This window comes from Prevotella amnii CRIS 21A-A (assembly GCF_000177355.1).
GTDB lineage: Bacteria > Bacteroidota > Bacteroidia > Bacteroidales > Bacteroidaceae > Prevotella > Prevotella amnii.
Genome location: NZ_ADFQ01000016.1, coordinates 1 through 115,343 on the forward strand (window position 1 = coordinate 1; position 115,343 = coordinate 115,343).

Consider the following 115,343-nt stretch of genomic DNA (forward strand, 5'->3'; position numbering starts at 1 on the left):
AAACTAAACATCTACGCATTTTTTTTATTTCAAATTATGCTTTTAAAGCTCTCATTGCGTTTATAACAGCTAATATCATCACGCCAACATCTGCAAATATCGCTAAACCCATTGATGCTAACCCAATAGTAGCAAGTATAAGCACAGCTATTTTTATTCCAATAGCAAAGATCACATTCTCTTTAGCTATATTAATGGTACGACGTGATAGCTTAATAGCTGTAGCTATCTTAGCAGGATTATCGTCCATTAATACCACATCGGCTGCTTCTATAGCAGCATCACTACCTAATCCGCCCATAGCTATCCCTACATCAGCACACGATAATACAGGTGCATCATTAATACCATCACCTACAAAAGCTATGGTCTTATCTTTTGGTTTAATACTTATAATATTCTCAAAATAGCTCACCTTATCGCTTGGTAATAATTCTGCATGATAGCTATCAATGCCAGTTTGTTGTGCTACTTGTGCTGCAACACTTTCTTTATCACCTGTTAACATAACCGTCTTGGCTATTCCTAAATGTTTTAATTCTGCAATAGAAGAAGCACTTTCGCTCTTTATTTTATCAGCTATTACTATATGTCCTGCATATAAGCCTTCAATAGCTATATGGATAATAGTACCTGTATTATGGGTGGAACAGTAATTACATATAGGAATGTTTACACCTAAATGTTGCATCATACGCCTATTCCCTACGCTCACTTGCTTACCGTTTATGGTAGCAGTAATACCTTTTCCAGCTAATTCGTGCACATTCTCTACACTGCATCCATCTGCCTCTTTAGCATAAGCTTCTCGCAATGCAAGAGCTATAGGGTGACTTGAATAACGCTCAACATGAGCTGCTAAATGTAATAACTCTTGCTCATTTATTTGGTTTGGGTGAATGGCTGTAACCTCAAAAGTACCATGAGTAAGGGTTCCTGTCTTATCAAAAACCATAGTGTGGAGCTTGGAAAGCGCATCCATATAATTGCCTCCTTTTATCAATATGCCTTTATGTGAAGCTCCTCCTATACCCGCAAAGAATGTTAAAGGAACAGATATTACTAAAGCACAAGGACAACTTACTACTAAAAAGGTTAATGCACGATGTAACCAAACAGAAAAATCTGCACTATAAGAAGCTGAGAAAAAAGGTGGTATAAATGCTAAAACAAGGGCTAATATTACAACTATAGGGGTATAAACATGAGCAAAACGACGTATAAACGATTCGCTCTTAGACTTGTTCTCATTAGCATTTTCTACTAAAGAAAGAATCTTACTTGCTGTAGATTCGCTAAAAATCTTAGACACCTTCACTCTTAACACTCCAGAAATATTGACACTTCCTGAAATAACGTCATCTCCTTTAGACACATCACAAGGCATACTTTCACCTGTTAAAGCCACTGTGTTAAGGCTTGAAGTACCCTCTAAGATAACACCATCTAATGGTATTTTTTCACCAGGCTTCACTATTATCACATCGCCTATAGACACGTCCTCAGGATTAACCTTTTCGATGTTTCCGTTATTTTCTATATAAGCTGCATCAGGACGAAGATCCATCAGGTCTGTTATAGAATCACGAGCTTTGTCTTCAGCATAATCTTCAAATAGTTCGCCAAGCTGGAAAAACAACATCACAAAGACAGCTTCCAAATACTCTGGCTCTGCATTAGGTAAAAAGCCTATTAGAAGTGCACCCACTGTAGCTATCACCATAAGTAAGTTTTCATCAAAAGGATCGCGTTTTATGATGCCTTCTATAGCTTCCATTAACACATCATAGCTTATCAAAAGATAAGGTATTAAATACACTAAGAGTAGCTGCCAAAGGGGCAACTTTGCGTATTTTTCTATTAGCCATGCTCCTAAAAGAAGTATGACAGTGAGGATAATACGGAGCAATTTCTTATTCATACGACATTAATATTTACTTGTTATTTTTATAATTAATATACAAAAGTAACAGTTATGTTTTACAACTTGGTTGCAAAATGACCTTCTATACCATTAGTCATATATGCTTTTTTATTACCTTTGCACTTATGAAGATAGGAAATATAGATATAGGTTATCGTCCTTTATTCCTTGCTCCTATGGAAGATGTTACTGACATAGGGTTTAGAAGTATGTGCAAGCGTTATGGGGCAGCTATGGTTTATACCGAATTTGTTTCGGCTGATGCCATTATTCGTAATATAAAATCTACATTATCGAAGATGGTTATAGACGATAATGAGCGTCCTACAGGCATTCAGATATATGGTAATAATGTAGAATCGATGGTAGAAGCAGCCAAGATAGTAGAGGAAGCTAAGCCTGATGTCATTGATATTAACTTTGGTTGCCCGGTTAAAAAAGTTGCAGGTAAGGGGGCTGGAGCGGGCTTACTAAGAAATATCCCACTACTTTTAAACATTGTTCGTGAAGTAGTAAAGGCTGTTAATGTGCCTGTTACGGTAAAGACACGCTTAGGATGGGACGAGCATAACTTAATTATAACTGATTTAGCCGAACAAATACAAGACTGTGGGGCAAAGGCACTCACCATACATGGGCGCACAAGAGAGCAAATGTATACAGGGAAAGCCGATTGGACGTTGATAGGGAAGGTTGCTAAAAATCCACACATCACAATACCTATTATAGGTAATGGGGATATTGTTAGTGTAAAAGATGCTTACGATCATTTTGATAAATACGGAGTAGATGCGGTAATGATTGGTCGTGCTACATTTGGGTGTCCATGGCTTTTTTGTAAAGACCAAACATCACTTTCTCTTGACGACAAGATAGATGTGTTAGAAGAAATGCTCCGCATTAATGTGGAACGTATAGACGAATATCGTGGTATTTTACACACTCGGCGTCATCTTGCAGCATCACCAATATTTAAAGGCATTCCAGATTTTAAGCAAATGCGTATTGCTATGCTCCGCTGTTCTAAAATGGAAGAGCTTATAAAAATGTTAGAAGAGATAAGAGGATTTCTCAAAGAGAATAGCTCTCGAGTAACAACTTAAACATCAAGCGCAAGCCTTACTATATAGGCTTGCGTTATTTTCGCTTATATATAGTGCAATAACTATCATTATAAGCAACACTATATTTTTGTTTTTTCATCCATATATGAGTAAGTTTACTTACCTCTTCCGTTTCGCTTAAAGGTTTTACTTTTTTTAATTCTACTATTAAAGGATAACTTTTAAAAAACGCTTTCCTTTCGTTTAATCTATCTATAAGGCTTTGCCCTGTATAGATTACAGTTTGTGTATGTCCTAAAAAAGGTAAAGAATGGGTAGCATAGTAATACTCCGACTTTTGGTTTATTAAGAAAAGTAACCGCCTGTTGCTATCCTGCTCTTTGTTAATAGCTTTTATAACTTGTTGATATTGTAAAGCATTAGCAGAATCGGTGTAGATATTAAGCCTATCATTTTGCACGAGAGTGGTTTCTTTCCATCGTGGCTTAACCGCTCCATATGCCTTAAAGGCTTGTTTTATTATTCCGGATAATCCTATACATAATATAGTTATTAACAAGAGAGAGTTCCATTTCTTACTTATCTTTGTATAGCAATAAGCAGCGGGGAAAATAGCCATTCCTGCTATCCAGTTATATACTCCTGCTATACCTATATCGCTTCCTATAGGAAATATAAGAGTAGCTATTATGAGATAGCTAACAACAACCTTTCCTTCTCCTATATTTTTATTTATAATAGCATATAGGCAGATAAGTAAAGAACATGCAAGTGCTACCGTATAAGGCAGAGATGTATAAGATAAAATGAATATAATAATAGTCAATAATATTTTGGTCAATATATGATCTTTATATTTTTTTATTTGTTTAATAGTTGTTAGTTTGGCTATTATTAATAATACCACTATTGTTAAAGCAATGTTTATTCCACTTTTAAAATACTTATATATAATATTTCCTTTACTATGTGTTGCATTGTTGTTACTTAAAGTACAAAAAGCCTGTTGTATAGCATCTATATAATATGCTTCTTGATGAGATATTAATAACATACAAACAGCTAAAAAGCACCCTGAAACTATACCTATAGCAAAACATACACCTGCTTTTATATTAATCTTACTTCTTTCATGTTTTTTAAAAACAAAGAGCGGAATAATAATTAAGGCTATTAAAGCAGCATTAACAATACGCGCAAATATAGATAAGCCTATAAAAAAGCCAGATAATATGACCCATATACAATATTTTTCTTCTTTAGCTTTGTTTATACAAAAGGCAGAAATAGCTATAAGCAGATAAGAAAAGGTATCATAGTGGAAAGTAACCGTTATAGTAGGGAAGACAAAACATAAGCTAATGGTTATTAAGGAATATTGCCATGGGATATATTTCTTAAAGATAGAATATAAGAAAAATATTGATAAAGTTAGTGTAAAGGCCTCAAAAAATCTAAACCCAAGCAGACCATAATTGCCAAAAACTACTTCCCAAAATCCTCCTATAACACCTGTTAGATAATATAAGAAATTAAAACTATTAGCTTCTGGATATTTAAAAATACATTCATAGAAAGTATTACAGAAACCAACGTCTACATTGTCTATACCTTGTAGCCCCGTCAAGCATCTATAGATAAACCCTATTAAGAATGTAAAAAGAATAAAAGTATGTTTGGGTGGAGTATAATTAGCTGTCATTTAAAGGTTATATTGTTAAAGAGTATGTGTTATTTTATTTTATATTTACTATGTTAAGATATTCGTTTATAAGCTCTTGTGTTACTTTTTGCGTACTAAACTTCTGAACATAATTTTTACTTTTTTCTATTATTTCTTTTCTGTTTCTTTCTGAAAGGATAGATATTAAGGCTTGTTTCATACCTATAACATCATCAGGGCCAACATAAATATTATATGGTCCGCCTGCCTCCTCTAAACAGCTACCCGTACAAGCCACTACGGGTAATTGGCTATATATGGCTTCTATAATAGGAATGCCAAATCCCTCATAACGTGAAGGATACACAAAGCTATGGGCTTTCTGGTAAATAGAAGGCAGATCTTCGAAAGGTACGTTATGTAAAAACATCACCCTACCCTGCATATTATGCGCGTTAATATAACTTATTACTTTTTTTGTATAAGGTGTATGCTTACCAACAATAACCATTTTAGCATCTGTCTTTATATCTTTAAATGCTTTTACAGCAAGTAATATGTTTTTTCGTTCCTCTATACTACCTACAGAAAGAATATATTTTTCTGGTAAATGATAATGCTCTTTTACCTCTTTGAGCTTTTCTTTGTTTACCTTTTCTTTAAAAGATTGTTCACAATCTTGATATATAACAGTGATTTTTTCTGGTGCTACGTTTCCAAATTTTATAATATCACGCTTTGTACATTCACTAATAGCTATTATATGGTCAGCCTCTAAACAAGCTGCCGCAAACTTATATTTATAGAAAAACAAGTCGAGCGAACTATAATATTGTGGATAACGCAAAAATATTAAGTCATGAATAGTAACTATCGACTTAATTCCTGTTTTGCTTATACCTTTTGGTAGCTCACCCGATAAGCCGTGATATATATTTACTCCATCAGAAATTAAATCTTTTTTAATACGTAAAAAGCGCCATAATGCTTTGCCTATTTTCCCTTTTCTACCTTTAGGATAGACGTAACGCACCTGATCCGTTTCCTTTATTTGACCACGTAAAGTGTAATTACCTTTATCTGGAGCATATAGACGAAGAGAAAAACGCTTATCTTTTTCGCTTAAAACGTTCTTGATAAGTGTCCTACTATAATTACCTAACCCTGTGCTGTTATGCACTATCCTTTTGGCATCGTATCCTATTATTATAGGTAGAGTCTTCATAAATATCGTTTTTTATAAACACCAAAGGTAAATAAAATATATGAAACTTATATGATAACCTATTAAAAACTTGTTGGATAGCAATGATTTTGCTAATTTTGCGCAAAACTAATTCTCAATGAATATACTTTACTTACTTGTTTACCTCTGTTGGTATTTACTCTCTTTATTACCATTAAGGCTACTTTATTTGCTATCAGATGTGCTTTATTTTTTTGTAGCTAAAGTAGCAAAATACCGTTATAAAGTGTTATGGGATAATGTTTCTTCTTCTTTTCCAGATTATAATGAGGCTCAAAAAAAGCATATTATTAGCAGTTTTTATGCTTGGCTGTGCGATTATTTTGTAGAAACTATTAAGCTGCTTACTATGAGCAAGGCAGAGATTAAACGCCGTATGATATTCACAGGGTGCGATGAAATGGACAAATATTGGGCAGAAAAACGGTCTATAGGCATATATTTAGGTCATTACGGGCAGTGGGAATGGGTTACCTCTTTGCCTCTTTGGCTTAAGTCGGAAGGTAAATGTACGCAGATTTATCATCCATTAGAAAATAAAATCTTTGATAAGCTCTTTTTAAAAGTACGTCAGCGTTATGGTGCTGTGTGTATCCCTATGAACGAATCGTTAAGAAAGATTGCAAAATATCGTGCCAAATCTGTAGCTGTAGTGGTAGGATATATTGCCGATCAGGCTCCCTTTTGGAATAATATTCATCATTGGATAAGCTTTCTTCACCATGATACACCTGTTTTTACAGGAGCAGAACGTATGATAAAGACCACTAACCAGGTGGTATATTATGCCGACGTGCATAGAGTGAAGCGTGGATACTATATCTGCAACTTTAAAAAGATAAGCGATCAGCCTAAGAAATACCCTGACTATGAGCTTACTGATACTTACTTTAACCTTCTTGAGCATAGCATAAGGTATGATCCAAGTATATATTTATGGAGCCATAAACGGTGGAAACGCACACATGAGGAGTATAACATTCGCCTAAACAAAGCTACGGGTATAGTTGATTTACGCGATTTAAACATTATAAAACAAGAGAAAGGAATAAGTTGAGCTATGTTTTTTGTACATGATAAAGGTAGAATGTGTAATAATATCCTTCAGTATGCACATGTATATGCTTGGGCACGTGAGCATCATAAACACACTATGTCTATGCGTTTTGCTTATAAATATCCTTATTTTGATATTTGTAACACGCGCTATCACAACTTTTTTTTCTATCTCTTAGGCAAATATAGTGCTAAAGTGGGGCTGCTAAAAACGGTATCTTTCAATGAAGAAGATTGTGATTATACTCTTAACGAAACGTTGATGTCATCTCATAAACATTTATTCGTAGAGGGGTGGTATGTGCGCTACTACGACTTGTTTTTAAAATATAAGTCTGAAATATTATCGCTTTTCCGCTTTCATACGGCTATTGAGACTAAGATTAATGCTGTATTGGCTCCTTTTCAAGGTACAATAAAGCTGGGCGTACATATCCGTCGAGGCGATTATGCACGTTGGCAAGGGGGCAAATATTATTATAACGATGACCAATTTATGCACGTTATAGGGCAGTTTATTGCTTTACACCGCGACAAAACAGTGAAAATCTTCATCTGTGGCAATGATCCTAAGCTCGATAAAGATGCTTATAAGCACGCTTTTGGCAATGGTAATGTGCATTTTCCAGCAGGCAATCCGGGTGAAGATCTTTGCCTTTTGTCTCATTGCGATTATATAATAGGCGCACCAAGCACGTTTAGCCTTACTGCTTCGATGTATCACAATACACCACTTTACTGGATTTTAGACCCTCTAAAACCACTTAGCATATCGTCATTCGGCTGTTTCGACAATCTTTTTAAACAGATTATTTAAGTAAATATATTTTAAATGAATATGATAATAAAACATATTAAAACTTTTTTCTCTCGCCCTTTCTTTAGTGATAAGCGCACACTCTTAGCAGTATGGGTTCTTATAGGCATTCTCTCGTGGGCATTTAAGTTTACCCGTCAGCATAATAACTTTGAGATATTCCGTGGAGTTTATTGGCATACCGTGCAAGGAACTTCTCTTTACGAATCCTACCCTAAGGAGTATTTTGATATTAATCACTACGGGCCTTTTTTCTCGTTAGTTATAGCTCCCTTTGCTATTATGCCCGATTGGCTGGGTATGCTCTTCTGGTGTGTGGGCTTATCGTTAATGCTTTTTGTTGCGGTAAGCCGTTCTAATATGAAGCATAACGAGAAGATATTTCTCTTTTGGTTTTGTGCTCACTCGCTCTCTACTGCCCTTTTTATGCAGCAATTTAATGTTGCTATTGCCGCTATTATTATAGGTGCTTTTTATATGATAGAGAATAAGCGCGACTTTTGGGCAGCTTTTCTTATCATGCTCGGCACCTTTGTTAAGCTGTATGGCATAGTGGGCTTGGCTTTCTTCTTTTTTTCTAAGCAAAAAGGTAAGTTTTTGTTATCGTTATTGTTTTGGGCAGTAATAATGTTTGTAGCTCCAATGCTTATTAGTTCGCCTGCATATATATTAGGACAATATCAAGAATGGTTTACCAATCTGATAGAAAAAAATGGCGAAAACATTGGTTCCATCGCTCAAAACATATCCGCTTTAGGATTAGTTCGTCGCATTTCAGGTAACAATACCTATTCCGATTTATGGTTAATACTGCCATCTTTATTACTTTTTGCTCTGCCATATCTGCGCATAAATCAGTATAAATATTTAGGCTTTAGGCTATCGTTACTTGCTTCGGTATTGCTCTTTGTGGTGCTGTTTAGCACAGGCAGTGAGTCGAGCTCTTATATTATAGCTCTTTGTGGTGTTAGCTTTTGGTGGTGTTCAGCTCCAAGCAAGCGTGGAAAGTGGGGAGTTGCACTACTTGTTTTTGTATTTATGATTTCTGGTTTTGGCTCGTCAGACCTCTACCCTCCTTGCATAAAACGTGGACTTATACAGCAATATGCCCTCAAAGCCTTGCCTTGCCTTATTGTTTGGTTGAGGCTTTGCTATGAGATGATGGTGTATGATTATAAGGAGTCGCCAGCTCTTTCTCCGCAACAACATATACCGGACGATGTTTTATCTCATTAAACACCTTGCCGAGGTATACACCAATAATACCTAAAGATAGTAGCTGTATACCTCCAAGAAAAAGTATTACTGTAAGTATAGTAGGGTAACCTTGTACAGGGTCGCCATATATCCATGTGTGTATGAGTGTGTAAATAAGAAACATAAAGGCTACAACGGAGAAGAACATTCCCACAACCATTGACCATTTCAGTGGAGATACCGTAAACGAAGTAATACCATCTGTAGCTAAAGATAGTAAAGAGCGTATAGACATATGGCTTTTACCCTCAACCCTATCTTGTGTTTCAAACTCCACTCCTATTTTCTTAAACCCTATCCACGCATACATACCTTTAGTATAACGTTCTGTTTCACGAAGTTTTTGCAGTTCGGTTATACACTTTCTGTCTAACAAACGAAAATCGCCAACGTTTTCAAGAATATCGTAACGTGTAGAATGTTGTAAAACCTTATAATATAATAGTGATATACGCTTTCTTAAAAACGACTCTTTCCCTCTTGTTTTTCGTTTACCATATACATCATCATATCCCTCTTCCCACTTTTTAAGCATCAAAGGAATGATGTGAGGAGGGTGCTGCAAGTCGGCATCCATTATAACAACACAGTCGCCACTGGCATTATCAAACCCTGCCAACATAGCATTTTCCTTGCCAAAGTTTCGAGACAAATTTATATAACAAATTCGGTTATCTTTCTTTCTTAACTGCTTAATGGTGGTAAGTGTGTGATCGGTACTACCATCGTTAATAAATAATATCTCCCAAGCGTAGCTGTTGTTTTGCTGCATTAAGTCTGCTAAGGCAGTGTATAACTTGTTAAGACATGCTTCTTCGTTATAGCAAGGAATAAGAATGGTAACTTTTCTCATTGCATAAAAGTTATTATTGCTTTGTTTTTTGTTCTGTAAAATATCTATATGTAACAAACTCTTCACCTCTCGCCTTTAGCATCTTAACGAGCTTATCAAGACGATGTACCATAGCCCAACCGCTATTTTTCTTTATTATATATGGCATTTTATATTCTGGGTGCTCTTTAAGGTCGTAAAACTCCCATGGGTGGAAATAAGTAACAAAATAGCCATCATGACGCAGCACACGGCGCACCATAGCATGATAGAGAGCTTGTGGAAGATTATGAAGTGAAAGCCAAAATAACGGAAAACGTATTATAGGGGTAACAGAGGCTGGAATCTGTAATACTTTTCCTTTCATAAAATATGTACGAGGGTCAGTAAGATGCATATAACGACCGGGAATAAAAGCAGGATTGAGCGATGAATTATAGCTATATCCTGCCTTTTCTATATCAGCATCTGAGACAGGAAACATACGTGGCTGCCTATATCCATACACCTTTACACCAGAGACACGCTCTACGATAGCCTTCGAGAGGAAGATGTCTTCCGACTTAGGTTGCCAATGATCCACACCATGGCAAGCCACTTCATGCCCTTCTTTCACTATACGTTGCAAGATATGCGGAGCGTTTTGGGCAAAATTGCCCGTACAGAAGAAGGTTGCCTTTACGTTGTTTGCCTTCAGACAGTTGAGTATTCTGGTAGTTCCTTCTACAGAAACAGCCATACCCTCCTCAAGCGTAAAGGGCACACCGTGCTCCTTAGGGACATCAAATTCTTCTGTATCAAAACTCAATAAAATCATAACTTTTTGCCATATATTGATAACTTTGATATACACAAAGCCTATGCGTGTAATATTCTGTTTTATGCAAAGTTATCTATTATTAGCGGAGTATGCAAATATTATGACGAATAGTATATTGTGTAGTCCCATTGTTATGGTTTATTGCTTACCTAAAAAGCAAAGTATTGCCAATATATTTATTGTTACAATATAAAAAAAGATATAGTTTGCTTATTAATAAATAAAGTTTATTACATCTATATACAAAAGTTTATCTTGAAAAATAAATTATTTTTAATGGAAAAATAAATTAAAAATAAAGCAAAAATAGATTATTTTTCATTGCAATGATTTATATTTTTATAAATAAGAGGTTATCTTCTTTTATTAAAAAGATAACCTCTTATATAATAACATATTACAAATAAGCGTACGTTTTATTCATCAAAGCCTGTGGGGCGAAACTGCTTTTGCTCCTCGCTATATATATACCCTTCTTCTTTCATGCGTTTTTTAACCTCTGTGGGGTCTTCATTAAAGTTATAACACAGCGATTCTAATGAGTCAAATTCGCCATCTCGTAACAGCATATTCACTGCACTAACAAGTATAGCTGGTTCTTTTGGTAGATATTCCATATTCTTTTTTTAGTTTATTAAATTGGTTTTATATATGTTAAGACGATTATCTTCGTCTCAATAGTTTTTAAACTATATGATTTCATATAATTTATTTCATTGATTCTCCTACAAATTGTAATGGTAGAATGTCTTTAACAGAGTTGATAACATAAACACCTTCAGTACCATATAAAAGAATGCGAATGGGCTTTTTATAGCGATCTTCCATCTCGAGGAGTACCTGCCTACATGAGCCACATGGCACTATAGGTTTTTTAGTAAAGCCATAACCGTTGCGGGCAGCAATGGCAATGGTAGTGATAGACTGGTCTGGCTGTGTAGATTGGGCAGCAAAGATAGCAGACCGTTCTGCGCATAAGCCTACGGGGAATGCTGCATTTTCTTGGTTAGCACCACGTATTTCAGTGCCATTAGATAGTAACAACGCTGCACCTACAGCAAAATTGCTATATGGCGAATAGCTCTTAGAGGTGGCAGATATTGCACCGTTAATGAGCTTTTGTTCTTGTTCGGATAGCTCATCGAGCTGACAAAATCCTATTTTGATGCTTAAATCTATTGTTTTCATGTTTTTTTATATTTTCGTTTTTCTATTGATTTAGCTACTATAAGAAACTGGTAAAAACCAGAAAGACAGCTTGAGATGAATCCTGGAAGTCCTTTCTTGTACTGCTGATCCATGATGTAAGCCTTAAAAAAACGCCATATAGGTCGCCATAAGAGTGCACCTAAGCCATATTGTTTGCTAATGCGTTTGTCTATTTCTCCGTCAGAATAGCGATTTATTTTTTCTATCCTCTCATGTAGATAGTTCTCATCAAGATGTATAAGCACAGCTCCATTGCTATCTGTAAGTTTGCCTATCCTTCCTTGCACTTGTGGGAAAGTATGCACGTATGGTGGCCAAATAGTGCCTTTACGTATAAAGAAACGTAGCTGAAAATCTCGTAATCGTCCCTTATCTAACACATTCATATCACGGTTACGGCGAGCTATGTATAATCCTTTAGGGCAGGCTTCTTGCTTGATAATATTATATAAGTAGGTACGAAGTTCTGTAGTAACAAGCTCGTCAGCATCTACTACAAGCACCCATTTATAACTCGCACTTTGTATAGCAAATGTACGTGCTGGCTCTGCGCTAAGGTGATTTGCTTTGGGAAAGGTAACTATTTTGCAGTTATATTCTTTGGCTATGGCGAGAGTATTATCCTTACTCTCCATGTCGCATATTACGATTTCATCGAAACATTTAACACTTTCGAGTACTTCACGTAGATATTTTTCTGCGTTATAAGTATTAATGACTACTGATATTTTGTTTTCTTGTGGCATTGCTTTCATAAGAATATAGTTACTCTAATGTAATGCGTTTTACTATGATTTCATCGGTAAGAAAGATGCGAGCATTCTCAGTAAACTTAGAGGGATTCTCTGTAGTATAATATTTTGTTGTGCCTTGCTTAGTACATTTTTTATCCATTTCAGGGTGTCGGTATAGATAATCTTTTAAAGACTGTGCAACATACTTTCCTTGTGCTACTATTTTTATTCCTTTGTTAATATGTTTTAGTATCTTAGGCATAAGTATAGGATAGTGTGTACAGCCTAAAATTATGGTATCTATTTGAGGATCGAGCCTCATAATATGCTCTATGCGCTTCTTAACAAAATAATCAGCACCCGGCGAATCCGCCTCATTATTCTCTATGATAGGTACCCAAAGAGGGCAAGCAATACCTGTAACTGATATTTTAGGCCATAGCTTTTGTATCTCAATATTATAACTTTTACTACGTACAGTACCTTCTGTAGCTAAAATACCTATATGATTAGAGTGGGTTAAAAGTCCTACTACTTCGGCTGTAGGACGAATAACACCTAACACACGGTTATCAGGTGCTATTACAGGAAGGTCGTTTCGCTGAATGGTTCGAAGAGCTTTTGCAGAAGCAGTGTTGCAGCCAAGAATAACTAAGCTACAACCCATATCAAAGAGTTTCAATACTGCTTGACGGGTAAACTCATATACTACATCAAACGAACGAGAGCCATAAGGAGCGCGTGCGTTATCTCCTAAATAGATATAATCATATTCTGGTAATAGCTTCTGTATAGCATGAAGGATAGTTAAACCACCATAACCACTATCAAAAACACCTATCGGACCAGTTTTTTGCGAGGATTGCATCATGTGTATATATAAAATTATAGATACTTTATATAGATTGTCTTTCAGCTATAACCCATCTTTTATAGCTATTTTAAAATTGCTGTAAGCATGTTAGTAATATCTTCACCAATAGCATCGTTTATGAAAGGAACAGCGTCGTTATCGGTATTAAAGATAAAAGCATAACCATTCTCCTTACCTATCTGCTGTAATGCCATGTTAAGCTGTTCTTTAACAGGCGCAAAAGTGTCTTGTTCAGCTTTCTGAAGGAGCCGTTCTGCCTCGCTTTTAAAAGTTTTGTTGCGCTGCAAGAGCTCTTCAAGCTCGGCCTGACGCTTATGAAGTATGGAAGGAGCAAGAGTGCGTTGTACCTCTAAAAAGTCTTCATAACGCATGTTAAAATCATCTTCCGACCGTTTTACCTCTGCATCATATTTGGCTTTAATAGAAGCATAAGTGCTTAATGCTTTTGTATAACCTGCCATAGCATGGAACACTTTGTTATAACTAAAATACCCAAACTTTAAGTTTTGAGCACTTATGAGCAAGGGGAAAAATATAAGTAGGAGAGCAAAACAGATTTTTTTCATTCTTTTTTTATATAGATATTTAATAAAAAGTGAAATCAACGCAAGAAATTTTATTCATGCGATGACTTCACCCTAAAGCCCTATTCCACAACAGAATGGGGTAAATATTTATGGGGGAAAGACACCCCACGACTTTTCTTTATTTAGTTTTTGATAGCTGAGCCTTAACCTCGGCAGTAACGTCCTTGCTGATAGCTTCATTTATATATATAGGCTGACCAGCTGCCTTTTCCATAATATAGGTATAACCACCTCTTTTAGCAACGGCAGCAATAGCATTACGTACCTTCTCAAGTACAGGACCAAGAAGCTTTTGCTGCTCTTCGTTAAAAGCCTTTTGATTGTCTTGTGCGGTCTGCTGTATCTTTGCATATAGTCCCTGAAGCTCTTTTTCGCTTTCAGCTTGCTTAGTTGGGTTCATAGTGTTCTTTGCTTTTTCGTATGCCTCACCTTTACGTTGAAGCTCAGCTTGCATATCTTCTATCTGCTTTTGGTACTCCTTTCCTTTAGCTTGTAGCTTGTTTTGGATAGCTATAGCCTCTGGAAGTGATTGTAAAAGAGCCTGAGAGTCGAGATGACCAAACTTCTGAGCAAACATTGTCATTGGTGCGCATAGCATCAATATCAATAATAACTTTTTCATTTTTTGTTGTTTTGTTAAAGTGTTTATAATTTTTTTTATTTATTAATTAGAAATACTACCGAGAGATTGCAACACTTCATTGCTTATATCGATAGCTGGTGAACCGTAAATAATACCTGCCGTTTCGCTCGAACGGTCGATAACCATACTATAACCACGCTTTTCTGATATTTGCTTAATAACCGTATATACTGCATCTTGTATCGGACTAAGCATTTCTGAGCGTTTTTTTGCTAATTCTCCTTGTGGCCCAAAGTATTTTAACTTAACCTCTGCAGCCTTCTTCTCCTTATCCATAATGGCATCTTGACGTTTCCTTTTTTCCTCAGGGGTTAAAGTAGATAAGTTCTTTTGATAATCTCGGTAGAGGTTAGCAGCATCTTTTTTTACTGCATCTATTTGCTCCTGTACCTTCTTACTTAACTGGTTAAGCTCATAATTAGCCTTTGTATAATTGTCTATATGATTGAGGATATATTCCATATCTACAAGTGCAAAGCTCTGCGCATTAGCTGATATTGACAAAATAGCCAGTATAGATAGCAATATTAGTTTCTTCATCTTTTATGTTTTTTTATTAGTTTCTTCTAAGTCTTAAAACTCTTGTCCAAGTATAAAGTGGAATTGACTTCCGCCTTTCTGACCATATACCTTATCAAAGCCATATGCCCAGTCGATACCCATCAACCCTATCATAGGTAAAAATATACGTACACCAAGACCTGCTGAACGCTTTAATTGGAAAGGATTGAACTTGCTGGCCTCTGTCCATGCATTACCAGCCTCAACAAAGCCAAGTCCATATATTGTAGTGTTGCCTAAAAGGAATGGATAACGTAGCTCAAGAGTTAAGCGATCGTAAGCATAACCTTCAGCACGATACGGAGTTAGCGAACCGTTTTCATACCCACGTAGTCCAATAGTTTCGGTAGCATATCCTGTAGAGTAACCACTCATACCATCACCACCCATATAATAGGTTTCAAATGGACTCTTTTTATACTTATTATAACTACCTAATATTCCAAATTCTACACGAGTCATTAATACAAGATTCTTTTGTCCATTAGTAAGAGAAGTAAAGGTACGTGCCTTAAATTTCCACTTATGATATTCTATCCACTTATATTTTTCCTGTTGCTCTGCACTATATGCACCCGACTTAAGATCCGTTGCCAAATGCTCATAATCCTTATTATCCCACTTACTCCATGGAGGAGTGATCGTAAGTGATGCTATAAATTCGGAGCCACGACGTGGGAAAAGCTGATTATCTGTAGAAGAGCGGTTAAGCGAAATACTTAGATTCAAGTTGTTTGCAGTACCGTTAGCCATTATAAAATAACGCCAATTTTTAAGCATATAACGCTGATAAGATAACTGAAGAGATAGGGTAAAATAGTCATCTGGCCATGTTAGACGCTTACCCCAACCAACGTTAACACCTAATAATTGTATATATTTGTTAGGGTCAAGATAGTTTTCGTAGTTGTTATAATTATAATTACCATATCCATACCTATAGTTATAGTAATTATTCATATAAGCATTGTTATAGTAGTTGCTACTTACATCGGTCTGTTTGCTATAATAAGAACCCACGGAAAACTGAATAGGACGCTTCCCTCCAAACCAGTTAGTAGAGTAATTTACACTATAAGATTGATAGTATCTACCATTACTTTGTGCACTTAAAGACAAAACCTCTCCATCGCCAATTGGTAAAATACCACGGTGTTCACGGTTTTTATTAAAGAGGTTAGCTATAGAGAAATTGTTTAGCTTTAACCCTACTTTACCTACAATACCTGTTTGTTGCCAGCCAAGAGATAACTCTATTTGGTCATTAGATTTTGGTTTTAAGTTCCAATTAAGATCTACCGTACCTGTTTCATAGTTTGGTTTTACATCTGGATTAACATGTTCTGGGTCAAAATGTCCCATAGATGCCAATTCTCGAGCTGTACGTTGCAGAGCTTCTTTAGAGAAAAGATCGCCTGGTTTGGTACGCATTTCACGACGTATAACATTTTCATATAAACGGTCATTACCATTTATACGAACATGATTAATATGAGCTTGTGTACCTTCAAATATACGCATTTCCAAATCAATGCTATCTCCATCTATATTTATTTCCGTAGGTTGCAGATTGTAAAACAAATAACCATTATTCCAATACGCATTTCCTACAGCATCTTCGTCCTCAGATAAACGCTTATTAAGGCGCTTTTGGTTATACACATCTCCCTTATGCATATCAAGCAAACGTGATAGATAATCAGTACTATAAACAGTGTTTCCTACCCAAGTTATGTTTCGGATATAGTATTTCTTACCCTCATTAATCTTAATATATATATCAACGTGTTTTTTATCAACATTAATTACACTATCTTTAACGATGTTTGCATCTCGATAACCATATTCATTATATTTTGAAATAATATTTTTCTTATCCTCTGCCCAACGCTCTGGGGTATATTTTTTAGATTTAAAAAAGTTAGCAAATTTACCAGATTCATGTATTTTAGCAAAAGCACCTTTTTTAAACAAGTTTCCTTTCAGCTTTTTATCAGAAACTTCTTTATTACCTTCTATGATAATATTGCGGACTTTTATTTTTTGTCTTTTATCTATATTTACATCAAGGATAACATGTTCCTTACTATTATCATCATGTTGTATTATATTTATTTCTGCATTTTTATAGCCTTTGTCTTCAAAATATCTTTTTGCAATCATCTTAGCACGGTCTATCATGTTAGGTGTTATTTGCCCACCTTTTAATAGTCCGAGCTTACTTTCCATATCATCTTTTTCCTTTTTCGATACCCCATTATAGTTAATAGTAGATACACGTGGCCTTGCTTTTAAATAAATGTTGAGATAAATATCTTCACCAACAATAGAATCGGCACTTATAGAAACATCCGAAAAGAGACCATGCTTCCAATATCGTTTTACAGCATCTGATATAGCTGTACCGGGCACTTCTACTTTTTGCCCAATAGAAAGCCCAGAGATACCTGTTAAAACATAATCTTCATAACCTTTAATACCAGTAACATGCATTCCTGCAATGCGGTAAGTAGCAGGGACACCTGAATATGAAATATTAGGTTTGATAATTTTTTCTTGTGCATTAACAGTATATATACCTCCAGTAGCAAAGGCTATAAGTATTAATATTTTATTTATATTTTTCATCTATATCACGTTTGCTTATTTATTTTCATTTTCTATTTGGTATCCAGTCTTTCCGAATCGACGTTGACGACTTTGGAAATTAGCTATAGCTTTGTATAAATCTTCTTCTGAAAAGTCCGGCCAAAAGGTATTACAGAAATATAGTTCAGTATAAGCTATTTGCCAAAGTAAATAGTTCGATATACGTACTTCTCCCCCAGTCCTTATTAATAAGTCAGGATCAGGTATAGAAGCTGTAGTAAGGTGTTGTGAGATTGTTTCTTCTGTAATATAAGTCTTTATATTATCAGCATTGAGCTGAACGTTCTTTTGCTGTAACTCGCAGGCTATATCTTGTGCTGCTTTTGTTATTTCCCATCGTGCAGAGTAGCTAAGAGCTACAACCAACGTAAGCCTTTTGTTATTTTTTGTATTATTGATAGTACGTTTAAGAGCCAATTGTACATTACTTGGTAAACGTCCAATGTCCCCAATAACAAGTAATCGCGCATCATTTTTCATAAATATTTCATCTTCTAAAGAAGAGATAACAAGCCCCATAAGAGTGGATATCTCATTTGAAGGACGATTCCAATTCTCTGTTGAAAATGTATAAAGTGTTAGATATTTCACTCCTATTTTGCCACATATATTTGTTATACGTCGCACAGTTTCTACTCCAGCCTTATGTCCTTCTGTACGTGGCTGGTTACGTCTTTGTGCCCATCTGCCATTACCGTCCATAATAATAGCTATGTGTTCAGGAATGCGGGTCATATCTATTTTTTCTTCCATAATGAAAAAAATAAGGTGCTTGATAAAGTTTTCTCTATATGTGCTATTTATGTTAATGTTGAATATTTATATATATTAAAAGATTATCTTAGCAATCTTCTCCATACTTTACTACCATTGATTATCCATAGGTTATTATTTTTATCTATAGTAGCTGCCATTGTTTTTGCTGTAGTTGTAGAAGAAGGTATTGTGTATGCTTTATTCTTTTTCCATGTTATACCCTGATCGTAACTTATTAGCAGTGGAGCTATTTTGTTATCGCTTGTCAACCCTAATGCTATTGGACAATTATTATAGCTTGTTACAATAAGATTTTTATATTCAGGAAGCGTATAGCTTGAAAACGATTCTATAGTGTTCCAATTATAATTATTGCTATTGTTAGCAGTATTTATAAGTCGTGTCCATTCCACCATATTTTTATTTGAGTTATATCCAATAAAAAGTAAACGTTTTAAGTTGTTTCCAGAGTTAGTGGAAAATAATAAAGCATCGCTAATACTACATATAGGCAAATCTGAAACATCACTTGATAATACTTCCTCTTTCCATGTTTTACCATTATCTGTTGAAATTTTAATTTTATTATCTGCTGTGATAGCATATAAAGATAATGGTGAAGCAAAGAGGCTTACTAAATTATTATCTTCATTTACAACTGTCCAATGCTCTCCATCATTAGAACTCAACACTTGATGGTTATCCAGTATAAAGAGTGTATTATGTAGTGTTACTATATTTTTGTATGCGTCTTTTGAGAAAGTATGACTATATTTTTCCCATGTATTTCCATCTGTTATAGATGTAGAATATAATGTAGTAGTTGTTTCATTTACACCTGCTACAAAAATTTTATCATTAGTGCAAACAGCTTTTGTTGCAGAGAGAGTTTCAAAAGGTTTATAGTCCTTTAAATCTGTCCATGCTATATTATTATTATTTTGCTGCTTTTCTACATTCACAGTAACAGTATATATGCGATATACTTTTGAATTATTTGCATATACATATAGCTTTCGTTCTTTGGAAAAGTCTATAGAATCGTTTGTTCTATATGGTTTAAATGTATCATTAGTAAGCGATTTTATAGCAATAAATCCACCATTTTTGGTTTTTATAGATGCTAAAACAGCATTAGTCTTTATGCCATAAGGCAGCATCTCTGTATTATAAATCTTAGCATTAGCATGATCTATATGAAATTTATATTTATTTCCAGCACATATTGCTATATAAGTGCTATCCTTGCCATTCTTTCCTATGGTGTCTCTAACCTGTTTTAGCTTTCCCAATGTAAAGCTCATTATGGCTGTATCATCATAATTTACATCTTTATTTTGCGTATCTTCTGTTAAGCACGAAGAAGTTGCAAACAATGTTGCAGCTGACGTGATGAGCGTAAATATCTTGTAGTTCATCTTTATTCTAATAAATAATTTATCTGCAAATTTAATTAGAAAACTTTATATATCACTGCCTTTTAGTGGTTTATTATGAAAATAAGCAAAATATATTAGTTTTTTAAGGTTGTTTAGTAGTGATAGATATGTATTATCATGCTATTTGTTTCTATTTTATCTCATTTGATATGTTTTATATTATATTATTTTCATCATGAATAGAGGTTTTATTAATATATAATATTTAGCCTGTATATATCTTTATAAAAATAGTCTTTATATAAAAAGGTCTTAAAGTCCACTTATAGAGTTTGAAATAATTACAGCAAGAACTATAGCAGTAATAACAACATATAGCCAATCGCGCTGAATAGCAAAGTCGAACAAAGAGAGGATTATACGCGAAATAGGGGTTAGCAACAGAATGATGACCCCTAATTGAATACAGTTTTCTGCTTGCTTTTGGTACACACCTGCAAAAATTCCTTTCAATGTTGTAAGATTAGTAGCCTCACCGTGGAACTTATGATAGTTTGGTATAGTATCTGCACCATGACAGATGAGATAATAAATACCACCTATTAAAGCTATCGTTGAAGCAGTAATAACACCTATGCGTAGCGTAGAACTGATGAGTAACTGCATCTTTTTACTTTCGTTATTCGTTTCCATATCCTAAAATTTACCAATTATTCCATTATATATCATATTAAGAGCTACTAAAACTATTGCTATTGAGAAAACTTTTCTTAGAATATTTACATTAAGACGTTTTAGCAATTTTGCTCCTGTTAATGAACCACATAGTACTCCAATGATAATGGGAAAAGCTATTCCTGGGTCAATATATCCACGTTGAAGATATACTACAGCAGAAGCAACAGCAGTTACGCCTATCATAAAATTGCTCGTTGTAGTACTTACTTTGAAAGGTACTTTCATAGCAGTGTCCATAGCTAATACCTTTAAAACACCACTACCGATACCTAATAAGCCTGACAAAATTCCTGCACTAACCATTATAGAGAATCCTCCTCCTACATTTGTTAGTTCGTAAGATTTAATACCTTCTTTGGTAGGATAAGTGCCATAGAGCTTTAGCTTCTTAGCCATTGTACTACCTATAACGTTAGAATGGTCGGTTTTACGTCGTTGCTGTAACACAGCTGTCATCATCATAACAATGCCAAATATAACAGCAATAATATTTGTAGGCATCCAAATGGCAATAAAAGCTCCAAGAACAGCTCCTATCGTAGTAGCTATTTCGAGAAACATTCCTAAGCGTATATTTGTAATACCTTCACGAACATATGCACTTGCCGACCCTGACGAGGTAGAAATAGAAGCTATAAGAGCTGCTCCTATAGCATAATGAAAGTCTATACCAAAACCTAAAGTTAAAACCGGTATTACTACTACCCCACCACCTAATCCTGTTAAAGATCCTAATAGTCCTGCTAAATATGCAGCTAATATTAAGATAAGTGTAAACGTTAAAATTGTCATCCTTATATCTTTTATACAAAGGTAAATAAAAGTTTATCAAAATGTGCCAAAAGTTTATTTTTTTTACCTTTATAATCTAAAACTTCATATAAAGAGAATGGTTATTGTATTATAAAAAAATCCCAATTAGCATTATACTAAATGGAATTTTTCTGTACTCTGACTGGGAATCGAACCCAGATCAAAGGTTTAGGAAACCTACGTTCTATCCATTGAACTATCAGAGCAACATTTGTTTATATCTGCAAAGGTAATTATTTTCCTTCGTCAAACAAAGAACATGACTAAAATTTGGGCAATAATCACGCGAATAAACATACCTAAAGGATAAACAGTGGCATAGCTTATATTACTTGATTCGTCCTTAGAAGTATCGTTGGCATAACCCAAAGCCATAGGATTAGCCATGGAACCACATAAGATTCCACACATAGTACCAAAATCTAATTTCTTTGTTTTTAGTGCTATAACACCTATTATAACAGTAGGTAATACTGTTATAGCCAAACCTAACCCTATCCATAACAATCCTTCTGGACGTACTATAGTATTTAAAAAATCCTTTCCTGCTTCTAAGCCTAAGCACGCCAGATAGAGGGACAATCCTAATTTGCGAAGCATGAGAGAAGCACTTCGGGTAGTATAAGTTATTATTCTGAAACGCGGACCAAAGGCACCTATTAGGATTCCCATAATAATAGGACCACCAGCAATACCTAAACGTATAGGAGCGTCCATGCCAGAGAATGTTAAAGGGATAGTACCTAAAGCAAGACCAAGTAGCATACCAAAGAGAATACTTGCTACGTTAGGTTCGTTAAGTGTCTTAACAGAATTTCCAAGAAACTTCTCTGCATGAGCAATATCTTCATGCTGCCCAACAATAGTTAAACGGTCCCCGTAACGAAGCACAAGATCTCCTGTAGCCAAAAGCTTGATATCACCACGAAGCACACGGCTAACTGTAACTCCATAAGTTTCACGAAGGTGCAAGTTTCCTAAATGTTTACCATTTAGAACGCTACGAGAAAGCACAACAACTCTACTTTCCATTTTTGTGTCAAGATGGTTCCAGTCTACCTTTTCTTTGTTAAGATCGCGATGAACCATCTTGCCAAACATTATTTCCATAGCTTCTTTCTCATGGTTACCTGTTACAACAAGTATATTATCATCTTTTTTAAGCACGGTATCTGGCATAGGAGTAACCACATCTTCTCCACGCCATATACGTGAAATAATAAATTTTTGATGACTTCCTTCTGCTATTGCACCTATATTTTTACCAATTATTGCAGGGTTAGCTACAACAAATTGTCCTACAAAAGTATGATTATCATTTTCGCGCGACTTTGATTTCATATCCTCAGCCCTTGCAAATATTTTCCTTATAATTATCATTGAAAAGATAACCCCCACCACACCAAGCGGATAAGTAACGGCAGTTGCTAAAGCAGCACGTGCCCCACTCACACCAGCATGCTGAAGAGCTTGCTGAGCAGCACCAAGGGCAGGAGTATTAGTTGTTGCACCGCTAAGAATACCAACCATATCCGACATAGGAATATTAAATATATACACAAGAGCAATAGAAAACAAAGTTCCTAATAATATTACAGCTAAAGACCATATATTAAGCCCTAAACCTTCATGTCGTAATGACCCAAAGAAATTAGGGCCCACATGCAATCCAAGTGTGTAAACAAAAAGAACAAGACCAAAAGTCTCGCAAAAAGAAAGCATTTGCTTATCAACACTTAAGCCAAAGTTACCTACGGCAATTCCTATGAAAAACACAAAGGCTATGCCGAGAGAAATACCAGCTACTCTTATCTTGCCAAGTGAAAGCCCTATAGAACAGACAAGAGCAACAATAGTAATACATTGTAGGGCAGAGTGTAAGGAAAAAAGCCCGTTAATCCAATCCATACTTGTTATAATAAGTGTAAATATTTTTCTAAAGGAATTCCTCTATTCTTATCTTCATTATCCTTGTTATAGTCTATAAGCATATATACCCCGTCCATAGCTTTACGAGTACTACTAACAAGAGCTTCACCTCGTAGCAGATGACCTATAAGGATAGCAGAGAAAATATCTCCTGTACCGGGGAAGTGGACAGGAATTTCTGTATAAGGAAGTGTGAAATAATCATCATCAATATGGTTATAACCCACCACAGAGGGCTGACCATCTACAGTTATAGATGTTATTAAAGCCGACCTTGTGCCTATTCTACATAAATTGTCTAACAGCTCTTTTGCTTCTTTTTTAGTTACTCCCTTTTCCGAGAAAGATGCCCCTGTGAGATAACAAGCCTCTGTATAATTAGGAAAAGTAAGGTGAGCCACACTTATCATTTCACGCATAGAAATAATAGTAGAAGGAGTAACACCATTATAAAGTTTTCCCTCATCACCCATAATAGGGTCTACATAGATAGTTGTTCCGTTCTTTTCTTGTTCACGACAATAAGCTGAAATTATTTTAGCCTGATGTTCCGAACAGATAAATCCTGTAGCAATAGCATCAAAACTAAAGTTTAGTTCTTTCCAAATAGGAAAAACTTCCTTAATATAATTAGTAGTTTCTAAAATCTTAAACTTACCATAATCTAATGTATTAGAGACTAAAGCAGTGGGCAGATTATACACAGGGTTACCAAAATAAGACAAGATAGGCAGCATAGCTGCTGTTGCCACCTTACCATATCCTGCTACATCATTAATAAGAAGAATTTGTTTCTTATCCATTCAAATAACTATTAAACGTTTGCAAAGATACAGCAAACTGTATAAAAGACAAAATATTTAGTTGGTTTTGATTATTCTAAAAAGTAAGATAGTAACACTATATATTACGAGAATTAGCTGAAACAACCTACTTAAACGAAAAAATATTAATAATTACCTTTCATTGCTTTCCTTTTATACTATTTACTCCTATTAATAATATAAATACCTATTGTGGCAAAAGTACCTGCTAAAACATATTTCCAATAAAAGGTCTCATTAAGGCATAAACAAGAAGAGATAGCTCCTATAATAGGAATTAGCGAATTGTAAATAGCTATTTTTCCTACAGGATTACAGCTGATTAGCTTGTTATATAAAGCAAAACCAGTTGTAGAAATACCTATTAGAAGCAGCAATATCACAACACCCCAAGTAGTAATTATAGGGAAAGTACCTCCTGCAAGCAGTCCAAACACTACAAGCAAAGCACCACCTAAGGCAAGGCTATAACCTGTTCCTACAAAGATATCTACTCTATGGCTCAAACTGCGGGTGAGTAACGACGCAAAAGCAGAACATAAAGCATTAAGAACTATTAAATTGTCGCCCAATATAGAATAATCTGTCTCTTTTGAAGTATCGCCAAGATTTAACATAGCAAGACCAGCGAAACCTATAATACAACCAAACAACTTGTTTTTAGTCATCTTATCGCTTTTAAAAAATAAGCAAGCAAGAATAACTACTGCAAACACACCTAAGGAATTGAGTAAAGCAGCACGAGAACCTTGACTATGTGATAAACCAAAATAAAAGAATGCATAATGAAGAGTAGTATTAAGCAGAGAATAAACAAAAATAAAATAATAGTCAGAAGTTTTGCTAACAGAAAAAGAGCGATGCAATCGTTGTGCTATAACGAGGATTATCAATCCTGAAATAAAAAACCTTACCCCAGCAAAAAGCATCTTACTCCCTGTCATGGAAGTAGTAATTTGAAACTCTCTAAACCCTATTTTTATTAATGGATAAGCCCACCCCCATACTATAGCTGCTATAAGAGCAAAAACAGTTACCCATATAGGGCACTGAAAAATACTTTGCTTTCGTTCCTGAAACATCATACTCTTTCTTATTTGCATAATCTTTTTCACCTTAACATATAAAATACTTTTACAAAGGTACTGCTTTTATATCATTATAAGGAATATTTTATATAATGCTATCTTTTAAAAGTTTTACTCACACAGTTTTGTGTTACCTTTATAAAAGTAGATAAAAGCAAAGATAAAAATATTATATTACAATTCCTTAAAAAGAAATTTCACCGAAAAGTTAGATTATAATAACTTTTCGGTGATTATTTTTATAAAACCTAAAAGAACCTTCACTGCTCTTTTAGAACTATATATTGCAGTTATCTGCATTAATTTATAGCATCTCCTTTTACCATTTATAATGGTAAACACCTATATATTAATGCTTTGAAGTAACGTCTACTACACTATATTTACCTGTATCATCTGCCGCACCAAGCTCATAGTACGTATCTTTGCTAACACCAACTATATCCTTTGTTTGCACCGCATTTGCCACTTTCCCTTGGTTAAAAATCACATTTACAGTATATCCTCCTTTGTTAATATCAAAGTCGTAATAATACCAACTCTCACCATTTATAGTAGTAGCATGCATTGAAACTCCTGGCCACTGAACACCTAACAAAGCCGAATTATCAGCGTCCCATGCCCATATATACACCTCGTTCCAGTCTGCTGGCTTCTTAAAATAAACTCTTGCCTTATGAGGTGTAAAAGATAAAACGGTATACTTATGACGTACTATTGTAGTAATAGCACCATTTTGAACAATACCCACCGATAATGTTGCTGTCTTGTCCAAAGTAATTATGCCATTATCAGGCACAGCAGAAGAAGTTACTAAAGGGTCAGAACCATCTAAAGTATATACTAATTTAGCACTTTTTGCTGTAGCTGGCGAACTCACTTTTACCGCTACACTATTATAATATGTGCCTTCTGACTTATCAAATAATATTGTATTACCTGCGTATTTACCTGTATTTTCCAATAAATAAGCATAGTTCTTACCATTAAGAACGTTAGTATACCCTGCTTCTGCCGACTCTTTACCAGCTTTTGTACCTACACAAACAATAAGTTTTCCGTTTTTACCCGTAACTTCTGCTCTGAACAGATCATGCTCTGAAGTAAGTATTTTATAATCGGACATATTTGTTATACCTACTGTTTTGCGAATATCTATCATAGACTTTATTTCTTCCTTATATTTTTTCCAATGCGGAAGAAAAACACATGGAGTGCCTGGCATGGCTAACATATAGGCATTGGCTGCTAATATGTTATTATTAATAGGATCTTTTGTATATCCACTGGCATTGCCACGATCCTGCATATCATGGTTTTCTACAAAAGTTACAGCATATCTTCTGAAATTAACATCGTGTATTAAGTTGTTCTCCGTGTTAAGTTTTGTCCAATCTCCATTATTTGCTGCATCTCGCACATTATATCTAAACTGGAAATCGAATGCAGCACTCTTTCTATTTGTACGATTTATCCAAATCTTTATAGCCTCATTATTGTCCCAATATTCACCTACAGAAAACTCAATACTTGCTGCATCATTATAATTACCTACATGATAACCATCATATCCTTTTACCATGTCATAACGAAAACCGGTATATCCAAGGTCGTTTTTAAGATATTTCAAATAAGCTTTTATAACCTTTTGTACATTCTCGCTTTTATGATCTAAGTCGCGACAACCACCCCAATCAGCTCCTTCATCATTATTTATGCTTAGCTTATATCCTTGTTTGGCTGTGTTTCCACCATCATCATTAGCAACAATATCGGTTGGCAACATTTGAAAAGTCTCACCCTTATATGTCTCGACAGGAAAATCTACCCAAGAACCACCTGCACCAAGATTGTTACGATGGTTAATAACTACATCTGCAACAATACCAGTACCTTTTTCTTTAAAAGTTTTTATCATTTCCCTAAGCTCTGATTCTGTACCAAAACTGGAATTTTGCTTAAAATAATATACTGGCATATACCCCATATTTTTATAAGGAGTATTACAATCGCCGCTCTGTGGTACCCAAATAAGTGAAAAATACTTAGACAGCTCATCTGCCTGACTGGATAGATTTGTCCACTTAGTATCATCAAAAGAGTCCCAAGAAAAACCTTGAAGCATCACCCCTTCATAGTCTTTAGGCCACCCCTGAGATACCCCAACTTCCTCTACTTTTGGCTTAGGCGGATTAGGTTCTTCTCCTGTAATGCCAAGATCGCTGCTCTTAGCACAAGCAGATAGCAGCAATACTACGGCTGCTGAATAGGTAAAAGTACGAATTTTCATATCTTGATCGATTAATAAATAATAGTATATAAAGGTTGTATTAATAAATAAAAATAACAGCTCATGCTGAAGACTGCCTTAAATAATTTTAGGCAACACTACATCATATCGCATGATAAAATTACATTTTGTTTTTTAACCTATAAAGGAAAATGATACAAATCAACACATAACCCTTGTGCAAACGTTTGCCCTAAATTCACCTACCCTCCTACTCTTCCATATAAAAAGTCCACAATTTTATAGCTAAAAATCACATCTTTCCAACCTAAACATAAACTACTACATATCAATACATTATAAAATGATTTGAAAAATAAACTATTTTTATATGAAAAATAAATTAAAAATCATGTAAAAATAGTCTATTTTTGAGTACAATATAACATCTTTTGCTCTTTAATAGTTTGCTGATGTTCGCTATAAAGGTAATCTTTCGTAAAACAAAACATATACTTCCTTACTTTTAAAAGTTCCATTTACCTCTTCTAATATCCTATTTATATCTACATTACAAATACTATTATAAAACATATATTTAACACCTTAACAATACCTAACATAACCTATTAGACAAATATGTCGTTATTAAAAAAAGATAATGTTGTTTGGCTTTTTGCATATTAATTACTATTTTTGCATGTTTTAAAAATTTATAATAACATAATATAACAATGTCATTAATAAAAATAAAAAAGGTTGAAACAAAGAAAGATTTAAAAACTTTCATTGATTTCCACCATGATCTTTACGAAAACAATCCCTACGATGTTCCTAACTTGTTTAGCGATGATATGAACACACTATCTAAAGATAAGAATGCTGCGTTCGACTTTTGTGAAGCAGAATATTATCTTGCTTATAAAGATGGTAAACTCGCAGGACGTGTAGCAGCTATTATTAATTATAGAGCTAACGAAAAATGGAAAATAAAAAATGTCCGCTTTGGCTGGATCGACTTTATAAATGATATAGAAGTGTCTAAAGCATTGCTAAATGCTGTAGCAGAATTTGGTAAAAGCAAAGGAATGGAACAAATAGTAGGGCCATTAGGCTTTACCGATATGGACCCAGAGGGTATGCTGATATGGGGATTTGACAAGCTCGGCACAATGGCTACTATTTATAATTATGATTATTATCCTAAACACTTAGAACAGCTTGGAGGCTGGGAGAAAGACAACGATTACATCGAACAATTCATTACTATTCCTTATGGAGTTCCTGAAAAATATGCTCAAATAGCAAAAATGATACAACAAAGATATAATCTTAGAGTAAAAAAACTTACTAAAAAAGATGTCTTTGAAAAAGGATATGGACGCAAGCTGTTCGAGATAGTAAACAAAACCTACAAAGACCTGTATGGATATTCACAGCTTACCGACAGGCAAATAGATCAATACGTAAACATGTATTTCCCTTTTGCTAACCTCGATTTCATAACAGTTATAGTAGACGGAAATAAAAACGATGCTATTGCAGGCATGGGAATAACTATACCTTCGCTAAGCAGGGCTCTTCAAAAATGCCATAGAGGAAGGCTGCTTCCTTTTGGTTGGTGGGATTTGTTGAAAGCTATTAAGTTTAACAAAACTGAAGGTGTCGACTGTCTATTAGTAGGTGTTTTACCCGAATATCGCACAAAAGGAGCAAATGCTCTTCTCTTTAGCGACTTAATTCCACGATTTAATAAAGCTGGATTCAAATGGGGAGAAACACAAGTAGAAATGGAAACCAACGAAAATATACAAAATCAGTGGGGACCTCTATCACCTGAAATTCACAAAAGACGTCGATGCTTTAAAAAGAGCTTACTATAAAAAGACACCATAACATTATCTCATAAAGAAAACTTTTCATAACCTCTAAAAAGGTAAAACTAAAAATCAATATGGTAGAAGAAACTAAAAACATAGTACAATACACCGATGATAACATACGACATCTTTCAGATATGGAACATGTTCGTACACGTCCCGGTATGTATATAGGAAGATTAGGTGATGGAAAGCTACCAGAAGATGGTATTTACGTTTTACTAAAAGAGGTTATAGACAACTCTATTGACGAGTTTAAAATGGAAGCTGGCAACAGAATAGAGATAGATATAGAAGATAATCTTCGTGTTACAGTACGCGATTACGGGCGTGGCATTCCACAAGGAAAGCTCATTGAAGCCGTTTCTATGCTTAACACAGGAGGTAAATACGATTCTAAAGCTTTCAAAAAAAGTGTCGGACTAAACGGAGTTGGTGTAAAGGCTGTAAACGCTTTAAGCTCTAAATTTGAGGTGAAAAGTTTCCGCGATGGTAAAGTAAGACATCTATGCTTTGAAAAAGGCTGCTTGAAAGACGACAAAACGTCTAAAAGCAACGATGAAAACGGAACTTTTATATATTTTGAACCTGATAACACTCTATTTAAAAACTATAAATTTCTTGATGAAATAGTAGAAACAATGCTCCGAAATTACACTTACTTAAATACGGGACTAACCATCATGTACAATGGACGCCGTATATTAAGTAGGCATGGTTTGAAAGATTTACTAACCGATAATATGACCGTTGATCCGTTATACCCTATCGTACACATGAAAGGAGAGGATATAGAGATAGCATTTACTCATACAAATCAGTATGGTGAAGAATATTACTCGTTTGTAAACGGACAACACACCACACAAGGAGGAACTCATCAAAGTGCGTTTAAAGAACATATTGCTAAAACCATAAAAGAATACTATGGCAAATACGAATACATAGATATTAGAAATGGATTAGTAGCAGCCATAGCTATAAACGTAGAAGAACCTATCTTTGAATCACAAACAAAAGTAAAGTTAGGAAGCACACTTATGGAACCTAACGGAGACACCATAAACAAATATATAGGCGATTTCATAAAACTTAATGTTGATAACTACTTACATATTCATAAAGAAGACTGTGCTGATATTTTAGAGAATAAAATAAAAGAAACAGAACGGGAACGAAAAGCGATGGCAGGTGTAACAAAGTTAGCACGCGAAAGAGCAAAAAAAGCTAATCTACACAATAAAAAACTACGAGACTGCCGTATACACTTTAGCGATATAAAGAATGATAGAAAAGAAGAAAGCTCTATCTTTATAACAGAAGGCGACTCTGCAAGTGGGTCTATTACCAAAAGTAGAGATGTTAATACACAAGCAGTATTCTCACTAAGAGGAAAACCACTTAACTCGTTTGGACTTACAAAAAAAGTGGTATATGAAAATGAAGAATTTAATCTTTTACAAGCCGCTTTAGATATAGAAGAAGGACTTGATACACTAAGGTATAACAAAATAATAGTAGCTACAGATGCCGATGTCGATGGTATGCACATCAGATTGCTAATTATTACATTCTTCCTACAGTTCTTTCCCGAACTAATTAAGAAAGGACATGTATATGTTTTACAAACACCTTTATTTAGAATACGTAACCGAAGAACAAAAATAAAAAACAAAAAAACAATCATAGAAGCTGACCAAAACAGAGTAAAAGGTGAAAAGAAAAATGACTTTATTACACGCTATTGCTACTCTGAAGAGGAACGATTAGAAGCTATTAACGACTTAGCACCTGAACCAGAAATTACACGATTTAAAGGATTAGGCGAAATATCGCCTGACGAATTTATACATTTCATCGGTCCAGAAATGCGATTAGAACAAGTAACACTTCATAAAACAGATCAGGTACAAAAGCTTTTAGAATACTATATGGGTAAGAACACCATGGAAAGACAAAATTTTATTATAGATAATCTCGTCGTAGAAGAAGACGTTATTGACGAAGATAGTTAGTAAAAACACAAACTTTTCAATAGCTAAACACATACTTATCAACATATATAAAACATAATTACACTTACTAAAAAGCCACAAAGTAATGAAAAAAACAACCATATTAATAATACTTATCACACTATTTCCTATATATTCTTTAGCACAAATAAAGTTTAATTTTGGAAAAAACTCACCTCTTCGCAAACTTCAACTCGCCGAAATGGCTATAAATTCTCTTTATGTAGATTCTGTAAACGAAGAAAAATTGGCAGAAAATGCTATACGAGGAATGCTTAAAGAATTAGATCCTCATTCAACTTATTCCGATGCAAAGGAAACAAAAGCGATGAATGAACCTTTAGAAGGCGACTTTGAAGGCATAGGTATACAGTTTAATATGATTAATGACACTTTAGTAGTTGTTCAGCCAATAGTAAAAGGACCGTCTGAGAAAGTAGGTATTTCATCTGGTGATCGCATAGTAGCTGTTAACGACACCACTATTGCCGGTGTAAAGATGGATAAAATAGACATAATGAAACGACTACGCGGCCCTAAAGGCTCAAAGGTAAAACTAACCATTATACGGCGCGGAACAAAAGAACATTTACATTTTATTGTTACTCGTTCTAAAATCCCTGTACACACAATAGATGCTGCGTATATGATTCGTCCAAAAATAGGATATATACGATGGAGCAGCTTCGGAGCAAAAACTTATACTGAATTTATGAGTGCTATTGACACACTTCAGCACAAAGGAATGAAACAATTAATCATTGATTTGCAAGACAACGGAGGTGGATATTTACAAGCTGCCGTACAAATTGCGAATGAATTCCTAAAAGATGGGGATATGATAGTATACACTAAAGGACGAAATATGAAGCAACAAGAGTTTCGCTCAAATGGTAAAGGAAAACTAAAAGATATAAAGATATATATCCTTGTAAATGAGTTTACAGCTTCTGCAAGTGAAATAGTGTCTGGTGCTATACAAGATAATGACAGAGGAATTATAATAGGACGCCGTACATTCGGCAAAGGATTAGTACAACGCCCCATTGATTTGCCTGATGGAAGCATGATACGTCTTACCATAGCTCATTATTATTCTCCAAGTGGAAGATGCATTCAAAAGCCTTATAAAAAAGGTTATCAAGAGGATTATGATATGGATATTGAAAACAGATTGAAACATGGTGAACTAACAAATCCTGACAGTATACACTTTGATAAATCACAAAAGTTTTATACAAAAAGACAACATCGATTAGTGTATGGTGGTGGGGGAATAATGCCAGATGTATTTGTTCCACTTGACACAACGCAATATACAAGATTACATCGACAATTAGCCATTAAGAATATAATTATGAATGCATATCTAAAATATGCAGATCAAAATCGTAAACAGCTAAAAAATACATACCAATCATTCGAAACTTTCAATAGAAACTATACTATACCTTTATCGCTTATCAATCAAATTATAACAGAAGGAAAGAAGCAAAAGATAGAAGCTAAAGATGACCAAGAGCTGCAAAACACTCAAAAATATATAAAACTACAATTAAAAGCTCTTATAGCTAGGGATCTTTGGGACACAAATGAATACTTCAGAATATGGAATGAGCAAAGCCATATTATAAAAAAAGCATTAGAAATAAGTCGCAAATAATAAAATTATATGTCATTTACAAATACATATAAAAAACATATATATTACTATTATTAAATAATAAACTTATAAAACTTTGGGGCAAAAGTTTTTTTTATAAAAACAATAAAACTACTTTTGCTCAAAATACTCATTAATTTCCTTAAGTATATTACCATCTTTATGACTAATATCATTAACCACTTTCCCTTTTTCAAGTAAAAGAATGCGAGTAGAAATATCTGCTATAAACTGAATATTATGACTGGATATAAGTACTGTTGTACCATTTTCGCTACAAATATTCTGTATTTTTTTAGCTACAAAGATTTGAGACGAAGGGTCTAAATAATTAAAAGGTTCATCTAATATCAACACTTTAGGGGCAATTATCATTGCACCTATAATACCTATCTTTTGCTTATTACCCTGCGAAAAATCTTTAATTAGCTTATTTGTACCAAGTATTTCACCCCTATCTATATCATAAAATTCAGCTAAACGCTGTTTAAGAATAGGCTCTTGGATATGATATACCTTAGCAATAAATTCAAAATACTCCTCTGGTGTATAAAAATCAATCAAAAAACTACCATCTATAAAAGAGCCAACCCAATTTTTCCATACATCTGTATCACATACTTTATTACCTGATATAAGCACCTCACCTTCTGTACTCTGTATTAAATCGAGCATAAGACGCATCAAAGTAGTTTTGCCTGCACCATTATTACCTACTAAGCCCACCAACTCCCCACTTTGGATTGTTAAGGCTTCTATATCCAATACTGTATTATCACCATATTGCTTTTTAAGGTTACTAATCTGAATTTCCATCGTTTGTCGTATTTTTTAGTCGTTTATTTTCTTACTTTCTCAACTCTTCTAAGCGGGCATACTTTTGCTTCATAAATCTATTTACTAACATTTTAATAACTCGTTTGTGAAACATGAAGGCTAAAACACCTATCATACACAGGACAGCCTCTGCCATATAAAAGGACGGAAGCATTGTTAGTAGGGCTATATAGACCACTACTCCTATAATAGGCATTAATCCATATACATTAAAACCCATATTAGCACCTTGATAATTAAAGAACCCACTGGAGAAAAGATCTATCCTCTTCGATTTTAAACAAGTAATAAATAGCAACAGATCGACGGCAAAACTAAAGACTACAGATACTATTATAAGGTCTAATCTCCATAAATTAAAGAATACACCAGGTAACAATAACAACGAAGAAGCAACATTTAAGCACATAAAAAAGTAATATTTCGTGTTTAAATGCTCCTCAAGTACATAAGGCTTAGTAAAGAGTCCGTCGATAAAATTTGCTTCTATGCCTAACATAAACTGCCCCAACATAAATGGAGCGTAAAGAATAATAAAAATAAAGAATAAATAATAGCTTGACATAGCTGACCAACCCATATCTGTTTCATTTAGATTTACCAGCAGATAAAGATCTCCTGTAAATAACAATAGAAATAAAATAATGGGATTTTTAAAACGTTTTGTACGCCATAAAGCAGCCCATTCCATCGTAAAACGCCCTACCTTACTATTTTTCCTACTACTTCTTTTATACTCTTTTTGCTCATTATAATTATCTAAATTATAAATAAAAACAAACAAGCTACAAGCATATAACACTGTAATAATACCTATCTCAAAGGCTAAAGCTACCTCTGTAAGCATCGATATGCCAAATATCATTACAAATGTAATAAACATAAGGAAACAAACAAAGCCTATCCAAGTAGCAATTCTTAAGAGATAATTATTGGATAAACGCACACTAGTAACAAAAAGTGCCATCGTTGTACTAAGGATATATGCCAAAACAAAGGTTAATAGAGCATACCCAATAGGCATAATAAGGCAAGCCACTATACCTGTGAGTATGGGTGGAAAGGCTGTCCAATAATCTATTACACTCGAAGCTACGATAAACTGACCCCACGTTAGTTTTGATATAGGACGAGATTTGATAGCATTATCCATACCATTCTCCTCTATCTTCATCATAAACATTGACATAAGGCAAATAGGAATACTCCCCAATGCAATGGGAACAGCTGCTATTTGTAATGTTCTATCGTGTAAAATCTTAGTGATATTAGCATTTACCTCAAAAAGGAAACCACCTATCATTATCACTATACATAAGAAAAAATAGATCAATATACCCATTTTCTTCCAATCGAAGGTGCGCCTCTTTTGTGTCCACCATAATTGAAGTAATACTTTTAACATACTTATAAAATTATTATTGCTCCAACAAATATAAGAAGAAATGTATAATATATAACGCTTTAGAACATCATTTTGCCAAAACTATTAAAAAGCTACGTCTATAAAAACGCTAACATACACTTTCACTCTTTATTTTGCTTTAAAGACCTCTTTTTATGTTTAACCTTTAAACGATCAAAACCATTACCATAAACACCTGTTACCTGACTTTGTGTTACAAATGCATGCGGATCTATTTCATCTACTAATCTATACATTGCTGGTGCCTCTCTCTTGCGCGTTACCGTAAGAATAAGTTTTGTTTTATGACCTGTATAATAGCCTTCTGCATCAAGAAAAGTACAACCGCGTGGTATTGCACCACCTGATATCTTCTCTGCTATTTCTTCATAACGTTCTGATATAATAAGAAACTGTACCGACTGCCTACCTACACTCACAACCTGATCTACAACAAAGGCTATAGTAAACAATGTTATATATCCATAAATAACATGTTCCCAGTCATGTAAAACAAGATAGCTAAGCGTTACTATAATAATATCTACTAACAAGATAACACGCCCTAACGAAATATTACGATACTTATTAACCATTGCAGCTACAATATCAGACCCTCCTGAGCTGCCATTAAATGCCAATCCAAAACCAACACCAACACCACAGAACAGACCTCCTATTATAGTTACCATGAAAGGTTGTGAATGAAGAATCATTGGATGAGGAAAGAAATGCCTCACAAGCCATGTGCAAATAGTTAACGTTACTACACCATAAATAGTACGAACACAAAAGCGCCAACCTAAAACCTTGAGTGCTATTGCTAATAAAACAACATTCATTAAGAAATAAGTGTAGGTAATAGGTGTACCTGTACCCCAATAAATAATAGATGAAAGACCTGCTACCCCACCATTACCAATATTATTTGGCAATAAAAAAATAGCCCAACCTATAGCATATGACATCATACCTACGGCTATCATTACATAATCGATGATCTCACGATACAAAAGTTTCTTACTTATACTCACAGTTTATCTAAATAAAATAGGTGAATGATTATGTGTGCAAAAGTAGACATTTTTTCCCATATATGTATACTATAAACATGTATAATACTCGTATAATACTCATTTTGAGTTTTTTTTTGTACCTTTGACTTTCAATTAAACATAACTATAGCAAATGAATATTTTCACAAAATATAGTATTGAGTTAGCTAAACAAAAAGATTATTTAGACCAGTTATTCTCTGTATATCCTCTAAGTCCTGACTCTATTCGTGAAATAAATAAGGACATTTGGCATGATATTGAGGAATATTACAAGTCTTATAATAACGTAGAACTTTTCAAATCTTTATTAAATTTAAAGCTGTTTCCTATAAAAGATAGTTATGTTTCTTTCTTTAAACATGAAAAATCAGCAGTAGAAATGAATCCACTAACTGTCAATAGAATTTGTGGACGTATTAGAGAATTAGGACTTGATAAACTATATGAAAGATGTACACAACCAAAAGAGACTAACAGACAGATAGGACCACTATTTACAAACTGGTTAAACTCTGGTACTTTAGGCTGCTTACCTATTGAAGAAGATGCTTTCTTAAATGCAAAAGACTTTGCTATTCTGAAAGGAACAGACCAATCTTTAAAAGAATTTGCACATAAATATTTAGGCTATAATAGAAATAAAGGGTTAGACTTCATTGCTAAACGCAAAAATAAATATATCATAGGTGAGGCTAAATTCATTACAGATGAAGGTGGACACCAAAACGATCAGTTCTTAGATGCAATAACAACACTTAATACTCCAACAAATAAAGATGTCATAAAAGTAGCTATTTTAGATGGTGTCCTATATATAAAAAGTAGAAAGAAAATGTATACAACTATTACAACCAACAGTCTTAATATAATGAGTGCATTGTTATTAAAAGACTTTGTTTACTCTCTTTAAACTTATGAAAAATCTACTTATAAAAGGTAACAATATTGATGGTCTACAGCTCCTTTTAGATAAAGGCTATAAAGGAAAAATAGATCTTATATATATAGACCCTCCTTTTGCTACTGGAGGGACATTTTCCATAGACTCTGGAGGAAGAGTTGCTACTATTAGTAAATCGAATGATGCTAATATTGCTTATACTGACACGCTAAAAGGGAGAAACTATTTAACATATATAAGAAAACGCATAGAACTCTTATACCTATTATTATCAGATAAAGGGTCGTTTTATCTACATATAGACTACAAAATTGGACACTATATAAAGGTGATGTTAGATAGTATTTTTGGTATAGAAAACTTTAGAAATGACATCACTCGCATAAAATGTAATCCTAAAAATTTTCAAAAAATAGGATACGGTAACATAAAAGATATGATTCTTTTTTATACTAAAGGAGATAATCCTATATGGAATAATCCTATATTTGAATATTCTGAAGATGAAATAATCAAACGCTATAATAAGATAGATGCAAATGGCAGGAGATATACCACGGTTCCTCTTCACGCTCCTGGAGAAACTAAAGGCAAAACCTCACTTCCTTTTAAAGGCATATACCCTCCTAAAGGGAGACATTGGCGCACTTCTATTGAGGAATTAGAACAATTGGATAAAAAAGGATTAATAGAATGGTCAAGCAATGGGAATCCACGCAAAATAAACTATGCAGACGATAGAATAGGGAAAAAAGCGCAAGATATTTGGGATTTTAAAGATCCTCAATATCCTATTTATCCTACCCAAAAGAATGAAGACCTTTTACATTTTATTATCAAAGCATCTTCATCAATAAATTCTATTGTATTAGATTGCTTTGCAGGTTCAGGTACAACTCTAAAAGCTGCTAATCGCTTAGGCAGGAAATGGATAGGGATAGATCAGTCGGAACTTGCCATTAAGACTATTAAAGAGAACTTAAGAAGTGAAGGATTATTCGCTGCAAAATATGATTATATCACATTATAATTAACCAAATATAGATGACTGAAGATTTTGATATAAGAGAAGAACGATTACGATCGGCTGAAAAAGATTTTGAAAATGCGCTACGACCACTGAAGTTTAGCGACTTTAGCGGACAAGACAAGGTAGTAGAAAACCTTAGTGTCTTCGTAGAAGCTGCTAAATATAGAGGAGAACCTTTAGATCATACCCTACTACATGGACCTCCCGGATTAGGCAAAACCACATTAAGCAATATTATTGCTAATGAGCTTGGAGTAGGATTTAAAATAACATCAGGACCTGTACTTGACAAGCCGGGCGACTTAGCTGGCATTCTTACCAGTCTTGAGCCTAATGATGTTTTATTTATAGATGAAATACATCGCCTATCACCTGTTGTAGAGGAATACCTATACTCTGCCATGGAGGATTATCGCATTGATATAATGATAGACAAAGGACCATCTGCACGCAGCATACAGATAGAACTTAACCCATTTACTTTAATAGGAGCTACTACAAGAAGTGGGTTACTTACAGCACCATTACGAGCACGATTTGGTATAAATATGCACTTAGAATATTATAACGCAGAAACTATTCAACGCATTATTAAACGATCGGCTGCACTACTAAAGGTACCTATAATAGACGAAGCTGCAGAAGAAATAGCTCTTCGCTCACGTGGCACACCGCGTATATGCAACTCTTTATTACGCCGTGTACGCGACTTTGCACAAGTAAAAGGCAACGGAACAATTACTCCAAACATAGCCACAATGTCTCTACAAGCACTTAACATCGATCAATACGGACTTGATGAAATAGACAATAAAATATTACTTACCATCATCGATAAGTTTGGAGGTGGCCCTGTTGGAGTTTCTACTATTGCTACTGCTATAGGAGAAGACAGTGGAACAGTAGAAGAAGTATACGAACCATTTCTCATAATGGAAGGATTTATTAAACGAACAACACGTGGACGTGTTGCTACACAACTGGCTTATGAACATCTTGGGCGCAATTATCAATCTGCTAATCCTATGCAGCCTAATCTCTTCGATATGTAATTTATTTAAACAAAACTAACTATTTACTCGCTATAATCATAAATATTGAGCAAATAAATATATCGAGAAAACGTATAAACAGTAAATATAAAGACATTTTTACTAATTATAAAAGAAACTGATATAACAACATCCTTAAAAGAAATATTATACCATAATAATAAGCAAAGTACAATTAAAGAAAAAGAAAAGGTATTCTTAAAGAAAAGAAAAGGATACCTTTTTTATTGCTATAAGTAAAATACCGAATTAAAAAATAATTTATTTTTGTAGTATTTTTAATCTATTTTTATATCAAAAATAACCTATTTTTCAAACAAAAAGATATTCCATTAACATACAGACAGTTATAGATATAAGCAAGATTGATGCGTTTTTGTATATTTAAAAGCTATATTTTAGCACACTTTATCATATAATGCTCACCGTTAATAAGCGTGGTAGCAAATAAATAATCCTTACCACCTTCGCTTAATTTAAGCCGTTTACGCAGCTCACTAACAGTTTGGGGGAAGTTTCGAGTAGCTATATTTGCTTTAGAAAGACCAGATAAAAAGCGTTTAAGGCTCTTTTTATTAAACGAAGAAAAACCTGTTATTACAAACGATCTACCAGGAAAATTAGCGATTTCATCGAAAGAAACAAATAAATGAGAGTTAGGAGCAAGAGCATATACTGGATATTTTTGAGTAATAACACCAAAAGAAGCTGCTTTCATCAACGAAGAATTAGGTTCATAAAGATACATACCTATCTGCAATTGTTCGGTAAAAAGGCGTAAAACAGCATTTTTAGCCTCTTCGATAGAAAAACTTACTACCTGATCATCGTTTACACAAAATATATTTATATTTGACGGTGAAAGCCCTAAAAGCCTCGCTTTTTCTTCAGATTGCAGAACTAAAAGAAGTTCCTTACACTCGTTTTTTACCGATAAAATATGTACTTCTCGTACAACATCACCCACACTACAAAGATCAGTCGCAGCTTTATGCCAATCGAGCATAGGTGATAATTTAATTACTACATACTGTGCTTTTAAAAGCAACTCTTCCTCTATGGGAATAATATTAGGACTACAATCGGATATAAACACCGTTTTACCACCATTATAATCACGACGTGCAGGATCGATAAAAATAACAGTAACAGGATCTGTTATATGTAAATAGTTAATACATTCGGCATTAACAATCTCTATGAGGGTACGCTCATAATGAAAAAGATCAAAATTATATTGTGCTATTTCACACAACTCTTCTTGCTGCTCTACATACACTGCTTTGTCGAAAGCTCGAGCCATAAAAGAGAAATCTACGCCAAAACCACCAGTAAGATCGAGCAAAGAGGTAGACAAAGTAACTTTTTCTCTATCACAGTTACCAATAATACGTCTAACAAGATGATACTTATACGTGGCAGTAACCTCACTGGAACACTGCTCTAAAGAAATATGCTTTGGATAAATAATACCCTGAATATTTGCCCATGATGGCAACTTTATGCAAGCTTTCTGCCAACCAGCAATCTGATCAAGTGCGAAAGAAATATTAATATCTTTATAAGTATTAGCTTTAAGAGCTAAAGAGCGAATATTATCAGTAAGATGCTCTGTGATAAATTTCCTTGTTTTGTCGCAGTTATCTGTAAGTGTACTCATTTACAACATATTACAATTTTACTAAACAACAAGTATAACATTGCCTTGTTTCTTTACATTACCTTTTATAACAATAAAAGAAAAGACCTACAAGGCACCTATATTTGCCTATCATTTAACAATAACCGCTCAGTTATTGCTATTACCTAACACTCTTATTACAGCCATACTTACTACAAAAGCAGAGCGAAACCTAAATTACTTCAATGCAGCTTTTTTTGCTTTAACATAATTACCAAAAATATTATCAAGTGCTAAACGCTGCTCGTTATCTAATGTGTCATTTGCAGCTATCAGACCTTTATAATAAGCCTTTATACGTGCATTTAACTTAGTTTTATTAGCAACCGTCATAGCCTTCTTATCAAATTTAGAAAAAATACCATCTAAATCCTTATACAAAGCAGGCTTCATAGTTTTTAAGAAAGCCATTTTTCCTGTAGTAGGAAAACTATCTCTTCTTACCTCTATCTTCGGCTTTTTATCAACCTGTAAAGTATCAACAGAAGCCTCTACCTTATCTCTTGAAAATAAAGAAGATAAATTAATCTTACCAAACTCAACGGAAAGCGTATCTTTAAAACACAATACGGCAATTACTATACATATAAGAATAATAACTAATCCAAACACTTTTACCATACCACCGCTAATCTTTGGCATAGACATAGACGAACCTGATTTATTGAAATCGGCTAAAAACTCGCCTACATCAGCATAACGCTCACTACGCTTAAAAGCACAACAGCGTTTTATATGCTCACTATATGCAAGTGTTAATCCCATAGATTTAATAACTACACCAAGAGAATATATATCTACTAAAGCATCAGCAGCTATTGTTTCGTCCTTTAGTTCTGGAGCTATAAAACGCATAGCTTCACTACCTGGCTTAAGAGCATCTACCGAAAGTACACTAAAATCGGTTATCTTAGCTACATTATCATGCGTGGATATTAAAACATTATACGTATTTAGGTTACGATGTATAACACCTTGTCCATGAATATACTCCAAAGCAGAAGCTATCTGATTAACAATAGCTATCTTATCGTCATCAATATGCCCTTCTAATAAATACGATTTCAATGTAATACCATCTACATATTCTTGCTCTATACAAAGACCATATTCATCTGTTTCAACAATATCATTATAACGAACAACATTAGGGTGACTAAGATTTTTAGAAATTTCAAATTCCTTTTTTAAGACATTACAAAACAAAACACGATCACGCAATTCTTCTTTTAAGGCTTTCAAAACTACAGTTTTATCGTCCTTAACTGCCTTTATGTAAAGAAATATTCCCTTAGAAGGAAGCTTATGATAAGAAGAATAAGAAACCTTTTTTATGGTTTCAGAAAGTCTATTATCAGCCATTACTATTATTTTTATTAATTTATACGCTTAGTAAGTGTACAAAATTAGTAAAAAAACACACAATATTCAATGAATAGATAAAAAGAATAGTTATAAAATAAAAAATATCCTATAGCTTGATATACAAACTATAGGATAAAATACTATTAGAAAAAATGTTAAAACACCTCGTCTTTGTTATAGACAAAGTTTTTTTAATCAGCCAACTTAGCCTTAATAAACTCACGATTTAAGCGAGCTATATTAGCTATAGACTCATTCTTTGGACACTCTGCCTCACAAGCACGAGTATTAGTACAGTTACCAAAACCTACTTCTTCCATCTTAGCAATCATAGCCTTAACACGCTTTGCAGCCTCTGGCTTACCTTGAGGAAGTAAAGCAAACTGACTTACCTTAGAAGAAACAAAAAGCATTGCAGAACCATTCTTACAAGCGGCAACACATGCACCACAACCTATACAAGAAGCACAATCCATAGCTTCATCGGCATCTTGCTTAGGAATAAGAATAGCATTAGCATCTTGAGCCTGACCAGTACGCACTGTAGTATAACCACCTGCTTGCATTATCTTATCAAAAGCAGTACGATCTACCATACAGTCTTTAATTACAGGAAAAGCTGCCGAACGCCAAGGCTCTACTGTAATTACATCACCATCGTTAAAACGACGCATATAAAGCTGACATGTAGTAGCACCTGTTGCAGGACCATGAGGGTGCCCATTTATATAAAGCGAACACATACCGCAAATACCTTCGCGACAATCGTGATCGAAAACAAAAGGTTCTTGCCCTTCATTAATAAGTTCCTCATTAAGAATGTCGAGCATTTCAAGAAATGAAGTGTCGTCTGGAATGTTCTTCATCTCACGGGTATCAAAGTATCCCTTTGCCTGTGGACCACTCTGACGCCAATATTTTAATGTGAATGATAATGTCTTTGCCATGATTAATTCTTGTAATTACGTGTTTGTACCTTTATTGCTTCATACTCAAGGGTCTCTTTTAGGAGTATAGGAGCAGTCTCATCATTGCCCTGATATTCCCAACAACCTACATAAAAGAAATTCTCATCGTCGCGCTTAGCTTCGCCTTCTTCTGTCTGATACTCCTCTCTAAAATGTCCACCACAGCTCTCATTACGAGAAAGAGCATCATTAGCTACAAGCTCACCCATAAGAATAAAATCACGAAGATGAATAGCTTTATCAAGTTCTACATTCAAACCTTCCTTAGTTCCAGGAACAAAAAGATTTGTATCAAACTCCTTTCGTATAGCTTTCAACTTATCAAGACCTATACGCAAACCTTCTGCTGTACGACCCATACCAACATATTCCCACATGATATGACCCAACTCCTTATGGATAGAATCAACAGAACGCTTACCTTTAATACTCAATAGACGATCCATTTCAGATTCTACCTTCTTTTCTGCTTCATCAAACTCAGGAAGATCGGTAGAAAGATGAGCCCAAAGAGACTGATCTGCCAAATAATTCTGAATAGTATAAGGTAAAACGAAATAACCATCGGCAAGACCTTGCATCAATGCTGATGCCCCTAAACGGTTAGCACCGTGATCTGAGAAATTACATTCACCAATAGCAAATAAACCCTTAATAGAAGTCATCAGCTCATAATCAACCCAAATACCACCCATAGTATAGTGAATAGCTGGATAAATCATCATCGGATTATAATACTTAACACCATTTATCTCATTAGCAACCTCTCCAGGATTAACATTGGTAATTTCTTCATACATATCAAATAAATTACCATAACGTTGCAAAACAACATCAAGACCAAGGCGTTCTATAGATTCAGAAAAATCTAAAAATACAGCCAAACCCGTATTATTTACACCAAAACCTTTATCACAACGCTCCTTTGCAGCTCGAGAAGCAACATCACGAGGCACTAAATTACCAAAAGCAGGATAACGACGTTCCAAATAATAATCACGATCCTCTTCAGGAATATCAGACCCCTTCTTTGTTCCTGCTTGAATAGCCTTAGCATCTTCAAGCTTTTTAGGAACCCAAATACGACCATCATTACGCAAAGACTCTGACATAAGAGTTAGCTTAGATTGCTTATCACCATGTACAGGAATACAAGTAGGGTGAATCTGAACGTATGATGGATTTGCCATATAAGCTCCCTTACGATAACACTGAATAGCCGCTGTACAATTACAACCCATCGCATTTGTAGAAAGGAAATAAGCATTACCATAACCACCTGTAGCTATTACTACTGCATTTGCAGAAAAACGCTCTAACTTACCTGTTACAAGATTCTTTGCTATAATACCACGAGCAGCACCATCTACTATAACTACATCTTCCATCTCATAACGAGTATATAGCTTAACCTTTCCTGCTTGCACCTGGGCACTTAACGAAGAATAAGCACCAAGTAACAACTGCTGACCAGTCTGCCCCTTAGCATAGAATGTACGACTTACCTGCGCACCACCAAAAGAACGGTTTGCTAACATACCACCATACTCACGAGCAAAAGGAACACCCTGTGCAACACATTGATCAATGATGTCATTAGAAACTTCCGCTAATCGATAAACATTAGCTTCGCGAGCACGATAATCGCCACCCTTTACCGTATCATAGAATAAACGATAAACAGAGTCACCATCATTCTGATAATTCTTAGTAGCATTAATACCACCTTGCGCTGCTATAGAGTGTGCACGACGAGGGGAATCTTGAATGCAAAAATTATAGACATTAAATCCCATCTCGCCTAAAGATGCCGCTGCAGATGCACCAGCAAGACCTGTACCTACAACGATAATATCTAACTTTAGTTTATTTTTAGGGTTCACCAAACGTTGATGATTCTTATAATTGGTCCATTTTTCGGCCACTGGGCCCTCAGGAATCCTTGAATTTATTTGATTAGTCATAATCTTATTTCATGCTTTAATTTTTCTTTTTATTGATCTTAGGTATTAATTAGGATAACAGCTACTTACATACTAGGAGCAAAACCTAACCAAAAAGCAAGTACTAAAAAAGCAAAGATAGCCATAAGTATAGTTACATAAACTAAACCTATACACTGCCAACGCTTCAACCAAATCTTACCACTCCATCCAAAGGTTTGCATTGACGACCAAAACCCATGAGAAAGATGAAACCATATCGCAATAATCCAAATAAGATAAAGGATAGAATAAACTGGACTGGCAAAAGTATCTTGTATCCAAGCAAAACCATCTGCAGGACTATGAGCAACCTCTACCTTAGCTAACTCTGCAAACATCATATGTCCCCAGAAGTTATAAAGATGAAGAGCAAGACCTATAAAGATGATCAAACCTAACACTAACATGTTCTGACTAGCCCAACTTACCTCAGGACGACGGCTTGTTACAGCATAACGTTCATTACCACGAGCACGCCTATTCTGTGCTGTTAAGATAAAAGCATACACAATATGCACTACAGCCAAGGCTCCAAGCCCCACTGTTCCTGCAACTGCATACCAGTTAGAACCTAAAAATTCACACACCATGTTATAACCCTCACCAGAAAAAAAGGCCACAACATTCATACAAAGGTGGAAAGTTAAGAATAGAATAAGTGCAAAGCCTGTTACAGCCATTATCACTTTTCTTCCAATTGGTGAATTAATTAACCACATAAATGAACTGATTTTGATTTTATTTAATTATTAGAATTTCTTTATCGTTTACTGTGGAGATTTATATTATAACAAGCTATAAAAGCTATTATTTATTACATTTGCACAAAAAGCATATAACAAAATAGTAATAAAATACTAATTTCTTGGTATTGCCACGCACAAAATCTGTACAAAAGTACTATATTTTAGTGATTAACCCAAGCGAAAACAAAAGAAATCGGATTAAATTTCCTACTTTTGCATAGAAATTAGAAAATGTATAAACAATGATTTTTCAATATGATGTTCTTGTTATAGGTGGAGGGCATGCAGGTTGCGAGGCAGCAACTGCTGCTGCTAACATGGGAGCAAAGACCTGTTTGCTGACAATGGATATGAACAAAATAGCCCAAATGAGCTGTAATCCAGCCATAGGCGGAATAGCCAAAGGGCAAATAGTACGCGAAATTGATGCTCTAGGGGGGTATATGGGACTTATTACTGATGCCTCCTCTATTCAGTTTCGTATGCTCAACCGTTCGAAAGGGCCAGCAGTTTGGAGCCCAAGAGCACAATGCGACCGACAAAAATATATTGATAATTGGAGGAAAACAATAGACAATACTGAAAACCTATACATATTTCAAGATCAAGCTACAGAACTCCTTGTAGAGAAGAGCAACACTTCTAAAGAAGCTGCACAAAGAGTTATAGGAGTAAAAACTATTTGGGGTATAGATATGTATGCACGTACTGTAATTATAACAGCAGGAACTTTCCTTAACGGATTAATGCATATTGGAAATAAACAAGTAGAAGGAGGGCGAATATCAGAACCTGCCGTACATAATTTTACTGATAGCATAACACGTTGGGGAATTACTGTAGCACGCATGAAAACAGGTACTCCTGTACGTATAGATAAGCGCTCGGTACATTTTGAATATACAGAAAAACAGCCAGGCGATTCAGATTACCACCAATTCTCATTTTTTGGCAAACAACGTTCTTTACCTCAAATGCCTTGTTGGACATTTAATACCAATGAAAAAGCACACAGAATCATACGTAATAGTTTATCAGAAGCACCTATACTTAATGGACAAATTCAGAGTACAGGACCACGTTATTGCCCTTCTATAGAGACTAAACTTATAACTTTTCCTGATAAATCATCACACCCTTTGTTTCTTGAACCTGAAGGAGTTGATACAAACGAGATGTATCTTAATGGCTTTTCATCAAGTATGCCATGGGATATTCAAATAGAAGCAATACACCAAATTCCTGCTCTAAGCGATGCAAAGATATATAGACCGGGATATGCTATTGAATATGATTACTTTGATCCTACCCAATTAAAACCTTCTTTAGAATCTAAAATCATTGAAGGTTTATTCTTTGCAGGGCAAGTTAATGGTACTACAGGTTACGAAGAAGCTGGTGGACAAGGAATAGTAGCAGGCATTAATGCTGCTAACTTATGCAGTAATAACCAGCCTTTTATAATGAAAAGGGACGAAAGTTACATAGGAGTGCTTATAGATGACCTAACTACAAAAGGTGTTGATGAACCTTATCGTATGTTTACCTCACGTGCAGAGTATCGCATTTTACTCAGACAAGATGATGCTGATGCTCGCTTAACAGAAAAGGCATATACTTTAGGAATAGCTAAACGTGAACGTTACGACTGGTGGTTAGAGAAAAAAGAACATATTCTACGCATAGAAAACTTCTTTTATAATAACACTGTAAAGCCTGAATACGTAAATAGTTTGTTAGAAAAAATAGGATCTTCTCCCATTAAGGGAACTACAAAATTAATCGATTTAATCGGTAGACCTAATGTAACTATAACAGATTTGGCCAACATTCTCCCTACTTTAAAGGAATGTTTAGAAACATGTACTAACAGAAAAGAAGAAATAATCGAGGCTACCGAAATAAAAATGAAATATAAAGGGTATATAGAACGTGAACGTATTTTTGCAGAAAAGATGCACCGCTTAGAGAATATAAAGATAAAAGGGCACTTTAACTATAACAAAATACATGACCTTTCTACTGAATGCAGACAGAAGTTAGAGCGTATACAACCCGAAACTTTAGCACAAGCAAGCAGAATACCCGGAGTTAGTCCTAATGATATTAATGTACTATTAATATTAATGGGTCGATGAAATGAAAAAAAAAGACAATAAAAACATTATAATAAAAAACATTTTATATTATAAATAAGCAACTAAAGTAAAAAGAAAAATACACTAATGAACAAACAACTATTACTTGACAACCTGAGATGTATTCCAGATTGGCCAATAAAGGGCGTTAATTTTCGTGATGTTACAACACTATTTAAATCGGCAGAAGCTTTAAAAGAGATCTCTGACGAGATGTACGAGCTTTATAAAGATAAAGGTGTAACAAAAGTTGTTGGCATCGAAAGTCGCGGTTTTGTCATGTCTTCTGCCCTTGCAGAACGTCTTGGCGCAGGCATAGTGCTTTGCAGGAAACCAGGTAAACTACCTTGTGAAACCGTACAAGAAACATACGAAAAAGAATACGGCACAGACACAATAGAAATACATAAAGATGCTATTAACGAAAATGATGTTATCCTTCTTCACGATGACCTCCTTGCTACAGGTGGAACTATGAAAGCTGCATGTAAATTAGTAAAGAAATTCAACCCAAAGAAGGTATATTGCAACTTTATAATAGAACTATTAAAAGAATTTCCAGAATGTAGATCACAATTTGACAAAGATATAGAGATCTCATCTCTGCTCCAATTCTAAAAAAATAATATTTAAACAATAGAATAATAAATAATAACCAAACAAAGGCGGAGCAACTTTTAAGAGAAAGATGTTCCGCCTTTTAATTTTAGAAACATATATAGATATGTATTCTTACATAAACACAGAAAGTAAAAACATAAACCTAAAGAAAAGATGCAAGCCAAAGAAAACACGAAAGAGTTTATAGAAACCTTACACCGTTTATCCTCTTTTTAAAGTCCACTTGCTCATAATCCTTTACTAATAAAAAAAACACCTATAAGGCTAAAGATAAATAAAGATCCTTAAACGTTCCACGTGGAACAAAGAAGATAGAAACAGTTAGAAACAAGATAGTTACAAAAAATGGATAAAGAAAATAATCAAAAGCGCATAGAACGTTTGAAAGCTATAGTAGCAAGCATGCCAGAGAAGCCTGGCACATACCAATATTATGATAAAGATAATATTATCATTTATGTTGGGAAGGCTAAAAACTTAAAGCGCAGAGTAGCCTCTTATTTTCATAAAGAGGTAGATCGTTTTAAGACAAAGCTCCTTGTTTCTAAAATTTTCGACATTTCTTATTCTATAGTAAACTCAGAAGAAGACGCCTTATTAATAGAAAATCAGCTTATAAAACAATACCAACCACGTTATAATGTCTTGCTTAAAGATGGCAAGACATATCCCAGCATTTGTGTAACTAATGAGCTTTTTCCTCGCATATTTCACACAAGAACAATTAATAAAAAGCTTGGTACATACTTTGGACCCTACTCACACATTAGCTCCATGTACGCTATTTTAGACATTATAAAGAAAACTTATAAGCCGCGAAGCTGTCGTTTCCCTATAACAAAAGAAGGTATACAGCAAGGTAAATATAAGTCGTGCTTAGAATACCACATGGGAAATTGTGGAGCACCATGTATAAACAAGCAAAGCTATAATGAATATCAAGAGAACATAAAACAGGCAAAAGAGGTGCTAAAAGGCAATACACGTTCTGTGCAACACATCATACGTAAGCAAATGGAAGAGCTATCAGAGCAGCTACGTTTTGAAGAAGCTGAGATATGCAAACAGAAATACATTGCTTTAGATAATTTTGCTACAAAAAGCGAGATAGTATCCTACACCATTACCGATGTTGATGTCTTTTCAATAGATAATGATGAAACTAATAAAAATGCTTTTATCAATTACATTCATGTTACTAATGGAGCCATTAATCAAAGCTTCACATACGAATATAAACGCAAACTTGATGAGAGCGATGCAGAACTATTAAATGAGGCCATACCTGAGATTCGTGAAAGATTTAAAAGTAAAGCAAAAGAAATTATAGTGCCATTCGAGCTTGATTTTAAAATAAAAGATGCTGACTTTTTCATTCCTCAGCGCGGAGACAAACGCCATTTGCTTGAGTTATCGCAAATGAATGCTAAACAATATAAGTTCGACAGACTAAAACAAGCTGAAAAACTCAATCCTGAACAAAAGCAAACACGCCTTATGACAGAACTTCGCGACAAACTAAAACTTCCCAAACTACCTTATACTATTGAGTGTTTCGACAATTCTAACATATCTGGAACAGATGCAGTAGCAGGGTGTATAGTATATAAAAAGATGAAACCTTCAAAAAAAGACTATCGTAAATATAACATCAAAACAGTAGAAGGCCCTAATGATTACGCATCTATGCAAGAGGTGGTACGCCGCCGTTATAGCAAGATAAAAGCAGAAGGCACTCCTCTACCCGACCTTATTATTACCGATGGCGGTAAAGGTCAAATGGAAGTAGTACGCACTGTTATAGAAGACGAGCTACATCTTCATATCCCTATAGCTGGCTTAGCTAAAAATGATAAGCATCGCACTAACGAACTTCTATATGGCTTCCCAGCCCAAACCATTAGTATAAAACCCACTTCTGAGCTATTTAAAGTACTCACACAGATACAAGATGAGGTGCACAGATATGCCATTTCCTTTCACAGAGACAAACGGTCTAAACATCAGCTACATAGCGTATTAGATGAGATTCCAGGCATTGGACCTAAGACAAAAGAAGCTCTTTTAAAAGAACTAAAGACCTTAAGTAATATAAAAACTACTGATTTACAGACACTTACAAGTATTATTGGCAGTTTTAAAGCAGAAATAATTTTTAATTATTTCCATAACAAAACAGATAAGTAGCGGAATATTTCGTATATTTGTAACATGAGAATAGTAATACAACGCGTAACAAAAGCCTCAGTATCTATAGGCGGCAAGGTAAAATCGGCTATAGGTTCAGGGTATCTTATCTTACTTGGGATAGCAGATAACGATACTCAGGAAGATGCTAACTGGCTTGTAAAAAAGGTTATCGGTCTTCGTATCTTCGATGATGATGATGGGATAATGAATAAAAGCATTATCGAACAAGGAGGCGATATACTTGTCGTTTCACAGTTTACGCTACTTGCAAGCTACAAAAAAGGCAATCGCCCCAGTTGGCTTCACGCAGCCAAACATGAGCTGTCTATCCCTCTCTACGAACATTTCTGTCAGGCTCTTTCCACCCTACTTGGTAAAGAAGTGAGAAGAGGAGAGTTTGGTGCCGATATGAAAGTGGAATTGCTAAATGATGGTCCTGTAACTATTTGTATGGATACACATAATAAGGAATAGAAACAAAAATATCTAACGATACTTGCAAAAAGAGGAAATGGTAAAAGAAAATAATAATAAAGCTCTTAAAGTACTCATTATTTATATCGCTATAGTTATCATAGCCTGGATAATAGGATTAGCATTTATCGTATCTTGTGGTGGAATTAAAGGATTTACATAAAATATAATGACAATAAAAGAAGCACAATCAGCAGTAGACCAATGGGTAAAAACCTATGGCGTGCGCTACTTTAGCGAGCTTACCAATATGGCTTGCCTTACAGAAGAGGTAGGCGAACTTGCTCGTGTAATGGCTCGCCAGTATGGAGATCAGAGTTTTAAAAAAGGAGAAAAACCCAACATCGGTGAAGAAATGGCTGACATACTATGGGTACTTATGTGTATGGCAAATCAAACAGGGGTAGATCTCACCGAGGAATTGCAAAAAAGTTTCTATAAAAAAACTACCCGCGATAAAGATAGGCATATTAATAACCCTAAACTTAAAGATAAAAGAAATAAATAAGCGAAATCAATAAATAATATCATAAATATAATTAAAATCAATATGGGAAGTATAAAAGAACAATTCTCTAACGACATTCACAAACAGAAAAATACCGGTAAGGTGGATAGTAGTAAATACGAGCAAGCCCTTTCATTGTATGATCTCAATATTACTGATGATGAGGTAAAAAATGCTGTACGGAAAATTATTGAGGAAAAGGTAAGTGAGAATAATAACAAGGAGGTAAAGAAGTTTCTCCTCAGCACAGTAGAATATACCACACTAAGTGTCAGCGATACCGAAGAGAAGGTGCTTAAAATGGTGGAAAACGTTAATAAGTTTGAGGAAGAATATCCTAACCTACCTAATGTTCGCACCATAGTAACCTACCCTAACTTTGCAAAACTTGTAGCCAACAGTCTTGAAATAGATGGTGTGGATATTACAGTGGTATCGGGAGCTTTTCCTTCATCACAGAGCTTTTTAGAAGTAAAAACAGTAGAAACAGCTCTTGCTATAAAAGACGGAGCTACTAATGTAGACATTGTTCTACCTGTAGGAAAATTCTTTTCAGAAGATTACGAGAGCGTTTGCGATACCATTTCAGAGCTTAAAGAAGTGTGTGGCGACGTAGACATGAAGGTTATCCTTGAAACAGGTGTATTAAAAACAGCTAAAAACATTAAAACAGCAGCCCTGCTTTCTATGTATTCTGGTGCACAATTTATAAAGACCAGCACAGGCAAAGAAGGTGGTGGTGCTACAGCAGAAGCCGTTTATGTAATGTGTCAAGCTATAAAAGAATATTATAACAAGACAGGCATACAGATAGGATTAAAACCTGCTGGCGGCATTAACAGTGTCATGGACGCTGTAATATATTATACTATCTTTAAAGAAGTGTTAGGCGAAAAGTGGCTATCTAACTATTATTTCCGTCTTGGCACAAGCAGGCTTCCAAACTTAATCTTATCAGAACTATTAGAAAAGGAGATAAAATACTTCTAAAAACATGATAAAACATTGTTTTTTAGGGTTTTAAAAGATGTCCTTTTTTTGTCGCAGTTTGCCTGCTTTCGGGGTTTGAACATTAGTTTGTAACGGTGTAATACATACTATAAGTATGCTGTACACGATATATAAAAACATACTATCCCATGTTCAAATCCCGCTTTTTAATGCCCAACCCTTACTTTTAACAACACAAGCTATACTCTCTTTATAAAACAAGAGATATTTTTTGATTTCATTTTTAATTTATTTTTAATACAAAAATAGATTATTTTTAGTACAAAAATAATCTATTTTTTAAAACAGCAAATAACATAATGGTTTACAAATAGTTACATATTTACATTAAAAAGACATCTTTTACCATAAAAAATAGTATGCCTTAAAGATAAATAAAAAAGCAATGCCGCTATATGCAGCATTGCTTTTCAGTTATATAAGAAGCTAATTTTCAAATGTGTAAATACCCCTTATTTATTACGTTTAATAATATAGTCTAAATAAGTACTAAGCGACTGTTTAATAACAGGATTGCTAATTTTAGTATCAATAAAAACCTTAGCTTTAGCATGATACCTCTTCATACACTCTTCAGCATATTCTATGCCCCCTTTTTCTTTTGCAAATGTTACCAGCTCCTCTATCTCCTTACTACTTATAGAAAGCATTTTTGCTTTACGAGCCAACATCATCATACGCTCATCACTTGTCTTATTAAGCGCATATATTAATGGTAAGGTGAGCTTTCCTTCCGTTAAGTCGTTCCCTGTAGGCTTTCCTATCTCCTTTTCCGATTCGAAATAATCGAAAATATCATCGCGTATCTGAAAAATCATTCCTATGTTTTTACCAAAAGCTCGTGCTAAAGCAACATCTTCTTCTGAAACGCCAGCACTCTCTGCACCTATAGCAGCGCATATTTCAAATAATATAGCTGTCTTTCGTGCAATGATTTCCAAATAAGCAGCCTCTGTTATCTCTTCACGTTTTATATTAGAAAGCTGCAATATTTCGCCATCACTAAGCGTTTGCCCAAGCTCTGCAAGATACTTCACTATACTGTTACTATTAGTATATCCCACTTGCTGCAACGCTGTAGAAAGCACATAATCGCCCACTAACACTGCCACCTTATTATTATAAGAAGCATTTACGCTGGCCTGTCCTCTACGCTCATTACTCTCGTCTACAACATCATCATGTATCAATGATGCCGTATGAAGCAGCTCTAAGCCAACTGCAGCATGCTGCGTTGTCGGCGAAACTTTCCCAAAACTCTTAGCTATCAATAATATAAGAATGGGGCGCATACGTTTTCCACCACGCTGCTTAATGTGGTGTAACACTTGTGTTAACAGACCATCTTCATGATCTAACGATGAATTAAAAAGATCAATAAAGTCGTTTAATTCCGATTCTATAGGTCGTTTTATAATTGATAAAGTATCCATTCACTCATTGATATATGATACAAAATTACTTATTTTATCGGAGATTATGGAAATATATTAGTAATTTTACACCTAAAATATATATAATTATGGATAAAATATTTCTAATAGATGCCTACGCCTTAATATTTCGCTCATACTATGCTTTTATAAAAAACCCTCGTATAAACTCAAAAGGTCTGAACACATCAGCCATAATGGGCTTTTTTAATACCCTTCATGAGGTTATTACAAAAGAGCAACCTACCCATATTGGTGTAGCTTTCGATGTAGGTAAAACTTTTCGCAATGAAGCTTTTCCACAATATAAAGCACAAAGAGAAGCTACACCAGAAGACATAAAGCTATCAGTGCCTTATATACAAGACATTCTTAAAGCCATGCACATTCCTATACTGCAAGCCGACGGTTTCGAGGCAGATGATGTTATAGGAACCCTTGCTACCCGTTTTAGTGCCGATGGAATCGATACTTTTATGCTTACACCTGATAAGGATTATGGCCAACTAATAGGTAGTCATGTTTATATGTACCGTCCTCGTCATGGTGGAGGATACGAAATATTAGGCGAAAAAGAAATAAAAGAAAAATATAATATACCAAAGACATCACAGGTAATAGACTTACTTGCGTTAATGGGCGATGCTGCTGACAACTTTCCGGGCTGTCCGGGTGTAGGAGAAAAGACTGCATCTAAACTAATCAATGAGTTTGGCTCTATTGATAACATACTTTCTAATACCGATAAAATCAAAGGAAAACTAAAAGAAAAAATAGAAAACGCTGTAGATGATATTAAGATGTCTAAATTTTTAGCCACTATACGCCGCGATGTTCCTATTAACATAAAACTGGACGAACTAAAAACAGAAGAACCAGATATAAATAAGCTACACGAAATATTTACTGAATTAGAATTTCGTAACCTACTAAACAAATATGTTAAAAACAGCAAAGAAATAGCTAAAAACGTAAATAATCAGCTCGATTTATTTAACGAAAATACGGGCGAAGATACGAACAGCAGCATTTTATCCGATTTTAAAAGCCTCAAATCAGTACACTACGAATACCAACTAATTGATAATGAGGAAGAAGCTATACGTGTTTGTGATTTTTTATTTACATCTGATATTTTAAGTTTAGATACAGAAACCACCTCTACCAATACAATGCAAGCAGAATTAGTAGGACTTAGTTTTTCCATAGAGCCTAATAAGGCTTTCTACATAGCTATTCCTTCTGATAGAGATAAAGCGCAAAAAATGGTAAATATCTTCAAGCCACTATATGAAGAAGATAAGATATTAAAGATAGGTCAGAATATTAAGTACGATTACGAGGTGCTTGCTCAATATGGCATCAACATAAAGGGCAAGATGTTCGATACCATGATAGCTCATTACCTTATACAACCTGAGCTACATCACAACATGGATTATATGGCAGAAACGCTGCTTAACTATAAAACAATACACATCGATGAGCTTATCGGAGCAAAAGGAAAAGAGCAGAAAAACATGCGCAACCTCTCCCCTACTTCTATATACGAATATGCTTGTGAGGACGCCGATATTACTTTACAGTTATATAATGTACTCTTACCAAAGCTAAAAGATGTAAATGCTGAAAAACTTTTTTGGGATATAGAGATGCCTCTCGTAAGAGTTTTAGCTAACATGGAGATGAACGGAGTATGCTTAGATACAGACGCTTTACAAGAAACCTCTAACATTTTCACCAAACGTATGCAGACTTACGAAGCACAAATATACGAGCAAGCGGGCGAAAAGTTTAATATATCAAGCCCCAAGCAAGTAGGCGATATTCTCTTTGGAAAGATGCAAATAATGGAAAAACCTAAGAAAACAAAGAAAGGGCAGTATGTTACTAATGAAGAGGTATTGCAAAGTTTGGAAGCATCTTCACCTATTGTTCGCAACATACTAAACTATAGAGGCATTAAAAAGCTATTAGGCACTTATGTAGATGCTCTTCCTAAACTTATTAACAAGCGCACAGGACGCATTCACACATCGTTTAATCAAGCCCTTACAGCTACAGGGAGACTGTCTTCAAGCGACCCCAATCTGCAAAACATTCCTGTTAGAACAGACGATGGAAAGGAAATTCGCAAGTGCTTTATCCCCGAGCCTGAATGTGTGTTTTTTTCGGCAGATTATAGCCAAATAGAACTTCGTATAATGGCACATCTTAGCAAAGATGAAAACATGATAGAAGCCTTTCGTAGCGGTTATGATATCCATAGAGCAACAGCTGCAAAAATATGGCACATTCCTATGGAAGATGTTACAGACACACAACGCAAAAAAGCTAAACAAGCTAACTTCGGTATTATATACGGTATTACTACTTATGGTCTAGCACAACGTATGGGAATACCAAACAATGAAGCTAAAAAACTTATAGAAGACTATTTCAACACTTTCCCTAAAGTACATGATTTTATGGAAAGTGCTAAAGAATTAGCTCGAAAAAAGGGTTACGCTGAAACTATCTTTGGACGTCGCCGGTATCTTAACGACATCAACAGCAAGAACTCTACTGTACGAGGTTTTGCCGAACGTAACGCCATAAATGCTCCTATTCAGGGCACAGAAGCTGACATTATAAAAGTAGCTATGATACGTATATATGAAAGATTCTGCCGTGAAAATATTCGCTCTAAGATGATACTACAAGTACACGATGAACTAAATTTTTCTGTTTTCCCTGACGAAAAAGAACGTGTAGAGCACATCGTTTTAGAAGAAATGCAGGCTGCCTGCACTCTCAGTGTTCCACTTATAGCCGATGCAGGATGGGGTAAAAACTGGTTAGAAGCACACTAATTAGCAAGTTTTATTACTTACCCCCCCCCTATTTCTTATACCTATAAACGATATAAGAAACAGGGGGAGATTTATTTACCATATAAATATCATACGTTAAGCATAATATATATATCTATAATCTCAACTTCTTTGCAACCGATTGAGACAACTTCATTATAGGAACTGACACACTTATAGAAACTAATAGTAAGGCAGCATAAATTAACAAAGGTAATTTAAAACTATAAATGAACTTAGGAAAAAGATGAATACAGAAAAAACTATGTGTTAACCAAATTACCATAGAATACTTTCCCATAAAATATAAAAATGACCTAAAGACACCTTTAACATTAAGATGTATAAATAGAAAAATAAAAACAAAGCTGTAAAAAGGATCAAAAGCCATCGTTCTTATAAAACATTTTAAAGATACCAATACTAATAAGCAAACTATTAATAAAATATTTTTATCTTTTAAAGATCGTATAAACAATTTACCCTTAATATTTTGCCTATGCAATAATGCTCCTATAACAAAACTAAACATCAATTCAAAATAAACTACAACATGAGCAAAAACACTATCATAACTTTGCTTAACAGCAATATACCTACTATAAATATAAGCACTTATCAAATAAATAAAACAAAATAAAATAATAGCGAAGTATTTATTTACCTTGTCTAATATTCTAAATATTATAATAGAAGTTAAACTTAACAGCATATACGGAAAAAGAAACCAAGACACAGCATTATAAGAACTATTATAACTTGTTATATTTCCTATAACTTTATACAAATCTCCAGGATAAACATTAGGACGTAAAATGGAACCTATACTTACAAAAATAAATAATACCAGCCAATATGTTATATAAAGCTTTAATAATCTGTGTAATTGATTTTTAAAGCTAACCCTACCTTGTGCATACATATAATCTAATCCATATCCGCTTAAAATTAAAAAAAATGGTACGGGTGGACAAGCTCTTGTTAAAATATTAACAAAAGGAATAGACCCTATATACAAAATAGGAGTTGTTTGTGTTATAACAACATCTACCCTATTAAATAAATGTAGGAAAACCATCATTAATATAGCTATCCCTTTTAACATAAAACTTGTATCTTTTGACATCAGATTTTATTTCCTTTAATAATAATTATTATACAAAAGTACGATAAAAAAAGCGAGTATCATCGTGCATTAATAGTTTTTGTCATTATTATTATGTACTTTTGCATAATAAAGAAATAAACGTTTAAACAATATATGGCATTAAAATGTGGTATTGTAGGCTTGCCAAACGTAGGTAAATCTACTCTTTTCAATTGTCTTAGTAGCGCAAAAGCACAAGCTGCTAATTTTCCTTTCTGCACTATAGAGCCTAACTTAGGCGTTATTACAGTGCCTGACGAACGACTTAACAAGTTGGCAGAAATAATTCATCCTGGACGCATCGTACCAGCTACGTGCGAGATAGTAGACATTGCAGGTCTTGTAAAGGGAGCAAGTAAAGGCGAGGGATTAGGAAACAAGTTTCTTGGAAACATCAGAGAATGTGATGCTATTATTCATGTTATAAGATGTTTTGATGATGATAATGTTGTCAGAGAAGGAGGAATGAGAGTAAATCCTATAGAAGACAAAGAAATTATAGACACCGAATTACAGCTAAAAGACCTTGAAACTGTAGAAGGACAAATTACTAAAACAGCAAAAATAGCTGCTGCAGGTAATAAAGATGCAAAAACACTGCTAAACATTTTAAATGCTTATAAAGAAGCTTTAGAGCAAGGAAAAAATGCACGCAGCGTTACCTTTGATAGCAAAGAGGAAAAACAAGCTGCTCACGATTTGTTTTTATTAACCACCAAGCCTGTACTCTATGTTTGTAATGTAGATGAAAACAGTGCAAAACATGGGAATGAATATAGTAAGCAAATAGAAGCGATTGCTGCAGAAGAAGGTGCAGAAGCAATGATTATTGCCGCTAAAACAGAAGAAGATATTGCTTCATTAGAAAGCTATGAAGATAAAAAAATGTTTCTCGATGAGCTTGGATTAGAAGAAAGCGGTGTTAACAGACTAATAAATAAAGCTTATCACTTACTCAATCTACAAACATTTATTACTGCTGGTGAGATGGAAGTAAAGGCATGGACCTACCATAAAGGTTGGAAAGCACCACAATGTGCTGGAGTTATTCATTCCGACTTTGAAAAAGGCTTCATTAGAGCAGAAGTAATAAAATATGATGATTACATTACATACGGATCGGAAGCTAAAATCCGTGAAGCAGGAAAGTTAAGTATAGAAGGTAAAGAGTATGAAGTACAAGATGGAGACATCATGCACTTTCGCTTTAATGTTTAATAAAATCATTCAATAAAAACACTATGCTACCTTTATATATCACATGGAACCCAAGCCAATATCTCTTACCTATTGGCTCTGCAGGTATACGCTGGTACGGAATGTGCTGGCTATTAGGGCTTGCATTAGGCTACTTTATGATGAAGTGGCTTTACAAAAAACACAAATATAGCAGCGAAAAGTTCGACCCACTCTTTCTATACGTCTTTATAAGTATTTTGTTAGGAGCACGTTTAGGACATTGCCTGTTTTATGAACCTGAATATTTCTTAACCTCATGGGATCATATTATAGAAATGATAATTCCTATACGACACCTTTATAATGGAGAATGGAAGTTTGTAGGATATCAGGGATTAGCTTCTCATGGCGGTGTGATAGGACTACTTGTGGGATTATATCTATATATAAAACGATACAAGATGAAAACATGGGTGGTACTCGATTTCTTTGGTATATGCTCCAGTATCACAGCATGCTTTATACGTATAGGTAACCTTATGAACTCAGAGATCATTGGAAAAGTAACTAACGTACCTTGGGCGTTTATTTTTATAAAAGTAGATAATAAGCCACGCCACCCGGGACAGCTATATGAAGCTATCGCATACCTACTATTCTTTGTCATAATTTACTTCATTTACAGACGTAACCCTAAAAAGGTAGGTACAGGATTATTCTTTGGCTTATGCTTATTCCTTATCTTTGTGTTCCGTTTTGTTATAGAATATACCAAAGAGCTACAAGTGGCTTTTGAAGCAGGCTTACCTATGGATATGGGACAGATACTTAGCATACCACTAATACTGCTTGGCGCATGGGCTATATGGCGCTCAAAAGGTAAAGAGATAAAAATAGGCTCGTAGAAAGCTCCTAACATCTTACCATAGCATAACGTGAAAAGATTTGCTTCTTAAACTCTATTTTTGTATTTTTGTGTATTATAAATTATTATATTAACCTATAAGAAAGGATAAATATCAATGGCAAAAAACGATAAAGGAATGACACCAATGATGAAACAGTTTTTCTCAATGAAGGCAAAACATCCTGATGCCCTCCTTCTCTTTCGATGTGGAGATTTCTATGAAACTTACCATGACGATGCCATTGATGCTGCAAAAATATTAGGTATTACACTTACTAAACGCAATAATAGTGCAGGGTGTAGTGATATTGCTATGGCAGGCTTCCCTCATCATGCTCTTGATACTTATCTTCCTAAACTTATCAGAGCAGGAAAACGGGTAGCTATATGCGACCAGTTAGAAGACCCTAAAAAGAAGCGAGAAGAGATAAAAGGCAAAAAAGGCTTATCACCTATGGACAAGATGGTAAAGCGTGGCATTACAGAACTTGTTACACCTGGTGTGGCTTTAACTGATAATGTTCTTAATTATAAAGAAAACAATTTCCTTGCAGCTGTACATTTCGGCAAACAAGCATGTGGCATTAGCTTCCTTGACATAAGTACAGGCGAATTTCTTACAAGTGAAGGAACATACGATTATGTAAAAAAACTCATAGGAAGTTTCTCCCCTAAAGAGATATTATATGATAGAACATGTAAAAAAGACTTTGAACAAAACTTCGGAACCAAACTTTGTTGTTTTGAAATGGACGATTGGGTTTTTACAGAACAAAACGCTAATCAAAAATTACTAAAACATTTTGCTACAACTAATTTAAAAGGTTTTGGTGTTGATCATCTGCATAATGGTATCATTGCAGCAGGAGCCATTATGCAATACTTAGAGCTTACGCAACACACACAAATACGACATATAACAGCCTTAACACGTATAGAAGAAGAAAAATACGTAAGAATGGATCGTTTTACTATACGTTCACTCGAACTTATATCTACTATAAACGAAGAAGGGACATCGCTTCTTAATGTTATCGATCACACCATCACACCTATGGGAGGAAGAATGCTGCGTCGCTGGGTAGTCTTTCCACTTAAAACTGTAAAAACTATTGAAGAAAGATTAGATATAGTTGACTATTTCTTTAAACAACAAAACTTCTGCGAAACAATACAAGAACAATTTCACCGTATAGGCGATTTAGAACGTATTATATCAAAAGTAGCTGTAGGAAGAGTATCACCGCGCGAAGTTGTACAATTAAAAAATGCTTTAAAAGCTATTATACCCGTTAAAGAAGCATGCTTACACGCTGACAATAAAGTACTTAAAAGAATAGGAGAACAGCTTAATCTATGTGAAAGCTTGCGTAACAGAATAGAAAAAGAAATACAAAACGACCCTCCACAACTTACTAACAAAGGTAATATCATAGCGCATGGTTACAATCAAGAGTTAGATGAATTACGAACTATTCGTGATCATGGCAAGGAATATTTAATGAAAATCCAACAACAAGAAGCAAAGCGCACAGGTATCAACTCCTTAAAAATAGGTTTCAATAATGTATTTGGATACTATTTAGAAGTGCGCAACACATTTAAAGATAGCGTTCCACAAGAATGGATTCGTAAGCAAACACTTGCACAAGCAGAACGATATATAACACAAGAATTAAAAGAATATGAAGAAAAAATACTTGGAGCAGACGAACGTATATTAATTTTAGAAAATAAGCTCTTTTTAGAACTTATCAATGATATGCAAGAGTTTATACCACAAATACAAATCAATGCTAACCTTATAGCACATCTCGACTGTATTTTTTCTTTTTACTATACATCTAAAGAACATAATTATATAAGACCTATTGTAGACGATTCTAATATCTTAAACATAAAACAAGGACGTCACCCCGTAATAGAAACTCAGTTGCCATTAGGCGAACAATATATACCTAATGATGTATTACTAAACAACGATGACCAGCAAATAATGATGATAACAGGTCCTAATATGGCTGGAAAATCTGCTTTACTTCGCCAAACAGCCCTTATAGTACTATTAGCACAAATAGGCTGCTTTGTTCCTGCTGAGAGTGCTACTATAGGAGTAGTAGATAAAATATTTACACGAGTAGGTGCTTCTGATAATATATCCTTAGGCGAAAGTACCTTTATGGTAGAAATGACAGAAGCATCTAACATTCTTAACAATGTTACACCACATTCTTTAGTACTATTTGATGAATTAGGACGCGGTACAAGTACGTATGATGGCATAAGCATAGCATGGGCTATAGTAGAATATCTACATGAACAACCGCGCGCAAAAGCGCGCACACTATTTGCTACCCATTATCACGAACTTAACGAAATGGAAAAAAACTTCCATGGTATAAAGAATTATAATGTTTCTGTAAAAGAAGTAAATGGTAAAATTATCTTCTTACGTAAGCTAGAAAAAGGCGGAAGTGAACACTCTTTTGGTATACATGTTGCCGATATTGCAGGAATGCCTCGAAGTATTGTAAAACGTGCTAAAACTATTTTAAGTGAATTAGAAAGCGATAATGCACAAGTAGGAAGTAAAGATAAAATATCTATAAACAAACTTGAACAGAACAAAGAAGATATGCAGCTTTCGTTCTTTAAGCTCGATGATCCTGTACTTGAACAAATTCGTGATGAGATAATTGGTTTGGACATCAATAATCTCACACCTGTAGAAGCACTTAATAAGCTAAATGAAATTAAGAAAATTGTAAAAGGTTATTGATATAGAAAAAAGACTATATAGCTATTAATAAGCAATACTACTAATAACAATAACCCTTATATTATCTCAAGACTCTCCTTTTAACTCATTTATTTGCTCTATAATCTCTTTACTGGTGCGCTGCATCTTAAAATAAATCTTTATAGCAACAACTATACCTACTATCAAACCAAAAACACCTATTATAAAACCATAAAGAAAAGGATCTTTATATATTCCTGTTTGCGCCTTTACAATTATAAATATATCAGCATTATAAAGCTCTAATAATAACCATGGTATCCAAATAACAAATATAATAACACCTACAACGATATTTGTTAACTTACGAAACTTGAGCTGCCATACCATATGCTGAGCTGTCTGAAGTAAGTTTCCTGAAAGAAACTCTTCATCTGAAAAACTATTTACCCATTTATCCAATAAAACATCTGCAATTATTACTACCATTGAAAAAAAGAAAAAATACCAAGAAGTCTTCAACATTATAGTTAAAAATAAGAAAGATAAGAAACTAATAATAATACCAATGTATGAAAAATATTCATATTTTTTAAAGAATGACATCTTATTAAACATAGATTGGCGTATCATCTTATCACTTACAATTTCTTGATTGGATAATTTACTTTTTAATATATTGAGTTGCTTACGCATCTCTTCTAATTCATTTACTTGCTTATTCATAAATATTTGTTTTTATTTAAGTTAATCTTTCATCTTTTTCAATTGTTCTTTAATTCGAAAAAGACGTACTGAAACATTTTTTGTAGAAATACCTACAACTAATCCTATCTCCTCATAACTCATATTTTCAAGCCAAAGCAACACTATAGCTCGATCAAATGGATTTAACCTGCTTATACGATGATTAAGAGCTTGTATCTGCTTCGAATCAATATCACTATCTATAAAAGGGCTAATATTCATAGATAATGATTCTGTTTTCTGCCGTTTCTTCTTCTTATCTTGTGTTATACAAGTATTTAGAGCCACACGATAAATCCATGTTTTTATATCACTTTTCCCCTCGAAAGAAGCTAAACCTTTCCAAATGTTTATCATAATCTCCTGAAAAAGATCATCTATCTCTGCCTCATTACTTGAAAACATATAGCAAACTGTATATATCGTTGCCTTATATTTACGAACGATAAACATAAACTCGTTTTCATTTTGATAGGGTTTCATATAATCTTTTTACTTATTAGACATAAAACTGTATTAAAAAACTACACTAAAATAAAAGATTTAACACAAAGATAATATTATTTCGTAAAATAACTAATATCTATATTACCACTTTTTATACTTCAAACATATAATTTTCAGAAAGATTTTGTAATTTTGCACCTTAGGATATTAGGCATTAATACATACTAAAAAATGAATAATAAATATATTAGCCCATATCACATAATGCAAGAAAAATAATAACTACAAACGAAATGGAATACAACTTTAACGACATTGAGAAGAAATGGCAACAGAAATGGGTAGAAAACAATACCTATAAAACCGTGGAAAAGGAAAATAAAAAGAAATTTTATGTTCTAAATATGTTTCCTTATCCTTCTGGAGCTGGTCTTCATGTTGGACACCCTTTAGGTTATATAGCCAGTGATATATATGCACGCTACAAACGTTTACAAGGTTTTAATGTGCTTAACCCTATGGGTTATGATGCTTACGGATTGCCTGCAGAGCAGTATGCCATTCAGACTGGTCAACATCCTGCTATAACTACAGAAAAAAATATAGCTCGTTATCGTGAGCAACTGGATAAAATTGGATTCTGTTTCGATTGGGACCGTGAAATACGTACATGTGATCCTGAATATTATCATTGGACTCAATGGGCTTTCCAACTTATGTTTGCATCATATTTTGATAACAATTTACAAAAAGCTCAACCTATAGACAACATAATAAAACACCTATCTATACATGGTACTGACGGGCTTAATGTTGCTCAAAATGAAGAATTAAACTTAACTGCTGCTCAATGGAATGCTATGAATGAGCAAGAACAGCAACAAGTTTTAATGAACTATCGTATAGCTTATCTTGGTGAAACGATGGTTAATTGGTGTCCAGAGTTAGGTACTGTTTTAGCAAATGATGAGGTTGTAAATGGTGTAAGTGAACGTGGTGGATATCCTGTAGTACAAAAAAAGATGAAACAATGGTGCTTACGCGTATCAGCATATGCACAGCGTTTACTAGAAGGATTAGACACTGTAGATTGGACAGAATCTATAAAAGAAACACAACGTAACTGGATAGGACGTTCAGAGGGTACTGAGATGATATTTCAAAGTATTACTCCAACATCTCAAGGAGAACCTCGTAAGGGTACATTTACTATATTTACTACTCGTGCCGATACAATATTTGGTGTATCATTCATGGTTTTAGCTCCCGAAAGTGAGTTGGTAAAAAGTTTCACTACTTATAAACAACAAAAAGAAGTAGAAGAATATTTATCGTATGTAAAGAAACGTACAGAACTGGAACGTATGTCTGATCGTAAGGTTACAGGTGTTTTTTCAGGTTCATATGCCATCAATCCTTTTACAAATGAGCAAATTCCTATTTGGATTTCAGAATATGTTTTAGCAGGATATGGTACTGGTGCTATTATGGCTGTTCCTGCACATGACAGTCGCGACTATGCTTTTGCTAAACATTTCAATCTACCTATTATCCCTTTAATACAAGGAGCTGATATTAGTCATGAAAGTTTTGATGCTAAAGAGGGCATTGTTATTAACTCTCCTATAAAAGGTAAATTTAGTATAGATGGATTTTCACTAAACGGATTAACTGTTAAAGAAGCCATTGCTAAGACTAAAACATTTGTTACAGAAAGGAAAATAGGACAAGTAAAAATTAATTATCGACTGCGTAATGCTATTTTCTCACGCCAACGTTATTGGGGAGAACCATTTCCTGTATATTATAAAAACAATATGCCTTATATGCTTCCTGAAGAATGTCTACCATTAGAGTTACCAGAAGTAGATAAATACGAACCTACCGAAACAGGAGAACCACCTTTGGGAAGAGCACCTATTTGGGCTTGGAATGAAGCTGAGAAAAAGGTTGTAAGCAAGAGTTTAATAGATCAAAAGAATGTTTTTGCATTAGAATTAAACACCATGCCAGGTTTTGCAGGTTCTTCTGCTTACTATCTTCGTTATATGGATCCTCACAATAACAAAACTATTGTAGGAAAAAAAGCTGTTGAATATTGGCAGAATGTAGACCTTTATGTAGGTGGAACAGAACATGCCACAGGGCATCTCATCTATAGTCGCTTTTGGAATAAGTTTTTATTTGATTATGGATATAGCGTTAAAGAAGAGCCTTTCCAAAAACTTATAAACCAAGGTATGATACAAGGACGTTCTAATTTCGTATATCGTATAAACACAGAAGATCACAGTAAAGAACCTGTTTTTGTTTCTTTAGGACAGAAAGACAAATATAAAGTAACTCCTATTCATGTAGATGTAAATATTGTTCATGGAGATATTTTAGATATAAAAGCTTTTAAAGCATGGCGCCCTGAATATAAAAATGCAAGTTTTATTTTTGAAGATGGCAGTAAAAAATATATAGAAGGAGTAAAATATAAATGTGGTTGGGCTATTGAAAAAATGTCTAAATCAATGTTCAATGTCGTAAATCCTGACCTTATTGTAAATCAATATGGAGCTGATACTCTACGTTTATATGAAATGTTTTTAGGTCCTATAGAAGCTTCTAAACCATGGGATACCAATGGTATTGATGGTTGTCATCGCTTCTTACGCAAATTTTGGAAACTTTTCCAACAAGAATTAACTAATGATGAGCCATCTAAAGACTCTTTAAAAAGTGTTCATAAGCTCATTAAGAAAGTAACATCGGATATAGAATCTTTCTCTTATAATACAGCAATATCGGCATTTATGATTTGTACTAATGAGTTAGGGCAACAAAAATGCACAAATAAAAAACTTTTAAAACAGCTTATTATACTTATTGCACCATTTGCTCCACATATTGCTGAAGAGCTTTGGGAACAATTAGGAGGCACTGGTTCTATCTGCGATGCTCAATGGCCTATATATGATGACAAATATTTAAAAGAAGATCAGATGCAACTTACTGTTTCTTTTAATGGTAAAGCGCGCTTTCAGATGCTTTTTGCAGCTAATGCTTCAAATGATGAAATACAAAATAAAGTTCTAAAAGAAAAAAAGAGTCAACAATATATTGCTGGCAAATCAATAGTAAAAATTATCATCGTTCCCAAGAAAATTATTAATATTGTATTAAAATGAGCAACACAAAAGTTATAAATGAGGTAAAAGACTATATATTTATTACTCTTGGTTTATTACTCTATACCTCTGCTTTTACTATCTTTCTTTTACCTTATGAAACTGTAACAGGAGGTGTTACAGGAATAGCGGCTATAGTTTTTTACGCAACAGGCTTTAAAATCCATTATACATATATGATCATCAATGTATCGTTGCTGATCGTTGCGTTAAAAGTTTTAGGCTGGAAATTTATGGTAAAAACCATATATGCTATAATAGCTCTATACTATATGCTTGAATATGCACAAATATTAATGCCAGTAGATGATCATGGTAAATATATCCAAATTCTCGGTGAAAGCCAGTCATTTATGTCTATGGTAGTAGGTTGTTGCTTAACAGGTACTTCACTTGCTATAGTTTTCTTAAATAATGGTAGTACAGGTGGTTCCGACATAATAGCTGCTGTAGTAAATAAATATAAAGAAGTATCATTAGGACAAGCACTAATGTTACTTGATGTGTTAATAGTATCAAGCTGTTTTTTTATACCACAGTTTGGAGATATGGCAAGCAGGGCACATAAAGTTGTATATGGCTTATGCACAATAGTTGTAGAATGTGGTATGCTTGATCTTATTTATAGTCGTCGACGATCGTCTGTACAATTTATGATTTATTCACGCAAACATGAAAAAATAGCAACTATTCTTTCTAAAGAAACTGATCATGGAATGACTATTCTTGACGGACATGGTTGGTATACAGGAAAAGATATTAAAGTAATATGTCTTCTTGCTCGTAAAAATGAAAGCGAACTAATATTCCGTCTTATAAAAATGACAGATCCTAATGCTTTTGTTAGTCAAAGTGCAGTTATAGGTGTATATGGTGAAGGATTTGACTCTATCAAAGTTTCTGTAAAACAAAAACATGTAAAAGAGCATAAAGCTATATTAGAAGAAACAGAAAATATACCAAAAACATAAAAGAAACATAATGAAAATAGTATTTGCAACAAATAATAAACATAAACTCTCTGAAATAAAAAAAATACTTAGTGAAGATTTTGAGATAATATCATTAGAAGATATAGGTTGTCATGAAGAAATACCTGAAACAGGAACAACACTTGAAGAGAATGCAAGACTAAAATCATCATATATTGTAGACCACTATCATATAGACTGTTTTGCAGATGATACAGGCTTAGAAGTAGAAGCTCTAAATGGTGAACCAGGAGTATACTCTGCACGTTATGATGATACTACAGATCATGATAGCGAAGCTAATATACGAAAACTTTTAAGAAAATTAGGTAATAATAGTAATAGAAAAGCTCGCTTTCGTACTATTATTTCATTAATAATAAATGGAAAAGAATATCAGTTTGAGGGCTGTATAGAAGGACATATAGCTTTAGAAAAGACAGGCACAGGTGGCTTTGGTTATGACTCTATTTTTATACCAGAAAATTACAATAAAAGTTTTGCTTCTTTGGGAGAAAATATAAAAAATAAAATATCCCACCGTGCAATAGCTGTTAATAAATTAGCTAAATTTCTAAATGATATATCATAATTATAAGATATGGGCTACAATGATTTTATTTTATTGTAGCCCATATTTTTTTATTAACTAATATATCTCTTTTATTTCTTATAAAGAATAGGATTAGTGCTTGGATCATTATACATTTTCATTTGACGATATACTTTCATATACTTTCGCCCACATTTTATATCATCTAATAACTGATCAATAGCTATATTTAAATCTTTTTGTTGTTCTAATAAAATGGCTAATTTAGCTTTACATCTTTCAATATGTTCTTTTGAAGCATCTGTACGCTCTGTTTGCTCTCGCATATGATATATTTTTAGAGCCAGTATAGATAATCTATCTACTGCCCATGCTGGACTTTCTGTATTTATAGTAGCATTAGCAGATGGGTTGACATTAGAATACTGTTGTCTGAAATAAGAATCTATTTGCTCTACTAAATCTGTTCTATCTTGATTAGAATGATCTATACGACGCTTTAAGCTCATTCCTTCCTCCGCATTAATATGTGGATCACGAATAAGATCCTCATAATGCCATTGAACAGTATCTATCCAACACTTTAGGTAAAGACGATTCTCTATAGAATTACGATCATAAGGATTATCAATAGGCGTATTTACGTCATCTTTTATATGATAATCTCTAATAGCCTGATTAAAAATTTTATTACTATTCTCTGTAAATGACATTCTTATGTATTACTTATATTAATTTAAATGCAAATATATAAGAATTTCTGCAATGTGCAAAATAAAAAGCAGCCTTTTTCCTTAATACATATTCTACCTCAAAATACACAAGTTTAATTAATAAATACAACTTTTGAAAATAAATAAAATATAGAAAAATCTATTTTTTAGCAAAAAAAAAGAATATTTAATATTTTTCCGTAGCAATATTATACATAATTATGGTACATTAGATTTCTGAAAATATTATATTTTAATATTTAATTATAATATAGCAATATGACAAAAGATAATAAAATTAAAAAAAAAGTTGCACAATGATATATAGTTTGTGCAATTAAATATACTTTTTTAAGAAAAAAACTTGCACACATAGAAAAAAGATTGTTACTTTGCACACGAATTTTAAGTTTGACAATTAATAATTAAACATTTTAAAATTAAGACTATGTCAGAAATTGAATCAAAAGTAAAAGCTATTATTGTAGACAAACTAGGTGTTGATGAAGCACAAGTTAAGGCTGAAGCAAGCTTCACTAACGATCTTGGTGCAGATTCTTTGGATACTGTAGAGCTAATTATGGAATTTGAGAAAGAATTTGGTATCTCTATTCCAGACGAGCAGGCTGAAAAGATTGCCACTGTTGGTGACGCTATCTCTTACATCGAAGCTAATGCTAAGTAATATCTTTAGCAATAAGAAATACCAAGCAAAAGTAAAATTTTGCTTGGCTTTTTATTTTTAGCTAACTTATAAATTAAACTTAATGGAATTAAAAAGAGTAGTAGTAACAGGATTAGGCGCCGTAACTCCTTTAGGAAATAATCCTGAAGAAACATGGGAAGCAATGCTTGCTGGTAAGAGTGGTGCAGCTCCTATTACTCATTTTGATGCTTCTTTGTTTAAAACGCAATTTGCTTGCGAATTAAAAGGTCTTAATATAAACGATTATATTGATCGTAAAGAGGCTCGTAAGCTTGATCGTTATGCTCAATTAGCTGTTATCAGTGCTATTCAGGGCGTAAAAGATTCTGCTATCAATTTAGAAACTATAGATAAGAATCGTGTTGGTGTTATCTATGGAGTAGGTATAGGTGGTATTAAAACTTTCGAAGAGGAAGTGGGTTATTATGCTAAGAATCAAGAAAAAGGTCCTAAGTTTAATCCTTTTTTTATACCAAAAATGATTGCCGACATTGCATCTGGACATATTAGTATTATGTTTGGTTTCCGCGGTCCCAACTACACTACAACATCGGCATGTGCCTCATCTAGCACAGCACTTGCTGCCGCTTTTAATCAAATTCGTCTAGGTAAGGCAGATGTTATAGTAGCTGGCGGTGCTGAAGCAGCTATTACTCCAAGTGGTGTTGGGGGATTTAATGCAATGCATGCACTATCTACCCGTAATGATGATCCACAAGGAGCATCACGTCCTTTCTCAGCATCTCGTGATGGATTTGTGATGGGTGAAGGTGCAGGCTGTATAATTTTAGAAGAGCTTGAGCATGCAAAAGCACGCGGTGCAAAGATTTACGCAGAGATGGCAGGTGAAGGTGAATCAGCAGATGCATATCATATCACAGCTTCACACCCAGAGGGTCTTGGAGCTAATTTAGTGATGAAAGCAGCTCTTAATGATGCAGGTATGAGCGTAGAAGATATCGATTATATCAATGTCCATGGCACTTCAACTCCTGTTGGTGATATTTCAGAAGCTAAAGCTATAAAAAAACTTTTTGGCGATACTGCTTATAAGCTCAATATTTCATCTACAAAGAGTATGACAGGACACCTTCTCGGTGCTGCTGGTGCTGTAGAAGCTATGGCTTGCATCTTAGCTGTAAAAAACGATATCATTCCTCCTACTATTAATCATAAGGACGATGATAAAGATCCAGAACTGGATTATAACTTGAACTTTACCTTCAACAAGGCTCAAAAGCGTGAAGTACGTGCTGCTCTTAGCAACACTTTCGGCTTTGGTGGTCATAATGCTTGTGTGATTTTCAAGAAATATGCTGAATAAAATATTAGATAGAATAAAGCTCCCTTTCCGTAAAGAAAAGGAGCTTTATTTATCTTTATACCAAATAACAGGCTTTATTCCTCACAACATCTCTTATTATAAAACAGCGCTTTTACATAAAAGTGTATCTCAACGTAACAAGAAAGGTAAACTAATAAATAATGAACGTTTAGAGTTTTTAGGAGATGCAGTACTTGATTGTGTTGTTGCCGATATTGTTTATAATCGTTTTCCTAATAAGCGTGAAGGATTTCTTACTAACACACGCTCAAAAATTGTAAAACGAGAAACACTTAATAAGGTATCAACAGAAATGGGTATTAATAAGATGTTAAAGCAAAATGGGCATACTATAACACATAACTGTAATATAGCAGGTAATGCCTTCGAAGCTTTAGTAGGAGCTCTTTATATAGATCACGGATATAATGCCTGCATGATTTTCATGCGTGACCATGTTTGTGGATGTTTACTTAGCATAGAAAAAATGGCTTATCAAGAAATGAACTATAAGTCGAAACTCATAGAATGGACACAGAAAAATAAAGTTTCTGTTACCTTTGATGAAGTAAAAACATCTATTGATGAGAATGGTAATCCTATTTTTCTTGCTCAAGTTGTTATTGGTAATGTACGCTGCGAAGAAGGTAAAGGGTTTACAAAAAAGGAAAGTCAGCAAAATGCTGCTAAGCTTACTTATAAAAGAATAAGAAGAGAACCTGATTTTGTAAAAAGCATACTTTACACTATAGATACAGAAAATAAAACAAAAGAAAATGTTATAGAATAACAAAACGAATCTATCAACAATAAGTCATAAAGCAGCATATATAACAATAAAAAAGTTAGATATATAAAAATACTCTACATCTATAAAAGTATTTCTATATACACATCAATAAAAATGATAAAAATCCGATTAAAATAAATCATTTAAGATTACATTTTTTAATCGGATTTTTTTCTTATAATACCAAACTAACATTAAAAGTTTGTTATTAATTCACTTGAGAAGTAATCTTATTACGAATACCACGCATAGAAGTAAGAAAAGCTTTAGCAGATCCAAACTTTAAAAACATATCTAAGCGTATAGGAATATGATTCTGATCATCAGTAACAAAGAATGTTGCTATCTTTTTCCATCTTTTTTCATCATATCCATAATAAATAAGTTCTAAACAATTATACTTAATATTGTTATCAGCCTTTATTATTTTTTTACCCTTATACTCTATTTTAGCCTTATTATGGCTATCTCCATCTACTATAGGGAAATATACCACATAACCTTTTTTCCAGCTCTCAGGATTAAAACTACGCGCTCTTAAAAATATACTCATCATATCATATAAGCATTCATTAGAAGTATAATCCTTCCAATAATTCTTTCCCTCAGTACCTATACGATGTTGACGTACCTTACAAACACCATTATGATAAGAATAAAAGACCTCTTCTACCGTATAACGTTTACCCTCTCTTGCACCTTTACGATAATAAAGTGGAACCATATTCTTAGTGTTATAACATAACAAAGTATCTCGTAATACAAAATAATTATCTACCCTATTATTTCCACGTGTTGTCAATGAAGCACGATAAGCAGGAACACCATTATAATTAGAAGATACTGTATACCAAGATGCAGTACCTGCCTTAACCAAAATAAACTTCCAATTATAATAAAGATTATAAGATAAATGTTCCCCACTATTAAAGGCTGTATTTCTAAAAGTACATTGTGCAGATACTCCCATTGTAAAGAATAGAAGAAAAGACAAAATATAAATATTTAATTGTTTCATATACTTTACCCTATTTTATATATTATATATGTTATATTTCTTATTTTTAAAAATAAAAAATATGTAGTATGATGTAATGTGGAAACTTGCATAACTTTTTTATCTTTTTCTTGTTTAATTGCTTATCAACATTATATTTATTATTATCAACAGTTTATTAAATTGCTTTTTTATTGATAATCAGTTTTATATTAAGTTTTCCACAATTTTATTGATCGTTGCAAAGATAATAAGTTTATATCTTTTTTAATAAAATATCTGTGTAAAACTTGTATAAAACATTATTAATAACTATGCGTATATCCACTAATTCTTTGTTATTATCTTGCTATAGTGAATATCCCTATAGTTATTATAAGGTTATTACACTATTTATAAACATAGTTTTCCACAGTTTTTGTTGATAAGATATTAAAAGTATCTTAGCATAAGATATAATAAAAAGAGTTATTAGATTAAGTTCTATTATATATAATAGCTTAGTTTTATTTTAGTAAAATAATAAAAAGAGGAATATGTTACTATCCCTCTTCTATTTTCTTTACTATATCTTCTGGTTTTATAGTATTCATACATGCAAAGTCTTTTCTATAACAAGGTTTGTTGCCAAAGACAGAACACGGTCGACAATAAAGTTTGTTATTTTGTATAGCATCTTTTTCTTTTTGATTCCAACCCATAAATCCGCAATATGGGTGAGTAGCTCCCCAAATACTAATAACTCGTGTTCCTACTAATGAAGCAAGATGCATATTAGCACTATCCATAGATATCATAACATCTAAATTTGATATAAGAGATAATTCTTCTTTTAATCCTTTAAGTTTAGATGCTACACAAACACACTGCGTAAAGAGTTTTTCCCATTCATAAAATGTGTCTAATTCGTTTTTTCCGCCACCAAAAAGAAATAGTTTCCATGTAGGATGAAGTGTGGATATTTGTTGGATAACTTCTTTCATTTTGTTTTTTGGATACATCTTACCACTATGAGCAGCAAAAGGTGCAATACCTATCCAGTGATCAGTATTTTGTTTCTCACCTACTTTATAATATATATTACATGGTTGTATATTACCGTAAGGAATAAATATGCTTTTATGTTTAGCTTTAATATTATATCCTAATGTTTTAAGTACGTCTATGTAGTTATCAAAAGATGTAGGTTGTTGTATAAGTAGTTTGTGTTTTCTTTTACAAAGTTTGTGTTTACCTTTTTTGTGTTTGTTAATATATGCTGTTTGAATACCACTTATTTTAAAACGTAAACGTAGATATTTAGTGCGTAAAACATTATGAAAATCAGCTACTTGTGTAATGTTTTCTCTTTTTAATTTTTTATATAGTTTGTTTAAGCCACTAATACCTAAATAATCTTTCTTTAAGTCGGCACCAATAAAATGTATATTATCATTGAGTCCTTCAAAGAAATCTTTAGCAAATGGGCGTGATAAAACTGTTATTAGTAAGTTAGGATATTGTCTTGCTAATGATGCTATTATGGGTACAGTCATTGCTACATCACCCATTGCAGAGAAACGAATGATGAGTAAGTGATTTGTTTCCATTATTTTATTTCTTTTGTTTTTTATTTTTATGTTTAAAGAAAAAAAGTTTAGTCTTTATTTTCTGCGTATTATCTAAGCCATTTTTTGGATTATATTCTATACCTAATTTTTTTGCTCGTTCTGCATTTCTGCTGCGTGCTTTTCTTACAGTTTCAGCTTTTTGTTTTGTTATAGCACCTGGTTTTTGTTTATAAAGAGGTGTTGATAGCGGATTCCATGTTTCGGTAATATCCCATTTAGCTTTACATTCTATTTGTTTTCCATAATAATAAACGCCTTCAGGTTGTTGTTGTAAAGCATAGTTTCCTGTATCCCATTTACCATTATCGTTACAGTCGTCTATAAGTCGAATATAATATTTGGCAGGATTTATATAATAAAAAACAGCTTTATTATTTTGCATTTGTACCTCTTTTACGGGTTTATCGCTATCATTAATTAGCTGTACTAAACAGTGTTTTCCTTCCATTCCCTTAATATTTAGGGTAAGGGTACTATATTCGTCAAGTGATTTTATGCGTGTACCTTGTTTTATTTTATTAGAAGCTAAACCATAAATATCTGTAAATGCAGCAGAATCGAGTTCTATACTGTATTCATGTCCGGGATCCCATTGTCCAACCATCATTAACTTTCGTGGATTTCCTGCTACAGTTCCCAATTGATATTTAGCTCTATACCATAAGGAATCTATTTTTTCATAAAGATGTATTTTGGTAGTATCTATTTTTGCTAATGGTGTTTCTACTTCAAAAGAAGGGTTTTTATCAGGATCCATTGCAGCATCTACGTTTATACGTATAGTGAGAGGATCTGTAGGCATTGTTGTTTGATAATTTTTACCACGTTCTTTATTTTTGCTTTGTAGCTTCTTCCATTTAGCTATTTTTTCTTGTTTTATTTTTAATCTTTTAGTGTAAGGATCTCGTGAAAGTATTTCCAAAGTATCAGTTTTAGGTATTAATTTTCCTAAGCTATCACTCATATTATAATCTATTTTCATACGAAGTGTATCTTGATTTATCAACGTAGAATCTTTTATCCAATAAGTAATAGTATCTTGGTTAAGACTTGGTTCTTCCAAAAAAGCATTATTTGCATTAAAATTAAGTCCTGTTATTTTTGGTAATTCGTTATCTCCATAGCTATAATATAGTGTGAAATGATTGGCATTTTTTCTTTCTGCTTTTAATAAAAACCTGTTTGTTTGTACTTCAGTAAATGCTCTTAATACTACGTCGTCTGGTAGAAAGTGAGTGTATGGTACACGTTCAATAGATTTTATGTGAAGTGTATCCGACCATAATGTATCTTGTCTTATATCAGGTTTAGAAGATGGTGTGATAACCTCTGGTGTAAAAGCTATTTGTTCGCTCTTTTGATTAAAGAAATAGTTATTATCAGCATCTTTTAAAGCATATATACGATAATCGCCATTGGCTACTCCTTTAATAGAAAAATGTCCTCTGCTGTCTGTGCGTGATACGCGAAGCATAGGTGTTTTTTCAAAAGCAGTATCACTCTGATTGCTATATAGTCCTACGAGAATACCTTTTATAGGTTCTAAGTTTTTAGCCTCTAATACATATCCAGATACCTCCATAGTGTCTATATGGTTACCTGTAGAAAAAGAGTAAGTATAGTTACCTAATGGGTTACCTTCGTTATTATCTGATATAGCATCTGAAAAGTCGATAGTATAAGTAGTGTTAGGTTTTAATTCATCAAGAAGCTTAACACTAATACTTTTACCTTGTCCTTTTATCTCTGGTATTTCTAATTGTGGAGGTGAAACTATAATTTTTTCCGATGCGTTTTCTAATTTGATAAACTCATTAAATTTTATTATTACTCTTTTGTTATTTACATTAATGGCTTTGTCTTCTGGTGATGCTCCTATTACCTTTGGTGGTGTTTCATCATACCAGCCACCATCAGGTTCACCTATTCTGGCACATGAAGTAATTATAAAAATTAAGGTAGTGAAGCCTAAAAGTATTAGTAAAGCTAATTGTAAATATTTATGACTACCTATATATTTTTGCTTATCAGTATGATATTCTTTCATATAGTTTTAAAAAAAAAATGTAATATAGGCTTATTTGTTTAAAGCCAACATTTCTTCGAGGTTAGTACGATTGTTAGATAGACGTGGAATTTTGTGTTGTCCCCCAAGTTTACCCTTATTTTTTAGCCAATCATTAAATAATCCTTTCCGAGCTACTATTATTTCAAGTGGTTGTAATGTAATATCGTGAAAGCGTTTAGCTTCATAATCAGAATTAATTTCTTGTAATTTTTTGTCGAGTATAACAGCAAATTCTGATATACTTTTTGGCTCTTTTGTAAACTCAATAAGCCATTGATGCCGACATTTAGCATTTGTATCCATATAAATGGGTGCCGCGGTATAATCTGATATTAGTGCATCTGTAACTTTACATGCCTCTGCTAAACCTTTTTCTGCGTTATCCATTATAAGTTCTTCACCAAAGGCATTAATAAAATATTTTGTCCTACCAGTGATTATAAATTTATATGGATTTTTAGAAGTAAACTTTATTGTATCTCCTATCATATATCTCCATAATCCACATGAAGTGCTTATAATGATAGCATAGTTGCGATCAAGCTCAATGCCAGATAGTGGAACTATATTAGGATGTTCCTTTCCAAACTCGTCCATGGGTAGAAATTCGTAAAAAACACCATAATCTACCATGAGCATCATACTTTTATCATTGGGATCGTTTTGCACTCCAAAGAAGCCTTCTGAAGCATTATAAGTTTCCATATAGTGCATATCGCTTTTAGTAATGAGTTGTTCATATTGTTTGCGATAAGGTGTAAAAGATATACCACCATGAAAGAATACTTCTAAATTAGGCCATACATCTTCTAAATGTTGTTTACCTGATAATTCCATAACACGCACTAAAACAGATAGCATCCATGATGGAACACCAGAGATATTAGTTATGTTTTTATTTAAAGTTTCCTGTGCTATAAGATCACGTTTTACTTCAAAATCGCTTAAAAGAGCTGTTTGTTTTTTAGGTACTCGTACTAAGTTAGCAAGCGGATTGATATTTTCTATGAGGATAGCACTTAGATCGCCTACTAAAGAATTGGGTAGATTATAATTAGGTGAATGGCTTCCTCCAAGGATTAAGCCCTTTCCTTCAAACATACGACTTTTAGGATTGTTATCTAAATAGCATGCTACCACGTCCGTACTACCTTTATAATGTATGTTTTGTATACCTTCTGGGGTTATAGGTATAAACTTACTTTTATCGTTTGTCGTACCAGATGATTTAGCATACCATTTTACTTTTCCAGGCCATAGGATATTTTCTTCTCCATGCCTCATACGGTCTATGTCTTTTTTTAGTTCTTCGTATGTGTTTATAGGTATGTTTTGTGTAAATTCTTCGTATTTATTTATTGTTGAAAAAAGATGGTTTCTACCATACTCAGTGTTATTTGCTCTATTTAAAAGATATAGCATTACCTCTTGCTGAAGCTCTTCTGTGTGAAGAGTATACTGATCTAACTCTTTTCGACGCGATTTAAAATACAGTTTGTTTACTATACTGGTAAGATTCATTTTACTTTATATTTAAATTACAAAATTACGCTAAAAAAGCCAATTATTGCCGTTTTTCTCAATATTTTAACAGTTTGATAATTAACATAACTATCAATGTAGAAAAAAGTTACAAGTATGCTGTTATTTATGTTTTAATAAATTATGTTTTTATAGATGTTTTGTTTTACTTGCTGATATATATATTTTCTTTAATAAAAATGATATATTTAAATGTAAAACATAAAAGATTAAATATCAAATGATTATGATTCGTTCTAAAAAATAACCTATTTTTGATATAAAAATAGATTAAAAATACACTAAAAATAAATTATTTTTCAATTCGTTTTTTTGTTTTTTATTTTATAGAAGGTGTTTTATTTTAGTATAAAACCTAATTTTTTAAAAGTAAAAACAGCATTACTTTTCATCTTATAGTATATATTATTAATAGTTATTTGATATTATTTTTTACCATAATAGCTATAGTCTTTAGTTTTATGTAATCGTAACTTAAAAATATGAACCCATTAAGAAAATTAGATTTTCCCCAACTATTTTTGCAAAGAACATATTTTTTTCCCTTTTCATCGTGTGCTAATCCTACTATTTCCATTATATGGTCGTCGGTGGTTTGGTAGTTTTCAAATGCTTTTTGTCGCTTTTCAGCAGTTATAGGTAACATATTTTTATTAACATCTGCAATACCTTGTTGCCAGTTAAATCCTTTTTCAGATACATCTCCTTCCCAGCATATAGGGTGATGTTGTTGTATGGAGTGTTCTATAAGTGTAATAATTTTGTTTAAAGGTACATTAAGAAATGTATTATGAAACTTGTTATCAGTTATTTCAAGTGGAAATCGCTGCATAAAGGGGTGATGTAAAAAGCTCGTAACAGCAGTATATTCGTCATTAGTGCATACGCTGTTAGCAAACTCTTGTGGTGTATAAATAGCTCCGTATAAAAACACTTTTTTGGGCATAAAAGCTATGCTTTTATCAAGATAGTTGTCTATATCTTTTGGTGTAACATTATATGAGCTTTTTGTAAGTAGTGATAGCCTTTTAGCCATTACATTATAGCTGGTATTATTAGTTTTATGATAAGCATCTATGTGCTGTAGTCCATATATTTGTAAAAGGTCTATGACCATAGGCATCGTACCTCTTAGGTCGATATTTTTGTTACGATAGTTGCGTTTATTATATAGTCTTTGCATAGCTTGTTCACGTAGATACATGCGCGCAAGGTAGTCTTCACTAAGGTTTACAGAGTCGCCTTTTACTAAGTGTTCTGTCTCTATAGTTGCAAGCATGCCATATATCCAGCAAAGAGGGCTATTTCCTTGATTTTTAATAGGCGTTGTTGGTAGCTTTATATCTATCTTAATATTCCTATTATAGTGTGTTTGTGTATTCTTGTTACAACCTACAAGAAAAATAGTTAATAAGCATAATACTAATATCTTTTTAACAGATATTTTTTTATATTTAATCATCTTTTTCTGTTTTTTGTTGTATATCTTTTCTTATATATTATTTTTACGGTTTGTAATACTCATTATATGTATTATTTTTTACGGCGTTTTTTAGAATATTTTTTATAGTTTTTATTATATGCCGATTTATGTGTATTATTGTTATTACTAACCTTTTTTTCGCTGTCTGCTAATGTAAAGTCGAGCTGTTTCTTTTCTATATTAGCTTTAGCTACTAATATTTTTATAGGATCACCTAACTGATAAATATGATGTCTACGTCGTCCTATAAGACAATAGTTTTTCTCATCAAAGTCGTAATAATCATCTCCAAGGTCACGAATAGGTATCATTCCTTCACAATGGTTTTCATCTATTTCTGCATATAACCCATAGCTTTGTATGCCAGTAATATGAGCATCATAAGATTCTCCTATGTGAGTACTCATAAATTCTACCATTTTATATTTTATAGAGTCTCGTTCTGCTTGTTGAGCAGTCAGTTCCATATCTGAACTATGTTTACAAAGTTCTTCATAATGTTCTTTATTTCCTGATCTTCCACCTTGTTGATAACGTGTAATTAATCGGTGAACCATTGTGTCAGGATATCGGCGTATAGGTGAAGTAAAGTGTGTATAATAGTCGAAAGCTAAGCCAAAATGTCCTATATTATGAATGCTATATTTAGCTTTCATCATAGATCTAAGTGCTATGGTTTGTATAACCTTTTCTTCTTTAGTGCCTTCTACGTCAGCCATAAGCTTATTTAAGGCTCGTGCTGTAGCACCTTTTGTCCCTGTAGATTTGAGTTTATATCCGAATTTGGCAGAAAACTCACGTAAGTTTTCAAACTTTATAGGGTCAGGATTATCATGAATACGATAAGGAAGAGTTTTAGGAGTTTTACCTTTAGCTACTTTTCCTATACTTTCAGCTACAGTTTTATTAGCTAAAAGCATAAATTCCTCTATAAGCTTGTTAGCATCTTTAGAGCGTTTAAAGTAGCAACTTAGTGGTTTTCCATGTTCATCTATCTCAAAGCGCATCTCTTCTCTATCAAAGTTTACACTACCATTTTTAAATCTTTTTTTGCGTAATAATTTAGCAAGGCAGTCTAACTGAATGAGCTGTTTTGCATTTTCTCCTTTATATCCATTTTTATCAGGCTTAGGTGCTGGCATACCTTTTCCATCAATAACACCATTATCTTCTAAAAGTTGTTGCACCTCTTCATACGCATAACGTCTGTTCGACTTAATAACAGTATGTACAATGCGATATTTTTTTATATTTGCCTCATTATCAAGATTAAAAATTACGCTGAAAGCAAGTTTTTCTTCATTAGGGCGTAATGAGCAGATAAAGTTACATAAATGTTCAGGAAGCATAGGTATAGTGCGGTCTACAAGGTAAATAGACGTAGCTCGTTGTTGTGCTTCACGGTCAATGATGTCATTTTCTTTTACGTAGTGTGATACATCAGCTATATGAACACCCACTTGCCATGTATCTTTATCTATTTGTTGTATGGATAGAGCATCATCAAAGTCTTTTGCATCTCGAGGGTCTATAGTACATGTCCATACATCTCTAAAGTCTTCTCTTTGGGCATAATCTTGTTCTGTTATCTTTCCTGTTATTTTGTTAGCAGCATCTTCTACGCGTTTTGGGTATTTATAAGGTAATCCATATTCTGCTAAAATAGAGTGCATCTCAACATCGTTATTACCTGCCTGACCTAAAACATCTATTACTTCGCCTAATATATTTTTGTGTTCAGCATCTGGCCATGCTATTATTTTTACTACAGCAATATCTCCTGTTTGTCCGCCTTTGAGCCGTTTTTTAGGTATAAGAATATCGTGTACAAAAAGGTTGTCTTGTGTTATAAGGAAGGCAATGTCTTTTTCTACGCGCAACTTTCCTACGAATGTGTCTTTCTTCCGTTGCAATATTTCGATCACCATTGCCTCCTTAATATGGTTTTGTCTTCTTGCTAAGAATTCTACTTTTACTCTATCTCCCATTAAAGCAGCCATAGAATTGCGTTCAGAAACAAATATAGGTGTACCTCCGTCATCAGGTAAGAAAGTATTTTTACCATTTGCTTTACGTATAAAAGTACCTTCTTGTACTTGTCCTTTTGTGTTTAGACGATAAGCATTTTCTCCAGCTTTAGCTAAGAAGTCGTCCCAAGCCATTTCTTCCATTACATCTATAGCAAGCATTTTTGCAGGATGTGTAGTAAGTTTGAGAGCTTTGAATATCTCTTTAAAACTAAATATATTATTTGGATTAGCTTGGAAAAAATCGGTTAATATATAGAACAATTGTTTTTTGGTTAATCTTTTTCCAGTTTTCTTTTCTTTTACCATATTAAAATATGTCTTTGATAATTAATCACAAAGTAACGAAAAAGTTTGTATCTTTGCAAGTGTTTCATATAAAAAAAAGATGAAAAAGATACTTATAACAGGAGCTTCAGGCTTTATTGGATCATTTATCGTAGAAGAAGCTTTATCTCAAGGATTAGAAACTTGGGCTGCCGTTCGTAGCAGTTCTTCACGAAAATATTTGCAAGATAAACGTATTCATTTCTTAGAGCTTGACTTTTCTTCGGAAGATAAGCTTTGTGAACAGCTTCGTGGGCATGAGTTTCATTATATAGTACATGCAGCAGGAGCCACTAAATGTCAGGATAAAAACGATTTTTATCGTATAAATGCAGAAGGAACAGCTCATTTTATAAAGGCTATTCGTTCTGTTAAAATGCCAATAGAAAAATTTGTTTTTATATCCAGTTTAAGTATTTTTGGAGCTATAAAGCAGCAACAGCCTTATGCAGAGATAACCGATACTGATATACCAGAGCCTAATACTTATTATGGTAAGAGTAAGTTAGCTGCAGAGGAGCTATTAAAAGAGTATGCAGGAACAATACCTTATGTTATTCTTCGTCCTACAGGCGTGTATGGTCCACGAGAGAAAGATTATTTTATAATGGCTAAAAGTATTAAGCGACATATCGATTTTGCAGTGGGATACCAGCAGCAAGATATCACCTTTGTGTATGTAAAAGATGTTGTACAAGCTGTTTTTCTTGCCATAAAGAAAGGTAAAAATGGTAAGAAATATTTCCTTAGCGATGGCAGAGTATACCAAAGTGTTACCTTTAGTAATATAATTCGTAAGGAGCTTGGTAATCCTTGGTGGATACGTATTACAGCACCTATTTTTGTTTTACGCGTTATTACTTTTTTTGGAGATATAATAGGTAGGATAACAGGTAAGATGAGTGCTCTTAATAGTGATAAATATCATATATTAAAACAGCGTAATTGGCAATGTGATATACAGCCTGCCATTAACGATCTTGGTTATCATCCTAATTATGATCTTATACAAGGTGTTAAAGAAACTATAGCATGGTATAAGGCTAATAAGTGGTTATAAATAATAAAAAAGTACTTTTTTTCTATGCACAAATTCATAAGATCTTTATTTAGAATAGAAAAGAAACCTCTTAAGGGTATAATGGCTTTAGAATGGGTTGTTATGGCTTACCTTATATTGACCCTTATGATGGTTTTATTTATGTATACTACAGTAGCTAATCCTAATGAAATGATCTTCGGGCGTTTGCGTATAATAGTTATTACATTAGCCCTATGGATAGTGTATTGTGTATATCCTTGTAAGTTAATACGATTTATTCGTCCTGTAATACAATTAGAATTGTTGGTATGGTGGTATCCTGATACTTATGAGCTTAATAGATGTTTTCCTAATATGGACCATGTTTTTGCAAGTATAGAACAGTCTATATTTGGTTGTCAGCCTGCCCTTTTGTTTTCTAAATGGTTGTCGGGTGCTGTGTTTAGTGAGCTTTTTGATATGGGTTATGCAGCTTATTATCCTATGATAGCATTAACAGCATTATATTATTTTGGGTGGCATTATAAAGAGTTTGAGCGTTGTGTTTTTATTATTCTTGCTTCTTTTTTTACCTATTATGTTATATTTATCTTTGTGCCGGTAGTAGGTCCTACGTTTTATTATAAAGCTGTAGGTGTTAAAAATATTATGGCAGGTGTGTTTCCTAATGTACACGATTACTTTAATCATAACCAGTCGTGCTTGCCAAGTCCGGGTTATGTTAATGGATTTTTTTACAATTTAGTAGAAGATGCCAAAGCTGCAGGTGAGCGTCCTACAGCAGCTTTTCCAAGTTCGCATGTAGGAATATCTACCATTTGCATGCTTTTGCTTTGGCACGTACGTAGCAAACGTTTGTTGATATTTATGGCTCCATTTTATTTTTTTCTATGTTGTGCTACAGTGTATATTCAGGCTCATTATCTTATTGATGTTTTCGCAGGTTTTATTTCAGCATTAATATTTTATTTTTTCTTTCTTTGGATATCAAGAGATATTATAATAAGAGGAAGATAAAAAAGAGATATTTTTTTAGTATATAATAGGATAAATATAAAAAAAACATTGTTATTAATGTAGTTTTTATTGTTTTATATTAGTCTAATATATAAAGTTTAATATAAAAAAAGTAATAGTATATAACAGAGAAAAGTAAATAAAAAAAACATTAATGGTATGAAGAGAACTTTATTTTTAGTGGTGTTAATAATATTAACAATATCTATTAAGGCACAAACTACTATAGTTTATGGCGAAATGGTAGATTCTGTTAGTCGTCAGGGTGAGCCTAATGCCAGTATTAGGGTGTTTAAAGAAGGTAAAATGGACAAACCAGTAGCTATGAGTGTAACAGACGTTAATGGTAAGTTTAGGCAGTCTATAAAGGGTATAGGTGGTTATATTATCTGTTTTTCATCTACAGGTAGAAAAGAAATAAGGAGAAAAGTTATATTAAAAAAGGAAGGAGGCGAGATAAATATAGGGACTCTTTTAGTACATGATGATACAAAACAGCTAAAAGGAGTAGATGTAGTAGCACAAAAACCGCTTATTAAGATGGAGACAGATAAGATGACTTACGACGTGCAAGCAGATAACGATTCTAAGAGTAACACAGTGCTTGATATGCTTCGTAAAGTACCTATGGTAGTAGTAGATGGTCAAGATAATATAATGGTAAATGGTTCTGGCTCGTTTAAGGTATATGTAGATGGTAAACCTAACATAATGTTTTCAAGTAATCCATCACAGATATTTAAGTCAATGCCTGCATCAGCTGTTAAGAAAATAGAGGTTATTACTAATCCTGGAGCTAAATATGATGCAGAGGGAACAGTAGGTGTACTTAATCTTATTATGAGTGATATTGATGGAAAAAAGCAAAAAACGAATGGATATAATGGTAATATTTTAGGTCAAGTAAATAGTTTGATGTTTATGGGAGCAGCTTTTTTAAGTGGACAGCAAGGCAAATTTACTTATAATACTAATATATCATATTTACAGAGTTTTCCAGCAGATGGTAATATAACAACAAATCGTATAAATAAGACTGATGGCAGTAAGATGTTTTATGATCAGAGTGGAAAGATGATGCGTGGGTATTCTATAGGAAATGTTAATCTTGGTTATGATATTGACTCATTAAGTAACATTGGTTTAACATTAAGTATTTTTAGACTTAATGACGAACGTTATGGTCCGGAACGTACAATGTTAAGTGGAGGCAGTTATGGAAAAGGGTTTGAATATTCAGCTGATATTGATGCAAAATCAACATTAAACACAATAAATACGAGTATAGATTATCAGCGTTTCTTTAATAAAGAGCGTACAAAGAGTATTACTTTGAGTTATCTTTTCAATTATACACCTTCTAAAAACGAAATGCGACGTTTATATAAATCTCCCTCTACACCAATACCTTTTACTTTAAAAGACCTATATTCTCTTAGTGCACCTTATGATGCAGAGCATACAATGCAGTTAGATTATACTATGCCTATAGGAAAAACACAAACATTAAGCACAGGGCTGAAATATATTAATAGAACAAATGATTCTGATTCAAAGTACTATGACATTATTTCAGGAAAAGATACTTATAATGAGGATAATAGTACAAATTATAAAAACAAGCAGGATATTATGGCTGGCTATGCAGAGTATTCTGGTTCTTTTGGTAAATTTGGTTCTAAAGTAGGTGTACGTTATGAGCATACATGGGAGAATGTAAAATTTTTAAAAGGACATGGTGAGGACTTTAAAAAGAGTTATAGTAATATAGTTCCATCTATGAGTATTACTTATAATATAAAGGCAGCTACAAATATAGGTTTAAATTATAATATGCGCATAGCAAGACCTATGATATCTTCTTTAAACCCATATATTGATAGAACAAACCCACGTACTTTATCGTATGGTAATCCTAACTTAGATGTAGAGAAAACACATTCTATAGGTATTGTTTTCAATTCGTTTACACCAAAATTTATGCTTAATATGACTCTATCAGGTGTAATTTCTAATAATGAGATACAACAATATAATTATATAAAAGATAATATACTTCATTCTACTTATGGTAACATAGTATGTAAGAAAGGATTGAGTATGAATTCGTTTATTAATTATTCATTGTCTACAAAGACACGTGTTTTTATGATTCCAGAGGTATCTTATTATGACTTTAGGTCGAATGTATTATCCGAGCATAATTATGGTTGGGGTGGTAAGCTATTTATGGGTGTACAACAGACCTTGCCTTGGAAGATAGAGAGTAGCTTGTTTGGAGGTGCTAATTTTAAAAGTTATTCATTGGAAGGTGATAATGGGGCATTTAGTATGATAGCTATGAGCTTAACAAAGAATTTATTTAAAGACAGATTGAACATTACGCTTAGCTATTTTACACCTCTTACAGGCCGTTTACACTATAAAGTAAATACCTATAATAATAGTTTCTCACAAAAAATGATTACAAATATATCTATACAAAATGTAGGATTAACAATAAAATGGAATTTTGGTAATACTAAACGACAATTTATAGATCACAAAAGTAAAATAAATAATGATTATAATAAAGAAATTAACAGATCAGAAGCACCTGGCATGGGTATCGGAAATAAAGTAGGAATGTAATTGTAATATAGTTTATAAAACTGTGGATCTATATATTTTGAAGACAGAGTAATAGCTCTGTCTTCTTTTATTTATTATTTGGCAATTATTAATAAAAGGCGTAACTTTGCCTATAAATAACTCATTAAGGTAAAGTATGGCTCAAGAACAAGTACAGATACAGGTACAGAAACAGTTACAAGTGCAACGATTATCACAACAACAGATGCTACAAGTGAAGTTGTTGGAGATGCCACTTACAGAGCTTGAGCAAAGTGTGAATGCTGAGTTAGATGATAATCCTGCTTTAGAATCGGGCAATTCTGAAATAGATTTTAATGATACTACTGAGCGTTTGGATAATTCTGTTGACGATTTTGATATTCAAAATGAGCGAGAAGAACGACAAGAAGCTCTTGATACAGCTCTTGAGCGAATGCAATCAGATGATGACCTTCCTATATATGATGGAAGTGTACAACGTGATAATGCCGATTATGAAGAGATAGTTTATGGCGATACTATTTCGTTTATTGATAAGCTGAAAGAGCAATTAGGTGAGCGAGAGTTAGGCGATGAACAACGTGAGGTAGTGGAATATCTTATAGGTAGTTTAGATGATGACGGATTATTGCGTAAGAGTCTTGATACTATTAGCGATGAATTAGCTATCTATCAAGGTATAGATATTACAGTGCCAAAGATAGAAGAATGTCTTAAAATAATACAAGATTTTGATCCTGCAGGTATTGGTGCACGTTCATTACAAGAATGTTTGTTATTACAGATAGACAGAAAGGTAGAGAATGGTGAGTGGAAAAAGGATAGTAAGCTTTATCAAAACATTAGAAAAATTATATCCAATTACTTTACAGCCTTTACAAAAAAACATTGGAACAAGATAAAAACAGCATTAACACTTAACGATTTGCAGATAGATACAATTCAGAAAGAAATTAGAAAACTTAACCCAAAACCAGGTGCTTCTATGGGAGAAACAATGGGTAGAAACGTGCAGCAGATCACTCCAGACTTTATTATAGATACAGAAGATGATGGAAAGGTTACTTTTTCGCTTAATCATGGAAATATACCCGAATTGTATGTATCTCCTGCTTTTAATGACATGGTAGCAGCTTATAAAGAGAATAAGGCAAGTATGACTCGCCAACAGAAAGAGGCATTACTCTATGCACGAGAGAAAGTAGAGAAAGCACAAGGATATATAGAAGCTATAAAACAGCGCCGTCATACTTTAATGGTAACCATGAGGGCTATTATAGATATACAGCAAAAGTTTTTTCAAGATGGAGATGAAGCAGAGTTAAAACCTATGATACTAAAAGACGTAGCAGACCGTACAGGATTAGATATAAGTACGATATCTCGTGTTAGTAATATAAAGTATGCTCAAACAAGGTGGGGAACTTTTCCTTTAAGATTTTTTTTCACGGATAGTTATACTACTGAAAGAGGAGAAGAAATGTCTACACGTAAGATAAAGCTATTTCTTAAAGAAATAATAGAAAAGGAAAATAAGACAAAACCTCTTAGTGATGATAATCTTGCTAAAGTATTAAAAGATAAAGGTTATCCTATAGCTCGCCGAACAGTGGCAAAATATCGTGAGCAATTAGGACTTCCTGTAGCACGTTTACGTAGAGAATGATGAATAACAAAACTATTATTTTAACAGCAAGAATAATAAGTATGATCTTGACACCATTTTATCTTTCAGTGGTAGGAGTTCTTGCTATATTTATTTTTAGCTATCTAAATATGTTTCCATGGCAAGCTAAACTATCGCTTGTTTTGTTAACGTATGCATTTACAGTTCTTATACCATCTATTCTTATACATTTTTATAGACAGTATCATGGCTGGACTTTATTTCAGTTGGGGCATCGTGAAAGGCGTATGATTCCTTATGTTATATCCATTATGAGTTATTTTGTTTGTTTGTATATAATGGATTGGCTTCACCTTCCTCATCTTATCGTGTCTATTCCTGAAGCAGCATTAGTAATACAAATATTATGTGCTATTATTAATGTATGGTGGAAAATATCTACACATACAGCAGCTATAGGAGGAGTAACAGGGGCTTTAATAGGATTTTCTTTTTTATTCAATTTTAATCCAGTATGGTGGTTATGCCTTGTTATTATACTTTCAGGATTAGTAGGATCAAGTCGTATAATACTTAGACAGCATACTATAGAACAAGTATCAATAGGTTATTTTATTGGTCTTGTAAGTTCTTATTTTGTAATAATCTTTTTTTAAAATAGGTTACAATATAAATACCAATTAATAGAAACATAAAATGAAACCAATTATTAGTATTATCATGGGATCAACAAGCGATTTACCTGTAATGGAAAAAGCTTGTAAGTGGTTAGAACAGCAAGAAATACCTTTTGAGGTAAATGCTCTTTCAGCTCATCGTACACCTGCAGCTGTTGAGAATTTTGCTAAAAGAGCTAAGGAGCGTGGTATAAAGGTTATTATAGCAGCAGCAGGTATGGCAGCAGCTTTGCCAGGTGTTATAGCTGCTTCTACTACTTTACCCGTTATAGGGGTACCTATTAAAGGAATGTTAGATGGATTAGATGCCATGCTTTCTATTATACAGATGCCTCCAGGTATTCCTGTAGCTACAGTTGGGATAAATGGAGCTCAAAACGCAGCAATACTTGCAGCAGAAATGATTGCTTTGGGAAATGAAGAAATAGCTCGAAAGTTAGAATTATGGAAACTTTCGTTAGGTGAAAAAATAGAGAAAGCCAATAAAGAACTGGCAGAGATTCAGGATTATAAATTTAAATGTTAATGATAGATTTATTTAATTACGAACGAAGAAAATCAACTGTAACTCATGTAGGTAATCTTAATATAGGTGGTGATAACCCTGTACGAATACAGTCGATGACAACCACTTCTACAGATGATACTATTGCAAGTGTAGAACAATGTAAACGTATTATAAAGGCTGGTGGCGAACTTGTGCGTCTTACAACACAAGGAAAGCGCGAAGCTGAAAATCTTAAAAACATTAATGAAACACTTCGAGCTGAAGGGTTTGATACTCCTCTTTGTGCCGATGTACATTTTAATGCAAATGTAGCTGATGTTGCTGCTATAACAACGGCAAAAGTACGTATAAATCCAGGTAATTATGTTGACCCTGCACGTACTTTTAAGAAGTTAGAATATACTGATGAAGAATATGCACAAGAGTTGCAGAAGATAGAAGACCGTTTAGTACCTTTTATCAAAATATGTAAAGAGAATAAAACTGCTGTACGTATTGGGGTTAATCATGGAAGCCTATCTGATCGTATTCGTAATCGTTATGGTGATACACCTGCTGGTATAGTGGAGAGCTGTATGGAGTTTTTACGCATCTTTCGTAAATATGATTTTAATGATGTTGTTATATCTATAAAGTCATCAAATACAGTTGTTATGGTGCTTTCTGTACGTTTATTGGTAGCTGAAATGGATAAAGAAAATATGCATTATCCGCTTCATTTGGGAGTTACAGAAGCAGGAGAAGGTGAAGATGGGCGTATAAAGAGTGCTGTTGGCATAGGTGCTTTGCTTGCAGATGGTATAGGTGATACTATTCGTGTATCATTAAGCGAAGAACCAGAAAAGGAAATTCCTGTGGCAAACCATCTATCATGGTATCTTCGTAGGCACGAGAAACATATAATGATACCTGCGGAGGTTAATAAATATTTTGATTATTTAAATCCTACTCGTCGAAAGACAGTTGCAGCAGTCAACGTTGGAGGAGATAATGTTCCTGTTGTAATAGCTACGCGTAGTACTGATAATGCAGTGCAACAAATAAGAATAAATGGTATGCCTATTCCTGACTATATTTATATACAAGGGAAGTTACCAGAAGAGTTAGATGATAAACAGAAATACATCATAGATTATAATGTATATATAGATCTTGTTAATTCAGGTAAGATGCCTAATAGTAATATATATCCAATTTTTCCTGTGATGGGGCAAGTATTTATTGGTTTGATACAAGCACCAATTAAGTTTTTGGTATTAAAATATGGTACTCCTACAGATGAGTTTTTTGCTTGCTTGCGTTATCATCCAGAAGTAGTTGTAGTTTGTATGACAACTCATCAAAATAGGTTAGGTGATCAGCGTGCTTTTGCTCATCAGCTTATGAATGAAGGTTTAACTAATCCTATAATATTTTCACAGATGTATGAGCATTTTATTAATGAGAAATGTTGTGAAGGGATATCTGCAAAAGAGAAATTTCAGATTGAAGCTGCCGCAGATATGGGCGCATTGATGATAGATGGATTGGTAGATGGAGTTTGGTTGATGAATAAAGGTGATATACCTCAAGATGATGTAGAGCAAACAGCTTTTAGTATTTTGCAAGCAGGTAGACTTCGTATGGTTAAAACAGAATATATATCTTGTCCAGGTTGTGGAAGAACTTTGTATGATCTGCGTACTACAATAGCAAGGATTAAGGAGGCTACTAAGGGTATGAAAGGGTTGAAGATAGGTATAATGGGTTGTATTGTGAATGGTCCAGGCGAAATGGCAGATGCTGATTATGGTTATGTTGGGGCAGGTCCAAATAAGGTTAGTCTTTATAGAAAACAGGAGTGTGTAGAGAGAAATATTCCTGAAGATGAGGCTGTAGAGCGTTTATTGAATTTGATAAATCAAGATCAAGTAAGTAGATAATAGTAAAAGTTTTATATGGTTTCTTGTTTATTTGATATTTTATTTTATCATAATCATGGTTAAGTCTCTATTTTTTTATATAAGTTAATTAGGGGTAACATTATTCTTATTATAACTATGTGTATGGTAATACATCTATTACTTTATTAAGAATGGGATAATATTAGACAAAAGATATTTATTTATAATAATGTAAGTGTCTAATATTTTCCCATTTGTTATGCTAAAATATTACAGTCAAATAAAGTTTTATAATTCTTGTTTGACATGCATACGAGCTTCTACAACATTTATAATATAGTCGCCAAGCTTTTCACATTCTTGTATTAAGTCCATATACATAGTTCCAATAACGTAAGTATATTTGCGAGTATTTATATCATTAATGTTTTGATCACGTAACTGATTGCGAAATTTGTTTATTTCGTTTTCTATAGTAAAAGAACGATTTAGATAGTCATTATTACGCTTAATAAGCACTTTATCCATTTGTGAAAGAGCTTCATCGGTAAGTTTAAACATTTGCTCTATATTATTGTATTGATCTTCTGTAAAGTGTTCATTTTTATAGCCACGCTTACGCTTGATAGTGCGTGCTAAGTTATAACAAGAATCGCCAATACTTTCTATTTCGCTTATTTCACGTAGCATATCGCGTACTTTTTCTTTAGTATCATCACTAAGATGTGAATCACTTACTTGGTCTAAGTATTTTGCAATTTCCACTTCCATGTTATCTGAAATGCTTTCATACTTTTCTATTCTATTAAATAATTTTGTAAAAGGTTCTTCTTCACGTGTATTAATAAGTTCACGTACCATACAAAACATACGATGAATGCGTTCAGAAAATGATTGTATTTCTTTTGAAGCTTCTAATACTGATAGTTCAGGAGTCTTCATAATGCCAACTTGTATGAAACGTAAACGAAACTCATCATCTTCTTTATTTGTTTTATTTTTAACAAGCATACATACTATTTTTTCAAACTGTGGTATAAACCAAATAAGAATAGATGTATTACAAATATTAAAACAGGTATGAAACATTGCCAAAGCTATAGGTAATAGTTTTGCTATTTGTTCTTGGGTAAGATTTTTTGCATGAGTATCATAACCAACGAGGTTGCATACAAAATCTACAAAAGGATAAAAAATGCACATTATCCATATAACCCCTATTAAATTGAACATAAAGTGAGCAAAGGCAGCTCTGCGTGCTTGTGTATTAGCAGCAAGGGCAGCTAGATTAGCTGTTATAGTGGTACCAATATTTTCACCCATCACTAAAGCTACACCAAAGTAAATAGGTAGTACACCTGTAGAGCATAATAGTAGAGTAATAGCCATTACAGCAGCAGAACTATGTATCATACAAGTGATTAGCGAACCTATAAGGAGAAACATTACAATGTTAAAGTGATTTGTAGGATCGAATGAAGAAAAGAAATGTACGGCTGCAGGATTGTGTGATAAATCTAATTCGTTACCTGCCTGACTTAATAGAACTACTGCAAAAAACAAAAAAGCTAAACCGAAAAGTAAATCTCCTATATATCGACGTTTTTTGTTATAAATAAGGATAATACCAATGAAAAAAGCTACGAAAACAGCTATTTCTAAATTTATTTTAAACCCAACAGACATAATCCATGCCGTAAGTGTTGTGCCTATATTGGCTCCCATAATGACAGAAATAGACTGTGATAGAGTGAGTAGCCCTGCATTAACAAAACTTACCGTCATTACAGTTGTGGCTGTAGATGATTGTACTGCCGCTGTAACAAATGTACCTGTAAGCATACCTGTAAATCGATTGGTAGTCATTGCCCCAAGAATGTGGCGTAGTTGTGAACCTGCAAGCTTTTGTAAAGCTTCACTCATTACTTTCATACCATATATTAGTAGTGCTAATGCACCAAGCAGCTTTATGGTAATAATTATGTAGTCATTTGTGTTCATGTAACAACAATGATATGTATATAATTCATTTTTGTATCTGCAAATTTACAAAAACATATTACTTTTAGCAAAATATATATATATCTTTTATGTTATTTGATAGATAATATCAATAAAAAGCCTAACTTTACATGGTCAATACAAAACTAAATATTATAAGTTATGGAACAGAAAATAAAAATACGGTGTAAAAATAACAATAAAATTATTTTAGCAAAAAGAGGTAGTACTTTGGAAGACATATATTCTTTGACAGGTTTGAATATTCCTTATGGTCCTGTAAGTGCTCGTGTTAACAATAAGGTAGAAGGGCTTCATTTCTGTGTTTACCAAAATAAAGATGTAGAATATTTAGGTCTTAATACTCCATCTGGTATACGTACTTATACACGCTCTCTATTTATGGTACTTTGTAAAGCTGTTCACGATTTATATCCAGGAAGTGAAGTGATTATAGATATTCCTATATCAAATGGTTATTACTGCAATCTTAGCTTAGGGCATAAGGTAGAAGAGGAAGATGTTTATAAGATACGTAACCGTATGAGTCAGATAATAGAGGCTAATTTACCTATTCAGCGTTTTGAGTCTACTACAGAAGAGGCTATAGATATGTTTGCTAAGTTGGGTGACGAGGCAAAGGTAAAGTTGTTAAAAAGTAGTACTTCTCTTTATTCTGTGTTTTATGTTCTTGATGATTATATCGATTATTATTATGGTTCTATGCTTACTAAAACGAAGGAAATTACCCTCTTTGGATTAGAGCTTTATTATGATGGTGTGTTATTACGTATACCATCTGTAAAAGATCCATCTACATTAGGTGAAATAGTAAAACAAGATAAAATGTTTGAAGTCTTTAAGGAACATCATCGATGGCAGAATATTATAGGTATTAGTACTGTGGGTGATTTTAATGATGCAGTATCAAAAGGGTTAGCTACTGATCTTGTTAATGTTAGTGAAGCATTGCAAGAGAAAAAGATTTCGCATATAGCTGACAGTATTTCTATTAATGATAAGCTCAAAGTAGTACTTATAGCAGGACCTTCTTCAAGTGGGAAGACTACTTTTTGCAAACGTCTTTCTATACAATTATTAGCTTGTGGAATAAAACCTATTCAAATATCTTTAGATGATTATTTTGTTAATCGCATCGATACACCAAAAGATGAAAATGGAGAAGAAGACTATGAAAGTCTTTATTCTCTTAATATTAATCTTATTAATGAGCAGTTTAATGCTCTTTTTAGTGGTGAAGAAGTGGAGTTACCTAAGTATAATTTTCAAACAGGTATTAGCGAAAAAAGCGGAAAACGTATAAAGATGTATGATAATAATATTCTTATAGTAGAAGGTATTCATGCTCTTAACCCAAAGCTTACAGAGAATATACCTTCTGAAAAGAAATTTAAGATTTATGCTTCTGCCCTTACTACTATTCTTTTAGATGATCATAACTATATTCCAACTACTGATAATCGTTTGCTTCGCCGAATAGTACGCGATTATAAGTATCGTGGTTGTTCAGCTAAAGATACTATTCATCGTTGGCCTTCCGTACGAGCTGGTGAGAATAAATGGATATTTCCTTACCAAGAAGAAGCCGATGTAATGTTTAATACAGCAATGCTTTTTGAGTTAGCTGTTATTAAGCAGCAGGCTATAATGATATTAGAGCAGGTACCTGAAAGCTGTGAAGAGTATGCAGAGGCTTATCGTTTGCGTAAGTTTTTAAGTTACTTTTCGCCTCTTTCTAATCGTAATTTGCCTCCTACATCGTTGCTTAGAGAATTTTTAGGAGGTTCTTCTTTTAAGTATTAGACTTATTTCTGTAAGGTGAAAACCTTTTTAAAAATTTTTAAAATTAGGGACTGATACTTTATAAAGAAGTGTCAGTCCTTTTGATTTTTTTTTTGTTTTGAGAAATCTAAATAATAGATTCTTTTATAGATTGCACAATATAATCAACATCTTTATCTGTTACTAATGGCCCACTCGGTAGACATAAGCCACAGCGAAACAATCCAACGCTAATACCATTTTCATAGGAAGGACATGAAGCATAGACAGGTTGTTTATGCATAGGTTTCCAAAGTGGTCGTGCTTCTATATTAGCTTTATCAAGAGCAATACGCATAGCCTCAACATTAGTGTTTGGTTCACAGTCGGTATGCGCAGCTTCAGCCACATGAACCACACCTGCAGCACCGCCTACAGCACTTGTTACTACTGTTTTATAAGCATTTTCTTCTCCTTTTACTTTGAGGTGTTCATCTAAAAGAATAGTATTTAACCAAAAGTTAGAGTCGTATTTTTTACTAATATTATCGTGGAAGGTGATACCATTTAGATTTTTAAAAGCCTCTTTGTATAAATGAGCAATGTGTTTATGATGCGCTATATGCTCATCTAAAACAGTCATCTGTCCACGACCAATGCCTGCACAAATATTACTTAAGCGATAATTATAACCAATGTGTACATGTTGATAATACGGATAAGACTCTCTTGCTTGTGTTGCATAATACATTATTTCTGATTTTGCTTTATCATTAGGACATATCAAGGCACCACCACCAGAGGTAGTTATCATTTTGTTACCATTAAAACTAATTACTCCATATTTGCCAAAAGTGCCACATAACTGCTTATCATAACGTGATCCTAATCCTTCTGCAGCATCTTCTATTACGGGAATATCATATTTTTCAGCTATATCAAGTATTTCTTTAATTTTTGCAGGCATACCATATAGATATACAACGATAATAGCTTTAGGCTTCTTACCTGTTTTTTTTATACGGTCTTTTATAGCGTCTTCTAAAAGGCAAGGATCCATATTCCATGTATCTTTTTCTGAATCGACAAAAACAGGAGTAGCTCCTTGGTAAGTAACAGGATGAGATGATGCACAAAATGTAAAACTCTGACATATAACCTCATCGCCAGCCTTTACACCAAGTGCTATTAAAGCTAAATGTATAGCAGAAGTTCCTGAAGCTAAAGCAACAATTTCTTTTTCTTGTAAATAATCAAATTGGTCTTGCCATAAATTATCTGGATTATTTTCATGTGCTAAAATACTTTTAGGATAACCATCTTCTATAAAAGTTTTTGTATTTGGTTTTGATGCAAAAAAAGATTTTAGTTCAGCCTCAAATTTATTAACATTAGGTCCTAAAGGCACAACCCAGTTTTGCTCAAATGCTTCTTGAATATATTTTTGTTCATTACCAGACATATGTGCTAAGCACAATAAAATTCGTTTATCCATACAGTCATATAGTTTTTTATATTCACAAAGGTAAAAATTATAATTAAGAAAAAGAAGTTTTGAGAATTGATAATTAATAATAAAACAACCCTTATATGTTTTGTTACATATAAGGGTTGTTTTATTATATGAAAGATAGCTGTTACTATATAATGCTTACGTTTTGCAGAATTGCATAATTAATAATATAGTTAGCTTCTTTTTTATGTATAAAGATGATGTATTTGTTAGATATATAGTTTTATTGTGCATTTATTTCTTTGAGTAATCTGTCAGCATGTCCCCATTTGTCCATTAAATAGAGTACATAGCGTATATCAACACCTATGCAACGTGCAAGATTACGATCAAAGTTGATGTCGCTAGAAAGGCTATCCCAGTTGCCATCGAATGCCAAACCGATCACCTCACCTTTACCATTAAAGATAGCAGAACCAGAGTTTCCACCAGTAATATCGTTATTGGTAAGGAAGCAAAGCTGCATTTTTCCTGTAGTTTTATCAGCATATTTACCGAAGTCTTTCCTACTCATAAGATCCATCATAATAGGTTCCGTCTTGTACTCCTCTACCTTATCGCCACGCTTCATCTTCTCAACAATGCTCTCTGCAGTGGTGTAATAGTTGCTATCCCAACTACCTAACTGGTAGCCACCTACCTGACCATAAGACAAACGCATAGTAAAGTTAGCATCGCTATAGTGTGGCATATCCATTTCCATTTCTACCTTTGCTTGGCAAAGTTTCTTTTCTTGAAGTGCGATAGCTTCTTTATCGCTTCCCACTTGGATATTAATCTTACGGAACATATCAAACAGTTGTTTTCCTACAATATATCCAGGGTCTTTCTTTAACATCTTGCTGTTAGGATAAAACTTAGTACCCTCTATCATTAACCTTGATTTTTTATATAACCATTCGGTGTATTTCTTGTAGTCGTCGCCAAATTTTATCTTTATATCTTTTAAGAATTTTGGTTGATATTCGCCAGGTACTTGGTCTGCATAATTCTTCAGCATTGCAGCTGTCATCTCTTTATCGAGATTTATATTCCATTCTTTGGAATTATCATTAAAGAAATAATAAAAGTCTTTTGTTCCCTTTGTACCAATATGTTTCATACCTTTTTCACGGTAGATATTAGTAGCACGTGTAAAAAACTCAGATGTTCTCCAAAACGATTCTAACCAGTATATATAAGCCTTAGCAGGTGCAGCTACCTTAGTGTAAAGCTGTGATAGCTTAGCAAAATCGACATTGGTAGCTTCATCTTGTGTTTTTTTATCTTTTAACCACTTTTGTATTTTCTCTTCATATTGTAGTTTTTGGCGAATAAGACCTATGGAATCTATACACTTATTCATACCCATAGAGTTTTTCCAGTAGTTAGCTGAACCAACATATTTATCTTCGTATTGAATGCGTGTGTTTTCATCAGCGTCCATATACTTTTTCATTATAGCCAACTTAATATTACGAGAGTAAATGCGAGCAGCATTTTCTATATCTCTGCGTTGCTGTATACCATACGAAGATAGGTATCTATTAGTAGAGCCAGGGTAACCTACTGTCATAGCAAAAGACTTGTCTTGGTATCCTTGCATACTAACAGGTGCCCAGCTTGAAGGGTGATAAGGCACATTATCCTTTGAATATTTAGCAGGACCATTAGTCTTAGGGTCGGCATAGATGCGGAATACTGAGAAATCACAAGTTTGTCGAGGCCACATCCAGTTGTCTGTTTCGCCGCCAAATTTACCCATACTCTTTGGTACAGTAAATACTAAACGTAGGTCGTTAAACACCTGATATGTGGTAGCAAAAAACTTATTTCCTTCATAAAAAGGATCTATTTCAACATGTAGGCTTTTATCTATTTTTTTTACAGAGTCGGTCATTACATTTGTAAGAGAATCTATAATAGCGTCTAACTTTTTAATGTTTTTGCCAGAGATTAAGCTGTTTACCTTACTTGTAATATCTTCTTGATTTTTCATAAAAGATACAAACATATTTTCATTAGGCAGCTCTTCACTAAAATCTTTAGCATAAAAACCATCTATCATATAATCGTGTTCTACTGTAGAGTGTGCGTTTATAGCACTAAAACCACAGTGATGATTAGTAAGTACCAGTCCATCTGGAGAAACAACTACGCCAGAGCAGAATCCAGAGAAATTGACTACATTGTTACTAATGGCGTTAGGTGCACCATATATCATGTTCTGTGGTAATGTAAAGCCTTCGCTTTGCATAGCCTGGAAAACTGGTTGAGGCAGGTTGTAGAGTGTCCACATACCTTCATCAGCATGTACACTGCCTAAAGATAACAATCCTGCAACGAGTAAGAATAATTTTTTCATATACACTTTAATTAATTTTATTGATTTAAAAAAGGTGGAATTTATGTTTAATTTTTTGTATAGCTCCTTTAGGCATATCATGGTAAATGATATGTGCTATAAACAATAATATTATTATTGTATTAGCTATAAAGGCAAAAGGTGCTGATAAAAACTCATTAGAATAGGTTATTCCTGTAAAGAAAATTAACGCAATTACAAAATAAGTAAAAATACTTTTTAGAGGATAGTTTATGGGATAATATTTCTGTCCTGATATATATGATAAGATCATAGCAACGGCGTTACCAGTAAGTCCTGCCCATGCGCATGCCATATATCCATATTTAGGTACAAAAATAATGTTTATGCTAATAATAACGATACACCCTATACCAGAAAGGTATACCCCCCAAATAGTTTTATCTATAAGTTTATACCAAAAACTAAGATTAAAGAAAGCTCCCGTCATAATACTTCCCATCATTACAATAGGTACAACCTTTAATCCTTCACGATAGTCTTTAGCAATAAGATGCTGTAAAATATTCATGTATCCCATTACTACCAAGAAAGCTAAGAGGGTAAATATGATATAATATTTCATAGCTTGTCCATAGGTTTGTTTGCTATCCTTGTCTTTAGCTTTACCAAAGACAAATGGTTCGTAAGCATATCTGAAAGCCTGCATTATCATAGACATGATCATTGCTATCTTTACAGAAGCTCCAAAAATACCTAATTGCTTATGTGCATCAGCAGCATGATATAATTTAGGGAAAAGTATTGGTCCTGCATTCTGATTCATCATACCCGCAATACCTAAGACAAGTATAGGCCATGAATAGCTCAACATCTTTTTGACGAGCTTTATATCTAATAGTTTAACTCCTGAGAAGAATCCTTCTTTAAGCTCTTTCCAAAAGAAAAGCGTTATTGATGCAGTGCAAAACAAATTGATATAGAAAGCATATCCTACATCGTGCCCGCCAAGGAAAAGATAATAAGTTAGGTTTAAAACTATGTTAAGTGCTATAAAAAGGAGTTTTAGTCCGGCAAACTTTAATGGTCTTTTCTTATATCTTAGGTAAGCAAAAGGAATACATTGAAAAGCATCTATGGCTACAGTAACAAACATAACCCATACAAACGAGGGGTGTTCTGCGTACCCCATAAAGTGAGATATAGGACTAAGAAAAGCAAATATAATAATAATAAAAAGTAAAGATGATATTCCTACCATTGATAATGTGGTAGCGTATATCTGTTTAGAATTTTCGTCAGTCTTATTAGCATAACGAAAGAAGGTAGTTTCCATACCATATGTAAGTATTACTAATAGTACGCTTGTGTAGGCATATATATTAGTAATAACACCATATCCTCCGCTTTCAGCACTAATCTTAGCAGTGTAAAGAGGCACTAAAAGATAATTAAGAAATCGTCCAACGATACTACTAACACCATAAATTGCCGTATCTTTTGCTAATGATTTTAAGTTTGCCATTGTTTTGTACTTATTATATAATTATAAAAAACGTCTATTTTAAAAGAAGAGGTAGCATACGATAATTGCAGCGATAACACCCAAAATATCGGCAAGTAAGCCACAAGCAACAGCATGCCGAGTATATTTTATGCTGACACTGCCAAAGTATACAGCTAAGATATAGAAAGTAGTATCTGTAGAACCTTGGAAGACGCATGATAGTCGTCCTATAAAAGAATCAGCCCCATAGGTCTTCATAGCTTCTACCATAAGTCCACGAGCACCACTCCCTGATAGAGGTTTCATAAGTGCTGTTGGTAAAGCTCCTACAAAATCGGTGTTTATACCGCACATTTCTACTATATATTTTACAGCTTTTATAAGTACGTCCATAGCTCCTGATGCACGAAACACACCTACGGCAACAAGTATAGCTATTAGGTAGGGAATTATTCGTACTGCTGTATGAAAACCTTCTTTAGCTCCCTCTATAAAGGCGTCATATACATTAATCTTTTTTATTAGACCTGCTATAATGAAGAGTACTATGACGGACATTAAAATAAGATTAGAAGTTATTGACGTTACAGACGCCATAGTATCTTTATCCATCTTGCCAAAGCCCCAGATAACAAACCCTACAAACCCTATCAAGCATGCTAAGCCAAATAAAAGTGTGGGTTGTAATAAGTTGATACGTTGCCAAAGGGCAGTAAAAATAATACCAGCAACGGTAGCAACAGTAGTAGCTAAAAGGATAGGGATAAACACATCTGTGGGCTGAGATGCTCCATAAGTACTACGAAAAGCAAGTATGGTGGTAGGTATAATGGTAAGCCCAGAGGTGTTTAGCACCAGAAACATTATCATAGAATTGGTGGCAGTGTCTTTCTTTGGGTTAAGTTCTTGCATCTGAGCCATTGCTTTAAGCCCTGTTGGTGTTGCGGCATTATCCAAACCTAACATATTAGAGGCTATATTAAGAAAAATAGAACCCATGACAGGGTGATTCTTTGGAATGTCAGGGAAGAGTTTAGAAAAAAATGGGCTTAGTATTCGTGCCAAGACATTAACGATACCAGCTTGTTCACCTATTTTCATAATACCCAGCCACAAGGCTAAAACGCCTGTTAAACCAAGAGAAATTTCAAAGCCTGTCTTCGAAGAATCGAAAGTAGCACCGACTATTTTCTCAAAGATTGTAGCATCACCAAGTAGAAGAGAGATTATCCCAAAGATAAATGCAATAAGGAAAAATGCTATCCAAATATAGTTAAGAACCATAATGCTATTTTTTGCAACAATAAATAATTGTAGCTAATTATAAAAATCAGCAACAAAAGTACATATTTTTTTATAGTTATTCCACATATAATAAGTGAAAGTAATATAACAATAAAGGCTTACCCGTTAGAGTAAGCCTCATAATTATTAAAAATATTAATAAATAACTATATATTATTTACTTCTTCATTTTTAGATCGTAGCTTAGTCCTTTTGTTGCAACAGCTTCTTCAAAGTCGGCATTTACCATACGAAGTGTAGAATCGTTAGATACTAAGAAATTTACTTTATTACCCTTGCCAAGCTCAAAGGTGTAGTAAGTATTTTCCTTACCATTTACTTTCTTTTTTACAACATCATACTTGCCATGGTAGTTCTGGGTAGACTTAGCTTTGGTATCGCTCTCCATATAACTTTCTGTGGCAGAGAAACCGTTAGTAGAGTCGGTAGCTAAAGATAAATGATATTTAACGCCTGCACAGTCGGCAGCTGGTGTCATACCCTCAAATACTACAGAGTCCGCTGCTGTTAGGGTACTATCTTTTGCTGTAGAATCAGATGATGTAGCATTAGATGTTGTCTTACCATTCTTACAAGCTACCATTGCTGTGCATATAGCCATAATAAATAATACTTTCTTCATAAAACTGTTCTTTAAATTTACATAATATTTTATTCATTAAAAGAGAAATAACCCCCTTTAAACAGGCGCAAATATAAGTAAAAAAAATAATAAACTATTAAGACAGAACAAAAAACAGCCCTTATTGTAGATAATTAACAATAAGGGCTATAATATATATGATTATATATAATCTTAATAGCTTATATTAATCGCTTACAGTATCATGGTTATTTTCACGACGAGGACGACGATCTTCACCCCTATAATCGCCATCACGACGAGGACGACGATCGCCACGAGGACGACGTTGAGGCTCTACATAACCTTCTGGTTTCTCTAAAAGCACTCTATGCGAAAGCTTATATTTACCAGTCTTTTGATCTATCTCTAATAATTTTACCTTTATCTTATCGCCTTCTTTGATTCCAGCTTCTTCCACTGTTTCAAGACGTTTCCAATCTATTTCTGAAATATGTAATAAGCCATCTTTGCCAGGCATGATCTCTACAAAGCAGCCATATGGCATGATAGAGCGAACAATACCTTCATAAACTTCACCTATTTCAGGAACGGCTACAATAGATTTAATCTTGCCTAAGGCAGCATCAATAGACTCTTTGTTTGGTGCTGAAATGGAAATCTTACCCTGATTATCAATCTCTTCTATAGTAATAGTTGCACCTGTATCTTCCTGCATCTGCTGAATAATTTTACCTCCAGGCCCAATAATCGCTCCGATAAACTCTTTAGGGATAAAGAGTTGCTCGATGCGTGGTACTTGTGGTTTCATTTCTGAACGGGGAGCAGGCATCGTTTCCATCATCTTTCCGAGAATATATTCACGACCAGCCTTAGCTTGCATCAATGCCTTTTCTAAAATTTCATACGACAAACCATCACACTTAATATCCATCTGAGTAGCTGTAATACCATCTCTTGTGCCTGTTGTCTTAAAATCCATGTCGCCTAAGTGATCCTCATCACCAAGAATATCGCTTAGAATAGCATACTTATCCTCACCAGGATTTTTAATTAACCCCATAGCTATACCTGATACTGGCTTTTTCATAGGTACACCTGCATCGAATAAAGCCAAAGTGCCTGCACATACAGTAGCCATAGATGAAGAGCCATTAGATTCTAAAATCTGACTTACTAAGCGTACCGTATATGGGAAATCTGTAGGAATCTGGTTTTTCAAAGCACGCCATGCCAAGTGTCCATGACCTATCTCACGCCTACCTACACCACGTTGCGCCTTAGCTTCACCTGTAGAGAAAGGAGGAAAATTGTAATGAAGTAAAAAGCGTTGATAACTCTTTTCTAAAACATTATCTACCATTTTTTCGTCCATTTTAGTACCTAAGGTGCAAGTGGAAAGCGACATTGTTTCGCCACGTTGGAAAATAGCACTACCATGAGGCATAGGCAAAGCATCTACCTCACACCATATATGACGAATCTCATCGGTAGCTCTACCGTCCATACGCTTACCTGTATCAAGCACACTACGACGCATAGTATCACGCTCTACATCAGCATAATAACGTTCTATCATTTCATGCTTTTCGGCTAACTCATCAGCTGTGAGATCTTCATGGGCAGCATCATATTTCTCAATAAAGTCTGCCTTAATCTGGCTATATACCTCTTCGCGATGATGTTTGTCGTCATCACCACTCTGTGCTTGAGCATAGCAAGCATTATATGTCTCTTTGCGAACTTGCTCACGAAGCTCATCGTCGTTTACCTCGTCGCAATATTCACGCTTAACATCAGTGCCACATTCCTTAGACAGCTCTTCCTGAAGCTCACACATAGGCTTAATGGCTTCATGAGCAGCTTTTAATGCCCCAATAAGCTCCTGCTCAGATACCTCGTCCATCTCACCTTCTACCATCATAATATTATCTTTTGTTGCACCTACCATGATATCCATATCGGCTTCTTTCATCTGGTCAAATGTAGGATTGATAATATATTCACCCTTAATACGTGCTACTCGTACTTCGGAAATAGGATATTCAATAGGAATGGTAGAAGCTGCAAGAGCTGCAGAAGCTGCAAAACCAGCTAAAGCATCAGGCTGATCAACACCATCTGCTGATAATAACATTATCTGTACATATACCTCTGTGTGGTAATCGGATGGAAATAGTGGACGAAGAACGCGGTCCACCAAGCGCGAAGTTAAAATTTCATCATCATTAGCCTTACCCTCTCTCTTGGTGAAACCACCAGGAAAACGACCTGCGGCAGAATACTGCTCGCGATAATCTACTTGTAAAGGCATAAAATCAGTACCTGGAACTGCCTCTTTAGCTGCACAAACCGTTGCCAACAATACAGTGTTGCCCATACGCAACATGGCTGCACCGTCGGCTTGTTTTGCAACCTTTCCAGTCTCAATAGAGATGGTTCTACCATCTGCTAATTGAATTGTTTTCGTAATTACGTTCATCTAAATCTTAAAAAAATCTTATCGTTTTGACCAATATCTCTGAAGGGTTATAAGGATAAAGACAATAGGCAGAAATGCCATATAACCCAACCTTACAACTTATCAAGCTATAAAAATTAATCGTGCAAATATACCTATTATATATGTAAATTACAAATTAAAACTAAATTATTTTACCTATAAAACTATATACTACGGCATTTATCATATAAAAAAATAGTTAAAACTTTTTTTTTATAAAGATTATCATATTAAGTAGATACTTTTTATTTAGTAAACGATAATTGTTTTAATAATAAATGATTAATCATTAAAAATAAAAATAAACTATTTTTGCAGTAAAAATAAATTAAAATTACCGCAAAAATAGTTTATTTTTCATTCTAAACACTATCCTTTTTATGGAAAACATATTATGTTTTTATCGGAAAAAGATAGTGTTTTAAGTATCATAAGGATAATTATTATAGTAAATGATATTGCACAAAAGCCTCCATAGCTTCATAACAAGCTAAGCCTAATTTGTCATAAAGCTCAGCTGTGCCACGGTTACGGTCTTCTGCACGCTGCCAAAACAAACGTTCATCATTGCCTAAGAAAGGTGCGCTTTCCATTTGACTTTGATGGCGTAAGATAGAATTTCGTTTAGCACGGAGCTCTTCAGGGCTCATAGGTACACACATCTCAATGTTTTCTATTTCCCATTCTGCCCATGCACCACGATACATCCATACACGACAGTCGTCTAACCATTTAGCATTTGCTTTCTTCTCCTCGTCTAAAGCAGCAAGAACAGCATTAGTACACTTTCTATGAGTGCCGTGAGGATCTGCTAAATCGCCAGCTACATATATCTGATGTGGCTGCACTTCTTGTAATAGTTTCTGTACTATTTTAACATCAGCTTCTTTCATGGGGAGCTTCTCTATCTTACCAGACTCATAGAAAGGTAGGTCTAAAAAATGAACACGACTAAGCGGAATGCCATTATAACTGGACGCCATACGTGCCTCACAACGACGAATTAAGCCCTTAATGGTACGGACATCTACCGAGTCGATATCATTAGGATTCTTGTTTTTTAAAAACTCTTTTATCTCCTTATACTTACCTCTTATTACCTCATCACCAGCATTATTGAATAGCTGATTGAATCCGTTTATAAAGTGCATAAAGCGAGTTACTTCCTCATCACCTACTGCTATGTTACCAGATGTTTCGTAAGCCACATGCACCTCATGCCCCTGTTGTACCAAACGACGAAGTGTTCCACCCATAGAAATAACATCATCATCAGGATGTGGAGAGAATACTATAACACGTTTTGGATAAGGATTGGCACGTTCAGGACGATTACTGTCGTCCGCATTAGGCTTTCCTCCTGGCCAACCTGTGATAGTATGCTGAAGATCATTAAAAATTTTAATATTAGCATTGTAAGCCGAACCATAAAGAGCTAACAGCTCGCTTAGACCATTTTCGTTATAGTCTTTATTAGTGAGTTTTAAAATAGGTTTCTTGGTAATACCGCAAAGCCAAACTAAGGCAGAACGAGTAAGCTTGTCTGTCCACTTACAAGATGTTACAAGCCAAGGATGAACAATACGGGTTAAACGAGCAGCACCAGCTAAATCGGTTACAACACATGCACCCTCGTGGGTTTGAAGGAAAGAAGCTGGTATGCTATCGGTAACAGATCCTTCTACCATCTCTTGGATAATGCCTGCTTTCTCATCACCCCATGCTGCAATGAATACTTTCTTTGCAGATAATATAGTTTTTATTCCAATTGTGATACTACAAGGGGGAACTGACTCTAAGGAGCCGAAACTCATTGTCATTTCTTGACGTGATAAAGCATCAAGCAGTATTAAGCGAGAGGTAGAAGCTAAGCTTGAACCTGGCTCATTACAAGCAATATTACCACTACGGCCTATACCCAAAAGAGCTGCATCTAATCCACCAAATGTTTTTATGCGTTGCTCATACAAGCGACAAGACTCTTGTACTTGTTCTTGAGGAATAGTTCCATCAGGTGTAAAAACATTTTGTAGGTCTATATCTACGTGGTCTATAAACTTTTTGCGTAATTGAGTAATACTCTTATAGTTACTTTTTTCGTTAAGAGGAAAATACTCATAAGCATTAAACACTACCACATTCTTAAAGCTAAGGCCTTCTTCTTTATGTAAACGAATAAGCTCTTCATATACTGGGGTTAGAGATAAACCTGTACCAGCTGCCAACACATAATACTTGCCTTCGCATGCTTTTTTCTTAATCTGGGTAGCAATACTATTAGCTAAAAAGCGTGTACCTTCAGCTATAGATGGATAAATGTCGGTATATATCTTCTCAAAGCGTGTAATTTCAGAACGGTCTACGGCTGTTTTAGGGCGATAGAAGTCTTCTGAAACACTATTTAAAACAATCTCCTCACTTAGATTAAGTCTCATAAATCACTTCCTTTCTTATTGCTTTTATCTTGTGTTTGTTTTTTTATAAATTATAAATTTTTTGATTCAATGTCTTTAAAGTAGCGATAAGTGCTTACCTTTAATTCGTCAGTAGCTGCTTCATCGCATACAATAACAGAATGTTGATGTAACTGAAGAGCACTGATTGTCCACATTTGTGTTACACCACCTTCTACTGCAGCTTGCAAAGCACGTGCCTTATTATGACCATTAACAAGAATTAGCACCTCTTTAGCGTCCATTACAGTACCTACACCTACTGTTAAAGCATGTTTTGGAACTTTAGTTATATCATTATCAAAGAAACGAGCATTAGCAATGATAGTGTCTTGTGTTAGAGTTTTAACACGAGTACGAGATACTAATGATGAACCTGGCTCATTAAAAGCAATATGACCATCAGGGCCTATACCACCTATAAAGAGATCTATACCACCTGCTTGAGCTATCATTTCTTCATAACGGTTACACTCGTCTTCCAAATTCTCTGCATTACCGTTAAGAATATGAATATTCTCTCTTGGGCAGTCTATATGATTAAAGAAGTTAGAAAACATGAAAGAATGATAACTTTCGGGGTGTTCCTCAGGTAAACCTACATACTCGTCCATGTTAAAAGTGATTACATTGGCAAAAGAAACACGACCTTCCTGATAAGCCTTAACCAAATTTTTATACATTCCTAATGGTGAAGAACCTGTGGGGAGCCCCAGTTTAAAAGGTTTTTCCGCAGTTGTCTGAGCGGAATTAATACGTTTGATAACATACTCAGATGCCCATTGCGATAGGCTAGAAACATCTTGCTCAATAATTAGTCTCATACTAATAAAGAAATAATTTAGGTAATTTATAATTTTTCTTCCTTAGAAAATACATTATAACAATGTATATTCTAAATAGAATTATGTGCTTATTTTCTTTACAAAATTAAGTAAATTATTCATTAGCACAAAAGAAACATGTATAAATAGTTCTTAATCTATATATAAAATTATTATCTTATCATCTTGCTATGAAGGAACTATAAGAGGTATAAAAAGAATTAAACGCCTAAAAACAATATGTTTTCAGGCGTTTAATATTTATATTACGCTTTATATTATAGTGCTATCAAACTTATAGCAAAGCCTCCTCCGGGAGCTTCGGTAATATTAAGAGTATCACCACGCTTCAATGTTTTTTTAGTAATAATATATGAAGAAGGGTTCTTATCATAACTGGCATTTTTGCCATCGGTATATATTGTAGCTTTATACTTACGACCTTTATCTAAGAAATCGAGTTTTATTGTGCTCTTATGTCCATTCTGATCACATTTACCACCTATGAACCAGTTGTTTGTTCCTTTAGCCTTTCGTGCAACAGTAATATATTGTGCAGGCTCAGCCTCTAAGTATTTAGAGTCGTCCCAGTCAACAGCTACGTCTTTAATAAACTGAAATGCATCAGCATACTTTTCATAATTTTCAGGTAAATCGGCAGCCATTTGCAGCGGACTGTACATAGTGCAGTATAAAGCTAATTGACCTACCAAAGTGGTATGTACATAACTTGGATTGTCACACCATTTAGATAGCTTAGTTTCTAATATGCCTGGAGTATAGTCCATAGGACCTCCTTGAAGTCGAGTAAAAGGCAAAATTACAGTATGATATGGCTCACTACCGCCAAAAGCCTCAAATTCGGTACCTCGAGCGCTCTCGTTTCCTACTAAGTTAGGATAGGTACGACACAAGCCTGTAGGGCGAACTGCTTCATGAGCATTCACCATAATGTGATGCTTAGCGGCTTGTTGAACGGCATATAGATAATGATTCACCATAGGTTGGCTATAATGATACTCTCCTTGTGGTAATATATCACCAACATAACCACTCTTTACTGCATCATAACCATATTTGTTCATAAGGTTATAAGCTGCTTCTATATGGCGCTCATAGTTTATTGTTGAACCAGAAGTTTCATGATGCATCATAAGCTTAACACCTTTAGAATGAGCATAATCATTTAGTTCTTTAATATCAAAATCAGGGTAAGGAGTTACAAAGTCGAATACATCGCGTTTCCAATGTCCTACCCAGTCTTCCCAACCTATATTCCAACCTTCTACTAAAACTTCCTGAAGACCATTCTTAGCAGCAAAATCTATATACTTCTTTACGTTATTTGTATTAGCAGGATGACGACCATTTGGCTTAGCTGTAGTAAAGTCTGTCTGTCCTAATTTTACTGAAACAAACTCATCTGTATATGCCCATGGCTTGCCTCCAGCAATCATTTCCCACCAAACTCCACAGTATTTTATAGGGTGAATCCAGCTTGTGTCTTTTATTTTACATGGCTCATTAAGATTAAGTATCAGGTTGTTTGATAACATTTCACGTGCATCATCACTTACCATTATTGTACGCCAAGGTGTGTTAAAAGGCGTTTGTATCATGCCTTTATTGCCAACAGCATCAGGGGTTAACCACGATTCGAAAACAAAGGTTTTATCATTTAGGTTTAAGTGCATTGCTGGATAATCAATCAAAGCTGCTTCATGGATATTTATATATAATCCATCTGCTGTTTTTAGTTGTAGTGATGTCTGTACTCCTGTAGGTGAAAAAGGTGTTTGTGAAGCATTACTTGTTATAGCTTTTTTCATCTTTCCACGTATTTCAGATAGCTTTGATATTTGTGTTTCATACTCTTGTGTGTCGTAATCGCCAGGTAACCAAAACGCAATATGGTCGCCAGTCATAGCAAACTGAGTATGTTCTTCCTTTATTATAAAGTAGTTTAAGTCTTTTTGTTGTGGGAATTCATAACGTAATCCCATACCACAATCGTATACTCGGAAACGAATAGTTATATTGCGGTTACTTGATTCTTGCCTCAAGTCTACTTCCAATTCATTATAATTGTTACGAATAGTTTTTGTTTCTCCCCACACTGGTGTCCACGTTTCATCGAAAGTAGACACCTTATAGTTAGTTTTAGTGAAACCGTCCATGAGGTTTGTTTCTTCTAATCCTTTACTTGCATGCTTATCTTTAGCTAACTCCAGTCCTAAGTGAGATGGCTTTATAACTGTCTTTCCTTTGTATTTCATCTCATAAGTAGGGACACCATTTTTTTCTAAAGAAAAGGTAACGCTGACCTTTCCATTAGGTGATTTTACTGTTTGTCCCATCATTATAGATGGCAAAGCAAAAAGAAAGATTGATAAAATCAAACTGATCTTTTTCATAATGCGCTTAATTTGTTTATTTAGATGTAATTATTCTTTCAACCTTATTTTATTTAGGATACTACAAAGATAAACAAAAGATACATATTTTACTCTATGTTACAAAAGAAAAGTAATAACTTTAAAATGAAAAGGTTTGCACAATATATGGATATAAGGTAAAGTATTAATATAAAAAAGAATATATAAGTGCAAGCTATATGTTATTATTCAAAGTTGATTTTTAGGAAAAAAAGAAAGATATTATAGATTATTCACCAGTTTGTTATTAAACTAATATAGATATAAATGTAAAGAGAAAGGATTAAAAGTATAGTTGTTTACAGTTCGTAAGCTTTTAATCCTTTCTTTTTAATATTTTAGTTTAATAATCTATTAGCCATTTCTTTGCCTAAGTTTAAGCATTTTTCTCTTATTTCTGGACTAATTCCAAGTTTCATAGTTACAGGCTCTCCCACTACTTCAAAGTATTTATTTTTTTCTGCCCAAGCATCAAGTATTTTTACACTCTTCTGTGCCCATGCAAAGGAACCAAAGTAACCAAGGTAATGATTCTTAATATCACGATTTTCAATCTCGCTCAAAAGCGATTCCATATCATGGAAAATACCGGCATTATATGTAGGTGCGCCCATAATAAGTCCACGATATTTAAATATATCTTTTATAATATAACTATGATGTATCTTAGAAACATTATGTATTTTTATGGTTTTTAATCCGGTTTTAGAAGCTCCTTCTGCTATAAGTTCAGCCATTTGTTCAGTGTTACCATACATAGATCCATAGCAAATAACTAAACCATTATTTGTTTCATATTTAGATAAATGGTCGTATATTTCTATCACTTTATTCGCCTCTTTATGCCAAACAGGACCATGTGTAGAGCATATATATTCAATGGAAAGATCTGCTATCTTTTTTAAAGCGTTCTGCACTTGTAGTCCATACTTTCCAACAATGTTAGAATAATATCTCACCATTTCGTCCCACCACATCTCTGTATCCATGTCATCATCTACTATAGCACCATTTAAAGCACCAAAAGCACCAAAAGCATCTCCCGTGAAAAGGAAATTAGAAGGTCCTTCACAGCATGTTACCATTGTCTCTGGCCAATGTACCATAGGTGTTAGATAAAATTTCAATGTATAATCTCCAAGAGATAAAGATGTGCCATTTTTCACCTCAAGAGTATCTTCTTTTATACCATAAAATCCTGCTACCATTTCAAAAGTTTTCTTATTACCCACTAATTTTATTTCGGGATAATACTTTTTAAGCAAGGCTAAAGAGCTTGAATGGTCAGGTTCCATATGATTAATGACTACATAATCAATAGGAGAATCGCCAATAACTTCTCTCAAATTATTTAAGAATTGCATAAAAAAGTCTACTTCCACCGTATCTATTAAACAAATCTTATTTTTGTCTTTTATTAAATATGAGTTATAACTTACACCGTATGGAAGTGGCCAAAGACCCTCAAAATGAGTTTTATGGCGGTCGTTTACACCTACATAATACACTTTGTTAGCGATTTCTTTCATATATTATATTAAATTTTATTCTTATATTTCTGTATTAAATTTTATTTTATTTGCATCTTTTTGCCAAAGTCTTTGCTCACATAATTGAATATCCCTTTACATGCTTCTTCAGAAAAAAGTTGTCCGCAAGCTACTAATGCGTCCCATTGTTCTTCTGTTAAGCCTTTATCTAAAATGTCTTTTGTAATGTGATATTTAAGTAAGCCATAGATAAAGCCAGCATTAAAGTTGTCTCCAGCACCAACGGTACTTACAATATTGCTACTTATTACGGGGTATGACTTTGCAAAATTATGATCACCGCGCACCTCTATAGGGTTAGCTCCTTGTGTATAAATAAAACGTTTACAATAAAAGGAGATATAAGAGTTGAATACTTTTTCGCCATCAGTTAGCTTGTATAATGTTTCAAAGTCTTCTTTACTACCTCTTACAATATCTGCATAATCGAAATTTTCGAGCAGGTTTGGTGTTATTTTTATTACTTCATCACGATGTGATGGACGAAAATTTACATCATAATAGATAATAGCTTTTTTTCTGCGTGCATAATCAAGCAAACTTACTATTTGAGCTCTAAGCATAGGGTTAACGGCGTAATATGACCCAAAAAGGATAATATCGTCAGCTTGAATGTCAGGAAGTTTGAAATCGAGCTGATTATATGCCTCATCTTTATAGAAGATATATTCAGCATCATTATGCTCGTTGAGAAAAGCAAGTGATAAAGACGATTTAAACCCATTAGACATATTTACATTTCCTGTGTCCACTCCATTATCTTTAAGGAAGCTTAAAATGTAACGCCCCACTCTGTCATCACCTGCCTCGGATATAAAAAACACACTTACACCACACCTACCTAAAGAGGTGATAGCATTAAAAGTGGAACCTCCAGGTACAGCTTCTATGGGCTTACTGTCCTTAAAAATAATATCTAAAACAGTTTCGCCAATGCCAATTATTTTACGCATTACTATTTAATTTTTGATGTTTTATTAACAACGTACTCAACACAAAGCACACTTTAAATACATTATTATTATGCAAATTTACTGCTATTTAGGGGAAATGCAAAGCCTTTTAATTCTTTTTTCCTAATTTTGCATATATCTTATGAAGTATAATATAGCAACACTTGATAACGGACTGCGCATTATCCACTTACCTTCAGAAGCTAATGTGGTATATTGTGGTTATGAAATTAATGCAGGAACTTCAGATGAAGTTATAGGCGAAGAGGGGCTTGCTCACTTTTGTGAACACGTTACGTTTAAGGGTACAAAGCACAGAGACTCACTCGATATAATTAATTATTTGGAAGATGTAGGAGCTGATCTTAATGCTTATACCACAAAAAGCGAAACGGTATATTATTCTGCTATTCTAAATGAATATGTAGAAATGGCTATTGATCTGTTGAGCGACATTGTTTTTAATAGTACTTATCCTCAAAACGAAATAAATAAGGAGGTAGAGGTTATTTGTGATGAGATAGAATTGTATAATGATTCTCCCTCAGAACTTATCTTCGATGAGTTTGAGAATCTTATCTTTCGGCATCATTCTTTAGGTCATGCCATACTTGGTGAAGCTAAAACAGTAAGAAGTTTTACTACAGCAGACGCTTTACGCTTTACAAAGAAATATTATCGCCCAGATAATGCTATATTTTATGCTTATGGAAACATATCATTTAAGCAGCTTGTTACATTATTAAGCAAGTATACTCCTAATATAAAACCGCGTAAAAAAGTAAAGCCACCAATGCTTATGCCACATTATGCAAAAGGCATAACATCACCTATTATAATAAATAAAGATACACATCAGACACACGTCATGATAGGCACACATGCTTATAGCATACATGATAAACGTTATATGCCACTCTATCTGCTTAATAATATTATAGGAGGTCCTGGTATGTCGGCACGTCTTAATCTTAGTTTGCGAGAGAAAAACGGATTAGTATATACCGTTGAGAGCACAATGGCTACTTATGAGAGTGCTGGAATATGGAGTATATACTTTGGTTGCGATTCCCATGATGTAGATACTTGTTTAAATCTTATTAGGGAAGAGCTAAACAAAATAATGGAAGCACCGCTTACCGATAAAGAGCTGTATAAGGCAAAAAGGCAAATAAAGGGACAGATAGGTATTGCTGCTGATAACAGAGAGGCTTATGCGTTAGATTTTGGAAAGTTATTTTTACATTATGGTATGTTAAAGGATACTCAAAAGCTATATAAATATATTGATAATATTACAGT

General features: G+C 33.9%; 88 protein-coding genes and 1 tRNA gene (1 of these 89 running past the window's edge). 36 read left to right on the forward strand and 53 right to left on the reverse strand.

All coding sequences use genetic code 11. The features are described from left to right. Positions 1-34: 34 nt before the first annotated feature. Complete coding sequence (locus HMPREF9018_RS01665) at positions 35-1,921, reverse strand: heavy metal translocating P-type ATPase (protein WP_008447196.1); 1,887 nt, start codon at positions 1,919-1,921, stop codon at positions 35-37. Between the two features lie 128 nt (positions 1,922-2,049). Between HMPREF9018_RS01665 and dusB the strand changes: the two genes are divergently transcribed. Further along, positions 2,050-3,027: a tRNA dihydrouridine synthase DusB gene (dusB, locus tag HMPREF9018_RS01670; RefSeq protein WP_008447348.1), complete on the forward strand. Its 978-nt coding sequence runs from the start codon at positions 2,050-2,052 to the stop codon at positions 3,025-3,027. A 34-nt stretch (positions 3,028-3,061) separates the two neighbouring features. Here the strand turns inward: dusB and HMPREF9018_RS01675 are convergent, their stop codons facing one another. After that, positions 3,062-4,690 carry an ArnT family glycosyltransferase gene (locus HMPREF9018_RS01675; protein ID WP_008447317.1) on the reverse strand — a complete coding sequence of 543 codons (1,629 nt, stop codon included), beginning with the start codon at positions 4,688-4,690 and terminating at the stop codon, positions 3,062-3,064. A gap of 34 nt (positions 4,691-4,724) precedes the next feature. Then, a complete protein-coding gene (locus tag HMPREF9018_RS01680; protein WP_008447301.1) occupies positions 4,725-5,876 on the reverse strand; it encodes a glycosyltransferase family 4 protein in 1,152 nt (383 codons plus the stop codon). Between the two features lie 118 nt (positions 5,877-5,994). Here HMPREF9018_RS01680 and HMPREF9018_RS01685 point away from each other — a divergent pair, with 118 nt between their 5' ends. The 3 genes from HMPREF9018_RS01685 to HMPREF9018_RS01695 are packed head-to-tail and all read left to right on the forward strand — an operon-like array spanning position 5,995 to position 9,006. Beyond that, a complete protein-coding gene (locus tag HMPREF9018_RS01685) occupies positions 5,995-6,954 on the forward strand; it encodes a lysophospholipid acyltransferase family protein (RefSeq protein ID WP_008447262.1) in 960 nt (319 codons plus the stop codon). A 3-nt stretch (positions 6,955-6,957) separates the two neighbouring features. Continuing rightward, a complete protein-coding gene (locus HMPREF9018_RS01690; protein ID WP_019036856.1) occupies positions 6,958-7,770 on the forward strand; it encodes an alpha-1,2-fucosyltransferase in 813 nt (270 codons plus the stop codon). A gap of 15 nt (positions 7,771-7,785) precedes the next feature. After that, on the forward strand, positions 7,786-9,006 hold the full coding sequence (locus tag HMPREF9018_RS01695; RefSeq protein WP_039863990.1) for a glycosyltransferase family 87 protein: 1,221 nt from the start codon (positions 7,786-7,788) through the stop codon (positions 9,004-9,006). Here the strand turns inward: HMPREF9018_RS01695 and HMPREF9018_RS01700 are convergent. The 19 genes from HMPREF9018_RS01700 to HMPREF9018_RS01790 form a co-directional block, all read right to left on the reverse strand. After that, positions 8,900-9,880 (reverse strand): glycosyltransferase family 2 protein, encoded by a 981-nt coding sequence (locus tag HMPREF9018_RS01700; protein ID WP_008447309.1) that lies wholly within the window; start codon positions 9,878-9,880, stop codon positions 8,900-8,902. The genes HMPREF9018_RS01695 and HMPREF9018_RS01700 overlap by 107 nt on opposite strands. 13 nt (positions 9,881-9,893) lie before the next feature. After that, on the reverse strand, positions 9,894-10,676 hold the full coding sequence (locus tag HMPREF9018_RS01705; protein ID WP_039864044.1) for a polysaccharide deacetylase family protein: 783 nt from the start codon (positions 10,674-10,676) through the stop codon (positions 9,894-9,896). 419 nt (positions 10,677-11,095) lie between these two features. Next, positions 11,096-11,296: a DUF4250 domain-containing protein gene (locus HMPREF9018_RS01710; RefSeq protein WP_008447247.1), complete on the reverse strand. Its 201-nt coding sequence runs from the start codon at positions 11,294-11,296 to the stop codon at positions 11,096-11,098. Between the two features lie 91 nt (positions 11,297-11,387). Then, positions 11,388-11,867 carry a cytidine deaminase gene (locus tag HMPREF9018_RS01715; protein WP_008447249.1) on the reverse strand — a complete coding sequence of 160 codons (480 nt, stop codon included), beginning with the start codon at positions 11,865-11,867 and terminating at the stop codon, positions 11,388-11,390. Beyond that, a complete protein-coding gene (locus tag HMPREF9018_RS01720) occupies positions 11,864-12,643 on the reverse strand; it encodes a glycosyltransferase family 2 protein (protein WP_008447342.1) in 780 nt (259 codons plus the stop codon). The genes HMPREF9018_RS01715 and HMPREF9018_RS01720 overlap by 4 nt, the downstream gene beginning before the upstream one ends. 10 nt (positions 12,644-12,653) lie before the next feature. Then, the gene (gene murI, locus HMPREF9018_RS01725) at positions 12,654-13,493 is read right to left on the reverse strand and encodes a glutamate racemase (RefSeq protein WP_039863993.1); all 840 of its coding nucleotides are present in this window, start codon (positions 13,491-13,493) and stop codon (positions 12,654-12,656) included. 65 nt (positions 13,494-13,558) lie between these two features. Continuing rightward, positions 13,559-14,062 (reverse strand): OmpH/Skp family outer membrane protein, encoded by a 504-nt coding sequence (locus HMPREF9018_RS01730; RefSeq protein WP_008447330.1) that lies wholly within the window; start codon positions 14,060-14,062, stop codon positions 13,559-13,561. Between the two features lie 139 nt (positions 14,063-14,201). After that, complete coding sequence (locus HMPREF9018_RS01735; protein ID WP_008447192.1) at positions 14,202-14,705, reverse strand: OmpH/Skp family outer membrane protein; 504 nt, start codon at positions 14,703-14,705, stop codon at positions 14,202-14,204. A 42-nt stretch (positions 14,706-14,747) separates the two neighbouring features. Then, positions 14,748-15,266 (reverse strand): OmpH/Skp family outer membrane protein, encoded by a 519-nt coding sequence (locus HMPREF9018_RS01740; RefSeq protein WP_008447210.1) that lies wholly within the window; start codon positions 15,264-15,266, stop codon positions 14,748-14,750. A 33-nt stretch (positions 15,267-15,299) separates the two neighbouring features. After that, the gene (locus HMPREF9018_RS01745; RefSeq protein ID WP_008447368.1) at positions 15,300-17,915 is read right to left on the reverse strand and encodes a BamA/OMP85 family outer membrane protein; all 2,616 of its coding nucleotides are present in this window, start codon (positions 17,913-17,915) and stop codon (positions 15,300-15,302) included. Between the two features lie 15 nt (positions 17,916-17,930). Next, complete coding sequence (locus HMPREF9018_RS01750) at positions 17,931-18,689, reverse strand: isoprenyl transferase (protein ID WP_008447208.1); 759 nt, start codon at positions 18,687-18,689, stop codon at positions 17,931-17,933. A gap of 83 nt (positions 18,690-18,772) precedes the next feature. Beyond that, positions 18,773-20,110: a DUF6242 domain-containing protein gene (locus tag HMPREF9018_RS01755; protein ID WP_008447271.1), complete on the reverse strand. Its 1,338-nt coding sequence runs from the start codon at positions 20,108-20,110 to the stop codon at positions 18,773-18,775. Positions 20,111-20,383: 273 nt separating this feature from the next. Continuing rightward, a complete protein-coding gene (locus tag HMPREF9018_RS01760) occupies positions 20,384-20,764 on the reverse strand; it encodes a DUF1634 domain-containing protein (protein ID WP_008447234.1) in 381 nt (126 codons plus the stop codon). Between the two features lie 3 nt (positions 20,765-20,767). Then, positions 20,768-21,601, reverse strand: a complete 834-nt coding sequence (locus HMPREF9018_RS01765; protein WP_008447255.1) for a sulfite exporter TauE/SafE family protein — start codon at positions 21,599-21,601, stop codon at positions 20,768-20,770. Positions 21,602-21,756: 155 nt separating this feature from the next. Further along, positions 21,757-21,828, reverse strand: a tRNA-Arg gene (locus tag HMPREF9018_RS01770). A gap of 40 nt (positions 21,829-21,868) precedes the next feature. Continuing rightward, positions 21,869-23,530, reverse strand: a complete 1,662-nt coding sequence (locus HMPREF9018_RS01775) for a putative transporter (protein WP_008447226.1) — start codon at positions 23,528-23,530, stop codon at positions 21,869-21,871. Positions 23,531-23,535: 5 nt separating this feature from the next. Beyond that, positions 23,536-24,354: a pyridoxamine kinase gene (locus HMPREF9018_RS01780; RefSeq protein WP_008447277.1), complete on the reverse strand. Its 819-nt coding sequence runs from the start codon at positions 24,352-24,354 to the stop codon at positions 23,536-23,538. 179 nt (positions 24,355-24,533) lie between these two features. Then, positions 24,534-25,478, reverse strand: a complete 945-nt coding sequence (locus HMPREF9018_RS01785) for a DMT family transporter (protein WP_019036320.1) — start codon at positions 25,476-25,478, stop codon at positions 24,534-24,536. A gap of 334 nt (positions 25,479-25,812) precedes the next feature. Then, entirely contained in the window at positions 25,813-27,753 is a 1,941-nt protein-coding gene (locus HMPREF9018_RS01790) for a starch-binding protein (RefSeq protein WP_008447306.1), read from the reverse strand. A 674-nt stretch (positions 27,754-28,427) separates the two neighbouring features. Here HMPREF9018_RS01790 and HMPREF9018_RS01795 point away from each other — a divergent pair. From HMPREF9018_RS01795 to HMPREF9018_RS01805, 3 genes are all read left to right on the forward strand, one after another. Then, the gene (locus HMPREF9018_RS01795) at positions 28,428-29,576 is read left to right on the forward strand and encodes a hypothetical protein (RefSeq protein ID WP_008447324.1); all 1,149 of its coding nucleotides are present in this window, start codon (positions 28,428-28,430) and stop codon (positions 29,574-29,576) included. Positions 29,577-29,647: 71 nt separating this feature from the next. After that, entirely contained in the window at positions 29,648-31,588 is a 1,941-nt protein-coding gene (locus HMPREF9018_RS01800; protein ID WP_008447307.1) for a DNA topoisomerase IV subunit B, read from the forward strand. An 85-nt stretch (positions 31,589-31,673) separates the two neighbouring features. Further along, entirely contained in the window at positions 31,674-33,251 is a 1,578-nt protein-coding gene (locus HMPREF9018_RS01805; RefSeq protein ID WP_008447327.1) for a S41 family peptidase, read from the forward strand. 111 nt (positions 33,252-33,362) lie between these two features. On the opposite strand, the gene HMPREF9018_RS01810 is transcribed toward HMPREF9018_RS01805, so the two are convergent. The 3 genes from HMPREF9018_RS01810 to HMPREF9018_RS01820 all read right to left on the reverse strand — a co-directional run bounded on the left by HMPREF9018_RS01810 (position 33,363) and on the right by HMPREF9018_RS01820 (position 36,479). Further along, positions 33,363-34,067 carry an ATP-binding cassette domain-containing protein gene (locus tag HMPREF9018_RS01810; protein ID WP_008447338.1) on the reverse strand — a complete coding sequence of 235 codons (705 nt, stop codon included), beginning with the start codon at positions 34,065-34,067 and terminating at the stop codon, positions 33,363-33,365. Positions 34,068-34,098: 31 nt separating this feature from the next. Then, on the reverse strand, positions 34,099-35,493 hold the full coding sequence (locus HMPREF9018_RS01815) for a DUF5687 family protein (RefSeq protein WP_039864000.1): 1,395 nt from the start codon (positions 35,491-35,493) through the stop codon (positions 34,099-34,101). Positions 35,494-35,615: 122 nt separating this feature from the next. Then, positions 35,616-36,479, reverse strand: coding sequence for a YitT family protein (locus HMPREF9018_RS01820; RefSeq protein ID WP_019036315.1), 864 nt, complete (start codon positions 36,477-36,479; stop codon positions 35,616-35,618). Positions 36,480-36,681: 202 nt separating this feature from the next. On the opposite strand from HMPREF9018_RS01820, the gene HMPREF9018_RS01825 reads away from it, so the two are divergent. Genes HMPREF9018_RS01825 through ruvB form a run of 3 tightly spaced genes read left to right on the forward strand, consistent with a single transcriptional unit; the run spans position 36,682 to position 39,534 of the window. Then, entirely contained in the window at positions 36,682-37,461 is a 780-nt protein-coding gene (locus HMPREF9018_RS01825; protein WP_008447274.1) for a type II restriction endonuclease, read from the forward strand. 4 nt (positions 37,462-37,465) lie between these two features. Then, complete coding sequence (locus tag HMPREF9018_RS01830; protein ID WP_008447183.1) at positions 37,466-38,482, forward strand: site-specific DNA-methyltransferase; 1,017 nt, start codon at positions 37,466-37,468, stop codon at positions 38,480-38,482. 14 nt (positions 38,483-38,496) lie between these two features. Further along, entirely contained in the window at positions 38,497-39,534 is a 1,038-nt protein-coding gene (gene ruvB, locus HMPREF9018_RS01835; RefSeq protein ID WP_008447295.1) for a Holliday junction branch migration DNA helicase RuvB, read from the forward strand. Positions 39,535-39,925: 391 nt separating this feature from the next. On the opposite strand, the gene HMPREF9018_RS01840 is transcribed toward ruvB, so the two are convergent. The 5 genes from HMPREF9018_RS01840 to HMPREF9018_RS01865 form a co-directional block, all read right to left on the reverse strand. Next, complete coding sequence (locus tag HMPREF9018_RS01840; protein WP_008447292.1) at positions 39,926-41,194, reverse strand: THUMP-like domain-containing protein; 1,269 nt, start codon at positions 41,192-41,194, stop codon at positions 39,926-39,928. Positions 41,195-41,392: 198 nt separating this feature from the next. Next, positions 41,393-42,577: a protein kinase domain-containing protein gene (locus HMPREF9018_RS01850; RefSeq protein ID WP_008447244.1), complete on the reverse strand. Its 1,185-nt coding sequence runs from the start codon at positions 42,575-42,577 to the stop codon at positions 41,393-41,395. A gap of 194 nt (positions 42,578-42,771) precedes the next feature. Beyond that, positions 42,772-43,527, reverse strand: coding sequence for a succinate dehydrogenase/fumarate reductase iron-sulfur subunit (locus HMPREF9018_RS01855; RefSeq protein ID WP_008447174.1), 756 nt, complete (start codon positions 43,525-43,527; stop codon positions 42,772-42,774). Positions 43,528-43,529: 2 nt separating this feature from the next. Then, the gene (locus HMPREF9018_RS01860) at positions 43,530-45,512 is read right to left on the reverse strand and encodes a fumarate reductase/succinate dehydrogenase flavoprotein subunit (RefSeq protein WP_019036309.1); all 1,983 of its coding nucleotides are present in this window, start codon (positions 45,510-45,512) and stop codon (positions 43,530-43,532) included. 65 nt (positions 45,513-45,577) lie between these two features. Next, a complete protein-coding gene (locus tag HMPREF9018_RS01865) occupies positions 45,578-46,252 on the reverse strand; it encodes a succinate dehydrogenase cytochrome b subunit (protein WP_008447333.1) in 675 nt (224 codons plus the stop codon). Positions 46,253-46,521: 269 nt separating this feature from the next. On the opposite strand from HMPREF9018_RS01865, the gene mnmG reads away from it, so the two are divergent. The 7 genes from mnmG (at position 46,522) to deoC (ending at position 53,200) form a co-directional block, all read left to right on the forward strand. Beyond that, entirely contained in the window at positions 46,522-48,417 is a 1,896-nt protein-coding gene (gene mnmG / locus HMPREF9018_RS01870) for a tRNA uridine-5-carboxymethylaminomethyl(34) synthesis enzyme MnmG (RefSeq protein ID WP_008447245.1), read from the forward strand. A gap of 87 nt (positions 48,418-48,504) precedes the next feature. Beyond that, a complete protein-coding gene (locus tag HMPREF9018_RS01875; protein WP_008447279.1) occupies positions 48,505-49,035 on the forward strand; it encodes an adenine phosphoribosyltransferase in 531 nt (176 codons plus the stop codon). Between the two features lie 348 nt (positions 49,036-49,383). After that, positions 49,384-51,225 carry an excinuclease ABC subunit UvrC gene (uvrC, locus tag HMPREF9018_RS01880; protein WP_008447381.1) on the forward strand — a complete coding sequence of 614 codons (1,842 nt, stop codon included), beginning with the start codon at positions 49,384-49,386 and terminating at the stop codon, positions 51,223-51,225. A gap of 24 nt (positions 51,226-51,249) precedes the next feature. Continuing rightward, on the forward strand, positions 51,250-51,702 hold the full coding sequence (gene dtd / locus HMPREF9018_RS01885) for a D-aminoacyl-tRNA deacylase (RefSeq protein ID WP_008447281.1): 453 nt from the start codon (positions 51,250-51,252) through the stop codon (positions 51,700-51,702). Positions 51,703-51,739: 37 nt separating this feature from the next. After that, positions 51,740-51,865 (forward strand): hypothetical protein, encoded by a 126-nt coding sequence (locus HMPREF9018_RS11375; protein WP_008447290.1) that lies wholly within the window; start codon positions 51,740-51,742, stop codon positions 51,863-51,865. A gap of 6 nt (positions 51,866-51,871) precedes the next feature. Continuing rightward, entirely contained in the window at positions 51,872-52,210 is a 339-nt protein-coding gene (locus tag HMPREF9018_RS01890; protein ID WP_008447269.1) for a nucleotide pyrophosphohydrolase, read from the forward strand. A 42-nt stretch (positions 52,211-52,252) separates the two neighbouring features. Continuing rightward, complete coding sequence (gene deoC / locus HMPREF9018_RS01895; protein ID WP_008447218.1) at positions 52,253-53,200, forward strand: deoxyribose-phosphate aldolase; 948 nt, start codon at positions 52,253-52,255, stop codon at positions 53,198-53,200. A 473-nt stretch (positions 53,201-53,673) separates the two neighbouring features. Here the strand turns inward: deoC and HMPREF9018_RS01900 are convergent, their stop codons facing one another. Then, a complete protein-coding gene (locus tag HMPREF9018_RS01900) occupies positions 53,674-54,654 on the reverse strand; it encodes a polyprenyl synthetase family protein (protein ID WP_008447356.1) in 981 nt (326 codons plus the stop codon). Between the two features lie 89 nt (positions 54,655-54,743). Here HMPREF9018_RS01900 and polA point away from each other — a divergent pair, with 89 nt between their 5' ends. Beyond that, a complete protein-coding gene (polA, locus tag HMPREF9018_RS01905; protein ID WP_039864007.1) occupies positions 54,744-57,506 on the forward strand; it encodes a DNA polymerase I in 2,763 nt (920 codons plus the stop codon). A 115-nt stretch (positions 57,507-57,621) separates the two neighbouring features. Here polA and HMPREF9018_RS01910 read toward each other — a convergent pair whose 3' ends face one another. Continuing rightward, complete coding sequence (locus tag HMPREF9018_RS01910) at positions 57,622-58,632, reverse strand: acyltransferase family protein (protein ID WP_039864009.1); 1,011 nt, start codon at positions 58,630-58,632, stop codon at positions 57,622-57,624. 135 nt (positions 58,633-58,767) lie between these two features. Between HMPREF9018_RS01910 and ychF the strand changes: the two genes are divergently transcribed. The 3 genes from ychF to mutS all read left to right on the forward strand — a co-directional run bounded on the left by ychF (position 58,768) and on the right by mutS (position 63,518). After that, complete coding sequence (ychF, locus tag HMPREF9018_RS01915; protein ID WP_008447212.1) at positions 58,768-59,871, forward strand: redox-regulated ATPase YchF; 1,104 nt, start codon at positions 58,768-58,770, stop codon at positions 59,869-59,871. A 23-nt stretch (positions 59,872-59,894) separates the two neighbouring features. After that, on the forward strand, positions 59,895-60,737 hold the full coding sequence (gene lgt, locus HMPREF9018_RS01920; protein ID WP_008447242.1) for a prolipoprotein diacylglyceryl transferase: 843 nt from the start codon (positions 59,895-59,897) through the stop codon (positions 60,735-60,737). Positions 60,738-60,854: 117 nt separating this feature from the next. Continuing rightward, on the forward strand, positions 60,855-63,518 hold the full coding sequence (gene mutS / locus HMPREF9018_RS01925) for a DNA mismatch repair protein MutS (protein WP_008447321.1): 2,664 nt from the start codon (positions 60,855-60,857) through the stop codon (positions 63,516-63,518). 66 nt (positions 63,519-63,584) lie between these two features. On the opposite strand, the gene HMPREF9018_RS01930 is transcribed toward mutS, so the two are convergent. Next, entirely contained in the window at positions 63,585-64,205 is a 621-nt protein-coding gene (locus HMPREF9018_RS01930; protein WP_008447379.1) for a hypothetical protein, read from the reverse strand. A 21-nt stretch (positions 64,206-64,226) separates the two neighbouring features. Further along, entirely contained in the window at positions 64,227-64,709 is a 483-nt protein-coding gene (locus tag HMPREF9018_RS01935; protein ID WP_008447216.1) for an RNA polymerase sigma factor, read from the reverse strand. Positions 64,710-64,966: 257 nt separating this feature from the next. Between HMPREF9018_RS01935 and leuS the strand changes: the two genes are divergently transcribed. The 3 genes from leuS to HMPREF9018_RS01950 are packed head-to-tail and all read left to right on the forward strand — an operon-like array spanning position 64,967 to position 69,412. Then, positions 64,967-67,849, forward strand: coding sequence for a leucine--tRNA ligase (leuS, locus tag HMPREF9018_RS01940; RefSeq protein ID WP_008447363.1), 2,883 nt, complete (start codon positions 64,967-64,969; stop codon positions 67,847-67,849). Continuing rightward, positions 67,846-68,820 carry a YitT family protein gene (locus HMPREF9018_RS01945; protein ID WP_008447268.1) on the forward strand — a complete coding sequence of 325 codons (975 nt, stop codon included), beginning with the start codon at positions 67,846-67,848 and terminating at the stop codon, positions 68,818-68,820. Before leuS ends, HMPREF9018_RS01945 begins: the two co-directional genes overlap by 4 nt. Before the next feature lie 10 nt (positions 68,821-68,830). Further along, on the forward strand, positions 68,831-69,412 hold the full coding sequence (locus HMPREF9018_RS01950) for a non-canonical purine NTP diphosphatase (protein WP_008447224.1): 582 nt from the start codon (positions 68,831-68,833) through the stop codon (positions 69,410-69,412). 71 nt (positions 69,413-69,483) lie between these two features. On the opposite strand, the gene HMPREF9018_RS01955 is transcribed toward HMPREF9018_RS01950, so the two are convergent. Next, positions 69,484-70,086, reverse strand: coding sequence for a DUF4254 domain-containing protein (locus HMPREF9018_RS01955; protein WP_008447350.1), 603 nt, complete (start codon positions 70,084-70,086; stop codon positions 69,484-69,486). A 448-nt stretch (positions 70,087-70,534) separates the two neighbouring features. On the opposite strand from HMPREF9018_RS01955, the gene HMPREF9018_RS01960 reads away from it, so the two are divergent. The 3 genes from HMPREF9018_RS01960 to rnc all read left to right on the forward strand — a co-directional run bounded on the left by HMPREF9018_RS01960 (position 70,535) and on the right by rnc (position 72,906). Continuing rightward, positions 70,535-70,771, forward strand: a complete 237-nt coding sequence (locus HMPREF9018_RS01960; RefSeq protein ID WP_004336747.1) for an acyl carrier protein — start codon at positions 70,535-70,537, stop codon at positions 70,769-70,771. 82 nt (positions 70,772-70,853) lie between these two features. After that, complete coding sequence (gene fabF, locus HMPREF9018_RS01965; RefSeq protein ID WP_008447285.1) at positions 70,854-72,116, forward strand: beta-ketoacyl-ACP synthase II; 1,263 nt, start codon at positions 70,854-70,856, stop codon at positions 72,114-72,116. Continuing rightward, positions 72,106-72,906, forward strand: coding sequence for a ribonuclease III (rnc, locus tag HMPREF9018_RS01970; protein ID WP_008447223.1), 801 nt, complete (start codon positions 72,106-72,108; stop codon positions 72,904-72,906). The genes fabF and rnc overlap by 11 nt, the downstream gene beginning before the upstream one ends. A gap of 208 nt (positions 72,907-73,114) precedes the next feature. Here the strand turns inward: rnc and HMPREF9018_RS01975 are convergent, their stop codons facing one another. The 6 genes from HMPREF9018_RS01975 to rnr form a co-directional block, all read right to left on the reverse strand. Then, positions 73,115-73,924: a DUF3108 domain-containing protein gene (locus HMPREF9018_RS01975; protein WP_008447372.1), complete on the reverse strand. Its 810-nt coding sequence runs from the start codon at positions 73,922-73,924 to the stop codon at positions 73,115-73,117. A gap of 521 nt (positions 73,925-74,445) precedes the next feature. Continuing rightward, the gene (locus HMPREF9018_RS01980) at positions 74,446-75,492 is read right to left on the reverse strand and encodes a glycosyltransferase family 9 protein (RefSeq protein ID WP_008447389.1); all 1,047 of its coding nucleotides are present in this window, start codon (positions 75,490-75,492) and stop codon (positions 74,446-74,448) included. A gap of 4 nt (positions 75,493-75,496) precedes the next feature. Further along, complete coding sequence (locus tag HMPREF9018_RS01985; RefSeq protein ID WP_008447204.1) at positions 75,497-77,560, reverse strand: Ig-like domain-containing protein; 2,064 nt, start codon at positions 77,558-77,560, stop codon at positions 75,497-75,499. A 30-nt stretch (positions 77,561-77,590) separates the two neighbouring features. Next, the gene (locus HMPREF9018_RS01990; RefSeq protein WP_008447364.1) at positions 77,591-79,102 is read right to left on the reverse strand and encodes a GH3 auxin-responsive promoter family protein; all 1,512 of its coding nucleotides are present in this window, start codon (positions 79,100-79,102) and stop codon (positions 77,591-77,593) included. A gap of 436 nt (positions 79,103-79,538) precedes the next feature. Continuing rightward, positions 79,539-80,585 carry a C1 family peptidase gene (locus tag HMPREF9018_RS01995; protein WP_008447402.1) on the reverse strand — a complete coding sequence of 349 codons (1,047 nt, stop codon included), beginning with the start codon at positions 80,583-80,585 and terminating at the stop codon, positions 79,539-79,541. A 71-nt stretch (positions 80,586-80,656) separates the two neighbouring features. After that, positions 80,657-82,942: a ribonuclease R gene (gene rnr / locus HMPREF9018_RS02000; RefSeq protein WP_008447340.1), complete on the reverse strand. Its 2,286-nt coding sequence runs from the start codon at positions 82,940-82,942 to the stop codon at positions 80,657-80,659. A gap of 79 nt (positions 82,943-83,021) precedes the next feature. Here rnr and HMPREF9018_RS02005 point away from each other — a divergent pair, with 79 nt between their 5' ends. From HMPREF9018_RS02005 to HMPREF9018_RS02035, 7 genes are all read left to right on the forward strand, one after another. Further along, positions 83,022-84,020: an NAD-dependent epimerase/dehydratase family protein gene (locus HMPREF9018_RS02005; RefSeq protein ID WP_008447355.1), complete on the forward strand. Its 999-nt coding sequence runs from the start codon at positions 83,022-83,024 to the stop codon at positions 84,018-84,020. Positions 84,021-84,044: 24 nt separating this feature from the next. Next, positions 84,045-85,019 carry a phosphatase PAP2 family protein gene (locus tag HMPREF9018_RS02010; RefSeq protein WP_008447299.1) on the forward strand — a complete coding sequence of 325 codons (975 nt, stop codon included), beginning with the start codon at positions 84,045-84,047 and terminating at the stop codon, positions 85,017-85,019. 159 nt (positions 85,020-85,178) lie between these two features. After that, positions 85,179-87,650 (forward strand): outer membrane beta-barrel protein, encoded by a 2,472-nt coding sequence (locus HMPREF9018_RS02015; RefSeq protein WP_008447260.1) that lies wholly within the window; start codon positions 85,179-85,181, stop codon positions 87,648-87,650. A gap of 136 nt (positions 87,651-87,786) precedes the next feature. Beyond that, complete coding sequence (gene rpoN / locus HMPREF9018_RS02020; protein ID WP_008447283.1) at positions 87,787-89,298, forward strand: RNA polymerase factor sigma-54; 1,512 nt, start codon at positions 87,787-87,789, stop codon at positions 89,296-89,298. Then, the gene (locus HMPREF9018_RS02025; RefSeq protein WP_008447326.1) at positions 89,298-89,915 is read left to right on the forward strand and encodes a membrane protein; all 618 of its coding nucleotides are present in this window, start codon (positions 89,298-89,300) and stop codon (positions 89,913-89,915) included. The genes rpoN and HMPREF9018_RS02025 overlap by 1 nt, the downstream gene beginning before the upstream one ends. 40 nt (positions 89,916-89,955) lie before the next feature. Continuing rightward, complete coding sequence (gene purE, locus HMPREF9018_RS02030) at positions 89,956-90,462, forward strand: 5-(carboxyamino)imidazole ribonucleotide mutase (protein ID WP_008447374.1); 507 nt, start codon at positions 89,956-89,958, stop codon at positions 90,460-90,462. Beyond that, complete coding sequence (locus HMPREF9018_RS02035; RefSeq protein WP_039864048.1) at positions 90,462-92,366, forward strand: 4-hydroxy-3-methylbut-2-en-1-yl diphosphate synthase; 1,905 nt, start codon at positions 90,462-90,464, stop codon at positions 92,364-92,366. The genes purE and HMPREF9018_RS02035 overlap by 1 nt, the downstream gene beginning before the upstream one ends. Positions 92,367-92,615: 249 nt before the next feature. Here HMPREF9018_RS02035 and HMPREF9018_RS02040 read toward each other — a convergent pair whose 3' ends face one another. Then, positions 92,616-94,328, reverse strand: coding sequence for a Na/Pi cotransporter family protein (locus HMPREF9018_RS02040; RefSeq protein WP_008447237.1), 1,713 nt, complete (start codon positions 94,326-94,328; stop codon positions 92,616-92,618). 162 nt (positions 94,329-94,490) lie between these two features. Here HMPREF9018_RS02040 and HMPREF9018_RS02045 point away from each other — a divergent pair, with 162 nt between their 5' ends. Continuing rightward, entirely contained in the window at positions 94,491-96,152 is a 1,662-nt protein-coding gene (locus HMPREF9018_RS02045; RefSeq protein WP_008447344.1) for a nucleoside kinase, read from the forward strand. Between the two features lie 106 nt (positions 96,153-96,258). Here the strand turns inward: HMPREF9018_RS02045 and HMPREF9018_RS02050 are convergent, their stop codons facing one another. The 11 genes from HMPREF9018_RS02050 to HMPREF9018_RS02100 form a co-directional block, all read right to left on the reverse strand. Next, positions 96,259-97,605, reverse strand: coding sequence for a DegT/DnrJ/EryC1/StrS family aminotransferase (locus HMPREF9018_RS02050; protein ID WP_008447194.1), 1,347 nt, complete (start codon positions 97,603-97,605; stop codon positions 96,259-96,261). 241 nt (positions 97,606-97,846) lie between these two features. Then, the gene (locus HMPREF9018_RS02055) at positions 97,847-99,967 is read right to left on the reverse strand and encodes a S46 family peptidase (protein WP_008447259.1); all 2,121 of its coding nucleotides are present in this window, start codon (positions 99,965-99,967) and stop codon (positions 97,847-97,849) included. 25 nt (positions 99,968-99,992) lie between these two features. Next, a complete protein-coding gene (locus HMPREF9018_RS02060) occupies positions 99,993-101,453 on the reverse strand; it encodes an oligosaccharide flippase family protein (RefSeq protein ID WP_008447303.1) in 1,461 nt (486 codons plus the stop codon). A gap of 39 nt (positions 101,454-101,492) precedes the next feature. Beyond that, positions 101,493-102,719 (reverse strand): nucleoside recognition domain-containing protein, encoded by a 1,227-nt coding sequence (locus HMPREF9018_RS02065; RefSeq protein ID WP_008447366.1) that lies wholly within the window; start codon positions 102,717-102,719, stop codon positions 101,493-101,495. Positions 102,720-102,897: 178 nt separating this feature from the next. After that, entirely contained in the window at positions 102,898-103,362 is a 465-nt protein-coding gene (locus HMPREF9018_RS02070; protein WP_008447187.1) for a copper resistance protein NlpE N-terminal domain-containing protein, read from the reverse strand. A 187-nt stretch (positions 103,363-103,549) separates the two neighbouring features. Beyond that, the gene (locus tag HMPREF9018_RS02075; RefSeq protein ID WP_008447371.1) at positions 103,550-105,805 is read right to left on the reverse strand and encodes a polyribonucleotide nucleotidyltransferase; all 2,256 of its coding nucleotides are present in this window, start codon (positions 105,803-105,805) and stop codon (positions 103,550-103,552) included. A gap of 464 nt (positions 105,806-106,269) precedes the next feature. After that, positions 106,270-108,261, reverse strand: coding sequence for a glucosamine-6-phosphate deaminase (locus HMPREF9018_RS02080; protein WP_008447403.1), 1,992 nt, complete (start codon positions 108,259-108,261; stop codon positions 106,270-106,272). Between the two features lie 50 nt (positions 108,262-108,311). Next, complete coding sequence (gene nagB, locus HMPREF9018_RS02085; RefSeq protein WP_008447391.1) at positions 108,312-109,103, reverse strand: glucosamine-6-phosphate deaminase; 792 nt, start codon at positions 109,101-109,103, stop codon at positions 108,312-108,314. 278 nt (positions 109,104-109,381) lie between these two features. Further along, positions 109,382-111,517 carry a glycoside hydrolase family 97 protein gene (locus HMPREF9018_RS02090; RefSeq protein ID WP_039864025.1) on the reverse strand — a complete coding sequence of 712 codons (2,136 nt, stop codon included), beginning with the start codon at positions 111,515-111,517 and terminating at the stop codon, positions 109,382-109,384. A 359-nt stretch (positions 111,518-111,876) separates the two neighbouring features. Then, a complete protein-coding gene (locus HMPREF9018_RS02095; protein ID WP_008447239.1) occupies positions 111,877-113,067 on the reverse strand; it encodes an FprA family A-type flavoprotein in 1,191 nt (396 codons plus the stop codon). 41 nt (positions 113,068-113,108) lie between these two features. Beyond that, the gene (locus tag HMPREF9018_RS02100) at positions 113,109-114,041 is read right to left on the reverse strand and encodes a carbohydrate kinase family protein (protein ID WP_008447388.1); all 933 of its coding nucleotides are present in this window, start codon (positions 114,039-114,041) and stop codon (positions 113,109-113,111) included. 142 nt (positions 114,042-114,183) lie between these two features. Here HMPREF9018_RS02100 and HMPREF9018_RS02105 point away from each other — a divergent pair, with 142 nt between their 5' ends. Further along, on the forward strand, positions 114,184-115,343 hold the 5' portion of the coding sequence (locus tag HMPREF9018_RS02105) for a M16 family metallopeptidase (RefSeq protein WP_008447227.1). 70 nt of this gene lie beyond the right edge of the window; 1,160 of the gene's 1,230 nt are visible here — the first part of the coding sequence; it begins with the start codon at positions 114,184-114,186; the stop codon falls past the right edge of the window.

What these genes read in the sequence shown, in the direction of transcription:
- HMPREF9018_RS01665 (WP_008447196.1), bottom strand. Translation starts at nt 1,921, where the DNA reads ATGAATAAGAAATTGCTCCGTATTATCCTCACTGTCATACTTCTTTTA.
- dusB (WP_008447348.1), top strand. Translation starts at nt 2,050, where the DNA reads ATGAAGATAGGAAATATAGATATAGGTTATCGTCCTTTATTCCTTGCT.
- HMPREF9018_RS01675 (WP_008447317.1), bottom strand. Translation starts at nt 4,690, where the DNA reads ATGACAGCTAATTATACTCCACCCAAACATACTTTTATTCTTTTTACA.
- HMPREF9018_RS01680 (WP_008447301.1), bottom strand. Translation starts at nt 5,876, where the DNA reads ATGAAGACTCTACCTATAATAATAGGATACGATGCCAAAAGGATAGTG.
- HMPREF9018_RS01685 (WP_008447262.1), top strand. Translation starts at nt 5,995, where the DNA reads ATGAATATACTTTACTTACTTGTTTACCTCTGTTGGTATTTACTCTCT.
- HMPREF9018_RS01690 (WP_019036856.1), top strand. Translation starts at nt 6,958, where the DNA reads ATGTTTTTTGTACATGATAAAGGTAGAATGTGTAATAATATCCTTCAG.
- HMPREF9018_RS01695 (WP_039863990.1), top strand. Translation starts at nt 7,786, where the DNA reads ATGAATATGATAATAAAACATATTAAAACTTTTTTCTCTCGCCCTTTC.
- HMPREF9018_RS01700 (WP_008447309.1), bottom strand. Translation starts at nt 9,880, where the DNA reads ATGAGAAAAGTTACCATTCTTATTCCTTGCTATAACGAAGAAGCATGT.
- HMPREF9018_RS01705 (WP_039864044.1), bottom strand. Translation starts at nt 10,676, where the DNA reads ATGATTTTATTGAGTTTTGATACAGAAGAATTTGATGTCCCTAAGGAG.
- HMPREF9018_RS01710 (WP_008447247.1), bottom strand. Translation starts at nt 11,296, where the DNA reads ATGGAATATCTACCAAAAGAACCAGCTATACTTGTTAGTGCAGTGAAT.
- HMPREF9018_RS01715 (WP_008447249.1), bottom strand. Translation starts at nt 11,867, where the DNA reads ATGAAAACAATAGATTTAAGCATCAAAATAGGATTTTGTCAGCTCGAT.
- HMPREF9018_RS01720 (WP_008447342.1), bottom strand. Translation starts at nt 12,643, where the DNA reads ATGAAAGCAATGCCACAAGAAAACAAAATATCAGTAGTCATTAATACT.
- murI (WP_039863993.1), bottom strand. Translation starts at nt 13,493, where the DNA reads ATGATGCAATCCTCGCAAAAAACTGGTCCGATAGGTGTTTTTGATAGT.
- HMPREF9018_RS01730 (WP_008447330.1), bottom strand. Translation starts at nt 14,062, where the DNA reads ATGAAAAAAATCTGTTTTGCTCTCCTACTTATATTTTTCCCCTTGCTC.
- HMPREF9018_RS01735 (WP_008447192.1), bottom strand. Translation starts at nt 14,705, where the DNA reads ATGAAAAAGTTATTATTGATATTGATGCTATGCGCACCAATGACAATG.
- HMPREF9018_RS01740 (WP_008447210.1), bottom strand. Translation starts at nt 15,266, where the DNA reads ATGAAGAAACTAATATTGCTATCTATACTGGCTATTTTGTCAATATCA.
- HMPREF9018_RS01745 (WP_008447368.1), bottom strand. Translation starts at nt 17,915, where the DNA reads ATGAAAAATATAAATAAAATATTAATACTTATAGCCTTTGCTACTGGA.
- HMPREF9018_RS01750 (WP_008447208.1), bottom strand. Translation starts at nt 18,689, where the DNA reads ATGGAAGAAAAAATAGATATGACCCGCATTCCTGAACACATAGCTATT.
- HMPREF9018_RS01755 (WP_008447271.1), bottom strand. Translation starts at nt 20,110, where the DNA reads ATGAACTACAAGATATTTACGCTCATCACGTCAGCTGCAACATTGTTT.
- HMPREF9018_RS01760 (WP_008447234.1), bottom strand. Translation starts at nt 20,764, where the DNA reads ATGGAAACGAATAACGAAAGTAAAAAGATGCAGTTACTCATCAGTTCT.
- HMPREF9018_RS01765 (WP_008447255.1), bottom strand. Translation starts at nt 21,601, where the DNA reads ATGACAATTTTAACGTTTACACTTATCTTAATATTAGCTGCATATTTA.
- HMPREF9018_RS01775 (WP_008447226.1), bottom strand. Translation starts at nt 23,530, where the DNA reads ATGGATTGGATTAACGGGCTTTTTTCCTTACACTCTGCCCTACAATGT.
- HMPREF9018_RS01780 (WP_008447277.1), bottom strand. Translation starts at nt 24,354, where the DNA reads ATGGATAAGAAACAAATTCTTCTTATTAATGATGTAGCAGGATATGGT.
- HMPREF9018_RS01785 (WP_019036320.1), bottom strand. Translation starts at nt 25,478, where the DNA reads ATGCAAATAAGAAAGAGTATGATGTTTCAGGAACGAAAGCAAAGTATT.
- HMPREF9018_RS01790 (WP_008447306.1), bottom strand. Translation starts at nt 27,753, where the DNA reads ATGAAAATTCGTACTTTTACCTATTCAGCAGCCGTAGTATTGCTGCTA.
- HMPREF9018_RS01795 (WP_008447324.1), top strand. Translation starts at nt 28,428, where the DNA reads ATGTCATTAATAAAAATAAAAAAGGTTGAAACAAAGAAAGATTTAAAA.
- HMPREF9018_RS01800 (WP_008447307.1), top strand. Translation starts at nt 29,648, where the DNA reads ATGGTAGAAGAAACTAAAAACATAGTACAATACACCGATGATAACATA.
- HMPREF9018_RS01805 (WP_008447327.1), top strand. Translation starts at nt 31,674, where the DNA reads ATGAAAAAAACAACCATATTAATAATACTTATCACACTATTTCCTATA.
- HMPREF9018_RS01810 (WP_008447338.1), bottom strand. Translation starts at nt 34,067, where the DNA reads ATGGAAATTCAGATTAGTAACCTTAAAAAGCAATATGGTGATAATACA.
- HMPREF9018_RS01815 (WP_039864000.1), bottom strand. Translation starts at nt 35,493, where the DNA reads ATGTTAAAAGTATTACTTCAATTATGGTGGACACAAAAGAGGCGCACC.
- HMPREF9018_RS01820 (WP_019036315.1), bottom strand. Translation starts at nt 36,479, where the DNA reads ATGATAGCCGTAGGTATGATGTCATATGCTATAGGTTGGGCTATTTTT.
- HMPREF9018_RS01825 (WP_008447274.1), top strand. Translation starts at nt 36,682, where the DNA reads ATGAATATTTTCACAAAATATAGTATTGAGTTAGCTAAACAAAAAGAT.
- HMPREF9018_RS01830 (WP_008447183.1), top strand. Translation starts at nt 37,466, where the DNA reads ATGAAAAATCTACTTATAAAAGGTAACAATATTGATGGTCTACAGCTC.
- ruvB (WP_008447295.1), top strand. Translation starts at nt 38,497, where the DNA reads ATGACTGAAGATTTTGATATAAGAGAAGAACGATTACGATCGGCTGAA.
- HMPREF9018_RS01840 (WP_008447292.1), bottom strand. Translation starts at nt 41,194, where the DNA reads ATGAGTACACTTACAGATAACTGCGACAAAACAAGGAAATTTATCACA.
- HMPREF9018_RS01850 (WP_008447244.1), bottom strand. Translation starts at nt 42,577, where the DNA reads ATGGCTGATAATAGACTTTCTGAAACCATAAAAAAGGTTTCTTATTCT.
- HMPREF9018_RS01855 (WP_008447174.1), bottom strand. Translation starts at nt 43,527, where the DNA reads ATGGCAAAGACATTATCATTCACATTAAAATATTGGCGTCAGAGTGGT.
- HMPREF9018_RS01860 (WP_019036309.1), bottom strand. Translation starts at nt 45,512, where the DNA reads ATGACTAATCAAATAAATTCAAGGATTCCTGAGGGCCCAGTGGCCGAA.
- HMPREF9018_RS01865 (WP_008447333.1), bottom strand. Translation starts at nt 46,252, where the DNA reads ATGTGGTTAATTAATTCACCAATTGGAAGAAAAGTGATAATGGCTGTA.
- mnmG (WP_008447245.1), top strand. Translation starts at nt 46,522, where the DNA reads ATGATTTTTCAATATGATGTTCTTGTTATAGGTGGAGGGCATGCAGGT.
- HMPREF9018_RS01875 (WP_008447279.1), top strand. Translation starts at nt 48,505, where the DNA reads ATGAACAAACAACTATTACTTGACAACCTGAGATGTATTCCAGATTGG.
- uvrC (WP_008447381.1), top strand. Translation starts at nt 49,384, where the DNA reads ATGGATAAAGAAAATAATCAAAAGCGCATAGAACGTTTGAAAGCTATA.
- dtd (WP_008447281.1), top strand. Translation starts at nt 51,250, where the DNA reads ATGAGAATAGTAATACAACGCGTAACAAAAGCCTCAGTATCTATAGGC.
- HMPREF9018_RS11375 (WP_008447290.1), top strand. Translation starts at nt 51,740, where the DNA reads ATGGTAAAAGAAAATAATAATAAAGCTCTTAAAGTACTCATTATTTAT.
- HMPREF9018_RS01890 (WP_008447269.1), top strand. Translation starts at nt 51,872, where the DNA reads ATGACAATAAAAGAAGCACAATCAGCAGTAGACCAATGGGTAAAAACC.
- deoC (WP_008447218.1), top strand. Translation starts at nt 52,253, where the DNA reads ATGGGAAGTATAAAAGAACAATTCTCTAACGACATTCACAAACAGAAA.
- HMPREF9018_RS01900 (WP_008447356.1), bottom strand. Translation starts at nt 54,654, where the DNA reads ATGGATACTTTATCAATTATAAAACGACCTATAGAATCGGAATTAAAC.
- polA (WP_039864007.1), top strand. Translation starts at nt 54,744, where the DNA reads ATGGATAAAATATTTCTAATAGATGCCTACGCCTTAATATTTCGCTCA.
- HMPREF9018_RS01910 (WP_039864009.1), bottom strand. Translation starts at nt 58,632, where the DNA reads ATGTCAAAAGATACAAGTTTTATGTTAAAAGGGATAGCTATATTAATG.
- ychF (WP_008447212.1), top strand. Translation starts at nt 58,768, where the DNA reads ATGGCATTAAAATGTGGTATTGTAGGCTTGCCAAACGTAGGTAAATCT.
- lgt (WP_008447242.1), top strand. Translation starts at nt 59,895, where the DNA reads ATGCTACCTTTATATATCACATGGAACCCAAGCCAATATCTCTTACCT.
- mutS (WP_008447321.1), top strand. Translation starts at nt 60,855, where the DNA reads ATGGCAAAAAACGATAAAGGAATGACACCAATGATGAAACAGTTTTTC.
- HMPREF9018_RS01930 (WP_008447379.1), bottom strand. Translation starts at nt 64,205, where the DNA reads ATGAATAAGCAAGTAAATGAATTAGAAGAGATGCGTAAGCAACTCAAT.
- HMPREF9018_RS01935 (WP_008447216.1), bottom strand. Translation starts at nt 64,709, where the DNA reads ATGAAACCCTATCAAAATGAAAACGAGTTTATGTTTATCGTTCGTAAA.
- leuS (WP_008447363.1), top strand. Translation starts at nt 64,967, where the DNA reads ATGGAATACAACTTTAACGACATTGAGAAGAAATGGCAACAGAAATGG.
- HMPREF9018_RS01945 (WP_008447268.1), top strand. Translation starts at nt 67,846, where the DNA reads ATGAGCAACACAAAAGTTATAAATGAGGTAAAAGACTATATATTTATT.
- HMPREF9018_RS01950 (WP_008447224.1), top strand. Translation starts at nt 68,831, where the DNA reads ATGAAAATAGTATTTGCAACAAATAATAAACATAAACTCTCTGAAATA.
- HMPREF9018_RS01955 (WP_008447350.1), bottom strand. Translation starts at nt 70,086, where the DNA reads ATGTCATTTACAGAGAATAGTAATAAAATTTTTAATCAGGCTATTAGA.
- HMPREF9018_RS01960 (WP_004336747.1), top strand. Translation starts at nt 70,535, where the DNA reads ATGTCAGAAATTGAATCAAAAGTAAAAGCTATTATTGTAGACAAACTA.
- fabF (WP_008447285.1), top strand. Translation starts at nt 70,854, where the DNA reads ATGGAATTAAAAAGAGTAGTAGTAACAGGATTAGGCGCCGTAACTCCT.
- rnc (WP_008447223.1), top strand. Translation starts at nt 72,106, where the DNA reads ATGCTGAATAAAATATTAGATAGAATAAAGCTCCCTTTCCGTAAAGAA.
- HMPREF9018_RS01975 (WP_008447372.1), bottom strand. Translation starts at nt 73,924, where the DNA reads ATGAAACAATTAAATATTTATATTTTGTCTTTTCTTCTATTCTTTACA.
- HMPREF9018_RS01980 (WP_008447389.1), bottom strand. Translation starts at nt 75,492, where the DNA reads ATGGAAACAAATCACTTACTCATCATTCGTTTCTCTGCAATGGGTGAT.
- HMPREF9018_RS01985 (WP_008447204.1), bottom strand. Translation starts at nt 77,560, where the DNA reads ATGAAAGAATATCATACTGATAAGCAAAAATATATAGGTAGTCATAAA.
- HMPREF9018_RS01990 (WP_008447364.1), bottom strand. Translation starts at nt 79,102, where the DNA reads ATGAATCTTACCAGTATAGTAAACAAACTGTATTTTAAATCGCGTCGA.
- HMPREF9018_RS01995 (WP_008447402.1), bottom strand. Translation starts at nt 80,585, where the DNA reads ATGATTAAATATAAAAAAATATCTGTTAAAAAGATATTAGTATTATGC.
- rnr (WP_008447340.1), bottom strand. Translation starts at nt 82,942, where the DNA reads ATGGTAAAAGAAAAGAAAACTGGAAAAAGATTAACCAAAAAACAATTG.
- HMPREF9018_RS02005 (WP_008447355.1), top strand. Translation starts at nt 83,022, where the DNA reads ATGAAAAAGATACTTATAACAGGAGCTTCAGGCTTTATTGGATCATTT.
- HMPREF9018_RS02010 (WP_008447299.1), top strand. Translation starts at nt 84,045, where the DNA reads ATGCACAAATTCATAAGATCTTTATTTAGAATAGAAAAGAAACCTCTT.
- HMPREF9018_RS02015 (WP_008447260.1), top strand. Translation starts at nt 85,179, where the DNA reads ATGAAGAGAACTTTATTTTTAGTGGTGTTAATAATATTAACAATATCT.
- rpoN (WP_008447283.1), top strand. Translation starts at nt 87,787, where the DNA reads ATGGCTCAAGAACAAGTACAGATACAGGTACAGAAACAGTTACAAGTG.
- HMPREF9018_RS02025 (WP_008447326.1), top strand. Translation starts at nt 89,298, where the DNA reads ATGAATAACAAAACTATTATTTTAACAGCAAGAATAATAAGTATGATC.
- purE (WP_008447374.1), top strand. Translation starts at nt 89,956, where the DNA reads ATGAAACCAATTATTAGTATTATCATGGGATCAACAAGCGATTTACCT.
- HMPREF9018_RS02035 (WP_039864048.1), top strand. Translation starts at nt 90,462, where the DNA reads ATGATAGATTTATTTAATTACGAACGAAGAAAATCAACTGTAACTCAT.
- HMPREF9018_RS02040 (WP_008447237.1), bottom strand. Translation starts at nt 94,328, where the DNA reads ATGAACACAAATGACTACATAATTATTACCATAAAGCTGCTTGGTGCA.
- HMPREF9018_RS02045 (WP_008447344.1), top strand. Translation starts at nt 94,491, where the DNA reads ATGGAACAGAAAATAAAAATACGGTGTAAAAATAACAATAAAATTATT.
- HMPREF9018_RS02050 (WP_008447194.1), bottom strand. Translation starts at nt 97,605, where the DNA reads ATGGATAAACGAATTTTATTGTGCTTAGCACATATGTCTGGTAATGAA.
- HMPREF9018_RS02055 (WP_008447259.1), bottom strand. Translation starts at nt 99,967, where the DNA reads ATGAAAAAATTATTCTTACTCGTTGCAGGATTGTTATCTTTAGGCAGT.
- HMPREF9018_RS02060 (WP_008447303.1), bottom strand. Translation starts at nt 101,453, where the DNA reads ATGGCAAACTTAAAATCATTAGCAAAAGATACGGCAATTTATGGTGTT.
- HMPREF9018_RS02065 (WP_008447366.1), bottom strand. Translation starts at nt 102,719, where the DNA reads ATGGTTCTTAACTATATTTGGATAGCATTTTTCCTTATTGCATTTATC.
- HMPREF9018_RS02070 (WP_008447187.1), bottom strand. Translation starts at nt 103,362, where the DNA reads ATGAAGAAAGTATTATTTATTATGGCTATATGCACAGCAATGGTAGCT.
- HMPREF9018_RS02075 (WP_008447371.1), bottom strand. Translation starts at nt 105,805, where the DNA reads ATGAACGTAATTACGAAAACAATTCAATTAGCAGATGGTAGAACCATC.
- HMPREF9018_RS02080 (WP_008447403.1), bottom strand. Translation starts at nt 108,261, where the DNA reads ATGAGACTTAATCTAAGTGAGGAGATTGTTTTAAATAGTGTTTCAGAA.
- nagB (WP_008447391.1), bottom strand. Translation starts at nt 109,103, where the DNA reads ATGAGACTAATTATTGAGCAAGATGTTTCTAGCCTATCGCAATGGGCA.
- HMPREF9018_RS02090 (WP_039864025.1), bottom strand. Translation starts at nt 111,517, where the DNA reads ATGAAAAAGATCAGTTTGATTTTATCAATCTTTCTTTTTGCTTTGCCA.
- HMPREF9018_RS02095 (WP_008447239.1), bottom strand. Translation starts at nt 113,067, where the DNA reads ATGAAAGAAATCGCTAACAAAGTGTATTATGTAGGTGTAAACGACCGC.
- HMPREF9018_RS02100 (WP_008447388.1), bottom strand. Translation starts at nt 114,041, where the DNA reads ATGCGTAAAATAATTGGCATTGGCGAAACTGTTTTAGATATTATTTTT.